This window comes from Cupriavidus sp. GW822-FHT03E04, from assembly GCF_058801495.1.
Window position 1 is genome coordinate 1 of sequence record NZ_JBXANI010000015.1, and the last position, 111,953, is coordinate 111,953.

100 protein-coding genes and 1 pseudogene (1 of these 101 running past the window's edge) are annotated in these 111,953 nt (G+C 66.7%); 48 read left to right on the forward strand and 53 right to left on the reverse strand.

Annotated elements, in window-relative coordinates:
* Positions 1–223: 223 nt before the first annotated feature.
* The gene (locus AC1RQC_RS22170; RefSeq protein ID WP_492370888.1) at positions 224–1,744 is read right to left on the reverse strand and encodes a CoA-acylating methylmalonate-semialdehyde dehydrogenase; all 1,521 of its coding nucleotides are present in this window, start codon (positions 1,742–1,744) and stop codon (positions 224–226) included.
* Positions 1,745–1,832: 88 nt separating this feature from the next.
* Positions 1,833–2,966 carry an acyl-CoA dehydrogenase family protein gene (locus AC1RQC_RS22175; RefSeq protein WP_477132365.1) on the reverse strand — a complete coding sequence of 378 codons (1,134 nt, stop codon included), beginning with the start codon at positions 2,964–2,966 and terminating at the stop codon, positions 1,833–1,835.
* Positions 2,967–3,179: 213 nt separating this feature from the next.
* Here AC1RQC_RS22175 and AC1RQC_RS22180 point away from each other — a divergent pair, with 213 nt between their 5' ends.
* A complete protein-coding gene (locus tag AC1RQC_RS22180; RefSeq protein WP_492884681.1) occupies positions 3,180–4,217 on the forward strand; it encodes an AraC family transcriptional regulator in 1,038 nt (345 codons plus the stop codon).
* A 4-nt stretch (positions 4,218–4,221) separates the two neighbouring features.
* On the opposite strand, the gene AC1RQC_RS22185 is transcribed toward AC1RQC_RS22180, so the two are convergent.
* Positions 4,222–5,418: a GGDEF domain-containing protein gene (locus AC1RQC_RS22185; protein ID WP_492884683.1), complete on the reverse strand. Its 1,197-nt coding sequence runs from the start codon at positions 5,416–5,418 to the stop codon at positions 4,222–4,224.
* A gap of 272 nt (positions 5,419–5,690) precedes the next feature.
* On the opposite strand from AC1RQC_RS22185, the gene AC1RQC_RS22190 reads away from it, so the two are divergent.
* From AC1RQC_RS22190 to shc, 4 genes are all read left to right on the forward strand, one after another.
* A complete protein-coding gene (locus tag AC1RQC_RS22190; protein ID WP_492370885.1) occupies positions 5,691–6,650 on the forward strand; it encodes a LysR family transcriptional regulator in 960 nt (319 codons plus the stop codon).
* A gap of 240 nt (positions 6,651–6,890) precedes the next feature.
* A complete protein-coding gene (locus AC1RQC_RS22195) occupies positions 6,891–7,661 on the forward strand; it encodes a substrate-binding domain-containing protein (protein WP_492370961.1) in 771 nt (256 codons plus the stop codon).
* A 222-nt stretch (positions 7,662–7,883) separates the two neighbouring features.
* Positions 7,884–8,423 carry a TetR/AcrR family transcriptional regulator gene (locus AC1RQC_RS22200; protein WP_492884685.1) on the forward strand — a complete coding sequence of 180 codons (540 nt, stop codon included), beginning with the start codon at positions 7,884–7,886 and terminating at the stop codon, positions 8,421–8,423.
* Complete coding sequence (gene shc, locus AC1RQC_RS22205) at positions 8,420–10,465, forward strand: squalene--hopene cyclase (protein WP_492370883.1); 2,046 nt, start codon at positions 8,420–8,422, stop codon at positions 10,463–10,465. Before AC1RQC_RS22200 ends, shc begins: the two co-directional genes overlap by 4 nt.
* A 49-nt stretch (positions 10,466–10,514) precedes the next feature.
* On the opposite strand, the gene AC1RQC_RS22210 is transcribed toward shc, so the two are convergent.
* The 7 genes from AC1RQC_RS22210 to AC1RQC_RS22240 all read right to left on the reverse strand — a co-directional run bounded on the left by AC1RQC_RS22210 (position 10,515) and on the right by AC1RQC_RS22240 (position 17,949).
* The gene (locus AC1RQC_RS22210; protein ID WP_492370882.1) at positions 10,515–10,976 is read right to left on the reverse strand and encodes a hypothetical protein; all 462 of its coding nucleotides are present in this window, start codon (positions 10,974–10,976) and stop codon (positions 10,515–10,517) included.
* Between the two features lie 262 nt (positions 10,977–11,238).
* Entirely contained in the window at positions 11,239–12,732 is a 1,494-nt protein-coding gene (locus AC1RQC_RS22215; protein ID WP_492370881.1) for an FAD/NAD(P)-binding protein, read from the reverse strand.
* Between the two features lie 7 nt (positions 12,733–12,739).
* Positions 12,740–14,041: an acyl-CoA dehydrogenase family protein gene (locus AC1RQC_RS22220; protein WP_492807264.1), complete on the reverse strand. Its 1,302-nt coding sequence runs from the start codon at positions 14,039–14,041 to the stop codon at positions 12,740–12,742.
* A gap of 56 nt (positions 14,042–14,097) precedes the next feature.
* A complete protein-coding gene (locus AC1RQC_RS22225) occupies positions 14,098–15,042 on the reverse strand; it encodes a substrate-binding periplasmic protein (protein WP_492807265.1) in 945 nt (314 codons plus the stop codon).
* A 3-nt stretch (positions 15,043–15,045) separates the two neighbouring features.
* Positions 15,046–15,876 carry an ABC transporter ATP-binding protein gene (locus tag AC1RQC_RS22230; protein ID WP_416052454.1) on the reverse strand — a complete coding sequence of 277 codons (831 nt, stop codon included), beginning with the start codon at positions 15,874–15,876 and terminating at the stop codon, positions 15,046–15,048.
* Positions 15,870–16,904, reverse strand: a complete 1,035-nt coding sequence (locus AC1RQC_RS22235) for an ABC transporter permease (RefSeq protein ID WP_416052455.1) — start codon at positions 16,902–16,904, stop codon at positions 15,870–15,872. Before AC1RQC_RS22235 ends, AC1RQC_RS22230 begins: the two co-directional genes overlap by 7 nt.
* Positions 16,885–17,949: an ABC transporter substrate-binding protein gene (locus AC1RQC_RS22240; RefSeq protein WP_492370878.1), complete on the reverse strand. Its 1,065-nt coding sequence runs from the start codon at positions 17,947–17,949 to the stop codon at positions 16,885–16,887. The genes AC1RQC_RS22235 and AC1RQC_RS22240 overlap by 20 nt, the downstream gene beginning before the upstream one ends.
* A gap of 209 nt (positions 17,950–18,158) precedes the next feature.
* Between AC1RQC_RS22240 and AC1RQC_RS22245 the strand changes: the two genes are divergently transcribed.
* The gene (locus AC1RQC_RS22245) at positions 18,159–19,157 is read left to right on the forward strand and encodes a GlxA family transcriptional regulator (protein ID WP_253930791.1); all 999 of its coding nucleotides are present in this window, start codon (positions 18,159–18,161) and stop codon (positions 19,155–19,157) included.
* Positions 19,158–19,164: 7 nt separating this feature from the next.
* Here the strand turns inward: AC1RQC_RS22245 and AC1RQC_RS22250 are convergent, their stop codons facing one another.
* From AC1RQC_RS22250 to AC1RQC_RS22265, 4 genes are all read right to left on the reverse strand, one after another.
* Complete coding sequence (locus AC1RQC_RS22250) at positions 19,165–19,539, reverse strand: hypothetical protein (protein ID WP_492370877.1); 375 nt, start codon at positions 19,537–19,539, stop codon at positions 19,165–19,167.
* 153 nt (positions 19,540–19,692) lie between these two features.
* Positions 19,693–20,061, reverse strand: coding sequence for a VOC family protein (locus AC1RQC_RS22255; RefSeq protein ID WP_459376025.1), 369 nt, complete (start codon positions 20,059–20,061; stop codon positions 19,693–19,695).
* Between the two features lie 241 nt (positions 20,062–20,302).
* Positions 20,303–21,154 carry an S-formylglutathione hydrolase gene (gene fghA / locus AC1RQC_RS22260; RefSeq protein ID WP_492370875.1) on the reverse strand — a complete coding sequence of 284 codons (852 nt, stop codon included), beginning with the start codon at positions 21,152–21,154 and terminating at the stop codon, positions 20,303–20,305.
* Between the two features lie 8 nt (positions 21,155–21,162).
* Entirely contained in the window at positions 21,163–22,269 is a 1,107-nt protein-coding gene (locus AC1RQC_RS22265; RefSeq protein ID WP_253930794.1) for an S-(hydroxymethyl)glutathione dehydrogenase/class III alcohol dehydrogenase, read from the reverse strand.
* 326 nt (positions 22,270–22,595) lie between these two features.
* Here AC1RQC_RS22265 and AC1RQC_RS22270 point away from each other — a divergent pair, with 326 nt between their 5' ends.
* Complete coding sequence (locus AC1RQC_RS22270) at positions 22,596–23,375, forward strand: IclR family transcriptional regulator (RefSeq protein WP_492807271.1); 780 nt, start codon at positions 22,596–22,598, stop codon at positions 23,373–23,375.
* Between the two features lie 83 nt (positions 23,376–23,458).
* Here AC1RQC_RS22270 and AC1RQC_RS22275 read toward each other — a convergent pair whose 3' ends face one another.
* Together AC1RQC_RS22275 and AC1RQC_RS22280 are read right to left on the reverse strand one after the other, a co-directional pair.
* Complete coding sequence (locus tag AC1RQC_RS22275) at positions 23,459–23,974, reverse strand: hypothetical protein (RefSeq protein WP_492370873.1); 516 nt, start codon at positions 23,972–23,974, stop codon at positions 23,459–23,461.
* 21 nt (positions 23,975–23,995) lie between these two features.
* Positions 23,996–24,685, reverse strand: coding sequence for a flagellar brake protein (locus AC1RQC_RS22280; RefSeq protein ID WP_492370872.1), 690 nt, complete (start codon positions 24,683–24,685; stop codon positions 23,996–23,998).
* A 314-nt stretch (positions 24,686–24,999) separates the two neighbouring features.
* Here AC1RQC_RS22280 and AC1RQC_RS22285 point away from each other — a divergent pair, with 314 nt between their 5' ends.
* Positions 25,000–25,746, forward strand: coding sequence for a flagellar brake protein (locus tag AC1RQC_RS22285; RefSeq protein WP_492370871.1), 747 nt, complete (start codon positions 25,000–25,002; stop codon positions 25,744–25,746).
* 51 nt (positions 25,747–25,797) lie between these two features.
* On the opposite strand, the gene AC1RQC_RS22290 is transcribed toward AC1RQC_RS22285, so the two are convergent.
* The 8 genes from AC1RQC_RS22290 to AC1RQC_RS22325 form a co-directional block, all read right to left on the reverse strand.
* Positions 25,798–26,772: a bifunctional helix-turn-helix transcriptional regulator/GNAT family N-acetyltransferase gene (locus AC1RQC_RS22290; RefSeq protein ID WP_492807274.1), complete on the reverse strand. Its 975-nt coding sequence runs from the start codon at positions 26,770–26,772 to the stop codon at positions 25,798–25,800.
* A gap of 81 nt (positions 26,773–26,853) precedes the next feature.
* Positions 26,854–27,201, reverse strand: a complete 348-nt coding sequence (locus AC1RQC_RS22295) for an AtuA-related protein (protein ID WP_492370870.1) — start codon at positions 27,199–27,201, stop codon at positions 26,854–26,856.
* Positions 27,202–27,235: 34 nt separating this feature from the next.
* Positions 27,236–28,588 carry an acyclic terpene utilization AtuA family protein gene (locus tag AC1RQC_RS22300; protein WP_492370869.1) on the reverse strand — a complete coding sequence of 451 codons (1,353 nt, stop codon included), beginning with the start codon at positions 28,586–28,588 and terminating at the stop codon, positions 27,236–27,238.
* A gap of 41 nt (positions 28,589–28,629) precedes the next feature.
* Positions 28,630–29,616 carry a Bug family tripartite tricarboxylate transporter substrate binding protein gene (locus AC1RQC_RS22305; protein ID WP_492370868.1) on the reverse strand — a complete coding sequence of 329 codons (987 nt, stop codon included), beginning with the start codon at positions 29,614–29,616 and terminating at the stop codon, positions 28,630–28,632.
* Between the two features lie 434 nt (positions 29,617–30,050).
* Positions 30,051–30,422: a mechanosensitive ion channel protein MscS gene (locus tag AC1RQC_RS22310; RefSeq protein WP_492370867.1), complete on the reverse strand. Its 372-nt coding sequence runs from the start codon at positions 30,420–30,422 to the stop codon at positions 30,051–30,053.
* A 124-nt stretch (positions 30,423–30,546) separates the two neighbouring features.
* Positions 30,547–30,825 (reverse strand): hypothetical protein, encoded by a 279-nt coding sequence (locus tag AC1RQC_RS22315; protein ID WP_492370866.1) that lies wholly within the window; start codon positions 30,823–30,825, stop codon positions 30,547–30,549.
* Positions 30,826–30,951: 126 nt separating this feature from the next.
* Positions 30,952–32,319 carry an NTP/NDP exchange transporter gene (locus AC1RQC_RS22320; protein ID WP_492370865.1) on the reverse strand — a complete coding sequence of 456 codons (1,368 nt, stop codon included), beginning with the start codon at positions 32,317–32,319 and terminating at the stop codon, positions 30,952–30,954.
* Between the two features lie 7 nt (positions 32,320–32,326).
* On the reverse strand, positions 32,327–33,262 hold the full coding sequence (locus AC1RQC_RS22325; protein ID WP_492807277.1) for an aldo/keto reductase: 936 nt from the start codon (positions 33,260–33,262) through the stop codon (positions 32,327–32,329).
* 140 nt (positions 33,263–33,402) lie between these two features.
* On the opposite strand from AC1RQC_RS22325, the gene AC1RQC_RS22330 reads away from it, so the two are divergent.
* The 8 genes and pseudogenes from AC1RQC_RS22330 (at position 33,403) to AC1RQC_RS22365 (ending at position 39,361) form a co-directional block, all read left to right on the forward strand.
* On the forward strand, positions 33,403–33,867 hold the full coding sequence (locus AC1RQC_RS22330; protein WP_492370863.1) for a DUF3995 domain-containing protein: 465 nt from the start codon (positions 33,403–33,405) through the stop codon (positions 33,865–33,867).
* Positions 33,868–34,032: 165 nt separating this feature from the next.
* Positions 34,033–35,223 (forward strand): 4-hydroxybenzoate 3-monooxygenase, encoded by a 1,191-nt coding sequence (gene pobA, locus AC1RQC_RS22335; RefSeq protein WP_492370862.1) that lies wholly within the window; start codon positions 34,033–34,035, stop codon positions 35,221–35,223.
* Between the two features lie 79 nt (positions 35,224–35,302).
* The gene (locus AC1RQC_RS22340) at positions 35,303–36,169 is read left to right on the forward strand and encodes a branched-chain amino acid ABC transporter permease (RefSeq protein ID WP_492370861.1); all 867 of its coding nucleotides are present in this window, start codon (positions 35,303–35,305) and stop codon (positions 36,167–36,169) included.
* Complete coding sequence (locus AC1RQC_RS22345; RefSeq protein WP_492370860.1) at positions 36,166–37,182, forward strand: branched-chain amino acid ABC transporter permease; 1,017 nt, start codon at positions 36,166–36,168, stop codon at positions 37,180–37,182. The genes AC1RQC_RS22340 and AC1RQC_RS22345 overlap by 4 nt, the downstream gene beginning before the upstream one ends.
* Positions 37,179–37,691 (forward strand): annotated as a pseudogene (locus tag AC1RQC_RS22350) (ABC transporter ATP-binding protein); the annotation flags it as partial. The gene AC1RQC_RS22345 and the pseudogene AC1RQC_RS22350, both read left to right, overlap by 4 nt.
* Before the next feature lie 156 nt (positions 37,692–37,847).
* On the forward strand, positions 37,848–37,931 hold the full coding sequence (locus AC1RQC_RS22355; RefSeq protein ID WP_416053253.1) for an ABC transporter ATP-binding protein C-terminal domain-containing protein: 84 nt from the start codon (positions 37,848–37,850) through the stop codon (positions 37,929–37,931).
* On the forward strand, positions 37,924–38,625 hold the full coding sequence (locus AC1RQC_RS22360) for an ABC transporter ATP-binding protein (RefSeq protein ID WP_492807279.1): 702 nt from the start codon (positions 37,924–37,926) through the stop codon (positions 38,623–38,625). Before AC1RQC_RS22355 ends, AC1RQC_RS22360 begins: the two co-directional genes overlap by 8 nt.
* Before the next feature lie 136 nt (positions 38,626–38,761).
* Positions 38,762–39,361, forward strand: a complete 600-nt coding sequence (locus tag AC1RQC_RS22365) for a DUF6869 domain-containing protein (RefSeq protein ID WP_492370858.1) — start codon at positions 38,762–38,764, stop codon at positions 39,359–39,361.
* Here the strand turns inward: AC1RQC_RS22365 and AC1RQC_RS22370 are convergent.
* Positions 39,342–40,517: an ABC transporter substrate-binding protein gene (locus tag AC1RQC_RS22370; protein WP_492370857.1), complete on the reverse strand. Its 1,176-nt coding sequence runs from the start codon at positions 40,515–40,517 to the stop codon at positions 39,342–39,344. The genes AC1RQC_RS22365 and AC1RQC_RS22370 overlap by 20 nt on opposite strands.
* A 197-nt stretch (positions 40,518–40,714) precedes the next feature.
* On the opposite strand from AC1RQC_RS22370, the gene AC1RQC_RS22375 reads away from it, so the two are divergent.
* Entirely contained in the window at positions 40,715–41,275 is a 561-nt protein-coding gene (locus AC1RQC_RS22375) for an NADPH-dependent FMN reductase (protein WP_492370856.1), read from the forward strand.
* 51 nt (positions 41,276–41,326) lie between these two features.
* On the opposite strand, the gene AC1RQC_RS22380 is transcribed toward AC1RQC_RS22375, so the two are convergent.
* The 4 genes from AC1RQC_RS22380 to AC1RQC_RS22395 all read right to left on the reverse strand — a co-directional run bounded on the left by AC1RQC_RS22380 (position 41,327) and on the right by AC1RQC_RS22395 (position 45,121).
* Positions 41,327–42,871: a methyl-accepting chemotaxis protein gene (locus AC1RQC_RS22380; RefSeq protein ID WP_253930815.1), complete on the reverse strand. Its 1,545-nt coding sequence runs from the start codon at positions 42,869–42,871 to the stop codon at positions 41,327–41,329.
* A 201-nt stretch (positions 42,872–43,072) separates the two neighbouring features.
* Complete coding sequence (locus AC1RQC_RS22385; RefSeq protein WP_492884689.1) at positions 43,073–43,552, reverse strand: SRPBCC family protein; 480 nt, start codon at positions 43,550–43,552, stop codon at positions 43,073–43,075.
* 94 nt (positions 43,553–43,646) lie between these two features.
* Positions 43,647–44,078, reverse strand: a complete 432-nt coding sequence (locus tag AC1RQC_RS22390) for an HU family DNA-binding protein (protein WP_043354992.1) — start codon at positions 44,076–44,078, stop codon at positions 43,647–43,649.
* A gap of 284 nt (positions 44,079–44,362) precedes the next feature.
* The gene (locus AC1RQC_RS22395; RefSeq protein WP_150985517.1) at positions 44,363–45,121 is read right to left on the reverse strand and encodes a Coq4 family protein; all 759 of its coding nucleotides are present in this window, start codon (positions 45,119–45,121) and stop codon (positions 44,363–44,365) included.
* A 200-nt stretch (positions 45,122–45,321) separates the two neighbouring features.
* On the opposite strand from AC1RQC_RS22395, the gene AC1RQC_RS22400 reads away from it, so the two are divergent.
* Positions 45,322–46,026: a Crp/Fnr family transcriptional regulator gene (locus AC1RQC_RS22400; RefSeq protein ID WP_492370854.1), complete on the forward strand. Its 705-nt coding sequence runs from the start codon at positions 45,322–45,324 to the stop codon at positions 46,024–46,026.
* Between the two features lie 28 nt (positions 46,027–46,054).
* Here AC1RQC_RS22400 and AC1RQC_RS22405 read toward each other — a convergent pair whose 3' ends face one another.
* Genes AC1RQC_RS22405 through AC1RQC_RS22415 form a run of 3 tightly spaced genes read right to left on the reverse strand, consistent with a single transcriptional unit; the run spans position 46,055 to position 51,288 of the window.
* Positions 46,055–48,856, reverse strand: coding sequence for an Hsp70 family protein (locus AC1RQC_RS22405; RefSeq protein ID WP_492884691.1), 2,802 nt, complete (start codon positions 48,854–48,856; stop codon positions 46,055–46,057).
* Between the two features lie 9 nt (positions 48,857–48,865).
* A complete protein-coding gene (locus AC1RQC_RS22410; RefSeq protein ID WP_492807284.1) occupies positions 48,866–50,713 on the reverse strand; it encodes an Hsp70 family protein in 1,848 nt (615 codons plus the stop codon).
* Positions 50,710–51,288, reverse strand: coding sequence for a DUF2760 domain-containing protein (locus tag AC1RQC_RS22415; protein ID WP_492370851.1), 579 nt, complete (start codon positions 51,286–51,288; stop codon positions 50,710–50,712). Before AC1RQC_RS22415 ends, AC1RQC_RS22410 begins: the two co-directional genes overlap by 4 nt.
* 335 nt (positions 51,289–51,623) lie before the next feature.
* Between AC1RQC_RS22415 and AC1RQC_RS22420 the strand changes: the two genes are divergently transcribed.
* Both AC1RQC_RS22420 and AC1RQC_RS22425 read left to right on the forward strand, forming a co-directional pair.
* Positions 51,624–51,842, forward strand: a complete 219-nt coding sequence (locus tag AC1RQC_RS22420; RefSeq protein ID WP_492370850.1) for a hypothetical protein — start codon at positions 51,624–51,626, stop codon at positions 51,840–51,842.
* 286 nt (positions 51,843–52,128) lie between these two features.
* Positions 52,129–54,366 (forward strand): NADP-dependent isocitrate dehydrogenase, encoded by a 2,238-nt coding sequence (locus tag AC1RQC_RS22425; RefSeq protein ID WP_492807287.1) that lies wholly within the window; start codon positions 52,129–52,131, stop codon positions 54,364–54,366.
* Between the two features lie 118 nt (positions 54,367–54,484).
* Here the strand turns inward: AC1RQC_RS22425 and AC1RQC_RS22430 are convergent, their stop codons facing one another.
* A complete protein-coding gene (locus AC1RQC_RS22430) occupies positions 54,485–55,486 on the reverse strand; it encodes a Bug family tripartite tricarboxylate transporter substrate binding protein (protein ID WP_492884693.1) in 1,002 nt (333 codons plus the stop codon).
* 262 nt (positions 55,487–55,748) lie between these two features.
* Here AC1RQC_RS22430 and AC1RQC_RS22435 point away from each other — a divergent pair, with 262 nt between their 5' ends.
* From AC1RQC_RS22435 to AC1RQC_RS22450, 4 genes are all read left to right on the forward strand, one after another.
* On the forward strand, positions 55,749–56,267 hold the full coding sequence (locus AC1RQC_RS22435; RefSeq protein WP_492370848.1) for a sigma-70 family RNA polymerase sigma factor: 519 nt from the start codon (positions 55,749–55,751) through the stop codon (positions 56,265–56,267).
* Positions 56,267–57,313: a FecR domain-containing protein gene (locus AC1RQC_RS22440; RefSeq protein WP_492884695.1), complete on the forward strand. Its 1,047-nt coding sequence runs from the start codon at positions 56,267–56,269 to the stop codon at positions 57,311–57,313. The genes AC1RQC_RS22435 and AC1RQC_RS22440 overlap by 1 nt, the downstream gene beginning before the upstream one ends.
* Positions 57,314–57,428: 115 nt before the next feature.
* A complete protein-coding gene (locus AC1RQC_RS22445) occupies positions 57,429–59,645 on the forward strand; it encodes a TonB-dependent receptor (RefSeq protein ID WP_492884697.1) in 2,217 nt (738 codons plus the stop codon).
* Between the two features lie 3 nt (positions 59,646–59,648).
* Positions 59,649–62,081 carry a TonB-dependent siderophore receptor gene (locus AC1RQC_RS22450; RefSeq protein WP_492884699.1) on the forward strand — a complete coding sequence of 811 codons (2,433 nt, stop codon included), beginning with the start codon at positions 59,649–59,651 and terminating at the stop codon, positions 62,079–62,081.
* Positions 62,082–62,088: 7 nt separating this feature from the next.
* Here the strand turns inward: AC1RQC_RS22450 and AC1RQC_RS22455 are convergent, their stop codons facing one another.
* The 5 genes from AC1RQC_RS22455 to AC1RQC_RS22475 form a co-directional block, all read right to left on the reverse strand.
* Positions 62,089–62,421, reverse strand: a complete 333-nt coding sequence (locus tag AC1RQC_RS22455; protein ID WP_416052496.1) for a hypothetical protein — start codon at positions 62,419–62,421, stop codon at positions 62,089–62,091.
* 268 nt (positions 62,422–62,689) lie between these two features.
* Complete coding sequence (locus AC1RQC_RS22460) at positions 62,690–64,051, reverse strand: GntP family permease (RefSeq protein ID WP_174423583.1); 1,362 nt, start codon at positions 64,049–64,051, stop codon at positions 62,690–62,692.
* A 116-nt stretch (positions 64,052–64,167) separates the two neighbouring features.
* Positions 64,168–64,560: a RidA family protein gene (locus AC1RQC_RS22465; RefSeq protein ID WP_006163400.1), complete on the reverse strand. Its 393-nt coding sequence runs from the start codon at positions 64,558–64,560 to the stop codon at positions 64,168–64,170.
* Positions 64,561–64,600: 40 nt separating this feature from the next.
* Positions 64,601–66,094 carry an N-acyl-D-amino-acid deacylase family protein gene (locus AC1RQC_RS22470; protein ID WP_492370844.1) on the reverse strand — a complete coding sequence of 498 codons (1,494 nt, stop codon included), beginning with the start codon at positions 66,092–66,094 and terminating at the stop codon, positions 64,601–64,603.
* Between the two features lie 2 nt (positions 66,095–66,096).
* Complete coding sequence (locus AC1RQC_RS22475) at positions 66,097–66,990, reverse strand: MurR/RpiR family transcriptional regulator (RefSeq protein WP_150985497.1); 894 nt, start codon at positions 66,988–66,990, stop codon at positions 66,097–66,099.
* 149 nt (positions 66,991–67,139) lie between these two features.
* Between AC1RQC_RS22475 and AC1RQC_RS22480 the strand changes: the two genes are divergently transcribed.
* The 4 genes from AC1RQC_RS22480 to AC1RQC_RS22495 all read left to right on the forward strand — a co-directional run bounded on the left by AC1RQC_RS22480 (position 67,140) and on the right by AC1RQC_RS22495 (position 71,897).
* Complete coding sequence (locus AC1RQC_RS22480; RefSeq protein ID WP_492370843.1) at positions 67,140–68,408, forward strand: amino acid deaminase; 1,269 nt, start codon at positions 67,140–67,142, stop codon at positions 68,406–68,408.
* A gap of 94 nt (positions 68,409–68,502) precedes the next feature.
* Positions 68,503–69,438 carry a sugar kinase gene (locus AC1RQC_RS22485; RefSeq protein ID WP_492807298.1) on the forward strand — a complete coding sequence of 312 codons (936 nt, stop codon included), beginning with the start codon at positions 68,503–68,505 and terminating at the stop codon, positions 69,436–69,438.
* 65 nt (positions 69,439–69,503) lie between these two features.
* The gene (eda, locus tag AC1RQC_RS22490) at positions 69,504–70,148 is read left to right on the forward strand and encodes a bifunctional 4-hydroxy-2-oxoglutarate aldolase/2-dehydro-3-deoxy-phosphogluconate aldolase (RefSeq protein WP_492370841.1); all 645 of its coding nucleotides are present in this window, start codon (positions 69,504–69,506) and stop codon (positions 70,146–70,148) included.
* A gap of 84 nt (positions 70,149–70,232) precedes the next feature.
* The gene (locus AC1RQC_RS22495; protein WP_492807300.1) at positions 70,233–71,897 is read left to right on the forward strand and encodes a phospholipase D family protein; all 1,665 of its coding nucleotides are present in this window, start codon (positions 70,233–70,235) and stop codon (positions 71,895–71,897) included.
* Between the two features lie 45 nt (positions 71,898–71,942).
* Here the strand turns inward: AC1RQC_RS22495 and AC1RQC_RS22500 are convergent, their stop codons facing one another.
* The 3 genes from AC1RQC_RS22500 to AC1RQC_RS22510 form a co-directional block, all read right to left on the reverse strand.
* Positions 71,943–72,074, reverse strand: a complete 132-nt coding sequence (locus AC1RQC_RS22500; protein WP_006163387.1) for an entericidin A/B family lipoprotein — start codon at positions 72,072–72,074, stop codon at positions 71,943–71,945.
* 131 nt (positions 72,075–72,205) lie between these two features.
* The gene (locus AC1RQC_RS22505) at positions 72,206–73,552 is read right to left on the reverse strand and encodes a GGDEF domain-containing protein (RefSeq protein WP_492370839.1); all 1,347 of its coding nucleotides are present in this window, start codon (positions 73,550–73,552) and stop codon (positions 72,206–72,208) included.
* 257 nt (positions 73,553–73,809) lie between these two features.
* Complete coding sequence (locus AC1RQC_RS22510) at positions 73,810–75,123, reverse strand: hemolysin family protein (RefSeq protein WP_492370838.1); 1,314 nt, start codon at positions 75,121–75,123, stop codon at positions 73,810–73,812.
* 390 nt (positions 75,124–75,513) lie between these two features.
* On the opposite strand from AC1RQC_RS22510, the gene AC1RQC_RS22515 reads away from it, so the two are divergent.
* The 9 genes from AC1RQC_RS22515 to mdoH all read left to right on the forward strand — a co-directional run bounded on the left by AC1RQC_RS22515 (position 75,514) and on the right by mdoH (position 89,922).
* Entirely contained in the window at positions 75,514–77,658 is a 2,145-nt protein-coding gene (locus tag AC1RQC_RS22515; RefSeq protein ID WP_492807303.1) for a hydantoinase/oxoprolinase family protein, read from the forward strand.
* A gap of 11 nt (positions 77,659–77,669) precedes the next feature.
* Complete coding sequence (locus AC1RQC_RS22520; RefSeq protein WP_492807305.1) at positions 77,670–79,994, forward strand: hydantoinase B/oxoprolinase family protein; 2,325 nt, start codon at positions 77,670–77,672, stop codon at positions 79,992–79,994.
* Positions 79,995–80,051: 57 nt separating this feature from the next.
* Positions 80,052–80,558 carry an acetone carboxylase subunit gamma gene (locus AC1RQC_RS22525; RefSeq protein ID WP_174427127.1) on the forward strand — a complete coding sequence of 169 codons (507 nt, stop codon included), beginning with the start codon at positions 80,052–80,054 and terminating at the stop codon, positions 80,556–80,558.
* A gap of 353 nt (positions 80,559–80,911) precedes the next feature.
* Positions 80,912–82,933, forward strand: coding sequence for a sigma-54-dependent Fis family transcriptional regulator (locus tag AC1RQC_RS22530; RefSeq protein WP_492370834.1), 2,022 nt, complete (start codon positions 80,912–80,914; stop codon positions 82,931–82,933).
* 127 nt (positions 82,934–83,060) lie between these two features.
* Complete coding sequence (locus AC1RQC_RS22535) at positions 83,061–83,915, forward strand: helix-turn-helix domain-containing protein (protein ID WP_492807308.1); 855 nt, start codon at positions 83,061–83,063, stop codon at positions 83,913–83,915.
* Positions 83,916–84,032: 117 nt separating this feature from the next.
* Entirely contained in the window at positions 84,033–84,584 is a 552-nt protein-coding gene (locus AC1RQC_RS22540; protein WP_416052506.1) for a surface-adhesin E family protein, read from the forward strand.
* Between the two features lie 173 nt (positions 84,585–84,757).
* On the forward strand, positions 84,758–84,955 hold the full coding sequence (locus AC1RQC_RS22545; RefSeq protein ID WP_150985486.1) for a hypothetical protein: 198 nt from the start codon (positions 84,758–84,760) through the stop codon (positions 84,953–84,955).
* An 858-nt stretch (positions 84,956–85,813) separates the two neighbouring features.
* Positions 85,814–87,397 (forward strand): glucan biosynthesis protein G, encoded by a 1,584-nt coding sequence (locus AC1RQC_RS22550; protein ID WP_492370832.1) that lies wholly within the window; start codon positions 85,814–85,816, stop codon positions 87,395–87,397.
* A complete protein-coding gene (gene mdoH, locus AC1RQC_RS22555; protein ID WP_492370831.1) occupies positions 87,370–89,922 on the forward strand; it encodes a glucans biosynthesis glucosyltransferase MdoH in 2,553 nt (850 codons plus the stop codon). The genes AC1RQC_RS22550 and mdoH overlap by 28 nt, the downstream gene beginning before the upstream one ends.
* Before the next feature lie 82 nt (positions 89,923–90,004).
* Here mdoH and AC1RQC_RS22560 read toward each other — a convergent pair whose 3' ends face one another.
* Positions 90,005–90,586, reverse strand: a complete 582-nt coding sequence (locus AC1RQC_RS22560) for a hypothetical protein (protein ID WP_492884701.1) — start codon at positions 90,584–90,586, stop codon at positions 90,005–90,007.
* A gap of 387 nt (positions 90,587–90,973) precedes the next feature.
* Between AC1RQC_RS22560 and AC1RQC_RS22565 the strand changes: the two genes are divergently transcribed.
* Entirely contained in the window at positions 90,974–92,194 is a 1,221-nt protein-coding gene (locus tag AC1RQC_RS22565) for a Bcr/CflA family multidrug efflux MFS transporter (RefSeq protein WP_492370830.1), read from the forward strand.
* Positions 92,195–92,267: 73 nt separating this feature from the next.
* On the opposite strand, the gene AC1RQC_RS22570 is transcribed toward AC1RQC_RS22565, so the two are convergent.
* Positions 92,268–93,098, reverse strand: a complete 831-nt coding sequence (locus tag AC1RQC_RS22570; RefSeq protein ID WP_492807313.1) for a mechanosensitive ion channel family protein — start codon at positions 93,096–93,098, stop codon at positions 92,268–92,270.
* A gap of 228 nt (positions 93,099–93,326) precedes the next feature.
* Complete coding sequence (locus AC1RQC_RS22575; protein WP_492370828.1) at positions 93,327–94,529, reverse strand: ammonium transporter; 1,203 nt, start codon at positions 94,527–94,529, stop codon at positions 93,327–93,329.
* A 610-nt stretch (positions 94,530–95,139) separates the two neighbouring features.
* Between AC1RQC_RS22575 and AC1RQC_RS22580 the strand changes: the two genes are divergently transcribed.
* The 4 genes from AC1RQC_RS22580 (at position 95,140) to AC1RQC_RS22595 (ending at position 97,448) form a co-directional block, all read left to right on the forward strand.
* Positions 95,140–95,421, forward strand: coding sequence for an HU family DNA-binding protein (locus tag AC1RQC_RS22580; RefSeq protein ID WP_017226623.1), 282 nt, complete (start codon positions 95,140–95,142; stop codon positions 95,419–95,421).
* Between the two features lie 191 nt (positions 95,422–95,612).
* Complete coding sequence (locus tag AC1RQC_RS22585) at positions 95,613–96,098, forward strand: acyl-CoA thioesterase (protein ID WP_043355051.1); 486 nt, start codon at positions 95,613–95,615, stop codon at positions 96,096–96,098.
* A 16-nt stretch (positions 96,099–96,114) separates the two neighbouring features.
* Positions 96,115–96,621, forward strand: coding sequence for a CreA family protein (locus AC1RQC_RS22590; RefSeq protein ID WP_492370959.1), 507 nt, complete (start codon positions 96,115–96,117; stop codon positions 96,619–96,621).
* Between the two features lie 68 nt (positions 96,622–96,689).
* Positions 96,690–97,448: an SDR family oxidoreductase gene (locus AC1RQC_RS22595; RefSeq protein WP_492370827.1), complete on the forward strand. Its 759-nt coding sequence runs from the start codon at positions 96,690–96,692 to the stop codon at positions 97,446–97,448.
* A gap of 48 nt (positions 97,449–97,496) precedes the next feature.
* On the opposite strand, the gene AC1RQC_RS22600 is transcribed toward AC1RQC_RS22595, so the two are convergent.
* From AC1RQC_RS22600 to AC1RQC_RS22610, 3 genes are all read right to left on the reverse strand, one after another.
* A complete protein-coding gene (locus AC1RQC_RS22600; protein ID WP_492370826.1) occupies positions 97,497–98,354 on the reverse strand; it encodes an acid phosphatase in 858 nt (285 codons plus the stop codon).
* A gap of 137 nt (positions 98,355–98,491) precedes the next feature.
* The gene (locus tag AC1RQC_RS22605; protein WP_492884703.1) at positions 98,492–100,234 is read right to left on the reverse strand and encodes a class I adenylate-forming enzyme family protein; all 1,743 of its coding nucleotides are present in this window, start codon (positions 100,232–100,234) and stop codon (positions 98,492–98,494) included.
* 200 nt (positions 100,235–100,434) lie between these two features.
* Positions 100,435–101,199, reverse strand: coding sequence for an SDR family oxidoreductase (locus AC1RQC_RS22610; RefSeq protein WP_492370824.1), 765 nt, complete (start codon positions 101,197–101,199; stop codon positions 100,435–100,437).
* Between the two features lie 341 nt (positions 101,200–101,540).
* Here AC1RQC_RS22610 and AC1RQC_RS22615 point away from each other — a divergent pair, with 341 nt between their 5' ends.
* Positions 101,541–102,314: a TraB/GumN family protein gene (locus AC1RQC_RS22615; protein WP_492370823.1), complete on the forward strand. Its 774-nt coding sequence runs from the start codon at positions 101,541–101,543 to the stop codon at positions 102,312–102,314.
* Positions 102,315–102,323: 9 nt separating this feature from the next.
* On the opposite strand, the gene AC1RQC_RS22620 is transcribed toward AC1RQC_RS22615, so the two are convergent.
* The gene (locus tag AC1RQC_RS22620) at positions 102,324–103,181 is read right to left on the reverse strand and encodes an arylamine N-acetyltransferase family protein (RefSeq protein WP_492370822.1); all 858 of its coding nucleotides are present in this window, start codon (positions 103,179–103,181) and stop codon (positions 102,324–102,326) included.
* A 62-nt stretch (positions 103,182–103,243) separates the two neighbouring features.
* The gene (locus AC1RQC_RS22625; RefSeq protein WP_492370821.1) at positions 103,244–103,954 is read right to left on the reverse strand and encodes a Crp/Fnr family transcriptional regulator; all 711 of its coding nucleotides are present in this window, start codon (positions 103,952–103,954) and stop codon (positions 103,244–103,246) included.
* 160 nt (positions 103,955–104,114) lie between these two features.
* Between AC1RQC_RS22625 and AC1RQC_RS22630 the strand changes: the two genes are divergently transcribed.
* Positions 104,115–104,612, forward strand: coding sequence for an Mpo1 family 2-hydroxy fatty acid dioxygenase (locus AC1RQC_RS22630; RefSeq protein WP_309409184.1), 498 nt, complete (start codon positions 104,115–104,117; stop codon positions 104,610–104,612).
* A 19-nt stretch (positions 104,613–104,631) separates the two neighbouring features.
* Here AC1RQC_RS22630 and AC1RQC_RS22635 read toward each other — a convergent pair whose 3' ends face one another.
* The gene (locus AC1RQC_RS22635) at positions 104,632–105,543 is read right to left on the reverse strand and encodes a LysR substrate-binding domain-containing protein (RefSeq protein ID WP_492370820.1); all 912 of its coding nucleotides are present in this window, start codon (positions 105,541–105,543) and stop codon (positions 104,632–104,634) included.
* Between the two features lie 134 nt (positions 105,544–105,677).
* On the opposite strand from AC1RQC_RS22635, the gene AC1RQC_RS22640 reads away from it, so the two are divergent.
* Complete coding sequence (locus AC1RQC_RS22640; protein WP_492370819.1) at positions 105,678–106,697, forward strand: DUF1338 domain-containing protein; 1,020 nt, start codon at positions 105,678–105,680, stop codon at positions 106,695–106,697.
* A 59-nt stretch (positions 106,698–106,756) separates the two neighbouring features.
* Here the strand turns inward: AC1RQC_RS22640 and AC1RQC_RS22645 are convergent, their stop codons facing one another.
* From AC1RQC_RS22645 to AC1RQC_RS22655, 3 genes are read right to left on the reverse strand one after another with little or no spacing between them, the layout of a single operon-like run.
* Entirely contained in the window at positions 106,757–108,085 is a 1,329-nt protein-coding gene (locus AC1RQC_RS22645) for a sensor histidine kinase (RefSeq protein ID WP_492370818.1), read from the reverse strand.
* 3 nt (positions 108,086–108,088) lie between these two features.
* The gene (locus AC1RQC_RS22650) at positions 108,089–108,790 is read right to left on the reverse strand and encodes a response regulator (protein WP_492370817.1); all 702 of its coding nucleotides are present in this window, start codon (positions 108,788–108,790) and stop codon (positions 108,089–108,091) included.
* Between the two features lie 6 nt (positions 108,791–108,796).
* On the reverse strand, positions 108,797–109,189 hold the full coding sequence (locus AC1RQC_RS22655; protein WP_492370816.1) for a PepSY domain-containing protein: 393 nt from the start codon (positions 109,187–109,189) through the stop codon (positions 108,797–108,799).
* A 141-nt stretch (positions 109,190–109,330) separates the two neighbouring features.
* Between AC1RQC_RS22655 and AC1RQC_RS22660 the strand changes: the two genes are divergently transcribed.
* The 3 genes from AC1RQC_RS22660 to AC1RQC_RS22670 all read left to right on the forward strand — a co-directional run.
* On the forward strand, positions 109,331–109,573 hold the full coding sequence (locus AC1RQC_RS22660; RefSeq protein WP_416052523.1) for a hypothetical protein: 243 nt from the start codon (positions 109,331–109,333) through the stop codon (positions 109,571–109,573).
* A 188-nt stretch (positions 109,574–109,761) separates the two neighbouring features.
* On the forward strand, positions 109,762–110,724 hold the full coding sequence (locus AC1RQC_RS22665; protein WP_492370815.1) for a cyclase family protein: 963 nt from the start codon (positions 109,762–109,764) through the stop codon (positions 110,722–110,724).
* A 132-nt stretch (positions 110,725–110,856) separates the two neighbouring features.
* A protein-coding gene (locus AC1RQC_RS22670; protein WP_416052525.1) for a class I adenylate-forming enzyme family protein crosses the window boundary here: on the forward strand, positions 110,857–111,953 show its 5' portion. The gene runs 586 nt beyond the window's last position; only the first 1,097 of its 1,683 coding nucleotides appear in the window; its start codon is at positions 110,857–110,859; its stop codon lies beyond the right edge, outside the window.

The following is a 111,953-nucleotide window of genomic DNA, read 5'->3' on the forward strand; positions in this document are numbered from 1 at the left end:
CGCCTTAAGGCGATACTCAGACATGGGTCCCTCTTTTCCGCTCTTTTCGCCGAATCCCGAGGCGCCCCATACGGCCTAGGTAAACCTTGACGGCTCGCTTCGCATCGCGCATGGCTACACCAAATCGGTGCTCTGACTCTCCTGCTGGTTGGCTCCCCTCTCCCACTTGTGGGAGAGGGGCCGGGGGAGAGGGCGGGCGCTGGCCGAAGCCGATGCTTGCCAATCAGCGCAGGCTGATCGTCGTATTCACCCCGTCATTTACCGTTGCGTCGTCAAACCACCTTGCCGTGACGGTCTTCGTCTGCGTGTAGAACTGCACCACTTGCTTGCCATAGGGGCCGAGGTCGCCGAGCTTGGAGCCGCGTGAGCCGGTGAAGCTGAAGTAGGGCACGGGTACCGGGATGGGGATGTTGATGCCGACCTGGCCGACGTCGATCTCGCTCTGGAACTTGCGGGCGGCCGCGCCGCTTTGCGTGAATACGCCGGTGCCGTTGCCGAAGGGGTTGCGGTTGACCAGGGCGATGGCTTCGTCCAGCGTGTCGACGCCGATCACTACCAGCACCGGGCCGAAGATCTCCTGCGTGTAGATGGACATCTCGGTGGTGACATCGGCAAACACGGTCGGGCCGATGAAATTGCCTTCGGGGTAGCCGGCTACCTGCACGTTGCGGCCATCGAGCGCCAGCGTGGCGCCTTCGCGTTCGCCGGCTTCGATCAGGCCGAGCACGCGCTGCTTGGCGGCGATGGATACTACCGGGCATACGTCGGTGCCAGGCTCGTTGCCGGCGCCGACCTTGAGCGTGGCGGCCTTTTCCACCAGTTCGGGCAGCCATTCGCGCGCGGCGCCCACCAGCACGGCTACCGACGTCGCCATGCAGCGCTGGCCGGCCGCGCCGAAGGCTGCGCCGGCCAGCGCGTTGAGCGTGTGCTCGCGGTGCGCGTCGGGCAGCACCACGGCGTGGTTCTTGGCGCCCATCATCGATTGCACGCGCTTGCCGTGCGCGCCGGCGAGGTTGTAGACGTGGGTGCCCACGGCGGTGGAGCCGACGAAGGAAACCGCCTTGATGTCCGGGTGCGTGCACAGCGCGTCCACCACCTCGCGCGCGCCATGGACCACGTTGAGCACGCCGGCGGGCACGCCGGCCTCGATGGCCAGCTTGACCAGTTCCATGGTGGATAGCGGGTCTTGCTCCGATGGCTTGAGCACGAAGGTGTTGCCGCACACGATCGCCATGGGGAACATCCACAGCGGGATCATGGCCGGGAAGTTGAACGGCGTGATGCCGGCGCACACGCCAATCGGCTGCTGCAGGGTGTATGTGTCGACAGTGGCGGCCACGTTCTCGGCAAAGCCGCCTTGCTGCAGGGTGCCGATCGAGCACGCGTGTTCCACGACCTCAAGCCCCCGGAAGATGTCGCCTTCGGCGTCGGCCAGGGTCTTGCCTTGCTCGGCGGTGAGGATGGCGGCGATGCGCTTGCTGTGCTCGCGGATCAGCGCCTGGTACTTGAGCATGATGCGCAGGCGCGCGCCCAGCGGCGTGTGGCGCCACGTGGCAAAGGCGCGGTGCGCGGCGCCCACGGCGGCATTGACCTCGGCCGCGGTGGCCAGCGGCACCTGCGCCAGCACCTGCTGGGTGGCCGGATTGACCACGGGGCGGAATTCGGTGGCAGCGGACTCCACCCACTCGCCGTTGATCAACAGCTTGACGGTGGGCACGGCGGCGTTGGGGTTCTGGGCACTCATGGGGTGGTCTCCGTCGGTTCTAAGTGTGGGTGGTGCAAGACAGGAAGGTGTTCGGGCAAGTGGTCAGGCAAGTCGTCGGGCAAGCAGCTCAAAGGGTGCGGGCGATCAGCATGCGCTGGATCTCGCTGGTGCCTTCGTAGATCTGCGTAATGCGGGCGTCGCGGTAATGGCGCTCGACCGGGTAGTCTTCCAGGTAGCCGTAGCCGCCATGGATCTGCAGCGCCTTGGAGCACACGCGCTCGGCCAGCTCGGAGGCATAGAGCTTGGCCTGCGAGGCTTCCGACAGGCAGGGCTGGCCGGCCGTGCGCATGTGCGCGGCGCGGTGCACCAGCAGGCGTGCCGCGTTGAGCTCGGTGGCCATGTCGGCCAGCATGTTAGCAATGGGCGCATGCTCGCGCAGCGGGCGGCCAAACTGCACGCGCTCGGCAGCGTAGCGGCAGGCGGCCTCAAAGGCCGAGCGGGCGATGCCGAGTGCCTGCGCGGCAATGCCGATGCGCCCGCCCTCCAGGTTTGACAGGGCAATGCGCAGTCCCTCGCCGGGTTCGCCGAGCAGCGCGTCGTGCGGCACGTGGCAGTCGTCCAGCGTGATGGCGCAGGTGTCGGAGGCGCGGATGCCCATCTTGCGCTCGGGCGTGTGCACCGAGAAGCCGGGCGTATCGGTGGGCACCACGAAGGCCGACAGGCCGCGCTTGCCTTGTGCCGGCTCGGTGGCGGCAAACACGATGGCCACGCCTGCGCGCTGGCCGTTGGTGACGAATTGCTTGCTGCCGGACAGCACCCAGCCATTGTCCGTGGCGCCCGCCCGGGTGCGCAGGTTGTGCGCTTCCGAGCCGGCCTGCGGCTCGGTCAGGCAGAACGCGCCGATGATTTCGCCGCTGGCCAGGCGCGGCAGGTAGCGCTCTTTTTGCGCCTGCGTGCCGTAGTGCAGGATCGGGCCGCAGCCCACCGAGTTGTGCACACTCATCAGGGTGGCGCAGGCGGCGCAGCCTGCGGCGATTTCCTCGATGGCCAGCGCGTAGGCGATGTAGTCGGTATACGTGCCGCCCCATTCCTCCGGCACGATCATGCCGAGCAGCCCGAGCGCGCCCATCTCCGCCACCACCTCCGGCGGCAACTGGCCGGCACGGTCCCACTCGGCGGCGCAGGGCGCCAGGCGCTCGCTGGCGAAGGCGCGAGCGGTGTCGCGGATCATGGCTTGCTGTTCGCTGAATTCGTGGTGCATGGCGGCTCGGGTTGGGCCGGGATTGGCGTGGGGGCACGCGATCCGGGTGAGGCTGGCGGTCTGGTGGCCCGCACTGGGCGGGAGTGTTGGCAGCAAGTGTAGGAAGACAGGCGAGGCGCTCCTATGCCAGAATCCGCCAACCTTGCTGAACTCGTTTGCCACTGCTGGCAAGCCTGGGCCAGCAAGCCATCCGTTCCAGATCCTTGCCTTTACATGGAAAAACACAGCGTCGCCATCTGCTTCGTGCATCACGCTACCGCGGGCTTGCGCGCGCGCGGCATCGCGCCGGAGCCGGTGCTGCAGGCGGCGGGCATCGTGCCCGCGCTGCTGGCGGTGCCGCAGGCGCGCGTGTCAGCGGCAAGCTATAGCGCGCTGTGGATGGAGGTGGCCGCCGCGCTGGACGATGAATTCTTTGGCCAGGACTCGCGCCGCATGAAGTGCGGCAGCTTTGCCATGCTGTGCCACGCCATCGTGGGCAGCAAGACGCTGGCGCAGGGGCTGGAGAGGGTGGTGCGTTACTTCGGCTTGCTGCTGGACGATATCGGCGTGCGGCTGGAGCGCGAAGGCGTGGGCGGTGAGCCGGGCGCCGGCAAGCGCGCACGGGCTGCGCTGGTGCTCACGGCCACCTCAAGCCAGCCGCCGAGCGTGTTCGCGCAGGAGACCATGCTGATCATGCTGCACGGGCTGATGAGCTGGCTGCTGCGCCGGCGGGTGCCCGTGCTGCTGGCGGCGTTCAGCTATCCGGAGCCGGCCTATAGCGCCGAATACCGCCTGATGTACTCGCGCCACCTGGCGTTCGGCCAGCCGGCCACGGCGCTGGTGTTCGACGCGGCCTGGCTGGACCAGCCGGTGCACCAGGACGAGCGCAGCCTCAAGGCCTTCCTGCGCGACGCACCGCACAACGTGGTGGTGAAATACACCGACCGCACCAGCATCATGGCGCGCGTGCGGCGCCAGTTGCGCTCGCAGCCGCCGGAGCAGTGGCCCACCTTCGACCGCCTGGCGCACGACGTGCACATGTCGTCATCGTCGCTACGGCGCCGGCTGATGGAGGAGGGCGGGACCTACCAGCAACTGAAGGATGAGATGCGGCGCGACCTGGCCATCGAAGCGCTGAGCCATTCCAGCCGTCCGCTGGCGGAAATCGCGGCCGAGCTTGGCTTTGCCGAGCCGGGTGCGTTCCATCGCGCGTTCCGGCGCTGGACGGGGCTGCGGCCCGGGGCGTACCGGGGCACGCCGTTGCAGGCTTAGAGCGTCAGTGCCTAGTGACCAGTTCGGAGGGCGCGCTGGCTGCTGCCGGGGCAGGCACATGCGCCAGCATGCGGTTGCGTCCCGATAGCTTGGCCATGTAGAGCGCCGTATCGGCGCGCGCGGTGAGCTGCGCCAGGCTCTCGCCGGGGTGCCACCGGGCATAGCCGCCGCTGACCGTGTAGTGCACGGTGCCGAACGGGCCACTGACTCGGCTACCTTCGGCCAGCAGGCGGATGCGCTCGGCGGCAGGGCGGGCCGCTTCCAGCGAACTGGCGGGCAGCAGCACGACGAATTCCTCGCCGCCCATGCGGCCGATGCTGTCAGGCGCGCGCAGGCTGGCGGCGGCCAGGCGCGCGAACTCCACCAGCACGGCGTCGCCCGCGGCATGGCCGAAGGTGTCGTTGACCGCCTTGAAGTGGTCGATGTCGATGATCAGCAGCACGGGCGGAGGGCCGCCGCGCCCGGCGCGCGCCAGCTCGCGCGCGGCCTCGTTCTCGAACGCCTTGCGCGACATCACGCCGGTCAGGAAATCCGTGTTGGCCACGGCCTCGAGCTGGCGCACCATGGCGTCGTGGATCATCAGCACGGCGCCCATGGTGAGGCCCGGCATGGCCAGCGCGCCGAGCACCAGGAAGGCGGCATTCAATCCGGGCGTGCTCGTCGTGGCAGGGTGGTCCATGACCGAGAGCGCGGACAGCACGCCCCGCAATGCATGCGCCGCGGACAGGAAGAAGGCGAACCCGGCGGTGGTCAGGTAATGGCTGGCCGGGCGAGCGCGCGGGCGGTAGCGCACCAGCACGTACCCTGCGCAGGCGCAGAATGTGGCGTGGAATGCCGAGACGATGACCACGCGGGTATTGAAATCATTGAATACATAGCGCCACGTCGCGACGCCGGCCACCACGGCGAGGGTGCCGGCGATCATCGCGCGCCAGGGTGGCTGCCGCCCGCAGAAGCGGGCGATGCCCGCATGAAACAATGCCAGCCCCCAAGCCAGCGCGCCGTTGGCCACCACGATCGATAGCGCATCCGGGATCCTGTCACGCAGTGTAATCAGCAGCAGCGCGACCATGGCCGTCAGGTTGGCTTGCCACCACAGCGTCACGCCCGGCTGGCCGCAGCGCCGCAGCGACCAGACGATCGCCAGCATCATGACGCTAAGGAGCGTCGTAACGGCTAGCAGGGCGAACGGGTCGGACATCTGCAAATTTCCTCCGGTGCAGTGGGTGGGCGTGATGAGGCTTGGTGAGGCGGGTAGTCTCGCCGGGCCTGGCGGCGAAGCTCGCGAGAATACCTCAATGGCGTTGTCCCCATTCACCTACGCACGTGGGGTGTCGGACAACCGCCTGCGGGAGGCCGGTGCGAGAGGACGCGCCGGGGCCGGACGGCTAGAATGCGGGGCGGAACGCTTTGATCGGCGGGGCGCATCAATGCCTGCCTGATCCCTTCATCACTGCCCTAGCCTGGAACACAATGCAACCGATCAGATTTGACCTCGGCGACCTGCAGGCGATGGTGGCCGTGGTGGAGCAAGGCGGCTTCCGCGCTGCCGCCGAGGCTCTCAGCCTGTCGCAGCCGGCCCTGTCGCGTCGTATCGACAAACTGGAGCAGGCGCTCAATGTCAGGCTGTTCGAGCGCACCACGCGCCGCGTCACCCTGACCGTGGTGGGCCGGGAGTTTGTCGGCAAGGCGCGCGCGCTGCTGGCGGAAGTGGAATCTTCCCTGATGGGCATCGGCGACGCGGCCGCGACGCGCTCAGGCGAGGTGACGGTTGCCTGCGTGCCGTCGGCGGCGCATTACTTCCTGCCGGCGGTGATCGCGCGTTTTCATGCGCAATTCCCCAACGTCCGCGTCAAGATGGTGGACGAAGGCGCCAACGTCGTCTTGCACAGCGTGGCCAGCGGCGAGGCGGACTTTGGCCTGAACTTCATCGGCACGCAGGAGGCCGACCTGCTGTTCGAGCCCTTGCTGCGCGATCCTTTCGTGCTGGCTTGCCGACACGACCATCCGCTGGCCCGGCGCCGCTCGGTGAAATGGGCTGAACTTGGCGCCCACACGCTGGTAGCGTTAGCCAAGTCGAGCGGCAACCGGCTGATGCTGGATCTTGCCCTGGCCGAGCTGCCGCTGCGGCCGGCCGCCTTCTACGAAGTGCGCCATGTCAGCAGCGTGCTCGCGCTGGTGGAGGCCGGGCTGGGGGTAGCGGCCGTGCCGCGCCTGGCGCTGCCCGGTGGCGAGCGCGCCACGCTGGTCGCGGTCCCCCTGCGCGATCCTGCCGTGTCCCGCACGCTGGGCATCCTGCGCCGCCGTGGGCGTACGTTGCCGGCGCATGCGCAAGCGCTGTACGACATGGTCGGGCAGGCGGTGGCACGGCGTGGCCGGAGCGCGGCCACATCGGCGCAAGGCGGGGGCGGCAGCGCCGGTATTGATGCGTAAAACCGATCAAATCCAAGAAACATTGCATTATCGCCGTGCGCGGTGCTTGCATAGAATGGTCGGCCTGCGCCGCGGAGACTGAAGCGGGCAGGCCGATTTCCATTTCAATGCCCACAGAGAGCGCATATGACCACGCCGACCATGCTGACCATTGCCGTGCCGTCCCCCGTCAAGGCAGCCCGCAAGCCTGTTTCCCCTTCCCATCTCCCTCGGCAACACAAGCAGCCATGGCTGGCGCTCATGCTGGCCGGCGTGGCCAGCATGGCGCTGGCCGCCGGCAATGCGCTGGCCGACGAGGTCAAGGTCATGAATTCGGGCGGCTTTACCGCGGCCTACAAGGCGCTCGGCCCGGGCTTCGAGAAGGCCACCGGCAATACGCTGTCCACCGCATGGGGCCCCTCGATGGGCAAGTCGCCCGAGGCCATTCCCAACCGGCTCGCGCGCGGCGAGCATGCCGACGTGGTGATCATGGTGGCCTATGCGCTGGATGACCTGATCAAGCAAGGCAAGGTGCTGCCGGACAGCCGGGTCGACCTGGCCGATTCGCGCATCGGCCTGTCGGTGCGCGAGGGCGCGCCCAAGCCGGATATCAGCACCGTCGACGCATTCCGCAAGACCCTGCTGGATGCCAGGTCCATCGCCTACTCGGACAGCGCCAGCGGCGTGTATGTCGAGACGGAGATGTTCAGGAAGCTAGGCATCGAGGCGCAGGTCAAGGGCCGAGCCCACAAGATCGAGAAGACGCCGGTTGGCAGCGTGGTGGCGCAGGGCGAATACCAGATCGGGCTGCAGCAGGTCAGCGAGCTGCTGCCGGTCAAGGGTGCCAGCTTTGTTGGCAAGATTCCCGAGCCTTTGCAGAAAATCACGACATTTGCCGCCGGCGTACCGGTGGGGGCGGAGCATCCTGAGGCCGGGCGCGCGTTGATTCGCTATCTGGCTTCGCCCGCGGCGCGGGGCGAGATCGAGCGCAGCGGCATGGATCCGGTCGTTGGGGATACGCGGAGGCAGTGAGTGTGAGAGGCAGGGCGGGCGTTGGTTGCGCGTTCGCCCTGGCGCTTGCCCTGGCAATCCGGAACGGCGGCGAAGCGGCGCCGGCGGGGCTGCTCCGGCGCGAGGAGACTTCATCCTGAAACGGGTTCTTGGCGCGCCGTGCAACCGGATTCAAAACAATCCGTCTGGATGGTATGATCCGGGCCCATGACACAAGCACACCGCCGAAAGAAGCAGCCCGACGTGCTGCGCCCGCAGCTATTGCACGCTGCGGCGCAGCTCGCCCTCGAATCCGGCCTGCGCGCCGTGACGCTGGATGCGGTGGCGGCGCGTGCCGGCGTCAGCAAGGGTGGGTTGCAGCATCATTTCCGCAATAAGCAAGCGCTGCTGGACGCGCTCTTCGACGATGCGGTTGAGACCTTCAACACCGATGTGGCCGCTGCGATCGCCAGCGACACGCAGGCCGAGGGCCGCGCGGCGCGGGCCTATATGCGGGCGACGTTGCAGGAAGAGCGGAAAGAGGACGCCGCCAGCTATCTGCATCTGCTGCTGGCGCTGATGCTGACCGATGCCGATACACGCGATCGCTGGGCACCACGCATTGCCGAAATCGCGCGCCCCGATCCGCTGCCCGCGGCGGAGGCGGCGAGGCTGATGATTTGCCGCCTGGCTGCTGACGGGCTGTGGCTCGCCGACCTGCTGGGCAGCCAGTCGATGGAACCCGGGCTGAGGGTCGAGGTCCTGCGCCAGCTGGACCAGATGACGCGGTGCCAGCCGCAATGAACGCACGATCGAACGCTCAATTGAGTACCTCACTGAATACCCAACTGAATACCCAGCCAAGCGCTCAATTTGGCCCCTGGCAGGACGCCGGCGCGCCCACGCCGGCCACGCCGGGCGCCGACGCGAATTTGCACCGGGCCATCGACGCGGCCCGAGACGCCCTGCTGAGCCACCAGCATCGCGACGGCCACTGGTGCTTCGAGCTCGAGTCAGATGCCACCATTACTGCGGAGTACATCCTGATGATGCACTTCGTGGACGAAATCGACGCCGATTTGCAGGCGGCGATGGCGGTCTACCTGCGAAGCATCCAGAGGCAAGACCGTCATGGTGGCTGGGACCAGTACCACGGCGGCGCGCTCGACGTGTCATGCAGCGTCAAGGCCTATTTCGCGCTGAAGGCGGCCGGCGACGACCCGGATGCCCCGCACATGGCCCAGGCTCGCCGCGCCATCCTGGCGCAGGGCGGGGCCGCCAAGGCCAATGTTTTCACCCGCATCCTCCTGGCCACATTCGGTCAGGTGCCTTGGCGCGCCACGCCCTTCGTACCGGTCGAGCTCATCCTGTTCCCGCGCTGGGCGCCGGTGCATCTGGACAAGATGGCCTACTGGGCGCGCTCCACGCTGGTGCCGCTGACGGTGCTGTGTTCGTTGCGGGCCAAGGCCATCAATCCGCACCGTGTCGGGGTCAGCGAGCTGTTCGTCACGCCGCCCGAGCACGAGCGGCACTATTTCTCCCGCGAGGGCCTGATGCGCAAGGCCTTTCTGGTGGCCGACAAGTTGGCACGCACGATCGAGCCGTGGATTCCCGCCGCGGTGCGCCGGCGGGCCATCGCCCGGGCGCAAGCCTGGTGCGTGGAGCGCATGAACGGCGAGGATGGCCTGGGCGGGATCTTTCCGCCGATGGTGTACTGGTACGAGATGATGACGCTGCTTGGCGTGCCAAAGACCGATCCGGCACGCGTTACCTGCCTGGCCGCGATCCGCAAGCTCGTGGTGCGCCGCGCCGACGGCTCGGCCTATTGCCAGCCCTGTCTGTCACCGGTGTGGGATACCGCCTGGAGCATCATGGCCTTGCAGCACGCCGGCACCGACGCGTGCACGCAGCAGGCGGTGCAGCGCGCCTACGACTGGCTGGAAGCGCGGCAGGTGCGAGACCTGCGCGGCGATTGGGGCAAGCACGTGCCGGCCTCCGTGCAGCCCGGCGGCTGGGCGTTCCAGTACGCCAATGCCCATTACCCGGACATCGACGACAGCGCCGTGGTAGCCGCCATGCTGGCCGTGCACGCGCGCCGGATCGGCCAGCCCGAGCGCTACCAGGACGCGGTCGCGAGCGCCGTGAAATGGATGGTAGGCCTGCAATCGCGCAATGGCGGCTTTGGCGCCTTCGATGCCAATTGCGATCGCGATTACCTGAACCGCATCCCCTTCGCCGACCACGGCGCCCTGCTGGATCCGCCCACCGAGGACGTTTCCGGGCGTGTGCTACTATGCATCGGCCTGAGCGGAAACCGCGAAGCGCACGCCGACGCCGTCGAGCGCTGCGTGGCCTATCTGCGCCGCACGCAACGCGCCGACGGCGCCTGGTGGGGACGCTGGGGCAGCAACTATATCTATGGCACCTGGAGCGTGCTGGCGGGCCTGGCGCTGGTGGGCGAGGACGTGCGCCAGCCCTATATCCGCAAGGCAGTCGACTGGCTGCTACGCTGCCAGCACGCCGACGGTGGATGGGGCGAGACCAACGATAGCTACTTCGATGGCTCGCTGGCCGGCACCAATGGGGGCGAGAGCACGCCCAACAGCACCGCCTGGGCGTTGCTGGCCCTCTTCGCCGTGGGCGAGGTGGATACGCCCGCAGTGCGCAGGGGCATTGCTTACCTGCTGGACTGCCAGGCTGGCAGCGGCCTTTGGCAGCATCCGTCGCACAATGCGCCGGGCTTCCCCCGCATCTACTACCTGAAGTACCACGGCTACACCGCCTACTTCCCGCTATGGGCGCTGACGCGCTACCGTCAGCTGGCAAGGCGCCCGGCGGCGAAGTAGGCGCCGAGGTGCCCGGAGGTGCCCCGAGGCGCCCCATACGGCCCCGCGGTCAGTCGCGCATCGCCGGCATGGCGTTGCCAGTCAGCAGTACCGCCGCTTGCTCGCCATACGCCACCACGTAACCGCCGTTGGAGGCTTGCCATGCCTGGGCGCCTTGCCGGTCGGCGAACCAGAGTTGCTGGTAGTCGCCGAACTGTCCAAGGTCGAGGCGGTAGCGGTCCAGTACCCTGGCGGGCCGGCCGTCGATGTCGCGTTTGCATGCGGACCAGCTGGCGTAGCCCAGTTCGGCCGCCAGCAGTTGCAGGCAATGCTTGAGCTGCAGGGTGTGGCGCAGCCGGTAGAGTTCCGCGACGCTTTGCGTGCGTACCTGCGCGCGGTGGATGCGCCGGATTACCGGTAGCGCCTGCATGGCTTGTTCGGCGTGGAGCTGGCGCAGCAGCCTGCGTGCATGGCGGCGCAGGAAGTCGCTATTGGGGGCGCGAGCTGGTGTGTTGAGCGTTGTGAGCCACATGTCATGTCCTTTGCAATGCCGTTTCCCGCGGCGGCAAAAAAGGTCAACGGTGTGGTTCTTGCAACGAACTGGCGGTGCCGGGCTGGATCGCTCGGCGCCGTACGGTACGGGCAGGCAGGTGCGCTGGCTTTTGCGGGAGCGGGCGCCCTGCCAGCGCCCGGGCGAGATTATATGCCAACGGCGGGTGCGCTTGGCAAGCGTTGCCGCTTTCAGGGTGCGCCTGCCCTTTGGCCGGATGCCAGCCCACCAGCCCACCAGCCTGCTAGGCTGCCTGCGCCTCGATCTCGGCCGTTAGTCCGAGTTCCTCCACCAGCCGCGCCGCCAGCGCTGCCGCCTGGTTGCGCACGTCGATGATGGTGCCGGATTCCCACAGCGCCCCGCGCAGCGGCGCGCCCAGTGCGCTGAGGCCCGGCACGAGGCGGCCGCCGCGATCGAATACGCGGCCGTGCGCGTCGCCGTCCAGGCCGGAGCCGGCTGCCGCTTGCCGGACCAGGCCGCGCGCCAGCAGGCTGCGCACCAGCGGCCGGGTGTTGCCGGCGTGCCAGCCGTATTCCGCGCCGGTGCAGTTGATGGCGGCGTCCACCGTGGCCGGGGCTTGCAGTTCGCGGGAGAGGTGCAGAGCCACCCGGACGTGTTTCTCCGCCTTGCCTGCGGGGCCGCGTTGCCAGCCGTTGGCGTTATTCACTTCATTCTTGCCGGCCACGGCTTCGAGCGCGGTGACGCGGGCGGCGTGCACATGCAGGCGGCCCTGCGCACGCACTGCCTCGAAGACCGCGTGCGTGGGCGGTGCCGCGCGATGCAGCAGGTTGTCCCAGAAGGGGCGCACGTGGCGCAGGAAGCGTTGGCGCTCCGGCACGCTGGCGGCTGCCCACAGCGGGGCGATGTAGGTGCGCAGCGCGGGCGGCACGCTTTGCCAGTCGAGGCCCTGGGTGGCCAGCTTGTCGCGCTGGTGGCGCACCCAGCGGACCACGCTGCGGGCGGTGGGCGCGGCCAGCGCTTCGGGCCCGGCAGCGGCGAGGAAGTCGTCGCAGGGGCCGGCGTTGTGGCGCAGCCAGGGCACCAGCGCGCGCCGCGAGAACGCGTGGTAGGTGCCGGTGAAACCGAGCCGCTCCAGCGTGGCAACCACGTCGAGCATGGTCAGGCTGGTGCCGATCAAGGCGATATCGCGCGCGCTTGCGAGCCGGGCCAGTGCATCGGGTTGCCAGGGATCCGGGATGTAGCGGCCGTCGGTTTCCAGTGTGTCGTCTTGCGCCAGCGCTGGCCGTGCCTGCTGCACGCCGGTGGCCAGAACGATGTGGTCGGCGTCCCATGCGCGGCCGTCGGCGCCGCGCACGCGGTGCGGCACGCCGATGGTCACGTCGGTGATTTCCGTGCGTACATGCTCCAGCGTGACGCGTCCGGCGGCCCCGGCCAGGGCGCGCGCCAGGGTGTCTCGCAGGTAGTCGCCATAGACGCTGCGCGGGGCGAAGGCATTGTCGGCCTCGGCTGCGCTGGCATGCCCGTGGCGCACCAGCCATTGCGAGAAGTCCTCCAGCGCTTCGGGATAAAGACTGAAGTTCAGCGCGGGCCCGTTCAGGTAGTGGGCCGGGTCCTGCGTGCTGTAGGCCAGGCCGCGCCCCGGCTCGGCGCGCGGCTCGAACAGGTGGATGGCAAGCGGGGCGCTGCTGTCGCGCAGCAGGCGGATGGCGCTCAGGGTGCCGGCCATGCCGCCGCCGACGATGGCGATGCGGCGCGGCTGGGAATCGGGTCGGGTCATGATGGCCTCAGGCTTGGGTGCCGGGCGGTGTGGCTGCCGCGGCGTGGGTTGCGATGTCGGCCGCCGCGTGCAGGGCCTGCGCGCCGGCGCCGGCCAGGATCGCGTCGTTCTGCGGCGTGTGGATGCGGCTGCAGAGCACGTTACGGTAGTGGCGCTCAAGCGGGTTGCCGCGCGACAGGGCGGGGTTGCCGGCGTGCCTGAGCGCGAGCTCGACGGCGGCGATGGCGTTGTCGGTCACGTTGAGCTTGAGCAGGTTGCTGTCGCTGGCGCTGGCCGGTGCGCCGGCATCGGCATCCGCGCTGAAGCGCTCCAGCAGGATGCGGTTGGCCAGCAGCCAGGCGTCGATGCGGCCCACCGCTTCCTGGAAGCGCGGCAAGGTGGCCAGCGGCGCGCCCAGGCTGCCAGGGGCGCGCAGGTTGAGCCATGCCACGAACCAGTCGCGGGCGCTGCGCGCCACGGCGTCATAAAGCGTGCCGAGCAGGGTCGACGTCCACACGGCCCAGGCCGGGTCGTAGCGCTCGCCCCAGGCGGCGGGCAGGCGCAGGTCGACCGCGTAGGCGGCGGGCAGCGGCGTGTTGTCGAAGACCACGTCGTGGCTGCCGGTGGCGCGCATGCCGAGGTGGTCCCAGGTGGGCACCACGGTGATGCCGGGCGCATCGCGCGGCACCAGGAACACGCCGGTGCGCGGGACCGGCTCATCGGTGCGTCCCCATACGGCCAGCCAGCTCAGGGCCGGGATGCCGGTGGAGTAGATCTTGTGGCCGGACAAGCGCCAGCCATCGCCGTGCCGGCACGCCACCGTGGCCGGCAGGCCGCCGCGCGCGGGAGACCCCAGCTCGGGCTCCACGCGCAGCGAGTTGATCAGCGCGCCTTGCTCCACCGCGCTGCGCTGCACCTGCTCCCGCACGGGCGCCGGCCATTGCGTGTCCTGCGCCAGGTTGCGGTGGCCAAGGATCTGCATCACCAGCACCAGCGCGGTAGACGGATCTCCGGCGGCAACGTGATGGACGATGCGGCGGACGTCGGCGAGTCCCGCCCCGGCACCGCCAAGCGCGCGCGGCACGGTCAGCGCGAGCAGGCCGAGCTGGTGGAGCTCGGCGATGTTCTCGAAGGCGAAGCTGCCATCGCGGTCATGGGCGGCGGCACGCGCGGCAAAGCGTTCGGACAAGGCACGCAGTGCTTCGTCGGAGGCAAGCGTGCGGGCCGCGTCGGGCAGTGGCGTGGCCGGCTCGGCTGAGGCAAAGCCGTTCTCGCGATGCCACTGGGAAATCCGCTGCCGGCTGGTGGTGCCGGTGGACTGCAAGCTCATGGTTGCTCCTGTCGTGTGCTTGTGCTGTTTTGTCTTTGGTGTTGCTTGGCGGGGGCTTAGTGGCAAATCAGCCCGCTCTCCACCAGCATCATGTTGAAAGCGGCGTCGCCGGCGGCCGCGTCGCGCAGCCGTGCAAGGCGCCCGTCGCGCTGCCAGCGCGCCAGCCATTGCGCCAGGTAGCGGGCGGATTGCGCGTCCGGCTGGCGCAGCGCCAACGCCGCGCCCTCGCCGTCGAGCACCAGCGGCGCCGCGGTAAAGAAACGCCACTCGGGCAAGCGCATCACCCGGGCGACCAGCGTGGCGTCTTCCGCCACCGCCGCGCACTCGCCGCGGCGGAACGCCAGCAGTGCCTGCAGCGCGGAGGGATAGCTGCGCAGCACGGCGCCGGCGCGCGCCAGCGCGGGTTGGAAGGGGCTGCCCGCGCTCACGCAGGCCGTCTTGCCATTGAGGGCGTCGAGCCGGCTGACCGGCGTGTAGCGCAGCGTCAGCAAGGTGCCGCGCGGCGTGGCCGGTGCCGGCACGGCAGCCGCGCGCGGACGTGCGGCGTCCTGCGGCGCGCCGAAGGCGAGGTCGATATCCGTATTGGCACCGTTGCCGAAGCTCGCAACGGGCAGATGGCGCAGCCGCACCGGTACGCCCAGCGCGCGGCCGAGCTCGGCGGCCAGTGCGGCCTCGCCCGGGTCGGGCTCCGCGATCAGGGGCCGGCCCGGTGGCGTGGGGCGCGGATAAGCGTGCACGCCCACCACCAGCTCGCCGCGCGTCCGGGCCTGCAGGAGCAGTGGGCCGGGCTCGGCCGGTTGTGCTTGCCAGGGTGCACCCGTGAACAGCCAAAGTGGCATGGCCATGGCACCGGCGGCCAGTGCTATGGTGCCTGCCGCGCGGCGCGCAGCACGCAGCGCTGCCGGCGGGATGCGGGGCAGGGCGCGCGCTGGGTTGCGCCCTTGCACCGCATGCGGGCCCAGCCACCCGGTGCCGTTCAGATGCCAGAGTTCATCGGGCATGGCTTACCATCCCTGGCCCAGCCCCAGCAGGCCCAGGATCTCGCGGCGCAGCCGGATCAGCTCGGGATCGTCGCGGTGGCGCGGGTAGTCGCGATCGATCTTGATTTCCGCCGTGATGCGGGCGGGGCGTTCGCTGAACACGATCACGCGGGTTGCCAGCAGCAGTGCTTCTTCCACGTCGTGGGTGACCAGCAGCGCGGTAAAGCGCGAGCGCTGCCATAGCGAAACCAGTTCGCCCTGCATGCTCAGGCGCGTGAGGGAATCGAGCTTGCCCAGCGGTTCGTCGAGGATCAGCAAGCGTGGCTCGTTGACCAGCGCGCGCGCCAGCGCGGCGCGTTGCGCCATGCCGCCGGACAGCTGGCGCGGATAGGCCCGCGCGAACTCGGTCAGGCCGACGCGCGCCAGCGCATCGTCCACGCGCTCGCGCTGGCTGCCGAGCAAGCCGCGCGCCTCCAGGCCCAGTGCGGCGTTGTCCCAGACGGTGCGCCACGGGTACAGCGTCGGGTCCTGGAACACCACCACCCGGCTCGGGTCCGGCCCGCCGATCGGCACGCCATCCACTGCCAGCGTGCCGCGCCGCGGCGGCTCCAGCCCGGCAACGAGCCGCAGCAGGGTGGACTTGCCGCAGCCGCTGGGGCCGAGCAGGGCCACGAATTCGCCCGGCTCGGCCGTCAGGCTGACGCGGCTGAGCACCGGCAATACCTGGTCGCGCAGCGTGAAATGGTGGCTCACCTGGTCGATCGTCAGGCGCACGCCGTTGCTGGCGCTGTCCCTGCCGGTGGCGGCTTGCGCAGGTTGGGCCTGGGCGGGTTTGTCGAGCACGGCGCTTACCATTTGACCACTCCTTTTTGCCATGCCAGCAGGCGATCCCGTGAGCGGAACAGCAGCGTGATAAGCCCCGAGAAGATGATCGCCATGACCAGCAGCGCGCCGTACATGCTGGCGTAGGCGGCCCAGCCCTGGGCCCATTGCAGATACCAGCCCAGCCCGGACTTGACGCCCAGCATCTCGGCCACCACCAGCACGGAGAACGACGCGCCAAGGCCCATGAACAAGCCAACGAACACGCTGGGCAGCGCCGCGGGCACCGCCACCTTGAGCACCAGGAAGCGCTCCTTGGCGCCGAGCGTGCGCGCCACGTCGTAGTACGCCGGGTCGACCGCCGCCACGCCTGACCAGGTCAGCACCGTGACCGGGAACCAAGTGGCCAGCGCCACCAGGAAGGTCGCGGCGCTGGCGCTGCTGGGAAAGGCGAAGAACACGATCGGCAGCCAGGCCGTGGCCGGCAGCGGGCCCAGCAGGCGCAGCACCGGATGGACCCAGTAGCCCGCGCGGGTCGACCAGCCGATGGACACGCCAGTCAGGAAGCCCGCCAGCGCACCCAGCAGGTAGCCGGTGGCCAGCAGGCGCAACGAATGCGCCACCGCCTCCGCCAGCCGTGCATAGTCTTCGACAAAGACTTCGACAAGCGCCTGCGGCGGCGCGAAGAAGGGGCGCGGCAGCAGCCCGAGCTTGGCGGTCACCACTTCCCAGATGAAGGTCAGCACCGCCAGCACCAGCAGCCATGGCCCTGCGCGGCGCAACGAGGCGCCAATGCCGCCCAGCCGGTGCTGCACGAAGGCCAGCACCAGCAGCACCACGGCAATGCCCGCGAACAGCGAGGCGGTCTCATGGGTCAGCGGCCAATCCTCCGGCTCTGGCCAGAACTTGACGATGGCCGCCACGCTCAGCCAGGCCGCCGCGGCCAGCGCGCCACCCAGCCAGACGCGCGGCACGGCGGGCGCGGGCACGGCCAGGAAATCATCGTGCGCATCCTGCAAGCCATGCGCACCGTGTTGCCCTTCAGCCGAGAACGTTGGCATAGATGCGCTCCGCGAATTTGTTGGAGTCGGTGCCCGGCCGGATGACCGACACCAGCTTGAGCTCGTCCGTGTATTGCGCCAGTTCCTTCTTCAGGTCCGCGCCGACCGGATGGTGGCCGTGGGTGTGGCTCTTGAGCATGGCCACCACATCGGCCTGCGGCACCTTGGCGAACTCGGCAAAATGCCGGGCGGTTTCTTCCGGGTGGGCTACCGTCCAGTCCTGCGCCTGCAGCACGGCGTGCGTGAGCGCGGCGGCGGCCGGCTTGTCCTCGCGCAGCAGGCTGCCGCGAATCCCCAGCACGCAGCAGGAGCGGTTGGCGTATTCATCCGACAGGTTGGTGGCCACCTCGACCAGGCTGCGTTCCTTGCGCAGCAGGTAGGTGCGCGGATCGCCATCGGCGGCGGCCTGGGCCTCGCCCTTTTCCAGCGCGATGCCGAGCAGGTCCGCCGGGTATTGGCGCCACTGCACGTCGCGCACCGGGTCGATGCCGCGCTTGGCCAGCAGGATGGAGAAGAAATTCTTGGCCGGGCTGGCCATGTCGCTGACCGCCACCGTCTTGCCCTTGAGGCTCTTCAGGTCGGTCACGCCGGAATTGCGCAGGGTGAGCAGCCGCATGCAGCCGCCGTGGGTGGCGGCGGTCAGCTTCACGTCAAAACCCTGTTCCAGCGGCTTGAGCCAGCGCAGCGCCATGCCCACGCCCGCATCCGCCTTCTTGGTCGCAATGGCTTCCAGCAACTGGTCGGTGGAGCCGCCGAAGTTGATCAGCTCCACCTCCAGCCCATGGTTGCGGAAGATGCCTTCCTTCACCGCCGCGGCGACCGGCGCCAGGCACACGCCGCTGGCGTTCCAGGCCAGTTTGATCGGCTTGAGCTGCCCCGCGGCGCTGGCCCGGGACGTCCAGACAAAGGGTGCGATGCCGCTGGCCACGGCCAGCGTGCCGGCTGCCTGTAGCCAGCCGCGGCGGTTCAGGGTGGCGGTGCTGCGCGGGTTGTCCGCGGACGCGGGACGGTGGTCGGCCAACGGTTGCTCTGGCTCTTGATGCATGACACTCCTCGTTAGGCGGCGGTATGCCCGATGTGGTGGGATGTGGACGATATGCACCATGCTAAGAACAGGTTCACTGCAATAGAACGAATTTGTTGGCACAAGCTTGCACGCCCAGCGACTAATGCGGCCGCTGCATATGCTTGTACCGAGGCGGTGGCCGATGGCCCGCTGGGTTAAGATCGCCGCTTTCCACTCCGGTCAGATCGATGCAAGCGCAGGCAGTCGCCGCCCCAAGGCGGGTGGATATCGTGGTGTACCCCGGTTTCAAGGCCATGGAGGCGATCGGCCCGATGACGGTGTTCGACTACGCCAATGTGCGGCTGGCCCAGCTCGGGCAGCCACCGGCCTATGCCACGCGGGTGGTGGCGCTGGAGGCCGGCCCGGTGCGCTCGGACACGCTGATGACGCTGGAGGCCACGGCGCGGCTCGATCCCGTGCTGCTGCCGGATATCGCGGTGATCGTCGGCGCGCGCGACATTGAGCGGGCCATGGGAGACGCCGAGGGCATCGTGCCGTGGGCGCGCGCCGTGGCGCCACGCATCGGACGATTGATTGCGCTGTGTTCGGGCACCTTCTTCCTGGCGGCGGCGGGCGTGCTGGACGGGCGCCGCGCCACCACGCACTGGAGCGTGGCCACGCTGCTGCGCCAGCGCTTTCCGGCCGTGGAGGTGGATGCGGATGCCATCTTCATCCGCCAGGGCAACCTGTGGACGTCCGCCGGGGTGACCGCCGGCATCGACCTGGCGCTGGCCGTGGTGGAAGAGGATCTTGGCCGGGACCTGGCCCTATACCTGGCACGCGAGCTGGTGGTCTACCTCAAGCGCCCGGGCGGGCAATCGCAGTACAGCCTGCACCTGGCCAGCCAGGCGACCAGCCATGCCGGCATTCGCGGGGTGCAGGACTGGATCCTGTCCGACCTGGCGCACGATTTCACGCTGGAGGAAATGGCGGGGCGGGTGGCGATGAGCGAGCGCAATTTCCGGCGCGTGTTTGCGCGGGAGGCGGGTGCCAGCCCGATGGCGTTCATCGAGTCGGCGCGCATCGAAGGGGCGCGGCGGCTGCTGGAGCAGGGTGAGCTGCCGCTCAAGGCCATTGCGGCGCGCACGGGCTTCGGGTCGGATGAAGGGCTGCGGCGCGCGTTCCTGCGCCAGCTAGGTATCACGCCGCGCGAGTATCGCGAGCGGTTTGGGGCCGTGCAGCCATAGCGCAGGGTTACTGATTGCCTGTGGCAGGCGATGCGGCCGCGGCGGGCGCATTGGCGTGAAGGCCCGGATCCTGGCTCGCCGGCGTATCGGCGGCGCCCGTGCCGCCGATGCCGTTCTGCGTGCTGTCTTGCGAGCGCTGGCGACCCCGGCCGCGGCCGCCGCCACGCCCGCTGGTCCCGACCGGCGCGGCGTGGTTCTGCCGCAACTCCTGGTTGATGCTGTCCACCGTGCGCGGCGAAGGCGTCATGCGCGCGAAGTTGCTCTGGATCGCGTTCATGGCTTCGTCGCCGCCGGCGGGCGAGCCTTGCGCAAAGGCGGCGCAGGAGAGCAGCAACGTGGCAGCCACGGGAATCAGGCGGAAAGTGCGGGCGCTGCGGAGCATCGTGATGTCCTTCGGGGTTGTCGCGTTCCCGGGGGATGCTAGCAGCATGGCGTGCCGGCGGGCAACGCGGCGCCCGACGGATTCCGTTTCAGCGGCCACCAGCTTGTTTCAACGTATTACCAAGCGGCGCCGCCTGCCCAAAGCGAAGCGGTTCTACTCCAGGTTCTGCCCGATACGCCACAGCACCCCGGATGGGTCCAGCAGCACGAAATCCCGCATCTTCCACGGCTGGTCCTGCGGCGGCACCAGCCTTACGCCGTAGCGCCCGGCGAGGTCCTGCGCGTTGACCTTGTCCCACCAGGCCCCGACGTCCTCCACCAGCAGGTGCATCATCAGGTTCTCGGCCAGGTCCCGGACGTAGAAATTCTGCAGCATGAAGCTGCACGATCCGTGATGCAGGTAGGCCAGGCTGTCGTCGCTCCACGGCATGACGAAACCCAGGTCCTGGTAGAACTGCTTGGAGAGCGCGAAATCGCGGGCGGGCACGAAGGCCTTGAGTTCGATGGCGGACAGGTTGCTCATGGTATGGGTACCGCCAGGCCAGGCCAGGCCAGGCCAGGCCAGGCCCGGACGAGCGGCTGTGGTTGGCTTTTTGTTTTGAGTAGGAACGCAGGTCAATGCCCCAGCGCTGCTGCACACGCGTCACGATCCAGGCATTGTCGTGTTGGGTCAGTACGTTGCCATCGGCGCCGCGGATCGATGTCGACATGGCTCGTGCGTGCAGGGGAGCGGCAGCTTGCCGCGCCCCTGCCGGCGGCGCACTTCAGAGCTGCGCCGCGTGGTGCCGGATATGGTTCTCCATCAAGGTGGAGATGAAGTAGTAGCCGTGGTCGTAGCCCTCGTGCCGGCGCAGCAGCAGCGGCTGCCCGATGGCGGCGCACGCGGCTTCGAAGACCTCCGGATACAACTGCTCGGCGAGGAATTTGTCGGCCAGGCCCTGGTCGACCAGGATGCCGCGGGGGAAGGGTGCCTTTGCCTGGCGCGCCATCAGCGCCGAGGCATCGTACTGTTCCCAGCTGGCGCGATCCTCGCCCAGGTAGCGGCTGAACGCTTTCTCGCCCCAGGGGCAACGCGTGGGCGCGGCGATTGGCGCGAACGCCGACACGGAGCGGAAGCGCCCGGGGTGACGCTGCGCCAGCACCAGCGCGCCGTGCCCGCCCATCGAATGGCCGAAGATGCCAACGCGCTGCGCATCGGCGGGCAGCACCGTGGTGACCAGGTCGAACAGCTCCTGCGTCACGTAGCTTTCCATGCGCCAGTACTGGCTCCACGGCGCCTGCGTGGCGTCCAGGTAGAAGCCCGCCCCCACACCGAAATCCCACGACTCGGCCTCGCCAGCAATGCCGGTGTCGCGCGGGCTGGTATCCGGCGCCACCAGGATCAGGCCGTGCTCGGCCGCATAGCGCTGGGCCCCGGCCTTGACCATGAAGGTTTCCTCGGTACAGGTCAGGCCGGCCAGGTAGAAGAGCGCGGGCAGGCGCTGTTCGGGCTGGACCAGCGCCTGCGCGGGCAGGAACACCGAGAACCGCATCGGCAGGCCGATGGTGGCCGATGCATGGCGATAGAAGCGCTGCACGCCGCCGAAGCAGCCGTGCTCGGAGAGAAGCTCGAGCATGGCCGGCCTCAGTACAGCACGACCGAGCGGATCGACTCGCCGCGCTTCATCAGGTCGAAGCCCTCGTTGATGCGCTCCAGCGGCAGGGTGTGGGTGATCAGGTCGTCGATGTTGAGCTTGCCCTCCATGTACCAGTCGACGATCTTGGGCACATCGGTGCGCCCGCGCGCGCCGCCGAAGGCCGATCCCTTCCATTCGCGCCCGGTCACCAGCTGGAACGGCCGGGTGGAGATTTCCGCGCCGGCCTCGGCCACGCCGATGATGATGGACTTGCCCCAGCCCTTGTGACAGCACTCCAGCGCCTGGCGCATGACCTTGGTGTTGCCGATGCACTCGAAGGAGTAGTCGGCGCCGCCATCGGTCAGTTGCACGATATGGTCCACCACGTTCTCGACTTCGTTCGGGTTGATGAAATGCGTCATGCCGAACTTGCGTGCCATGGCTTCGCGGCCCGGGTTCAGGTCCACGCCGATGATCTTGTCCGCGCCCACCATCTTGGCCGCCTGGATCACGTTCAGGCCGATGCCGCCGAGGCCGAATACCACCACGTTGGCACCGGCTTCCACCTTGGCGGTAAACAGCACCGCGCCCACACCGGTGGTCACGCCGCAGCCGATGTAGCAAACCTTGTCGAATGGCGCGTCCGGGCGGATCTTGGCCAGCGCGATTTCCGGCACCACGATGTGGTTGGCAAAGGTGGAGGTGCCCATGTAATGGAAGATCGGCTTGCCATCGATGGAAAAGCGCGAGGTACCGTCGGGCATCAGGCCCTTGCCCTGGGTCGAGCGAATGGCCTGGCAAAGGTTGGTCTTGCGCGACAGGCAGAATTTGCACTGGCGGCATTCCGGCGTGTAGAGGGGGATCACGTGGTCGCCCGGCTTGAGCGAGGTCACGCCCGGGCCCACGTCGGTGACGATGCCGGCGCCTTCGTGGCCCAGGATGGCCGGGAAGATGCCCTCCGGGTCGGCGCCCGACAGTGTGTAGTAGTCGGTATGGCAAATACCCGTGGCCTTGATCTCCACCAGCACTTCGCCAGCGCGCGGGCCGTCCAGGTCCACTTCTTCCACGGTCAGCGGGGCGCCGGCTTTCCAGGCGATGGCGGCTTTGGTCTTCATGATGGTTTTCCTTGGTAGTGGCTGGCAGCCAGGGCGCCGGCCCGATGTCTGGGGACGCAAGTCCGCGCCGCGCGGTACAAGCCCGGGCGCGGCGTCTTTCGTCAGCAGAGACTATACGTCGATCCGGCTGGCCATGGACGCCCGAAGCGGCGGATTTGGCCCTGGGCGCCCCCTGTTTGGCCAAAAACGGGGGTTGGCCGGCCGGGTTGGTTGACCGGGGCGGCGGCTACGGCTTAAATGCCGGTTCCACCCACGCGCCGCCGCCCACGCTCAATGTCCTTGCCGTATTGCCTGTCCGCCTCGCCCACCACCCGCAAGGAGCGGACATGAGTCACGACGCCGAGCGCACCTCCCGCGCCTCGCCAGTGCAACGCGCCCTCTGGATCCTGCGTGCCCTGTCCGACCCGCAAGTGCGTCGCCTGTCCGACGTGGCGCGCGCCACCGGGCTGGACCCGGCCACCGCGTCGCGCCTGCTGGAGTTGCTGGTGGCCGAAGGCTTTGTCACTCGCGATGCCAGCCGGCGCTTTGGCATTGGCCCGGAGATATTCCAGCTGGCTGACGTGGCCCAGCGCCGGGTCGACCTGCGCGCGCTGGCGCGGCCGAGCCTGGAGCGGCTGGTGGAGGAGTTCGAGGATACCGCCGTGCTGACGCTGGCCAGCCGGGGCGAATCGGTGGTGGCGGATATCGAGCTGGGCACATTCCCGATCCGCGCCAACTATGTCGAGATCGGCACACGCCGCCCGCTCGGGGTGGGCGCAGGCAGCCTGGCGGTGCTCGCCTGGATGCCGGAAGCCGAGCGCACCGCGCGGACCCGGCTTGGCAAGGCGCAGCGCGCGCGTTACCCGCGCCTCACTGCCGAGGTGATCGGCGAGCAGATCGAGGCCGCCCGTGCGCGCGGCTATGCCTTGTTCCTGGATTGGGTGGTCGACAAGATGGGCGGCATCGCCGTGCCGCTGCTTGACTACGAGGGCCGCCCGCTGGGCGCGTTGAGCGTGGCGGCACTGAGCGAGCGGATCTTGTCTCGCGAGGCGAAGATGGCGCGCCGGCTAAAGGAGGAGGCGCGGCGTATCACGGGCGCATGGGCGCGCCGGGCGCTGGGAGACTAGTGCAATAGTGCAATAGTGCAATAGTGCAATAGTGCAATAGTGCAATAGTGCGTCTGCGCGGCGCGTCTCTGCGCCGGCGTGCCTCAAGGCATGTCGAACTGTTCCGCCGGCTTGCCCTGGTCCAGTTCCGGCAAGCCTGCGGAATACATCACCGCCCAGTTATCGGGACCCAGCCCGCCATCGCGACAAGGCAGGCTGGCGATGCGCTTCTGGTCTTTCTCCACGACCAGCCCTTCCTTCTCCCAGCCCTTGCCGCTGCCAGCATAGACTACATAGTCGTAGCCGCCGTTGGAGAACCTGAAGTAATCGGTGCCGCCGCCTGAGTAAGCCGTGACACCCCAGCGGAAGTGCTTGCGCGGATCATCCGTGAGTTTCGGGTACGCCAGTTCGACGGCGCCCTTCTTGCCAAAGCGGTACTGCACATACCCCTTGGTTTTGGACAGGTCCGGCGAGGCGCAGAGTGATACAAGCTTGTTGCCCTTGACGGTGCAGGAGAACGCAACTTGTTCGTCCTTCGTGCACAGGGAGTCGCGCGCCGTTGCCGTCAGCGAGAACATCGAAAGCAGCAGGGCGCCGAAGACGCGATGTGAGTGGTACATGGATGGCTCCGGGAGGGGGGCTCAGGCGAGCAAGGCAGCCTGATCGAACGCGACGAATTCGCAGCCGTAGTGGTGTACCACATCATCGGCTGTATTCACCAGTTGGTAACGCACCACGCGCACGCTGACTTCGAGCCTGGCCAGCGAGCCAAAGCTGAGGATGCCTCTGGGGAGCACCGCCCCGACGGCCAGTGCAGTTGTCCCTGGCGTGCGCGAGCGCAATCCCACGCCGGAAGCCGATAAGTCGGCAATGTCCAGGACGAGTGCGGTGCCGTCAGGCAACGGGGCCTCGAACGTGTAGTTGTAGTCCAGCGTCTCTGCCCGGTAGTCGCGCCGCCGCTGCACCTGGGACAGCATCTCCGGGAGCGGCACGGCGAATGCGGTAGCACCGGCGAACACGCAGCGCTTCGCGGCGCCCAGGGCAAGCGTGACCGAGACATCGTCGAGCACGGTCGAAAGCTCGCTCTGTGCGCTGGCCAATACCGCCTGGTTGTCAGATTCGTTCTCGCATCCCTCAAGCGTAAACTGGCGCGCTGCGACATCCACGAACAATACCCGCGAGCGCAAGGTGCGCCCATCCGGCAAGCGCAAGTCGAGGTAGCGCTCCTGCGTAGCCAGGACATCCAGCATGTCGTGGATCTCATCCGCAAGCGCGTGCTGGTATCCATCCGGTGACGGCGGGTCTATCGAAGCGGGATCAAGTCTATTCATGGGCTGGTGTGGCTGACAGGCAAAGGCGGCCGCAAGCATGGCTGCTAAACGTTGCCTAACGGCAGGAATCTGCCAATCTTTAGTCCGGGCGAGAGCGCGACGGATGCCTAAAGAACGTGCTCGCAATGCCGTTAGAGCCGTCGGCATGCAAACGAGTAAACGAATAAAAGAATGTTACAAAGCGGGAAAGTGCAGCCTCGAAGCTGGATGCGCGCAGCGTTGTCCGATCCAATATCCAATGTCTTGAATGAGTTAGTTGCGATGAATCGTAGCGCGCGCGCGGCAATGCTCCTGGGCCACCCGGCACCATCACCATGGCTTCGGCAGCCATAGGCACGTCCTTGCCGTTTCCATCGGCGGCAAACGGCGATGTCGAGCGGATCAGCGATCCGGACCAGGTACTTGAGATCCTGCAGGATCTGGTTCGCAAGCGCATCCGGCTCCATCTCCATCCTGCGCAGCAGTGCCGGGTGGCTTCGAGCTTTCTGTTTATCGATCCATCCAAAGACACCTGCGTGCTCGCGTGGTGCCGCAATGGCGTGGAGCTGGAGGCAATCCTGAACGCCAGCGATATGGCGGCTTCGGCGTCGATGGGCGACATCACGTTCCAGTTTCGCATCGCTTCTGCCGCCGTCACCCGTTTCGACGGCGGACCGGCGTTTCTCGTCCCTTACCCAACCGGGATCTATCAAGTCCCGCGCCGCAGGCATTTCCGCGTCCGCCCGCACGAGGAAAAACAGTGCCGCTGCCAGGTCCTGTTAAGCGACGGCCAGCTCGTGGAGATGGAAGTCGCCGACGTGTCGGTGTCCGGCGTGGGCTTGCGCTCCCGCAGTGTCGGCCCGCAGCGCTTGCCGGTCGGGACCTGGATCGCTGAATGCCATCTGGACCTTGGCGAGCTGGGCGGGCTGAACCTGGCATTACAGGTGGTGCGGCATCGAAAGGCCTGGCGCGGCGATGAGGCGCACCATCATTTTGGCTGCCACTTTGGCCACATGGATGTTCAGGCCGCAAAGTGGCTGCAGCGCATTGTGTTTGCGCTGGAGCTGGCCGGGCGCGAGTAAGCTGGTAAGCCGGCCGCTCAGCATCGCTGCGGCAATGGTCGGACATCAAGCTCATCGCTTGGCGGCATTGCGCACAAAGCGCTGCTCCGTCACGGCAGCCCCCCATTGCTCGCCTGGCGCCTCCTGCGCAAGTTGAAACCCGTGGGACTCATAGAGATGGCGCGCCGCGTCGAGGCCCTTGAACGTCCACAGGTAGGTTTGCCTGTAGCGTGCATCCGCGAAATCCAGCGCGCGTTCCAGCAACTGGCGTCCGACGCCGGTGCCGCGCAAGGCGTTGTCGACGATAAACCAGCGCAGGTGGGCAATCCCGTCCGGTTCGCCATCGATGGCGATGCTGGCCAGCGACCGGCCGCCTTCCAGGCACAGCCACAGTTGCCTGTCCGGCGATGGCAGGCTGGTCGCGAAACCAGCCAGCTCGGTGGCCACCTTGTTTTCGAAGAAGCTGCCGAAGCCCACCAGTTGCGAATAGAAGCGGGCATGCAGGCTGGCGATGTCGCCGATGCAGCCCGGCCGGTAGCCTTCCTGGATCCCGCTGCCCGCGCCGGCATCGTCCCCGGTGGTCTTTTGCGCGTTGTCCGCGGCAAGCGCATCCGCATAGATCGACAGGGACCGGACCAGCGCTTGCTGGTCGGCCGGGGTCAGCCGCCGCAATGCGCTGGAGACCTGTTCCGTGGCAAAGCCATCGATCTGGTGGTGCAAGTGCCTGCCGGCGTCGGTCAGGTTCAGATGGGACGAGCGAGCATCATCGGTCGCGGCCGTGCGGACGACGAGACCCAACGATTCGAGCTTGGCGAGCTGCCGGCTTGTATTGGACTTGTCCAGCCGCAGGATACTGGCCAGATCCCGCGCCTGCAGCCCCGGCGCCAGCCCGATCTCGATGATGGCGTGCACCGCGGAGGGCGCAAGCTGGCTATCGGCCAGCGTGGTCCGCATGAAGCCGAGCTCGCGGACCAGCTTTCTGGAGAACACCCTGAGCGCGGCGATCGTGGCATCACGCGACTCGGGCAGGGGCTCGACGATATCCATGGTGGTTCCATTGGTTGCGTATCGCAACCATAATAGTTGCGGATCGCAAGTTTTTCAAGGAACCCAGCCGGAGAGGCCGGCCTACGCCGGTCCGCGCAACAACGGGGCCAAGGCCTGCGGCACCTCCACCTCGAATCGCAGCACCGCGCTGCCTAGCGCCTTGCCGTAGTTGTCCAGCGCCAGGCTGCGCGACACGCCGCCTCCCAGTGCGCCATGCGCGACGAAGTTGAGCACTTGCAAGCCATCGGCTTCGAAGCGCTCGACCTTGCCGGCGACCACGCCGCCATACAGGCTCTTGAAGGCTTGGGCGGTGAGTTGCGCCTTGAGATACGGGTAGAACGCGGCGTCGTAGGCGATCACCGAGGTGTTCGAGATATCGCCCTTGTCGCCGGACCGCGTATGTGCCACGCGCCTTAGCAGAACTTTCATGGGATGTGCCTCGCAGCGGATCAAAGGAAATGGATCAAAGGAAATGGATCTCGGAACTGACCTGCGCGCGCGGCACCAAGGCCGACCACACGCCGATGATCTCGCGCGTGCGCTCCTGGTGCGGCACGCGCTTGCCGGTGGAGGCCAGGCCGCACACGGCCATGCTGTCGATCTCGCGGCCGACCTTGGCGGCTTGCGCGCGGGTGAGGGTGCGCGCGGCCACGCGCACGGCGATCTCGTTGGGCTCACAGGCCGGCGCCGGGGAGGCCTCGCCGTGGATGGCGTTGACGCCGAGGAAGTCGATGCGCAGCGCTTGCGCGTCCAGCCCGGCCAGCTGGAACCGGTGCGCCAGGATGGTCTTGGCCAGCTGCGCTTTTTCCAGGCAGCCGGGGCCGGCGTAGAAGAACATGTCCTCGCCGATAAAGCCCTCCGTGCAACCAAGCGAGACCTTGAGCGTGGGCGTGCGCGGCGATCCGCTGATGCCGCTCACGCGCACCTGGTCGGGCGCAACCTGCTCCAGCTGCGCCGTGGTGAAGTCCACCACCACGTCCGGCGTGATGTAGCGGCGCGGGTCGTGCACCTCGTAGAACATCTGCTCCTTGACGGTCTGCAGGTCGATGCGGCCGCCGGTGCCTGCCACCTTGGAAATCACGGCCGTGCCGCTCGCGTCCACCTCGGCAATCGGGAAGGCGAGGTTCCACGGCTCGGGCACGTCCTTGTAGCCCGGGTCGCCAAAATAGCCGCCGGTCACCTGTGCGCCGCATTCCAGCAAATGGCCGATGGCGCTGCCGCGCGCGAGCAGCTCGGTATCTTCAGGCTGCCATCCGAACGCATGCATCATCGGCGCGAGAAACAGGGAGGGATCGGCCACGCGGCCCGTCACCACGATTTGCGCGCCGGCTTGCAGCGCGCGCACGATCGGCTCCGCACCCTCATATGGCTCGGCCGAGATCAGCGAGCCGCGCAGGGTGGCGATGGGCGCGCCGGTCTCCAGGATCTCCAGTTGCTGGTCGCAGATGGTGCCGGTCAGGTCGGTGGTGGTGATCGCCGCGATCTTCACGCCGGGCAGGCCGAGCTCTGCGCACAGCTGCGCGATGCGCCGCGCCGCGCCCAGCGGATTGATCCAGCCCTGGTTGCTCACGATGCGCGTGCCGTTGGCGATGCAGTGCGGCAGCACGGCGCGCATGCGCTCGTCGAGGTAGGTGTCGTAGCCTTCGAAGGCGGGGTCGCGGCGTTTTCGCACCTGCGCGGCGCAGACGGTGGCCTCGGCCATGGTTTCGAAGCAGAGGAAATCGAGCTTGCCGTGCTGCGCGCTCAGGGCCGCGGGTTCGACGCGGTCGCCCCACCAGCCGGAGCCTGAGCCAATGCGCAGGGTCTTGGTTGCCATGACGGGATCCTTGGTTTGTCGTTTTGCGTGGAATCTTGGGCTTACTGGGCCTGGATGCCTGCGCTCTTGATCACGCGCGCCCATTTCTCGGTATCGGCGCGGATCACCGCGGCAAAGGCGGCAGGCGAGTCGCCGCCGGGCACCGCGCCAAGCTGCTCGATGCGCTGCTTGACCTCGGGCGTGGCCAGCACCTTGGCCACCGCTTGCTGCAGGCGCGCCACCAGCGCGGGTGGCGTGCCGGCCGGGGCCAGCAGGCCGAACCACGAGTTCACCACGTAGCCGGGCAGGCCGGATTCCGCCACGGTGGGCACATCCGGCAGGATGGGAGAACGCTGAGGGCTGGTCACCGCCAGCGCGCGCACCTTGCCGGCCTGGATTTGCGCCAGCGCCGAGGGCAGGTTGTCGAACATGAGGTTGACCTGGCCCGCCAGCAGGTCGGTCATGGCGGGCGCCGCGCCCTTGTACGGCACGTGTTGCATCTTCACGCCGGCCATGCTGTCGAGCAATTCGCCGGACAGGTGCGGCGAGCCGCCGGTACTGGTGGAGGCGTAGTTGAGGCCGCCGGGCCGCTGCCTGGCCAGCGCGATGAGTTCGGCCACGGATTTGACCGGCAGCGTGGCATTGGTCAGCAGCACATTGGGCGAGTTGGCGACCAGCGTCACCGGCGCGAAGTCCTTGGCCGAGTCGTAAGGCATGCGCGCATAGATGAACTGGTTGGTGACCTGGGTGCCGAGCGTGCCCATCAGCAGCGTGTAGCCGTCCGGGGCGGCCTTGGCCACGGCCTCGGCGCCGATGTTGCCGCCGGCGCCGGGCCGGTTGTCCACCACCACGGTTTGTCCCAGCGCCTCGCCCAGTTTCTGCGCCACCAGGCGCGCGAGGATGTCGGTGGTGCCACCGGGGGTGAAAGGCACCACCAGCCGCAGCGGCTTGGCGGGGTAGTTGTCCGCTGCGCGCGCCGGCAGCGCAAGCTGGGCGCACAGGGCGGCACAGGCCATGGCCGCCAGGCGCAGGGTGGCACGTCGGTGCATCGTTGTCTCCTCGCAGGCGCTGCCGTGACGGCAGTGCCCGGTGGTTTTGCCGTGTGCGCGGGTGCGCCACAGCATTTCGTTTAATGAAATTTCTTTTTGGTGATCTTATGCATTAGCCGGTTTGCAGGTCAAACAAAGGCTATAGATTTTCATTGAATGAAAATTCGATGCTTTGCCAAGGGGCCCTGTGGCCCTGGTCCCGGTGGTACTGTGCGAGCTGCCGATGAAGCGGGCCGTGCTGGGCGCGCTGACGGCGGGCGCCTCGCGCGTAGATCGCGCCATGCCGCCAGGGCAAGCTGCCGGTGGACCGTATGCTGACCGGCACGCTCGGGCTCGAAGGCATCAATGATGGCTTCGGCCGGCTACGCACCGGGCAGGCGATCCGGGAGATGGTGACGATGGGGGATTGGTGCGGTGCTTGGGGGTAACCGCGCTCAGTACCCTTGATACCCCTGGTACCCCTGGTATTGCGGCTGCGGCGCCTGCTGATAGTAATAGGGCGCCGGCTGCGGCGCGCATGGCACGTACGCGCGATCGTAATCCCGATAGCAGTATCCCGGCGGGGGGCCATATGCCGGCTGGGGCGGCGCGGCTACCACGACCGGCTGGCTGGCCACGGCGGTACCGACGACTGCCAGCCCGACCAAGGCGCCGATGGCCAGTGCTACTGCGCCGGCGGAACCGCCACCGCCGTGGTAGCCGCCATCGTGGTAGCGGTCGCGTGCAGAGGCAGGTCCTGCGGCCAGCAGCGCGGCGGCGATGAGGCCCGCGCCGATGGCGCGGGTGGCACGATGGGTGTTGCGCATGACTGACTCCTTGAGACGGCCAGCGGGGGCGGCTGACCATGACGTCATCTTAAGGGGCAGGCGTCTGCGGAATAGATTGGCGCGGTTAGCAGATGTAACGCCAATACCACCGTGATCACGCCGATCAGGGGGCGGGACGCGGCGGCGGCGGGGGCGATTGCGGGGCCGGAGGCGGCGGCGCGGCGTCTGCGCCCGGGGCGGCCGGCGGCGGCGCCTTCTTGTGATGGTGCTTGTGCTTATGCTTCTTGTGGCGCGCAGGCTGGGCCGGCATGGGCGTTGCCGTGGCCCGCTCGCCCTGTGGCTGCTGCGGCTGGGGCGGTGCAAGCTGGGCGTGGGCGATGCCGCCCAGGGCAAGGGCGGCTGCCAGCGCGACTGCCTTGAGGCTTGGAATTCCGGGTTTCATCAGTACTCCTCAAAAAATAATCCGTCACAACAGTCACAATTATCCGCACTGTGACGGTGGATGCGGTGTAGGACAAAGCCTGATTCGCGTATCGTGTTTGTAGCTCCCTGCATCAACTAGCGCTACTTAAGCGCCGCTGCCATCACGCGGCACCGGCGTCATCCCGACGCGGGCCGCCGCCGGCGCGTTCCCGGCCTGGCCTTCATGCTGCCGGCCAAGCCACCATCCCAGCCACGCCCATCCCAGCGCCAGCGCGGCGCCGGTGAACGCCACCACGGCCGGGTGGCCGGAAAGCGCATCGATGGCGGTCTTGAACCAGGCACTCACGGCATCGCCGGCGCGATAGACGGCGGTGTCGATCACATTCTTCGCCTTGTACTTGGTCTCGGCATCCACCACGGTAAACAGCATCTCCCGCCCCGGGCGCAGCAAGGCGTATTCCCCCACGCGGCGCAGGATCATCACCCCGGCCAGCACGCCGAAGGTGGGCCACAGCGCCAGCACCAGGAAGCCAGCCGCCACCGCCAGCGGCACCGCCGTGAGCAGGGAGGTCACGCCATAGCGCCTGGCGATGCGCCCCGACAGGAGCACCTGCACCAGGATGGTCAGCGCCTGCACGATGGCATCGATGGCGCTGAACACCTGCGTCTGCTGCGTGCGGCTGGGAAAGGTCTGCGCCATCAGCCTGGCCTGCTCGAAGTAGAGGAAAGTACTGGCCGTGGCCAGCAGGATCACGAACAGACTGATGCCAAGCAGGTAACGGGACCGCGCCACCAGCGTCAGCCCTGCCCAGAGCCCGCCTCCGATGGGTCGGGCCGGGTCTTGCGCCGGCACCGGATCGTCCGTCACCGGCACGCCCGCGCCGGCGCGCTTGCGCCAGCCGAACAGGTAGCCCACGCCGGGCAGCGTGGCCGCGAGCAGCGCGGCCGACAGCACCATCAGCCCGGTCAGGCCGATGCGCGTCACCAGCCAGCCGCCCAGCAGCGGGCCAGCCAGGCCGCCCGCGCTGGCGCCGGCGGCCAGCAGGCCGAACAGCCGGCGCGCCTGGCCGGGGCGGAACACGTCCGCCATCAGGCTCCACGCCACCGACACCACGAACAGGTTGAACACCGATAGCCAGACGTAAAACACGCGCGCCAGCCAGATGTTGTCCGGCGCGCCACGCGTGGCCACGGCAAAACCCAGCAGGTTGGCAATAAAGAACGCATAGACCCAGGGCACGAAACGCCGGCGGGGCAGCCGCGCGCTGCACAAGCCATAGAAGGGAATGGCCACCAGCATGACCACGAAGGTGGCGGTGAACAGCCATTGCAGGTTTTGCACGCCGCCGGCAATGCCCATGGTCTCTCGCACCGGGCGCAGCATGAAGTAGCTGGCGAACAGGCAGAAGAAGAACAGAAAGCCAGCCGCGACGGCGTTGCCTTCACCGGGCTGGATGCCAAGCCCGTGCCGGGTGGCCTGCCTGGGGTCCGCGGAGTTTATGGGGTCTGCCATGATGGGTTCAGGCGGCCAGCAGCGCGGCAATGCGCTCGCGCTGGCGCGCATCGGGCATGCGGCCAAGGCCCGCGCCAAGGTTGTCCTGCATGTTGCGGGGCTTGGAGGTGGCTGGGATCGCTGCCGTCACCGCGGGGTGGCTGACAATGAATTTCAGGAAGATCTGGCCCCAGGACGCGCAGTCGATCTCGCCGGCCCAGGGCGGCAGCGGCCGGTCCTTGACTGCGCGGAACAGGCGCCCGTCCTGGAACGGGCGATTGACCAGCACGGCCACGCCGCGCTCCTGGCACAGCGGCAGCAGCGCGCGTTCGGCATTGCGCTCGGCCAGGGAATAGTTCAGCTGCACAAAATCCAGGCGTTCGCTGCGCACGATCTGCGCCAGCGCCTCATGCGCGTCCTCGCGGTAGTGGGTGATGCCGACATAGCGCGTCTTGCCCTGATCCTTCAGTTGGCGCGCAAAGCGCAGGTTGTCGCGCCAGTCGATCAGGTTGTGGACCTGTAGCAGATCCACGGTATCGCTATGCAGGTCGCGCAGCGACTGTGTCCATTGCGCCTGCGCCGCGCCGCCGGCCGGGCTGGATATCTTGGTGGCCAGGAAGACTTTGCTGCGGGCATTGGCGTCGCGCAGCAGCTCGCCGGTGACGCCTTGCGCGCTGCCATAGCTGGGCGCGGTGTCGATCACCGGGCCGGACGTTTGCAGCAGCAAGGCCAGGACCTCGGCCAGCGGGGCGCGTTCGGCGCGTTCGGTTCCCACGTTGAAGGTATTGGCCGTGCCCATGCCGATCACCGGCAGGGTTTCGTGGCCGCCGGGCAGTGCCCGGCGCAATGGCCCGGCAGCGGGCGGCGCCGCGAGCGTGCTGGCGGGCCAGGCGCCGCAGGACAGGCTAAGTGCGGCGGCAAGGCGCGCGCCGTGGCCAAGAAAACTGCGTCTATCGGATGACATGACGATCTCCTTGCTGGTGGGCCCGGAACCTGGCGGCCGGGGCTGCGGCATTTAGTCACTGCGCGCCGCGCAGCGGCCCGGCTAGCTTAAGCTGTTGCCTCGATCCGGATCATATTCTCACAGATAGGAAACCTGCCGCCATGGTCGCTCTGCTGGTCGCCTGCACCTACTTCTTGCTTGCCGGTGTGCATGTCTACTGGGCGCTGGGCGGGCGCCTGGCAAAGGATGCCGCTGTTCCCCGTGTGCCGCGCAAGGTAGCCGCCGGCGACATTGCGCCACCGGCAACGGCGAGCGCGATGGTGCCCGCCTTCACGCCCTCGCGCACGGGCACGCTGCTGGTTGCCGTCGGCCTGGCGGTGGTGGCCCTGATGGTGGGCGCGCGCGCCGGGCTGGCCACGGCGCCTTGCACCGGGCCGGTCCTGCAATGGGCCATCGGCCTGGTCGCGCTGGCCATGCTGGCCAGGGCAGTGGGCGATTTTCGGCTGGTTGGCTTCTTCAAGCGCATCACCGGCTCTTCGTTTGCCTGGCTGGATACGCGGGTCTATTCTCCCCTGTGCCTGACGCTGTCCGCTGGCCTGGCGTACGTGGCGATCCTCCCGCCCTGAGCGTCGCCGCATTCCTGGCAGCCGCCTGCGCCGTATCGCAAGAACCCCCGATTGCAAAATGAAGTGGCGCGTCTGACAATGCCCAGCACCAGAGGCCGGGCGCTGCCGCCACGGCCCATCCGGCGGGCCACGCAGGCAACGAAAAACGGGGGACGGGAGACCACGATGCGCACCCAGGTCGCGATCATCGGCGCCGGGCCGGCAGGCCTGCTGCTGGGCCATCTGCTGCGCCGCGCCGGTGTCGATGCCGTGGTCATCGAGGACCGCAGCCGCCAGCATGTGGAAGGACGCATCCGGGCGGGCGTGCTGGAGCAGGGGACCGTCGACCTGCTGGTGGCATCCGGCGTGGGCGAGCGCCTGCAGCGCCAGGGCCTGCGCCACCATGGCATCGACCTGTTGTTCGACGGGGTCCGGCACCACATCGACCTGTCCGGGCCAACCGGCGGCCGCGCCATTACCGTGTATGGCCAGCACGAAGTGGTCAAGGACCTGATCGCCGCGCGCTTGGCGGATGGCGCGCCCATCTTGTTCGAGGCCAGCGGCGTGGCCCTGCATGGCGTTGACAGCAGCAAGCCCAGCGTCACGTTCACCCACGGCGGCAAGCGCCACACGCTGCATTGCGATTTCATCGCCGGCTGCGATGGCTTTCATGGGGTCTCGCGCGAGGCAATTCCGCCGGCTGCGCTGCAGGTGTTCGAGCGGCGCTATCCGTTTGCGTGGCTGGGCATCCTGGCCGAGGCCGCGCCCGCCGCGCAGGAACTGATCTACGCCAGCCATGCGCGCGGCTTCGCGCTGTTTTCGATGCGCTCGCCGCAGATCACGCGGCTCTACCTGCAATGCCGGCCCGACGAGGATCTCGCCCAGTGGCCCGACGCGCGGATCTGGCAGGAACTGCACGCCCGCCTGGAGACCGGCGACGGCTGGCGGCTCAACGAGGGCCCCGTGCTGCAGAAGGGCGTAACGCCCATGCGCAGCCACGTGGTGGAGCCCATGCAATACGGCCGGCTGTTCCTGGCCGGCGATGCCGCTCATATCGTGCCGCCCACCGGCGCCAAGGGCATGAACCTGGCCGTGGCCGACGTGCGCACGCTGGCGCGCGCGTTGGCCGCGCACTATGGCGAGCGCCGCGACGACCTGCTGGCGGCATACTCCGCCACGTGCCTGCGGCGGGTCTGGCGTGCCGAGCATTTTTCCTGGTGGATGACCGCGTTGCTGCATCGCTTTGCCGACCAGACCCCCTTCATGGCGCGGCTGCAGCAAGCCGAGCTGGAATACGTTGCCGCTTCGCCCGCCGCCGCCGCGGCTCTCGCGGAAAACTATGTCGGGCTGCCATTCACCACCTTCGAGGGCGATTGAGTGCCCGTCCCGATCGCCATACAGGAGATGTCATGACAAAGCTTGGTTGCGCGCCACCGTGGCCGGGGGAGGGCCGACGATGATCGCCAGTTTTCTCGGCGTGCTGTTCGACGGGCTGGCCTATGGCTGCCTGCTGTTCCTGATCAGCGTAGGGCTGTCGGTGACCATGGGCCTGATGAATTTCGTCAACCTGGCCCACGGCGCGTTCGCCATGTTCGGCGGCTACGTGGCGGTGGTCCTGATGACCCGGGCCGGCGTGCCCTTCCTGGCGACGCTGCCGCTAGCCTTCGTGGGGGCCGCGGTGGTGGGCTGGGTGCTGGAGCGCACCCTGTACCGGCGGCTGTACCGCGCCAGCCATCTCGACCAGGTGCTGTTCTCGATCGGGCTGACCTTCATGGCGATCGCGGGGGCCACCTACGTGTTCGGGCCGGGCCAGCAGCCGGTGGCGCTGCCCGACTTCCTGCTCGGCCAGGTGCACGTGGCGGGCCTGGACCTTGGCGCCTATCGCTTGTTCCTGATCGGCGTGGTGGTGGTCATCACCGCGGCGCTGGGCTGGCTGGTGGCGCGCACGCGCTTTGGCGCGCAGGTGCGCGCGGCGGTGGACAACCAGCAAGCGGCGCGCGGCCTGGGCATCAACGTGGAGCGGGTATTCAGCCTGACCTTCGCGCTTGGGTCCGGGCTGGCCGGGCTGGGCGGCGGGCTGGGCATCGACGTGCTGGGGCTCGATCCGTCGTTCCCGCTCAAGTACATGGTGTATTTCCTGCTGGTGGTGGCGGTGGGCGGCGCGGGCACCATCCGCGGCCCGCTGGTGGCGGCGCTGCTGCTTGGCGTGGCCGATGTGGCCGGCAAGTATTACGTGCCGGCGGTAGGCGCCTTTGTCATCTACGCGCTGATGGTGCTGCTGCTGGTGCTGTTCCCAGCCGGCCTTTACGGGAGGCGGGCATGAGCGCTGTTGACGAGCTGCCGAATCGCGCGATCGAGCGGCGTACCCATCTGCCCGACGGGCGCTGGCGCGTTGGCGAGATCGTGTTCTGGCTGGTGCCGGTGGCAGTGTTCTTCCTCTTGCCCGGCTACCTGATCCTTGGCAGCCAGGTGCTGATCACCGGGCTCTTCGCGCTGTCGTTGGATTTGCTGCTGGGCTACGCCGGGATCGTCTCGCTGGGACATGCGGCCTTCTTCGGCCTGGGCGCCTACACCGCCGGGCTGCTGGCCGCGCATGGCTGGGGCGAGCCGGTCTCGGGCCTGCTCGCGGCCGGCGCGGTGGCTGGCCTGGCGGGTTGGCTGGCGAGTTTCCTGGTGGTGCGCGGCGGCGACCTGACCCGGCTCATGGTCACGCTGGGCATCGGGCTGATGCTGTTCGAGGCGGCCAACAAGGCGGCCTTCCTGACCGGCGGCGTGGATGGCCTGTCGGGCGTCACCATGGCGCCGTTGCTCGGGCTGTTCGAGTTCGACCTGTTTGGCAAGACCGCCTACCTTTACAGCCTGGTGGTGACGTTCCTGTTGTTCGTGCTGGTGCGCAGGCTGGTGGCTTCGCCCTTCGGGCTGTCGCTGCGCGGCATGCGCGAAGGCGTGCGCCGCATGCCGGCGCTGGGTGTCGACGTGCCGCGCCGCCTGGGCGCGGTGTTCGCCGTGGCGGCGGCGCTGGCCGGCGTGGCCGGTGGGCTGCTGGCGCAGACGACGCAGTTCGTCGGCATGGACGTGCTTGGCTTCCCGCGTTCGGCGGAACTGCTGGTGATGCTGGTGCTGGGTGGCGCGGGCCGCCTGTACGGCGCACTGCTCGGGGCGGCCGTGTTCATGGTCGCGCAAGATGTGCTGGCGGGCATCAACCCGGTGTACTGGCAGTTCTGGATTGGCCTGCTGCTGGTGGTGATCGTGCTGTTTGCGCGTGGCGGGCTGATGGGCGCGCTGGATGCCTTGCGCCGTGCCATGCGCCGCAAGCCGGGAGGAGGGCGGCCATGACCAGGTTGCTGCGTACCGAGGGATTGTCCAGGTCCTGGGGCGGGTTTGCCGCCAACAGCGATATCTCCCTGCAGTTTCCGCCGGGCGCCCGCCATGCGCTGATCGGGCCTAACGGCGCGGGCAAGACCACCTTCATCAACCTGCTTACCGGGGCCTTGCCGGCCAGCAGCGGGAGGATCTGGCTGGGCGACGAAGATATCACGCAATTGCCCCAGCACGCACGGGTGCGGCGCGGCATGACCCGGACCTTCCAGATCAACACCTTGTTCCCCGGCCTGACGGTGCTCGAATCCGTGGTGCTGGCGGTGGCCGAGCGCAGCGGTGCCACCCGGATCTGGCATCGCACCGTGGCTTCGCAGCGGGCACTGGCCGACGAGGCCATGGCGGTGCTGGCCAGCCTGCGCCTGCACGCCGAGGCCGATACCGAGACGCGCAGCCTGCCATACGGCAAGCAGCGTCTGGTGGAAATCGCGCTGGCGCTGGCCACCCGGCCCGCCATCCTGCTGCTGGACGAACCCGCGGCGGGCATCCCGGCCGGGGAGAGCGCAGAGCTGTTCGGCGTGATCGCCGGCTTGCCGCGCGACATCACCATCCTGTTTATCGAGCACGACATGGACCTGGTATTTCGCTTTGCCGAGCGCATTACGGTGCTGGTGGGTGGCCGCGTGCTGACCGAGGGCACGCCGGCCGAGATCGGCGCCGATCCCCGCGTCAGGGAGGTATACCTCGGGGAGGCCGCCCATGACTGAACTGCTGCGGGTGCAGGGGCTGAGTGCGGGCTATGGCGACGCCGTCGTGCTCGACGGCATCGACCTGGCGATGGATGCCGGCGAGAGCCTGGCCTTGCTGGGCCGCAACGGGGTGGGCAAGAGCACGCTGCTGATGACGTTGATGGGCCTGACCCGGCAGCGGCGCGGCAGCCTGTCTTGGCGCGGGCGCGACCTGGCGCGGCTGGCGGCGCATCAGCGCGCCGCCGCCGGCCTGGGATGGGTGCCGCAGGAGCGCTGCATGTTCCCGTCCCTGACCGTGGAGGAACACCTGACGGCGGTGGCACGTCCGGGCCACTGGAATGTCGCTCGGGTCTACGAAGTCTTTCCCCGGCTGCAGGAACGGCGCGCAAACCTGGGCAACCAGTTGTCGGGGGGAGAGCAGCAGATGCTGGCAATTGGCCGGGCGCTCATGGTAAACCCGGCCCTGCTATTACTCGACGAGCCGATGGAGGGATTGGCGCCTATCATTGTTCAGGAATTGCAGCATGTGATCCGCCGCTTGATCGAGGAAGGCGGCATGGCTGTGATCGTGGTGGAGCAGCACGCTCGCCTGGCGCTTGGCATGACGCGGCGCGCGATGGTGCTCGATCGCGGCAAGGTAGTGTTTGAGTCGACCAGCGCGGAGCTGCTGGCGGACAAGGGCAATCTGGACAGGTTGCTGACGGTTGCCTGAGCCCAACCCCGGTATGGTCAACCGGCGGCAAGCGATAGGCGGCGAGCGTTGGTGGCCGTCAGCGGCCGTTGACGGCAACACCGCCTTCGGCCAGCGGCAGTGCCCATTTTTCGCAGGCGGGTAGTCACGGGGAACTATGGAAACCCATGAGCAGAATCGGCTCGTCAACGCCTATATCCAGCGTTACAGCCGCTACGACCCGGCCATTGGCCGGCACGAGGTGCGCTCGTTCTGGGTCTGGCAGGCTTGCGACTGGCTCGGCGTCAACGACCCCGAAGGGTTATGGCGGCTGGTGCAGGAAGTCCTGGCCCGCACCGATAGTCCCCGTGTCCTTGCCGCGCTCGCTGCAGGCGAGCTCGAAGACCTGATCGAATACCACGGCCCGGCCTTCATCGGCCGCATCGAGCAGGAGGCCGCGCGCGCCCCGCGCTTTCGCCGCCTGCTGTGCGGCGTCTGGCGCAGTTCCACGCCCGAGGTCTGGGCGCGGGTGCTGGCCGCCAGCGACAGCAATTTCAACGAAGTGCCGCAGCGTGCGATGTGGATATGCTACGAGCAGCGTGGCTGGGATGTGCAGGGCGCAGCGGCGCAGCCCGATGGCGAGGCAGGCGTGTCCCGCGAGACCCACAGACAGCCCGCCCGTGTCGTGCCATCGCCATCGCAGTTCCGGCAGCGTGAAGGCGCGATGCACGCAGACTCGCCGCATCACGCCGCCTGGCCTACTTCCCCGGATCCTTGACGTTGTCGAACTTGTCGAACTCCACGTTGTAGAGCTCGCCGCCAACCTTCTCCACACGCCGGATATAGACGGTCTGGACTACATCGCGGGTGTCCGGGTCGATCATGATCGGGCCGCGCGGGCTGACGATCTTCATGCCCTTGAGCGCCGCGACGAACTTGTCGCCGTCGGTCGCGCCGCCGGTCTTCTTCAGCGCGTCGTAGATTGCGCGCATGCCGTCATAGGCGGCCACGGCCATGAAGTTAGGCCGGCCGGCGCCGGGATTGGCTTCGGCAAAGGCTTTCAAGAAGGCCTTGTTCTCGGGCGAATCGTGCGCCATCGAGTAATGGAACGACGTGATCACGCCCAGCGTGGCGTCGCCCATGGCCGGCAGCACATGGTCGTCGGTCAGGTCGCCGGTGGCGATCACGCGGATGCCGGCCTCGGCCAGGCCGCGCTCGCGAAAGCCCTTCATGAACGCCACGCCTTGCTCGCCGGCGGGCAGGAACAGAAACACCGCCTCCGGCTTGGCATCCTTGATGCGCTGGATGAACGGCGCGAACTCCGGGTTGCGCAGCGGCACCCGGATCGATTCGACCACCTGTCCGCCGCCGCCGATGAAATTGGTCTTGAACGCGGTCTCCGCGTCGATCCCCGGCGCGTAGTCCGCCACCAGCGTCACTACCTTGCGCACTTTGTTCTTGATGGCCCAGGTGGCCATCGGCGCCGAGATCTGCGGCAAGGTCATCGACACCCGCGCGATATACGCGGATTTGGTGGTGATCGAGGACGACGCCGCGTTGAAGATCACCATCGGCTTTCTGGCTTGCTCTGCAATCGGCGCCACTGCCAGGGCCTCGGGCGTGAGGCCGAAGCCGGCCAGCACGTCGACCTTGTCGCGCACCACCAGCTCCTGTGCCAGCCGCTTGGCCACATCCGGGGCCGGGCCCGTGGTGTCCTTGCTGATGATCTGCACCTTGCGCCCCGCCACGGTATCGCCATTGAGCTTCTGGAACGCCTTGATGCCGCCTTCCATCTGCTTGCCATAGTCGGCAAAGCTGCCCGAGAAGGGCGCGATCAGCCCGATCCTGACGGGATCGGCGGCGTGGGCAAGCGTTGGCGCCATGGCAAGCACGCTGCAAGCCGCGAGGGCACGCAGCAAGGGGGCAAAGGTCATCGATGGTCTCCTGGTCGAGTGCGCTCTGGTCCCGCAAAGGGGCCGGGCGGGTGCTGGCGCGGGGCACTGGCACAGGAGTTTAGGGGGCGGGGCGGTTTGGTGCAATCGGGGCTTGCGCAAAGGGCTGCGGGCAGCCAGGCGCATTCGGCATAGAATGCGCGCTGGCTCAGACACCACCCATGCGGTGCAAATCGGGAATGATGAAAGTACTTGCGCTATCCGGCAGCCTGCGGGCTGTGTCCATCAATTCCGCGCTGCTGCGCGCGGCCGCGCGGCTGGCGCCAGCGAATGTGTCGGTTGCAGTGTTCAGCGGTCTTGGGGCGTTGCCGCTGTTCAACCCGGACGACGAGGCTTGTCCGCATGCCAGCGTGACACGCTTGTTTGCCGAGGTGGCGCAGGCGGACGCGCTGCTGATCGCTAGCCCCGAGTACGCGCACGGCGTGACCGGCACGATCAAGAATGCACTGGACTGGCTGGTGGGTTACGAGCCGTTCGCCTTCAAGCCGGTCGCCGTGCTCAATGCATCGCCGCGCGCGCACCATGCCGATGCGGCACTGCGCGAGACCTTGAAGACGATGGCCGCCGTCATTATCGAGCCGGCGTCGATCACCGTGCCATTGCTGGGCGCCAGGCTGGATGAGGATGGCATGGTATCGACGCCGGCCATTGCCGCTGCCATTCAAGAAGCGCTGGTGGCGCTGTACGATGCCGTCGTCCTTCACAAGACGACGGCAGTTGCCACCTTTCCGCTGGCGTGACCGGCAAGCGGCTCGCGGCGCGCCATAGGAGGACCAGGAGGGGCGGGCGGTTCAGGCAGCCACGAGGCGGAACGTGGATACCGCTTCCTTCAGGCGCTGGGCCTGCTCTTCCAGCGATCCCGCTGCGGCCGCGGCTTGCTCCACCAGCGCGGCGTTCTGCTGCGTCACCGTGTCCATCTGGGTGACGGCCTGGTTGACCTGCTCGATGCCGGCGCTCTGCTCGGCCGAGGCGGCGCTGATCTCGCCCATGATGTCGGTCACGCGTTTTACCGCGCCCACGATCTCATCCATGGTCTGGCCGGCCTTGGTGACCAGCTGCGAGCCCTTTTCCACGCGCTCGACCGAGTCGCCGATCAGCGACTTGATCTCCTTGGCGGCGGTCGCGCTGCGCTGCGCCAGGCTGCGCACCTCGCCGGCCACCACGGCAAAGCCCCGGCCTTGCTCGCCCGCGCGGGCGGCTTCCACCGCGGCGTTGAGGGCGAGGATGTTGGTCTGGAAGGCGATGCCCTCGATCACGGCAATGATGTCGACCACCTTGCGCGAAGCACCGTTGATCTCCTGCATGGTGTCGACCACCTGGCCAACCACCGCACCGCCCTTGATCGCGATCTCGGAGGCGTTGACGGCGAGCGAGCTCGCCTGCTTGGCGTTGTCCGCGTTCTGGCGGACGATGCTGGTCAGCTCCTCCATGCTGGAGGCCGTTTCCTGCAGTGACGACGCTTGTTCTTCCGTGCGCTGGGACAGGTCCGTGTTGCCTGCGGCGATCTGGCTCGTGCCGGACGCAATGGATTCGGTGCCGGTGCGCACCTGGGTCACGATGCGCAGGATGTTGCCATTCATGTCGCCCAGGGCGCGCAGCAGCTGGCCAGTCTCGTCCTTGCTATCCGAGCGGATGTGGCTGGTCAGGTCGCCAGACGCCACCTTGCGCGCGAAGCCCACGGCGCGATGCAGCGGCGCGGTGATGCCGGCGGTCAGCCATACCGAGAACGCCACGCCAATGGCCAGCACCAGCACGCCAAGCGCGATCAGGCGATTGCGTGCGGAGAGGTAGATCTCGTTGATGTCCAATGCGGTCTGGTCAATGCTGGCGCGCTGGATATCCAGCAGCTTCTGGATCTCGGCAAGGTAGGCATTGCCGGCGGGCACGAACTCGCTCTCGAGCACCTGGTTGGCTTCGTCGGTCTGGCCGGCTTCCTTGAGCTTGGTGATCTTGTCGCGCGAGTCGTTGTACGGCTTGCGCACGGTCTGGATCGTCTTGAACGCCGCCTTCTCCGCGTCGGAGGACAGCATCGGCTCGATCTTGTCGCGCAACGCCGCGATGGCGTCGACCGACCCCTTCGTCTCGGCGGCGAAGAATGCGCCCAGGCTCGGGTCGGCACTGCGCGCCACCGCGGTGGTGCGACGCACGCTCGTATGCATCAGGCGATACCAGTCGCTGACGACGCGCTCCTTGGCCAGCGGCTGCTGCATCATGTCGTGCGTGTGGCTGGCCACGTCCTGCAGCCCCAGGATGCTGAACACGGTCATGAGCGTTGACAGCAGCAGCACCACGCCAAAGCCAATGCCAAGGCGTACCCCAATTCCAAGATTCTTCATTTTCTTCTACCTGAATGGAAATAATAAGGCGGCGAAATGCTGGCCCATAGGACCTGGATTCGCTCTATTGTCAGCCGCGCCGTTTATCGCGAACGCATCTGCGGACTATGGTGAATATCGGCTATCGAGGTGGGAACTTGAGTGGCGGGGCTTGTCGCCCGGCCGGCAGGCCGCGAGAGCGGCCTGGCGAGGATGGCGTGCTCAGGCGGATTCGCGCAGGCTCTGCAGTGCCAGCCGCTGCCAGTTTCGCGCGGCATAAGCATGCGCCTGGCGCAGCGCCGCCCAGAGACCGACGAGCCTGATGTCCTTCAGGAATCCCTTGGCTTCGAATTCGGTCGTGCGCCGTACCCGTGTCCTGCCATCGCCCAGCGGCTCAAGGCTGAAGGTGTCGATCAGCTTGCCGACCCAGGCACGGCACCAGACTGTGCTTTCCTGCATCTGGTACTGCAGCAGCCGGTCCGGCTCCAGTTGCAGGATGCGCTGGTCGATGGTGCCCCGGTCCGTGGTGCATTGCCGCGTGTTCCCGACCGCCGCGACGCCCTCCAGGACGCGGCAGCTCATTGGCTTTGGAATGCCCAGCCAGAACAGCAGCGAGCGCGACGCATCCATGCGGGCATGAAGGAAGTGCGGCCAGACATGCCGTGGCTCGCACTCAAAAATCCACTCGGACCTGATCTTCATCGCGTGTGCTCGATATCGGGTATTGACCTGCAATGCAAAAGGGAGCCACGCGGGCTCCCTTTTGTTCCAGCTGCGTTCTGTTTGCCCGCTCAGCTTACAGCGCGGCGTCCTTCAGCTTCTTCATCGGGCGAACCTTGACCTTGACGGTCGCCGGCTTGGCAGCGAACCACTGGTCTTCGCCGGTGAACGGGTTCTTGCCGAAGCGCTTCTTGGTGGCGGCAACCTGGGTTGCCACGACCTTGAACAGGCCCGGCAGGGTGAATTCGCCGGCGCCCTTCTTGTGCACCGCGCTCAGGATGGTGTTTTCCAGATGGACCAGCACGGTCTTGACCGTCTTGGCATCCAGTTCAGTCTGGGCCACCAGGTGGGCCACCAGGCTGGACTTGTTGAACGTGTCCTTCAGGGGTTTCACCGCCGGCGCGGCCGCTGCGACCTTCTTTGCCGGAGCCGCCTTCTTTGCCGGCGCCGCCTTCTTGGCGGCAGGCTTGGCGGTGGTCTTTACGACAGCATTTGCTTTGGTAGCCATGGATTATGGAGTCTTGTGTTCGTTGAATGACGCTTGCTGCCGACGGCGGCAAGCGTATGGGGAGCATAACATTCCCACTGGCGCCTGCCAAACGTCTGCAATCACAATCGACAATAGACAAGGGACAGTGCTTTGGGTCCCGGCTGCGGAAATTACGGATGGATGCGGGATGCCATTTTGATGGATGCGCCCGATGCGATTGATAAAATACGAAATTCGCCAGAAACGCAGCAGGAGTGCCCACAGGCCCACAGGCCCATAGGCCCATAGGCAGCGCCCGGAGCTTAGTCGGAAGACAGCGATTGCGAAGCCGCGCCCTGTGGCTGGCATTGCGCGGCCTTGCTGGCTGCCTGGTACAGCACGGGTTCGAGAATGCCCAGCCGCGCGCGCGCTGCCTCGAGCGGCTCATGCAGCAGCGTCTCGTAGTCCTCGGCCATCAGCCACTTCGCCTTGCGTCCATGGCGATACCCCTCGACGACGGCGCGCAAGTACGCGGTGTTGCCGGTCTTGCGCAGGCTCTGCAAGGCGGTAGCAACGGCGATGAATGCCCAGCCGAGGGCGCCGGTCTGTGCGTAGCTGAACGCCACCAGCGCCGCTTCGCCCATGTTCTCGTTGGCCTTGTAGCCGGTCAGCACATGCCAGATGTCGTGGATGTCACGGGTTCGCCTGCCGAACCAGGCGTAGGGATCCTCGACCAGCGGCTCGCTGTTGAGGTTTGAAATCGCGGCAAGTCCGGCGGCGCTGTAGCCCGTTTGCTCCAGGAACGCGCGGTAGGCGGCGCCGAGCGTGCCGGGTGCGAAGCTGGCGATGAACGCCGGGTCGGAGAAGCGCTCCGTCAGTTCGACGCGAAGATAAGCCAGCCGCCGCCCGCTCGTGGTCCTCAGGAGCCGCGCGTAGTTCTTTGGCGCGGACGGGCCGTTGAGGGCGCGCATGATGAGAAACACTTGCGTGGTGTCGTCTCCGTTTGCCAGCAGCTTGCGGATCGCACGGAATGCGGCTGGAAAGTCACGCTTATACAGAGCGGGGGAGGTCGCTACGTCCATTGCCTCGTTCCTCTTATCGGGTTTGTTGCCGGCGGTTGTTGCCGGGATGGCGAAGTCGCCGGTGCTTCGGGTCTTCAGGGCTTGCGGGGTTTTCAGGGTGTCCAGGGTTTTCATCCAGGTCCCTGATCGCAATGAGCGATCTTTGCAGGGAATGGCCGACTACAATGTCGTCTTCCTGACATAAGACTACGATTGGCGCTGTGTCAAAGTCATCCACCCCCGAAGACCACCTCGCTGCCCTGCGATCCAGCGTATGGTTCGCCGGTCTTGCCGCTGATTTTCAACGGTGGATCGTCGCGCACGCCAAGGTCAGGTCGCTAGCTGCGGGCCAACGCTTGTTCGCGCACGGGGACCCGGCGGATGGCCTGTACTTTGTGGTGGCTGGCGCCATCCGCATGACCAGTTCCTCCGCCGATGGCAAGGAGGCACTGCTGGCTTTTGCGGAAACGCCGCAATGGTTCGGCGAGGTTGCCTTGTTTGACGCCTTGCCGCGCGCCCATGATGCCTGGATCGAGTCCGACGTGGTGCTGCTACATATCGACCAGCAGGATGCGGTGCGGTTTCTCGACGAAAATCCGGTGCACTGGAAAGCGGTGGGCCTGCTGATGGCCCCAAAGCTCAGGCTGGCGTTTGAAGCGATTGAGTCGTCGGTGCTGATGCCTGTACCGGTCAGGCTGGCGCGCCGCTTGCTGGCCATCGCAGGCGGCTATGGCGAGCGCCATGGCCTGAGCAAGCGGGTGATCAACGTGCAGCAAGAGCAACTCGGCTTGATGCTGTCGGTTTCGCGGCAAACGGTGAACCAGATTCTCCGGGATTTCGAGGCGCAGGGCCTGGTGCAGCGCACGCGGGGGTCCATCGAGATCCTGGATCTCGCGTCGCTGCGAAGATTCGCGGAGGTCGGCTAGGTCATTTGCCGGCCCGCCGCGATCGCACTCAGGCTACGATCAGCGTCAACCCCGCTGGCAGCGACTCGCCAAAGACCCGTCCTTCATCGGCCTCATCGAGTTCCACCGTTGTGCGCACCATGTCGATCCAGCTACGTGGCGCGTTGACGGCCTCGAGCCGGCTGACCACGCGCATGCGGATATCCAGCGGCAGGTCCCGCGACCGGTCCCCCGTCATGCGGGCGATCTGCACGGCGGCGAAGGCGCCCGGCTCGACCTTCTTCCAGTCGAGCGCAAGAATCGCCTCCAGCCATTGCGAGCCAACCTCTGGCGGCACGACGCTGTGCGCGCTGCCGTAGAACGGCCGGCGCGCGCCGATGCGGCCCACGGCCCACCAGCTTTGAAGGTTCTCCGAGGGTTTCTTGAGCCGGGCGAGCAGCCACTCGGCGACTTCGATCTTGCGCTCGACAGGCACGCGTTCCAGCGATCCCGCGAGCCGCACCATGTCGGCGTAGCCGGCCTTGGCGGCGCCGGCGGGGCGCTTGTAGCGCGCCGTGCCGGGGGGCTGCAGGTAGAAGGCGATGTCGTCCAGCAATCGCAACTGCGCGCTTTCGTCCAGGCCGCCGGCGGTGCGGCGCCACAGCGTCCACCATTCCGACCAGATCTGGCTCTCGTTGACGTACTGGATGCCCTGCTCGAACAATGACCAGAGCTGCCCGGCGCGCCACTCGTCCAGCGGGTAGCCGAACCCAGGCCGCATGCAATAGCCGGCAAGGTTGAGCCAGAGGCGTTCATGGTCTGCCGTGCGGCGGCGGCGGCGCGCGCGTTCCCACAACGTGCCGAACAGGGCGCGCAGCAGCGCGCTGTCCCATTGGTCGCGCGCGCCCAGCAGTTGCTCCAGTTGCGCGCGCAGCCGCTTGACTTCCTTGGGGCCAACGTCTTGCGAGCGGGCGCCAAAGGTACGGTCGATGCATTCGACGGCCTGGGCCAGGGAGGGATGCGGCGCGTGGGTCGCCGTGTCTGCCGCCGGGGCATCGCCGCGCAACTGGAACTCGAGCAGCCAGCGCTGCGAAGGATTGGCGATCTCGCTGCAGTGCACCTCCAGCGTGCCGACTTCGGTAAGCGATGTGGTGAGTTGCACCAGCGTGTCTCGCGCGTCGCTGGCGCCGCGCGGTTGCACCACGGTGGCGATCGGCGGCAGGCGGACGAAATCGCCGCTGGCGAGGTCGGCCAGTTCGCCCGGCTGATAGGGCGTGTCGGCGACGGAGGAGACCAGGTGGAAGCGTACCGGATGCCCGAGGCGCAGGGAGAAGGTGCGATCCTTGAGATGGATCTCCTGGCCGTCTTCGGTGCCGCGCGGCAACAGGCAAATGCCGCGCTGTGCCTGCGCGGCATCACCGTTGTCCAGCACGAGGAAATAGCTGCGCGGCGAGCCCCCGCCGATGCGCGGCGCATGCCCGGCGCGGGCAAGCGCGAACGCCACCGCGCCACGGGCGACCGCCACGTCGGGGTTGTCGTTGTGCAGCACATGCAAGGGCGCTCGGCGCCAGGCGCCAAGCGTGCTCGACAAACGCCCCGTCAGCGCCTCGGCGCGGAACACGCCGCCGTTGAGCAGCAAGGTGTCGGGCATCGGTGGCGCGTCGTCTGGCGCTTCTCTTGCATCCTGTGCGTTCGCGATGCGCGACTGGGCCGCGTGCTGGCCCAGGAAGGCCGCAACGTGCCGGGTGATCGCCGGGTCGGCCGCATAGGGCAGGCCAAATTCGACGATGCCGCCCCGTGAGCGCCCCGGTCTTTCGCCGGCCGAGACGGCTGGGAAAAACCCCTCGACAATGATCTGCTCGATCTCCTGCCGGGTGACTTCGACGGAGCGCGCGCCGCCGATCAGCCGGGAGCCCGAACCGAGCAGCGTGATCGTGACCGCCTCCGGCGCCTGCGCGCTGAGCAGTTGCTCCTTGGCGGCACGGCATCGCTCGACCAACTGCGACAGGCTGCCCGCCGACAAGCGCGAGTGCGCCGTGGCGATGCGCGACTCGACCAGATGCGCGAGGGCGAGGTCCATGTTGTCGCCGCCGAGCATCAGGTGATTGCCAACCCCGATCCGGGTCAATTGCGGCTGGCCGTCCTGCACCTCCACCTTGATCAGGGTCAGGTCGGTGGTGCCGCCGCCGACATCGCAGATCAACACCAGCCGCGTTTGCGCCAGGTCGGCCGCTAGCGTTTCGCGATGATGGAACACCCAGTCGTAGAAGGCCGCCTGGGGCTCCTCCAGCATGCGCAGCGCGGGCAGTCCGGCCATGCGCGCGGCTTCCAGCGTGAGGGCGCGCGCGCCTTCATCGAACGAGGCGGGCACGGTGAGCACCACGTCCTGATCCTCGAGCCGCGCATCGGGGAAACGGTGGTTCCATGCCGCGCGCACATGCGCCAGGTAGCTGGCGCTGGCCGCCACCGGCGACACCTTGCCGACTTCGTCGGCGGCGCCCCACGGCAGGATCGGCGCCACGCGGTCGACCGACGCATGCGACAGCCAGCTTTTGGCGCTGGCGACCAGCCTGCCGGGCACTTGCGCGCCCAGCGTGCGCGCAAGGCGGCCCACCACGACATGGCCCGATGCGGCTCCATCGGCACCATCCGTCCCATTGGCAACTTGCCACGGCAACTGCAGATCGCTGGCATTCAGCTCCCCCGGCGCCGCGTGGTACCGCACGGACGGCAGGAGTGGCCGCGTGGCCACCTCTCCCAGGCTCACCAGTTGATCGATGTCGAAGACGCGGATGTCCTCCGACCCTGCCTCGCCATAGGCGACGACCGTGTTGCTCGTGCCCAGGTCAATGCCGACGCTATACCGCTTCATGCATGGCACTCAGGCATTCGCGTTGCCGCGCACGTCGAACTCGACCTTCCAGCGCTCGCCTGTGCCACGGGGCACGGCTTCCAGCTCCAGCGTGCCGGCCTCCGTGATGCGGGCATGCAGCTTCACCGGCACGACTTCGCCAGGCGTGCGGCCTTCGGACGGCAGCGTGGCCTGGATTTCATCGAGCTCTTGCAGGTCTTCGGGCCCCCAGAAGTCGAGCAGGGTGCCTACCTGGTCCTGGCGGCGCACCGACGAGCCGAAGAAGCGGAAGTGCACGGGTTCGCCGACCACGAGCCCGAATTCCTGCTCCGGCAACGGCGCCTCGGTGCCTTCCTCCATGCCGAAGGGCGCCACGCACAGCGCCTGGATGGGCGGCTCGAAGCCCGGGATGGCGGGCATCGCCGATTCCACCGCAATGTAGTAGGCCCGCGCGGTGCCGCCGCGAATGCGCACGCCCTTGCCGCGGCGCACGTAGCCGTAGTAGGCGGCGCCACGCGCGACAGCCAGGTCCAGGTCGGCGCCCCCCAGCAGGCGCGCGGGGGCCGCGCCTTCCGCGGCGAGCCAGCCGTTGAGCGTCTGCAGGATGCGCTCGACCAGCAGGGCGGACTTGAACACGCCGCCGTTGAACAGCACCGCCGTGGGATGCAGGAAGGTCGCGCCCGGCGCCGCCTTGCCTGCCAGGCCTTCCATCTCGGCCAGCGCTGCCACCTGGCGGCCCAGGAACGCCGCCAGATGTCGTGTGATGGCCGGGTCCTGCGCGTACGGCAGGCCCAGTTGCGTCAGCCCGGCGCGTGCCCGGCTGACCGGGCGGGCAGAGCCATCCACCTGCGGGAAAAAGCCTTCCAGGATGATCTGGGTGAGCTCGGCGCGGGTCAGCTCCGTGCGGATCGAGCCGCCGATGAGCTTGGAGCCGCGGCTCGGCACGACCAGCGGCACCGCGTCCGTGGTTGGGTCGCTGAGCAGGGTTTCCTTGGCGCTGCGGCAGGCATAGGTGAGCGCGCGCAGTTGCCACGGGTCGGCCTGCGTGCCTTGGGCCGCGAGCTTGCGCGCCACCACGTGGGCCAGCGCCAGGTCCATGTTGTCGCCGCCCAGCAGGATGTGCTCGCCGACGGCGACGCGGTGCAGCTCCAGGTTGCCCTCGCGCTCGATCACGGCGATCAGCGAAAGATCGGTGGTGCCACCACCCACGTCGACGACCAGGATGATGTCGCCCACCTTGACCTCTTTGCGCCACTGGCCGCCGCTGTTCTGAATCCAGCTATAGAGCGCGGCCTGAGGCTCCTCCAGCAGGGTCATGCGGGCATAGCCCGCGGATTCGGCGGCTTCTGCCGTCAGTTCCCGCGCGGCCGGATCGAACGACGCGGGAATGGTGACGGTGATGTCCTGCTCACCGAACGGGGCGTCGGGATGCGCGTGGTCCCACGCTTCGCGCAGGTGCGAGAGATAGCGCACGGAAGTCTCGAGCGGCGACACGCGCGGCACTTCCGCCGGCGCGTCGTTCGGCAGGATCGCCGCGCGGCGGTCTACCCCGGGGTGGCAAAGCCAGCTCTTCGCGCTCGATACCAGCCGGATCGGCGTGGCCGCGCCACGGCTGCGCGCCAGCTCGCCCACGGCGAAGTCCCGCGCGGCGTTCCACGGCAAGGCCAGGTCGCCCGGAGCCAGCTCGCTCGGATGCGGCAGGTACAAGAACGACGGCAGCAGGTCGCAATCTTCGATCGCGCCTGGTGCGGTGAGCTGTGTGATGGGCAGGACGCCCTGGGTGGTCTTCTCGCCGTCACTGGCGGTGAGGTCGACGTAGGAGAGGGCGCAATGCGTCGTGCCCAGGTCGATGCCGATCGAGTAGCGGGGGTCGCTCATAGCTCGACCTCGGCCGGGGCGATCACGGTGGCGTCATGGCGCTCGGCCAGCCGGGGCAGGCGGACTTCCGCCACGCGCCAGCCACGGTGGCTGATGCTGCCGTTGAACGGCGCGCTGCCGACCACGTTGCCGGTCAGCCGGATGGCGGTGGCATCGAACCCGTCGGGCACCGTTACGCGGCTGCCCTCGGCTTCCTCGCGCACCGGCCGGATGGTGAAATGCTCGCGCAGCACGGCGCGGCAACCGTCATGCACCAGCCGGGCGGCGGCACCGATTTCCGTGTCGGAATAGCCGGCGATGTCTTCCTCGACAAAATCGATGAAGCGCGCGTCGCGCTGGAGCAGGCCCAGCAGCTGGAGCGCGGCCTCGGGGCTCGCTTCTTTCAGCGCGCTCGGGGCCGGTGCCGCGGCCATGGGGGCAGGAACGGGTGCAGCGGGCGCTGGACTTGCGCCAGGCCCCGTGCCGTCACGCAGGCGCCGCACGCCCGCGGCAAGCTCGCGGTCGCCCAGGATGTTGAAAAACGTGCCCACGGCAAGGGAAATCCTCCCTAGGAAAGACATGTTCGAGTCGGTCATCAATGGCTCCAGATGTGCTCTGTTGAAGGACGAGCTGTCCCCTGGCGATGCTGTACTGGGCCCGCCCTGCCGCAGCGCAGGCGCTTGCCGGCAGGCAACGGCGTGGTGCGCGCAGTGGCGGGCTCGCCCGTCAGCATCTTGTTCTTCGGGCCCGGCCGGGCCGCTCAAGGCGGTATTTTGCCCTAAGGCGCCCATGATCCGGCCAATGCGGCCCACAAAGCGCCAAGACTCTCACCATGCTGCCCGCCATGACTCGCCCTTACGCAGGGTGCCGGAGTAGCCTTTAATAGAGCAAAATAGAACAAATGCCCGTCACGATCTGCATTGGAGCTGGGATGAAAGCGCTTTCCACCAAAGAACGGACGCGCAGGCGCCCGTCCGACAGGGTACTGAACGTTCTCGCGGCGCTCGTGGGCCTGGTTACGCTCGCGGCCGGCATCGCCTGGCTTATCTACAAGTGGCGCGTAGATCTCGAAGTTCCGTACTTTGCCATTCCGCTGGTGCTGACGGTCCCCGTGATCGCTGCCGCCGCATTCCGCAGTTTTTGGGACTAGCGCAGCGGTTTTGTGCATGTTAGCTGGCTTTAAGCGCAGTTAAGCCCGTTGGCCCGCCAGATGTGCGCGGCGTGGGGGCAAATGCCGGCGCGCTGTCCGCCCCTGCACGCGCCACGCAGCGCTAGCCTTGCCCCCACGCAGAACTTGCGTTTTGCGATTGCGAAGCAAAAACCCCGTGCGGTTCAGACCCCCCTGGAGAAAATTCAGGCAAAATTCGGGCATTCCTGCCGGGCTGTGACCCAGCCGGTGGCGTTCTCCAACCTATTTCTTGATCCTGAGATAAGCAATGAGTACCCAGCAACCCACCATCATCTACACGCTGACCGACGAAGCTCCGCTGCTGGCGACCAGTGCCTTTTTGCCCATCATCCGCACCTTCACCGCCCCGGCCGGCATCAACGTGACGACCAGCGACATCTCGGTGGCGGGCCGTATCCTGGGCGAATTCCCCGAATTCCTGACCGAGGCACAACGCGTGCCCGACAACCTGGCCGAACTGGGCCGACTGACCCTGCAGCCGGACACCAACATCATCAAGCTGCCCAACATCAGCGCCTCCGTGCACCAGCTGGTCAGCGCGATCAAGGAACTGCAGGCCAAGGGCTACAAGGTTCCCGATTTCCCGGAAGACCCGAAGACCGATGCCGAGAAGGCCATCCGCCAACGCTATTCGAAGTGCCTGGGCAGCGCCGTGAACCCGGTCCTGCGCGAAGGCAACTCGGACCGCCGCGCGCCGGCTGCCGTCAAGAACTACGCACGCAAGAACCCGCACAGCATGGGTGAGTGGAGCATGGCTTCGCGCACGCACGTGGCGCACATGAAGCACGGCGACTTCTATCATGGCGAAAAGTCCATGACCCTGGACCGCGCCCGCGATGTCAAGATGGAGCTGGTCACCAAGAGCGGCAAGACCATCGTGCTCAAGCCGAAGGTGTCGCTGCTGGACGGCGAGATCATCGACAGCATGTTCATGAGCAAGAAGGCGCTGTGCGACTTCTACGAAGAACAGATGGAAGACGCGCGCAAGACCGGCGTGATGCTGTCGCTGCACGTGAAGGCCACCATGATGAAGGTCTCGCACCCCATCGTGTTCGGCCACGCCGTGAAGATTTTCTACAAGGAAGCCTTCGAGAAGCACAGCAAGCTGTTCGACGAACTGGGCGTGAACGTCAACAACGGCCTGGTCAACCTGTACGACAAGCTGGAAAGCCTGCCGAGCTCCAAGCGCGAAGAAATCATCCGCGACATGCACGCTTGCCACGAGCACCGTCCCGAGCTGGCGATGGTGGATTCGGCCAAGGGCATCTCCAACCTGCACGCGCCCAACGACGTGATCGTGGACGCCTCGATGCCGGCCATGATCCGCATCGGCGGCAAGATGTGGGGCGCCGATGGCCGTCCGAAGGACACCAAGGCCGTGATCCCGGAGAGCACGTTTGCCCGCATCTATCAGGAAATCATCAACTTCTGCAAGACCAACGGCAACTTCGACCCGGTCACCATGGGCACCGTGCCCAACGTCGGCCTCATGGCGCAGCAAGCCGAGGAGTACGGCTCGCACGACAAGACCTTTGAAGTGCCCGAGGCCGGCGAAGCCCGCATCGTTGACATCGCCACCGGCGAAGTGCTGCTGGTGCAGAACGTGGAAGAGGGCGACATCTGGCGCATGTGCCAGGTCAAGGACGCACCGATCCGCGACTGGGTCAAGCTGGCCGTCACGCGCGCGCGCAACTCCGGCATGCCGGCCATTTTCTGGCTGGACCCGTACCGCCCGCACGAAGCCGAGATGATCAAGAAGGTCGAGACCTACCTGAAGGATCACGACACCACCGGCCTGGACATCCAGATCATGTCGCAAGTGCGCGCCATGCGTTACACGCTGGAACGCGTCATCCGCGGCCTGGACACCATCTCGGTGACCGGCAACATCCTGCGCGACTACCTGACCGACCTGTTCCCGATCATGGAACTGGGCACCAGCGCCAAGATGCTCTCCATCGTCCCGCTGATGGCCGGCGGCGGCATGTATGAAACCGGCGCGGGCGGCTCGGCGCCTAAGCACGTCAAGCAACTGGTGGAAGAAAACCACCTGCGCTGGGATTCGCTGGGTGAATTCCTGGCGCTGGCGGTGTCGCTGGAAGAACTCGGCATCAAGACCAGCAACGAAAAGGCCAAGATCCTGGCCAAGACGCTGGACGCCGCCACTGGCAAGCTGCTGGACAACAACAAGAACCCGTCGCCCAAGACCGGCCAGCTGGACAACCGCGGCAGCCAGTTCTACCTGGCCATGTACTGGGCCCAGGAACTGGCGGCACAGACCGACGATGCTGCCCTGGCAGCGCAGTTCGCGCCGCTGGCCAAGCAACTGGCCGACAACGAGCAGGTCATCGTTGGCGAGCTGTCGGCCGTGCAAGGCAAGGAAGCCGATATCGGCGGCTACTACAAGCCCGACTTTGCCAAGCTGGACATCGTGATGCGCCCCAGCAAGACGCTGAACGCCGCGCTGGCAGCCGTCAAGGCGTAATCGATGCAAGCCTGGCCGCCCTGTCACGCAGGGCGGCCGTCGGCGGCAGGCACGCCTTGGGAAAGGCGAGCTGCCATGGAAGCCCCGGGTACCTGGTAACAGGTACCCGGGGCTTCTGCTATTCGAGCTTCACTCTGCCGTCCTTTGCGAGCCGACGATATTGCGTTATCTCGCCCTGCACGCGCCGGCGGAAATCCTCCGCGTTGCCGCGCATGACCCAGATCGACTGCCGCTGGAAGACTGCCTCCACGGAAGGGTCCAGAAGCACCCCCTGCAATTCCTTTTCCAGCCGCTCCACCACCGCTTGCGGCGTGGCGCGCGGCGCGGCAATGCCGAACCAGAATGCATTGCCGGGCATGGCGATGCCGAGTTCGGCAAAGGTTGGCACGCCCGGATACCGCGGGGAGCGCGCCCCGGCACTGATCGCCAGCGGGCGCAACTTGCCAGACTCGAGGTAAGGCTGGGCAACGGCGATGGGGTCGAGGCTCAGGTCGATCTGCCCGCCAATGACGTCGGCGAGGATCTGCGTGCTGCCGCGATATGACACGGGCGTGATGTCCGCATGCAGGTCGGCCTCGATCATGGCGCCCACAATGTACTGCGCGGTGCCCGGGCCGGTGGTGCCGTAGGTGACGGTGCCCGGTTGGGCGCTTGCTCGCGCCAGCATGTCCGCGAACGACTTGATGCCGGAGTCCGATCGGGTGGTGAGCATGACCGGCGCCTGCGCGATGATGCCGATCGGCGCCCAGGCGCCTTCCGCCGGGATGGGCAGGCTGGTGCGCAGCGCGGGGAGCATGCTGAACGTGGTGGAACTGGCGAGTAGCAGCGTGTATCCGTCGGCGGGCGCCTTGGCGACCAGCTCCGCCGCGATCATCGTGGAGGCACCCGGCCGGTTGTCGACTACCACGGGCTGGCCCAGTCGGGTGCGCAGCTTATCGGCAATGACACGGGCAATGATGTCGGTGGTGCCGCCTGCCGTGAAAGGAACCACGAGGTGCACGGTCCGCTGTGGGAATGCTTCGGGGGCGGTCTGTGTCTGCGGGCTGGGCACCGAGGCGGCCACCAGTAGCGAAGTGGTGACCAGCCGGCGCAACGGGTCTAAGGGAAAAAGCAGGTCCATGGGCAGGTCAACTGGCGTCGGGTAGTAGCACCTGCAGGCTGGCGTGAGCAGATAAAAACACGTTAAGCATCAAAGAATGGCGGGTATGTCGGGACTAGATGGCTTTGCCGGGCTATCGCGTCGATTCTACGTCAGATGCTGCGTTGCAATATGTGCGTCTGGCTGTGCCGTTGGTTGCACTAATCATTTTCCGTGTCATATAATGCGAACCATTCTCATTTAAGTTTGGCCGTGCCAGACACTTCACTACGCAAGGGAAGCGATGGCCGCCGCAGAATCCGCGTTACAGCAGTCACAGCAGCATGTCCATGCCCTCTACAGCGATCACCATCGCTGGCTGCAGGGCTGGCTGCGGCGTCAGCTTGGCAACGCGTTTGACGCCGCCGACCTGGCACAGGATGTGTTTCTCCGCTTGCTTCATCGCGAGCCGTGCGATATCAGGGAACCGCGCACCTACCTGAGCACGATCGCGCGCGGCCTTGTCATCGAGCACTGGCGCCGCCGGGAGCTGGAGCTGGCCTGGCTGGAGACGCTGGCGCAACTGCCCGCGCCGCAGGCGCCGTCGCCCGAGAGCCGGCTGCTTTTCCTGGAAACCCTCATCGCCATCGACCGCATCCTGGATGCGCTGAAGCCGCAGGTGCGCAAAGCATTCCTGTGGGCCCAGCTCGAAGGGCTGACCTGCCGGCAGATCGCGGAGCGCCTCGGCGTGTCGCTGGCTACCGCCGAGCGCTATGTCGCGGCGGCGCTGCGCCATTGCTACAGCTTGCGTTTCGGTGGCTGATGCCCGTGCGTGATCCAGCCAGGCCAGGCGAGCCGACGGCTACGGCCGGGCCGCAACCCCCGATCCCCGCGCGCATCGTCGACCAGGCCATCCATTGGATGGTCAAGCTCGACTTCGGCGAGGCCAGCGCCAGCACGCGCAAGGCATTCGCCCAATGGCACGACGCCAACCCGCTGCACGCGGTTGCCTGGCAACGCGTGCAGGCACTGCGCACCGATTTCTCCGGCATGCCGCCGGCACTGGCGCTGCGTACCCTGCAAGCTGCCGACGCCCGGCGTGGCGTGGGCGGGCTAAAGCGCAGGCAGGTGCTCAAGGTGCTGGCATTGGCCGGCATCTCGGTGGCCACGGCGGCAAGCGTGCGCGAACTGGCGCCATGGCAGCGCCTGGTCGCCGACGCGAGCACGGCCACCGGCGAGCAGCGCACCCTGCGCCTGGCCGATGGCAGCACCATCGTGCTCAACACCGATACCGCCATCAGTACCGCGCTGGGCACTGAGCGCCGTTTGGTCACGCTGCGGCGCGGGGAGATCCTGGTGACCACGGGACATGATGCTGGCTTCGCGGCCAGCAGCGCAGCGGTGCGGCCGTTCTGGGTACAGACGCCGTTTGGCAGCCTGCGTGCGTTGGGCACGCGCTTTGTGGTGCGCATCGAGGACGAACGCGCCCGCGTTACCGTGCAGGAGGGCGCCGTGGAACTGCACCCGGCTGCGGGCGGGGCGACCGACGTAGCGCGTGCGGGGACGACCTGGCGGCTCGCCAAGGCCGGCAGCATGCCGGCGCCGCCGCAGCCGTTCGAGGCGGACGGCTGGGCCGATGGCGTCATCGCGGGCAAGGACATGCGGCTGGCGGACGTGCTGGCCGAGCTGTCGCGCTACCGCACCGGCCACATCGCCTGCGATCCGCGCGTGGCCGATTTGCGTATCTCGGGCGCGTATCACGTGCGCGACACCGATCGGGTGCTGCGCTTCCTGATGCAGGCGCAGCCGATCACCGTGGTCTATCGCACGCGCTTCTGGGTTTCGGTTGGCCCGGCGGGAGGGCATTGACTCCATGCCAGGCGTGTCCGAAAAAATATGTCAGGAAGATTGAGGGGATTTCGATTCTCGACCGGCCTACAGCGTAGGAACTCAAATTAAACAAACGCTGCCGGAGAAAGGAATCATGTCTGCAACTCGTTATGCCACTGTCATCGCCGCTGCGCGCCCACCCCGACCCAAGCCGTTTGCGCTCGCCGTGCACCACGCTATGGTCTGCCTTGCCATGGGCGCAACAGTGGCGCCGTTTGCCGTGAGGGCACAATCGCAGGCAGGCCCCGCGGACGCCGCGCCGACCCTGCCGGCGGTAACCGTCACCGCCGGCGCCGAGACGCCGGGTGAGCTTGCGCAACCCTACGCGGGCGGCCAGGTGGCGCGCGGTGGCCGCCTGGGGCTGCTGGGCAACAAGAGCGTCATGGACACGCCGTTCGCCGTCACCAACTACACCGCGCAGCGCCTGGAGGACCAACAGGCCACCACGCTGGCCGAAGTACTGAACAGCGATCCGTCCACGCGCTTCACGGGCCAGGTTGGCGGCGTGACCGACTCTTTCTATATTCGCGGCTTCCCGATCAATGAGGGCAACCTGTCCGAGATCGCGTTCGACGGCGTGTACGGCGTGTCGCCGAACTACCATCTGTTTACCGAGTACCTGGAGCGGGTCGAAGTGCTGAAGGGGCCGGCCGCCTTGCTGTACGGCATGTCGCCGAACAGCGGTGTCGGCGGCGTGGTCAATGTCGTGCCCAAGCGCGCGCTGGCGACGGACCTGACGCGTTTCACGCTCGACTATGCGTCCGACGCGCAGGTGGGCGGCGCGGTGGACCTGAGCCGCCGTTTCGGCGAAGACCGAGAGTGGGGCATTCGCTTCAACGGCCTGCACCGGCAGGGACCGACGGCGCTCGACAACCAGAAGTCGCGCGCCGAGGTGGCGGCACTGTCGCTCGACTACCGCGGCGAGCGCCTGCGGGCCTCGCTCGACCTGATCGAGCAATACCAGTGGGTCGATGCTCCCACGCGTCCCTTCCTGATCACAGCCGGCGTGCAGGTACCGTCGGCGCCGGACGGCAGGCGCAATGTCAGCCAGCCCTGGGGCTGGTGGAAGTCCAACGATGTGTCGACGCTGCTGCACGCGGAATACGACCTCACCGACAACGTGACGGTGTTTGCCGATGCCGGCGGTACCCGCTCGGACGTGGCGCGCTTGTCCGACCAGACGCCAACCATCCTGAATTCGGCCGGCGCGACTTCGTCGGCCGTGCAGAATTGGAAGTTCCAGGTCAACCGCTCGAGCTTCGATACCGGTGTCAGGAGCAAGTTCGAGACCGGGCCGGTCAAGCACGCGCTGGCGCTGCAGGCCAACCTGTATATGGACCGTTTCGCCAGCGCCAACGTGTCCGGCACGCCTGTCACATCCAATATTTACGCCCCGGCCGACCGCCCGGCGCAGAACATTGCCGCCCCGCAAAGCGTGCCGAAGGTGTCCGACTCTACGCTGTCGGGCCTGTCGCTGGCCGATACCTTGAGCGTGCTGGACGACCGCCTGCAGTTCACCCTTGGCCTGCGCTACCAGCAGGTCAAGTCGAGCAACTATGCTGCCACCGGCGCGAAGACAGCTTCGTACGACGAAAGCGCCGTCACGCCGCTGGCCGGCATCGTCTTCAAGCCCTGGCGCAGCATCTCGCTCTATGCCAACTACGTGGAAGGGCTGAGCAAGGGAGACATCGCGCCGGCGACCGCGTCGAATGCGGGGCAGGTCTTTGCGCCGTACAAGACCAAGCAGCAGGAGGTGGGCATCAAGCTCGACTCGGGCAAGGTGATGGCGACGCTCGCCGCGTTCCGCATGACCAAGCCCAGCGGCCAGTTGTACGGGACGGTCTATGCCATCGACAGCGAGCAACGCAACCAGGGGCTGGAGCTGACCGTATCGGGGCAGCCCTACAAGGGCGTGCGCCTGCTCGGCGGGCTGACCTTGCTTGACGGCGAGCTGACCAAGACCAACAGCGCAGCCACACTTGGCAACCGCCCCGTGGGCGTGCCTACCGTCATGGCCAACCTCGGCGGCGAGTGGGACCTGCCGTGGGTTCCGGGCCTGACGCTGACCAGCGCGGTCAACTACACGGGCAGCGAGTACGTCAACCAGGCGAACACGCAGCAGGTGCCGTCGTGGACAACCGTCGATCTCGGCGCGCGCTACAAGACATCGATGTACGGCAAGTCCACGACGTTCCGGGCCGGTTTGTTCAATGCGTTCAACCGGAAGTACTGGTCCGGGGTGGCATCCTACGGCACGATCTCGCTCGGCGCGCCGCGGACCTTCATGGCTTCCATGAGCGTGGATTTCTAAGCATTGGCCGCACGACGCCTCGCGCTTTGCAGCGCCTTCGCTTGTCTGGCCCTGGGTTTGGGCATTGCGCCGGATGCGGTGCTCGCGCAGGCGAGCCCGGTGGTAAGCCTGATGGCGAGCACGGGCCAGGCGCGGATGTTCGCCATCGCGCCCGGCCCGCTTTACGCGGTCCTCAATCGCTTTGCCAGTGTCGGCGGCATCGATCTTTCCTATGATGCCGCACTGCTCGGCAGCGCCCAAAGCCCGGGACTGAATGGCCTCTATACCGTGCCGGACGGGTTGAGGGCGCTGTTGGCGGGCAGCGGCCTGGAAGCGGTGGAAGTGCCGGGAGGCGGGTACGCATTGCGCAAGGCACAGGCGGTCTCCGGCGCCCAGGCCGCGCCGTTGCTGCCCACGGTCACGATCTTCGGGGCGGCAGCGGCTGCGAGCGAGCTGCCCCCGGCTCTCGCCGGCGAGCAGGTCGCGCGCGGCGCGAGGCTTGGGCTGCTGGGCAACATCGACATCATGGACGCGCCGTTCAGCATCACCAGCTACACCGCCAAGGCGATCGAGGACCAGCAGGCGCGCACGGTGGGCGATATGGTGGCCGTTGATTCGTCCGTGCGCTATGTCAGCCAGCCTGGCGGCATCCTGGACGCCTTCACGATCCGCGGGTTTCCCGTTGGCAATGGCAACTTCGGCGAGATCGCCTTCGACGGCATGTACGGCGTGGCCTCCAACTATCGGGTATCGACCGGCTACATCGAACGGGTCGAACTGATCAAGGGCCCGACCGCCATGCTGATCGGCATGGCGCCCAGCGGCAGTGTCGGCGGTGGCATCAATATCGTGCCCAAGCGGGCGACCGGTCCCGACCTGACCCAGGTCACGGCCGACTATGCCGCGTCATCGCAGCTGGGCGGCAACCTTGACGTAAGCCGGCGGTTTGGCGCGCAGCGGCAGTTCGGCATTCGCTTCAATGGCAACTATCGGGCGGGCGACACCAACCTGGACAACCAGTCGCGCCGCGCCGGTGCCGGCGCGCTGGCACTGGACTACCAGGGCGAGCGCCTGCGCGCGACGCTGGATTTCATTGGCCAGCAGGAGAGGATCGCAGCGCCATCGCGCCTCTTGCATATCGCGTCCGGCATCAACGTACCCGATGCGCCCAACGGGCGGCGCAATGTCTCGCAACCCTGGGAACACTCCAGCATCCGCGACCAGTCCCTGCTGGTGCGGGCGGAGTATGACATCGGCGACAAGCTCACCTGGTTCATTGCCGGCGGCGGCGGCCGTACCCGGGTGGCCAGGCTCTTTGCCATCACGCCCACCATCATCAACGAGGCGGGCGATATTGCCGTGCTGGACTCGAACTACCGGTTCAACGTAGCCCGCACCACCGTGGACACGGGCCTGCGCGCCCGCTTCGACACCGGGGCGGTGAGCCATCACCTGAGCATGCTCGTGAGCGACTATCGGGACCAGCTGGAGCGCAGCTTCAACAACGCCACGACCACCTCGCTGACCAACCTCTACCAGCCCGTGTCGCTGCCGGTGCAGTACATCGCGGCGCCCGCCGGCGTGCCGAAGGTCTCCCAGACGCGGCTGTCCGGCGCGGCCCTGGCCGATACGCTGTCGGTGCTGGACAAGCGCGTGCAGCTGACGCTGGGGCTGCGCCATCAGCAGGTCACGACCGACAATTTCAGCGCCGGCGGCGCCATCGCTTCGCACTACGACCAGGGCGCCTGGACGCCAATGCTCGGTCTGGTGGTGAAGCCCTGGCAACACGTCACGCTGTATGCCAACCGCGCGGAAGGGTTGAGCAAGGGCGACACTGCCCCCGGCAGCGCCAGCAATGCTGGCGAGGTATTCGCGCCTTACAAGTCAAGGCAGCTTGAGTTCGGCGTGAAGGTCGAGCAGGGCGGGGTGATGGCGACCGTCAGCGCATTCCAGATATCGAAGGCAAGCGGTCAGATGTCCGGGACGCTGTTCGCGGCGGACGGCGAGCAGCGCAATCGCGGGCTGGAGTTCGGGCTAGTTGGTGAGGTGGTTGCCGGAGTGCGGCTGCTGGCCAGCGCTACCGTGCTCGATGCCAGGATTGTTCGCGGCAGTAGCCCCGAGTCGGCCGGCAACGCGGCTGTAGGCGCGCCGACGCTGCAAGCCAACCTGGGCGCCGAATGGGATGCCGGCTTCGCGCCAGGCCTGACGCTGGCCGGTGCGCTGGCCTACACGGGACGGCAATATGTCGACCAGGCCAATACGCAAAGTATCCCGCACTGGACCCGCGTCGACATCGGTGCGCGCTACCAGACTACCGTGGCGCGCAAGCAAACCACCTTCCGCCTCAATGTCCGCAATGTCTTTGACAAGCATGACTGGGCGGCGGTTGACGCCTACGGCGGGCTGGCGCAAGCCGAGCCGCGCACGCTGCTGCTTTCGGCAACGATGCGCTTCTGAGGCAGTTCTACTTGGTGGTGGTGGATTCCGCGGCGCGCTTGTCGGCATCGCGCAGGCGCTTGACGGCTTTGCCCAGCAGCCCGCCTTCGCTATCCGATACGGCTTCTTCCAGCGTGGCAAGAGCGGCCCTGATCTGCGTGCCGTGGGCGTTCGAGTACGCCTGGTCTTCGATCAGCGCGTCGGCTTCCTTGCGCACGCGCTTGCCCAGCTTGCGGGCGAACTCGGGATCGAGCTGGCCTTGCGCCGTGGCATTGGCGATGTGGTCGAGCAGGGCGATCAGGCCCGGCGCGGTCGTGGTGGCCGGGACAGCGTCCTCGGTTTTCCTGAGTTTCTTGGGCATGGCTCTTTTCCTCCGGTTGGGGCTCGATTCTAGCGCTAGGGGGAAACCCGGACCTGCTTCCCAGTATGAAAGATTTGTGACACCTTGTCAGCGCGACGGGTGATGCCCGGTCTATGGCAGCGGCAGGAAAAACGCAGGGCGCCGATGATTTGCTGCGGTGCACACAATAGCACATTGCCGGCAGCATAAAAAAGGGAGGGACACCGCATGTGCCTCCTCCCTTTCGGCGGGCGCCGTGCGGGCACCCGGTCCGAGCCTGCCCGGATGGTCAGACTACCGTGGCAAGCGCCAGGGTCAGAAGCAGGGCGATCACCGAGATGAGCGTTTCGCACACCGACCAGGTCTTGAAGGTCTGGGCCACGGTCATGTTGAAGTACTCCTTGACCAGCCAGAAGCCGCCGTCGTTCACGTGCGAGAGGATCAGCGAGCCGGCGCCGGTGGTCAGCACCAGCAGCTCGGGCCGGGTGCCGGGCACGCTGGCGGCGATCGGCGCGACGATGCCGGCAGCCGTGGTCATGGCCACGGTGGCGGAGCCGGTGGCGATCCGGATCAGCACGGCGACCAGCCAGCCCAGCAGCAGCACCGACACATGGGCGCCGGTGGCTACGTCGACGATGGCGTTGGAGATGCCCGAGTCGCGCAGCACGCGGCCAAAGCCGCCGCCCGCGCCGACCACCAGCGTGATGATGGCGGTCGGCGCCACGCACTCGTTGGTGAACTTCAGGATGTTTTCCCGGGTGAAGCCGCGGCGCTTGCCGAAGGTGTAGAAGCTCACCAGCGCGGCGATCAGCAGCGCGATCACCGAGTTGCCGATCAGCTTGAGGAAGTCGTTGGCAAAGCTCTTGGGCGTGGTGATGAGGTCGGCCCAGCTGCCGATCAGCATCAGGATCACGGGCAGCAGGATGGTGAACAGCGTGATGCCGAAGCCCGGCAGCTCATGCGAGGCCTGCACGCGTTCGTCTTCCTCGGTGAACTGCGCGGCCAGCGGATTCACATCCGGCAGCGTCACGTAGCGCGTCATCAGCTTGGCGAACAGCGGTCCAGCGATCGCCGCCGTGGGAATGCCCACGATCAGCGCGTACAGGATGGTCTTGCCGATATCCGCCTTGTAGGCGGTGACCGCCAGCAGCGCGGCGGGGTGCGGGGGGATCAGGCCGTGCACCACCGAAAGGCCGGCCACCATCGGGATGCCCACCAGCACCATGGAGGTGCCGGTACGCTTGGCCACGTTGAAGGCGATCGGCACCAGCAGCACGAAGCCCACTTCGAAGAACACGGGCAGGCCGACGATAAAGGCGATGGTCACCATGGCCCAGTGCACGTTCTTCTCGCCGAAGGCGTCGATCAGCGTGCGCGCGATGCGCTCGGCGCCGCCGGACTCCGCCATCATCTTGCCGAGCATGGTGCCCAGGCCCACCACCAGCGCGATGTGGCCGAGCGTGCCACCTACGCCGGCCTCGAACGATTTGACGATGTCGCCCATCGGCATGCCCACGGCAAAGCCGAGCAGTACCGAGACGACTACCAGGGTGATAAAGGGATTGAGCTTGAATTTCGCGATCAGCACGACCAGTGCGATCACCGCGATCAACGCGTAAAGCAAAAGGGTGGTTCCGGTTACGGCGCCCATGTTGTCTCCTTTGTGCGAGGTCCGCCGGGACTCCGGCGGGGCTCCCTCGCGTCCGCTATGAAAAGGGCCGCGCTGTCGGCGGCCGGTTCAGGTCTTCGTGGCTGGCTGGCCCGGGATCAGGCAGCCGGCTTCTTGTAGGCGATGCAGTCCACTTCGACCTTGCAGTCCACCACCATGCTCGATTGCACGCAGGCGCGCGCGGGCGGGTTGGCGCCGAAGTATTCCTTGAAGATCTTGTTGAACGACGCGAAGTCGCGGGCATCGTCCAGCCACACGCCGCAGCGCACGATGTGCTCGGTGCCGTAGCCGGCTTCGGCCAGGATGGCCAGTACGTTCTTGATGGCCTGGTGGGTCTGCGCAACGATGCCACCGTCGATCACCTCGCCGGCCACCATCGGCACCTGGCCGGACACGTAGAGCCAGCCGTCGGCTTGCACGGCACGGGAAAACGGCATGTGCTGGCCGCCGGTGCCGGCGCCGCCCTCGACGCCAAATCGTTTGATATCCATGGGGACTCCTGAAGCAGATTGCAAATTGGGAAATAGGTGGTTACTGTGCCGGCGCCGCGCTGGCCCCGGCAGGCTTTGTGCGCGCGAGGAAGCGGCCGGCCCGCGCGCCGGTGGGCTTGCGCTGCTGCCACGACAGCTCGCCGTTGACCCACACGCAAGCGATGCCCTCGGCGGGCTGCATGGGATCGGTGAAGCTGGCCGCGTCGCGGATGGTGGCGGCGTCGAACAGGACCAGGTCGGCCCAGTAGCCTTCGCGCACCAGGCCGCGCCCGGCCAGGCCGAAGCGCTCGGCCGACAGGCCCGTCATCTTGTTGATCGCGACCGTCAGCGGGAACAGTTCGCGGTCACGGGCGTAGTGGCCCAGCACGCGAGGAAAGGCGCCCCACAGGCGCGGATGCGGCAGCGGATCGTTGGGCAGGCCATCGGATCCCACCACCGTGGCGGGATGGCTCAGGATGCGGTCCACGTCCGCGTCTTCCATGCAGTGATAGACCGCGCCGGCGGGTTGCAGGCGGCGCGCGGCGTCTTCGAGCCCTAGCTCCCACTCGGCGGCGATATCGGCCAGCAGGCGCCCGCCCATCTCGGGGTGCGGCTCGGACCAGGTCACCATGATGTCGAAATCGCTGGTGACCTGCTTCAGGTCGAGCGTGGAGGAGCTGGCGGTGTAGGGATAGCAATCGCAGCCCACCGGCTGCCAGCGTTGCGCGCGCTCCAGCGCATCCAGCACTTCCCCGCTGCGTCCCCAGTTGTCCAGGCCAGCACACTTCATATGTGAGATCACCACCGGCACGCGCGCATGGCGCCCGATGCGGAAGGCTTCATCCATCGCCTCAAGGATGTCGGCGAACTCGCTGCGCAGGTGGGTGGCATAGAGCGCGCCCGCGTGCGCCAGCGGCTCGGCCAGCGCCAGCACTTCGTCCGTGGTGGCGGCAAAGGCGTTGGCATAAGCCAGGCCGGTGGACAGGCCAATGGCGCCATGGTCGAGCGCTTCTTGCAGTTGTGCGCGCATCGCCGCGATCTCGGCCGGGGTGGCGGTGCGGTCCAGCCGGTCCATATGGTTGCTGCGCAGCGCCGTATGGCCGACCAGCGCGGCTACGTTCACCGCGGGCCGGGCAGCCTGCACGGCCGCGGCATAGGCGGCGAAGTCCGGATAGCAGAAGGCGTCGGCGGTGCCCAGCAGGTTCATCGGGTCAGGCGGCTCGCCGCGCAGCGTGACGGGCGCCGCGCTGATGCCGCAGTTGCCCACGATCACAGTGGTGACGCCTTGCGATAGCTTGGGGGTCATCTCGGGCTGGCGAACCACGTTGGTGTCGTCGTGCGTATGCACGTCGATAAAGCCTGGCGCGAGCACCAGGCCGGCGCCTTGCACCACATGCGCGGCGCTGCCGGGGTCGATGGCATCGCCGCCGTCTTCCAGCATGGCAATGCGCGCGATGCGCCCTGCGCGCAGCGCCACGTCGGCTGCGCGCGCCTCGGCGCCGGAGCCGTCGAGCAGGGTGACGCCGCGGATGAGGGTATCGAACAGTTCAGGCATGGTCAGTCTCCGAGCGGCTGGCGGCTATCGGTGGCGCCAGTGCCGCGGTGCGCGTCGAGCACGTACTTGAGCCGGCGCAGGTTGTCCTGGCTCTGGTCTTGCTGCAGCAGGGCGAGCTGGGTCGCTAGCACGTCCATGACCAGCAGCATCGCGTAGCGCGAGGCCGAGGGCTTGAAAATAAAATCCGTTTCCAGCGTGCGCACCGGCAGCAGCACGTCCGCGCGCGCCGCCAGCGGTGAGCCCAGCGCGGTCACGGCCACCAGTTTCGCGCCGTATTCGCGGGCGATATCGCAACTGGCCAGCATCTCGGGCACGTTGCCCGTGGCAGAGAACGCAAGCACGACATCGTCCTTGTGCAAGGTGGCTGCCACCATCTTCTGCAGCAGCGCGTCCTGGTAGCTGGCAACCGGACGGCCCAGGCGGGCCAGCCGGTAACGCGCTTCGTCGGCCATGAAGGACGAGCCGCCACCCATGCCAAAAGCGTAGACCATGCGCGCCTCCAGCAACAGGCGCGCCGCACGCTCCATATGGTCGGGATCGATCAGCTTGCGATTGACCTCAAGAGAGTCCAGGATATCCGCATGAATGCTGTCGGCCAGCGTGGCAGGGGACGGCTCCGCCGCGCGGGCGACCTCCGCCTGCAGGAAACGCTGGCCCACGGCCGTGGCTTGCGCCAGGCGCAACTTGAGGTCGCGCACGTCGCGGCAGCCGATGGCCTTGGCAAAACGGGTCACGCTGGCTTCGCTCACCCCGGCCTGCCGCGCCAGCTCGTTGATGCTGGTGGCGGCGGCGCCCGCCAGGTCCTGCAGGATCACCTGGGCGACCTTCTGCTCGGCCAGGCGCAACGTGGGGCCACGCTCGGCGATGCGGGTCAGGATGTCGAAGGGCGCGGACATGGTTGGCGGGTCAATGGTGGGGGCGAGCCGTCCCGGGTGCGCAATGTCGCCTCGGAGCCAGCTTTGAATGTTACTTTATAACAAGGGTGAAATATCGTAATTTCAAGGCTATCATTACGTCAATCGGAATTTTGCAGGATGATGACAGCATGCGTGAAATAAAGTACCAAGCCGGCACGATCGATCCGCTCAACAAGGCGCTGGGCAAGCTCGATGCCCCGCTGGCGCCCGATGCAGCCGGCCAGGTGGGCTGGCAATTGCTGGCGGAAGACCTCAGCCTGCCAGCCGCTGTGCTGTATGAAGAGCGCCTTGCGCATAACCTGGAATGGATGCGCCGCTTCATGGGTGAGTATGGTGTGCAGTTGGCGCCGCATGGCAAGACCACCATGGCGCCCAAGCTGTTCGCGCGCCAGCTGGCCGCCGGCGCCTGGGGCATCACGCTGGCCACCGCGCACCAGACTGCCGCCGCGTACGCGCACGGCGTGCGGCGCGTCTTGATGGCCAACCAGCTGGTGGGCCGGCGCAACATGGAAATCGTGGCCGACCTGCTGCGCGATCCGGATTTCGAGTTCTTTACGCTGGTGGATTCGGCGGCGCTGGTGGACCAGCTGGGCACGTACTTCAGCGCACGCGGCCAGAAGCTGCAGGTACTGCTGGAACTGGGCGTGCCAGGCGGGCGCACTGGCGTGCGCGGTGCGCAGCAGCAAGAAGCGGTGCTGGCGGCGCTGGCGCGCTGGCCCGGCGTTCTGTCGCTGGCCGGTGTGGAAATCTACGAGGGCGTGCTCCAGGAAGAGGCCGATATCCGCGACTTCCTGCGGCGCACCGTGGCGGTGACGCGCGAGCTGTTCGCGGCCGGCCGCTTCGGCCGCAGCCCGGTGGTGATGTCCGGCGCGGGCTCGGCCTGGTACGACGTGGTGGCGGAGGAGTTCGCCCGCACCGATATCGGCGCGCCGATCGACATCGTGCTGCGCCCGGGCTGCTACCTCACGCACGACGTGGGCATCTACCGCGCCGCGCAAAAACGGATTCTGGCCAGCAACCCGGTCGCGCAGAAGATGCGCGAGGGCCTGTTGCCGGCCTTGCAGTTGTGGGCCTATGTGCAGTCGATTCCCGAGCCGGAGCGCGCCATCATCGGCATGGGCAAGCGCGACGCCGCCTTCGATGCGGGCATGCCGATCCCGGCGCAGGTCTACCGGCCCGGTGCAAGCGCGCCGGTGGCGGTGCCCGCGCATTGGGAGGTGACGGGCATGATGGACCAGCACGCCTATCTGGCGATCCGCCCCGGCGACGATGTCCAGGTTGGAGACATGGTGGCCTTTGATATTTCCCATCCCTGTCTTACCTTCGACAAGTGGCGCCACATTCCGGTGCTCGACGGCGACCTGCGCGTGATCGATCTTGTGCAGACGTTCTTCTGAACGGCCGCACGCAGCAGCAAAGACAGCCATAACGGTAACGATAGCAACAACAGCAACAACAGCAACGACAGCGACAACAGGGGACGCTTGCACCATGAGCATCGACATTCTCGCCTTCGGCGAAGCGCTGGTTGAGTTCAACCAGCAGCCCGACGATCCCGCGCGCTACCTGCAGGGCTTTGGCGGCGACACTTCCAATTTCTGCATCGCCGCGGCGCGCCAGGGCGCCCGCGCCGGCTATATCAGCGCGGTGGGCGAGGACACCTTCGGCGAGCGGCTGCTGGCGCTGTGGACGCAGGAGCGGGTGGATACCCGCCACGTGCGCATCGACGCGGGCTCGCCCACGGGCGTGTACTTCGTCACCCACGACGCGCACGGGCACCGTTTCGACTACTTGCGCAGCGGCTCGGCGGCCAGCCACTACAGCCACGAGAACCTGCCGCACCACGCCATTGCCGAAGCGCGCTACCTGCATGTGTCAGGCATCAGCCTGGCCATCAGCACCAGTGCCTGCGATGCCGGACTGGCGGCAATGGAGCATGCGCGCAAGGCCGGTTGCCAGGTCACGCTCGACACCAACCTGCGCCTGCGCCTGTGGACCCTGGCGCGCGCGCGCGGCATCATGCGCGAGGCCTTCGCGCTGACCGATGTGTGCCTGCCGAGCTGGGACGACATCACCGTGCTGACGGGCCTCGATGACCGCGACGCCATCGTCGACTACCTGCTGGGCTGCGGCATCGGGCTGGTCGCGCTCAAGCTGGGCGAGGAGGGCGCGTACGTGGCCACGCCCGAGGCGCGCACGCTGGTGCCGCCGTACGCGGTGCGCCCGGTGGATGCTACCGGGGCCGGCGATTGCTTCGGCGGCAGCTTTGTCGCGCGCCTAGCCGCCGGCGACGATCCGTTCGACGCCGCGCGCTACGCCAATGTGGCGGCCGCGCTGTCCACCACCGGCTATGGCGCCGTGGCGCCTATCCCATCCACCGAAACCGTGCTGGCGCGAATGGCGCAGTCGGTTTCCGTGATCGCCTGATTCTCAAGCCCTCAAGCCCTCAAGCTCCAAGCTCAATCGTCCGACCTGACCGAAGATCCACTGCCATGCAAACTCAATCTCCCTCGCTGATCGAACGCCTCGTTAACGTGCCGGTGATCCCGGTGCTCGAATTCTCCTCCGTGGACGAAGCCCTGCATGTGTCCGAAGCCTTGATCGGCGGCGGCCTGCCGGTGCTGGAGATCACGCTGCGCACGCCGGTGGCGCTGGACGCCATCAAGGCGGTGGCGGCAGCTTTCCCGCAAGCCTGTGTAGGCGCGGGCACGGTGTTGACGGCGGCCGACCTGAAGGCCGTGAGCGACGCCGGCGCGCAGTTCGCGGTTTCACCCGGGCTTACGCCGGCGCTGGCCGTGGCCGCGCAGGGTGCGGGCGTGGCGCTGTTGCCTGGCGTAGCCACCGCCAGCGAGGCGATGGCCGCGATGGAAGCCGGTTTCAAGTTCCTGAAGTTCTTTCCGGCGGAAGCGTCGGGCGGCGTGCCGATGCTCAAGTCGCTTTACGGGCCGTTCGCGCAACTGCGCTTCTGCCCGACGGGCGGCATTGACCTTGCTCGCGCGCCAACGTATCTCGCGCTGCCCAATGTGGTTTGCGTGGGCGGATCCTGGGTGGTGCCCAAGGATGCGGTGGCCAAGGGCGACTGGGCGCGGGTGCGCACACTGGCGCAGGAGGCTGCCGCGCTGCGCAAGTCCGCCTGAAGCCCCCAAGGCGTCGGACAAAGGCGGATAGCGGGCCGCCGCGCCAGGTTATAAGCTTGGCATATCCCGACTGCTGGAGGCAGCATGGCTGTGCAACTGGCGGGTCCGGCCCCGGGTGGCATGGCAGCTTCCCGGCGCCGCGGTGCGATGCTGGCCCAGCGGCTTGGCCGCGTGTTGATTTGCGCTTGCGTCTTGTTTGCCGAGGGTTGCGCCAGCCTGCCCAAGGAAGCACCGCGCGAGCAGAGCGCAGCGCTGGCAGATCCGGCGACCACCGCCCTCGGGCGGCTGGCTGCGCAGAGTTCGCCCGATCAGGCGCTGTCCGGCTTTCATGTGATCGCCTCTGGCGAAGAAGCCTACGGTACGCTGATTTCGCTGGCCGACCATGCCACCCGCACCCTGGATCTCCAGTACTACCTCATCGAGGCCGACGAATCGTCCCGCGAGATCCTTCGGCACGTGCGGGCAGCGGCCGAGCGGGGCGTGCGCGTGCGCGTGCTGGTGGACGACCTGCATAGCGACGGCAAGGATCGCGCCTTCCTGCGCTTCGCGGGCCATCGCAATATCGAAGTACGCATGTTCAACCCGTTTCCTGCGGGGCGATTCTCCAAGCTGACGCGGATGCTCTCGTCCGCCACCGATGTCCGCCGGCTCAACCGCCGCATGCACAACAAGGCCTTTATCGCCGACAACGCGCTGGCCATGACAGGGGGCCGCAATCTCGGCAACGCCTATTTCCTGCGCGCTCCCGACACAAACTTCGTCGACCTTGACGTGATCGCTGCCGGCCCCGCGGTACGGCGGTTGTCTGCCGCATTCGACAGATACTGGAACAATCCGCTGGCCGTGCCGGTGGAAGTCCTGGCAACCCCTGCGGAGGCGGCGGACGCGGCCTCCGCCTCCGGCACTAGGGCGGCGCGGCCCGAGCAGGCCCTCGTGGGCACGCAGACGGATAGCAAGCGCATCGAAGCACTGGGCATGACGCCTCCCGGCAAGATCGATGCGCGGGAGAGCTTCCTGGGGCGCCAGTTCACGGCTGGCGGCAAGCTGGCTCTCGAATGGGCTTCGGCAAGCGTGATGGTCGACGCGCCCAGCAAAGCCGCGCCGGACCAGGCGCCAGCCGCCGGCGAGACCATGAGCGAGGAACTGGGCCGCATGCTGAGCGGGGCGAGCCAGGAGATCATCCTGATTTCCCCCTATTTCATCCCGGGCGACCGCGGCGTCGCGTGGATGGCGGACCTGGTCAAGCGCGGCGTCAAGGTGCGGGTACTGACCAACTCACTGGCCGCCACCGATGCGCCCCTCGTCCATGTGGGATACCGGCGCTATCGGCCCGACCTGCTGCGCGCGGGAGTGGAACTGCATGAGCTCAAGTCGCGCCCCGGCCAGCCGCAGAAACTGATCGGGGATTACATGTCTTCGCAGGCTAGCCTGCATGTGAAGGCGGCCGTCGCCGACCGGACCAACCTGTTCGTGGGATCGATGAACTTCGATCCACGCTCGGCCAGCCAGAATACGGAAACAGGCCTGATCATCCATAGCGCCAAGCTCGCGCAGCAAGTCGCGCAGTTGTTCGCGGGGGCGATCGACGATAACAGCTACCTGCTGCGCTTGTCCGATCAGGGCGCGGTGCAGTGGGTGGATGGCAAGGGGGACAAGGCGGTGGTGTTCGATACCGAGCCGGATACAAGTTGGCAGAAGCGCTTGTGGATCGACGTACTCGCGCCGTTCACGCCTGAGCAGTTGTTGTGATGCCGCGGAGCGCCATGCCTGGCGCTCCGGTGCCGTCAGCGCATCTTACTTGCTGCGATCGGCTGCGCCTTCAAGCTTTTGGCCACCCTTCTGTATATCCTGGCCCAGGCCGGCCATGGTGTTGCAGCCAGCCAGCAGGGTGGCAAACAGAACGCAGAAGATCCATCCTTTTTTCACGCCAGACTCCTTTCGGTCATTGAATTCGCCGCAATTTTACCGTTGTCGCGGTGCTCTATTGAAGCACGATGCGTGCCATTTTGTAACCGATCGTGCCAAGATTGTGACGCGGCGCGGGCAAGCACTGCGCCCTAGGTCAGCAATTCACGCGCGCGTGCGCAGATTGCAGCATGTGTCTGCGCCAGCCAGTGAGCCGGGAAGGGCTGCGCCAGCAAGTATCCCTGTATGGCGCAGCAGCCCCAACGTCGTACTTCGGCCAGTTGGTGCCGTGTTTCGACGCCCTTGGCACAGACTGGCAGGCCAAGGCGCCATGCCTGCTCGCAGGCGGCGTGCAGCCGGGCGGCGGCGCCGGCCTGGCCCGGCTGCCCTGGCTGCTCGCTGCTGCCGATGCAGCGCGCGTTGAACGTCAGTAAATCGGGTTGCAGGCGCTCCAGCGTTGACGCGCCGCCGGGCGCGTCGGCAAAGTCGCTCAGGGCAAACCGCAGGCCCGCGCCGCGCAACGTGGCGAGCTTGGCCGCGGCAACGTGGTCGCCGGCCAGCAACGCGTCGCCGGGAATCTCGAGGCAGATCCTCGCCGGGTCGAGCTTGCGTGCCGCCAGGGTGCGCAACAAGGTGTCGATCAGCGGGGTGCCATGCAACTGGGCGCTGGAAACCAGCAACGACAGTTCCACCGGGTCGGCAACGCCCGGGCAATCCAGCAGGGGCAAGGCGTTTTCCATCAGCCAGCGTGCCACCTCGCCCATCATGCCAAGAGATTCCAGCGCGGGCAGGAAGTCTTGCGGCGCGACACGCCCCAACTCAGGGCTCTGCCAGCGCAGACGGGCCGTGTAGCCAGTCACGCAACCCGTGGCCAGCGATGCCCTTGCCTGCAGGTTCAGCGCGATCTGCCCGCGCGCCATGGCAAAAGGCAGGGCGGCCAGGAGCGGTGTGGAAAGTGATGCAGGGGTGGTAATGCCGCCGCCGGCAACGCCGTCGCCTCCGCGTTTGCGTACGCGCAGCATCGCGTCATAGGCCTCATGGAGGCTGCGCTCCGCTGGCTTGTCGGGTTCATCCAGCGCCACGCCAATGCTGCTGGACAGGAACAGCTCGAACCCGTTCTGCACGAACGGCCGCGCCAGGCCAGCGGCCACGGCACGTGCCAGGCGCGTCGCTGCTTCCAGCGGGTCTGCCGCCAGCTGTAGCAGCGGGGCCAGCGGCACAACCGCACCGATGTCCGCCTGGCCTAGCCAGTTCACTTCGGCCGTCTGGGCCAGCGCGGCTATGCGCGCCGCCACCTGCGCGCGCAGCCGCGCCGATAGCTCCGCGCCAAGCGTTTCGCTAGCGTAGGTAAAGCGATCGAGGTGGATCACCAGCACCGCGAAGCGCTGCTGCGTGGCCGGCGGCATCTGCCGCCGCGCCATCAAGGCAGCCACGAAGTCGCATTTTTCATGAGGGTCCACCTCCGGCGAGCGGACGGCATCGTCTGCGTCTGGATGCATTGGGGGTCCCTGTGGGCAGCATGATTTCGCCGCACGGTGGCATGAGCGCGGCCTCACAAAGCCTTGGCCGCGGCAACCGGCGCGCCATCGGCGCGCCGGCTCGGGGATCTGGCCCTCAAGCCGGCGTCAGGGATGGCACGGCACAGTGACGATCATACGGTAGAGCAGGCGCGGCCCGAAGCGTGGCGGACACAGGGATAGTGCGGATTCGCCGGGGCTTGACGGAGATCAAGTTTCGGCGCCAGGCGGGTATGGGGTCAGCCGGTGGTCTCGGCGTCGGCGCCGTCGTCGGGCAGCACGCGCGACGCCAGTACCTTGTCGATGCGCTTGCCGTCCATGTCCACGATCTCGAACTTCCAGTCGCCCCAGCGCACGGTGTCGGTGGTCTGCGGAAGGCGGCCCAACAACAGCAGCAACATGCCGGACAGCGTGTGGTAACGCTCCTTGTCCTCTTCCGGCACCTGGCGCAGGCCAATGCGGTCTTTCAGCTCGGGGATGGGAATGAGGCCATCGAGCAGCCAGGAACCGTCCTCGCGCTGCACGGCCCATTCCTCGCCGACGCCATCCTGCTTGAATTCGCCGGTGATGGCCTCGATCAGGTCCTGCAGCGTCACCAGGCCTAGCACCTCGCCGTATTCGTCGATGACAAAGGCGATCTGGCCGCCGGAAACGCGGAAATTCTCCAGCAGTTCCATGCCGGTCACGCTTTCTGGCACGAACACCGGAGCCTGGGCCACGGCGGCGAGGTCGGTAGGCTCGCCGCGCAGGCGGCGCGCCAGCAACTGGCGGGCGCTCACCACGCCCAGCATGTCGTGCATGCCGCCGCGCACCACCGGGAAGCGCGAGTGATCGGACTCCTCGATGCGGCGCAGGTTTTCTTCCAGCGGGACTTCCACGTCCAGGCAGACCACATCGCCGCGCGGCACCATCAGCGAGGTGAGCTGGCGGTCATCCAGGCGGAACACATTACGCACCATGGTGTGCTCGTGCTGCTCGATGACGCCGGCTTCCGAGCCTTCCACCAGGAGGGCATGGATCTCCTCTTCGGTCACCGCCGGGCCGCGGCCGCTTTTCACGCCGAGCATGCGCAGCACCAGCCGGGTTGAGCTGGATAGCAGCTTGACGAACGGGGTGGAGGCCAGCGCCAGGAAGGAAATCGGGCGCGAGACCAGGCGCGCGATGGTTTCGGGGGCCATCTGGCCAAGGCGCTTGGGTACCAGTTCACCCAGCACAATGGAGAAATAGGTCAGGCCGGCCACCACAATGGTGGTGGCCACCCAGCCGGCGGTCGAGGCCTGCATGCCAAAGCCCTGGAGCCAGGCGCCGAGCGGCTGCGCCAGGGTGGATTCGCCAACGACGCCGTTCAGCACGCCAATGGAGGTAATGCCGATCTGGACGGTAGACAGAAATCGGGTGGGATCCTCGCCCAGCTTGATCGCTTCGATCGCGCCGCGGTCGCCTTCTTCGATGCGCCGCTGCAGGCGGGCCTTGCGGGCTGTCATCAAGGCGATTTCGGACATCGCGAACAGGCCGTTGATCAGGATCAGCGCCAGTAATATGGCAATTTCCATCAGGGTGCGCGCCCTGTGCGCGCAGGAGTTATCGAGGCCCAAAGCATAACATTGCTGTGTGTCAGGGCCGCTGCGGGCTTGCCTGGATTGCCGTGCCCATTCCCCCTTGCGGCACTTTGCGCTGACCGAGCCGTCACCCGGGCGCAGCGTGAAAACCGAACGGTGCCCCCGTTCGAAAACACGACGTTCGAGACGCTACAAGTCGCTTCCCGCTCCAGCCTTTTGCTCGAGGTTATTCGCTATCTCATTGATATAAAACAAAAAATACTTGTCTCCAGCAGTTGGCACAGCCGTTGCGTTACTGCCACCGAACCACCGTGCCATGCGGTGAGTTTGGCAACGGCGCTGCCTGGCAGCCGCCGTGAACGCTGACAAAGCAAGGAGACAAGTATGGAAGTGCAATCACAAGTCCAGGTGATGGGCATCGATGCCGGCGGCACGATGACCGACACCTTCTTTGTGCGCGGCGACGGGCGGTTCGTCGTCGGCAAGGCGCAAAGCAACCCGGAAGACGAATCCCTGGCCATCTTCAACTCCTCGGAGGACGCGCTTGCGCACTGGCAGCGCGGGGTCGACGACGTGTACCCCGAACTGCTGACCTGCGTGTACTCGGGCACCGCGATGCTCAACCGCGTTGTGCAGCGCAAGGGGCTGGACGTGGGCCTGATGGTCAACAAAGGCTTCGAGCACGTCCATTCGATGGGGCGGGCCATCCAGAGCTACCTGGGCTACGCGCTGGAGGAGCGCATCCATCTCAACACGCACCGCTACGACGAACCGCTGGTGCCCCTGTCGCGTACCCGCGGCGTGACCGAACGCACCGACGTGCAGGGAGAAATCGTGATCCCGCTGCGCGAAAATGAAGTGCGTCAGGCGACGCGCGAGTTGGTGGCGGCCGGGTCCAAGGCCGTCGTGATCTGCTTCCTGCAATCGCACAAGAACGGCACCAGCGAGCAGCAGGCGCGAGATATCACGCGTGACGAGCTCAAAAAGCTCGGTGCCGATATCCCGGTGTTCGCCTCGGTGGACTATTACCCGCAGCGCAAGGAAAGCCACCGGATGAACACCACGGTGCTGGAGGCATACGCGGCCGAGCCCTCGCGGCAGACGCTGAAAAAGGTCAGCGACCGTTTCAGGAAGCACGGCGCCAAGTTCGACCTGCGGGTGATGGCCACCCACGGCGGCACCATCAGTTGGAAGGCCAAGGAACTGGCGCGCACCATCGTCTCCGGGCCGATCGGCGGCGTGATCGGCTCCAAGCTGCTGGGCGAGACCCTGGGCTACGACAATATCGCCTGTTCCGACATCGGCGGCACCTCGTTCGACATGGCGCTCATCACCAAGGGCAACTTCGCCATCGCCGCCGATCCCGACATGGCGCGGCTGGTGCTGTCCTTGCCGCTGGTGACGATGGACTCGGTGGGCGCCGGCGCCGGCAGCTTCGTGCGGCTAGACCCCTATAGCGGCGCCATCAAGCTCGGCCCGGACAGCGCGGGCTACCGGGTCGGTACCTGCTGGCCGGAAAGCGGGCTGGACACGGTGTCGGTCTCGGATTGCCATGTGGTGCTGGGCTACCTCAATCCTGACAACTTCCTTGGCGGCGCGATACGGCTGGATGTGGAGCGGGCGCGCCAGCATATCAAGGCACAGATCGCGGATCCGCTGGGTCTGTCGGTAGAGGACGCCGCGGCCGGCGTGATCGAACTGCTTGACCTGCAATTGCGCGAGTACCTGCGTTCTAACGTGAGCGCCAAGGGCTATAACCCGACCGAGTTCGTCTGCTTCTCCTACGGCGGTGCCGGGCCTGTCCATACCTATGGCTACACCGAAGGGCTTGGCTTCAAGGATGTGATCGTGCCGGCTTGGGCGGCGGGCTTCTCGGCGTTTGGCTGTGCTTGCGCGGACTTCGAGTACCGCTATGACAAGAGCGTCGACCTGGCGCTGCCGCAGGACGCTGCGCAGGAGGACAAGGCCCGGGCGGCCCAGACCATCCAGAAGGCGTGGTCGGACCTGGCCGCCAAAGTGATCGAGGAGTTCAAGATCAACGGCTTCAAGGCCGAAGACGTGATCCTGCGGCCGGGCTACCGCATGCAATACATGGGCCAGCTTAACGACCTGGAAATCAGCTCCCCGATCGTCAATGCCGCCACGGCGGGCGATTGGGACCAGATCGTCGATGCCTTCGAGGAAACCTACGGCCGCGTGTACGCCAGTTCGGCGCGCTCGCCCGAGCTGGGTTTCTCCGTTACTGGCGCCATCATGCGCGGCATGGTGGTTACCCAGAAGCCGGTGCTGCCGGAAGACCCGGAAGGCGGGCCGAAGCCGCCCGCGCAAGCACGGCTGGGAACGCGTCCGCTGTATCGCCAGAAGCAGTGGCACGACGCGGTGCTGTGGAAGATGGAAGCGCTGCAGCCCGGCAACACCATCACCGGGCCCGCCATCATCGAGTCGGACGCCACCACCTTCGTCGTGCCCGAGGGCTTTGCCACCACTCTCGACAAGCATCACCTCTTCCACCTTAAAGAAGTGAAGTAAGGAGACACGCCATGAACATGATGTCCAGCAAGGAAGTCGGGCTCGCCGACCTGCTCAAGACCGGCGAGACGCTCAAGCAGTTCCGCGACGCCATCCTCGAACGCACCGCCGAGACCGGCCATTACAACGGGCTCACGCGCCTCGCATTTCGCGAGCGGGACCCGATCCGCTACGAAAAGCTCTTCTCCAAGCTGCGCGGCGGCCTGGTGCACGCGCGTGAAACCGCCAAGAAGATCGCCGCCAGCCCGATCGTCGAGCAGGAGGGCGAACTGTGCTTCACGCTCTACAACGCCGCAGGCGATTGCGTATTGACCTCAACCGGGATCATCATCCACGTCGGCACGATGGGGGCCGCGATCAAGTACATGATCGAGAACGACTGGGAGACCAATCCCGGCATCCACCCCGGGGACATGTTTACCAACAATGATTGCGCGATCGGCAATGTCCATCCCTGCGATATCGCCACCATCGTGCCGATTTTTGCGCATGGCAAGCTGGTGGGCTGGGTGGGCGGCGTGACCCACGTGATCGACACCGGCGCGGTGACGCCCGGATCGATGTCCACCGGGCAGGTGCAGCGCTTTGGCGACGGCTACATGATCACCTGCCGCAAGACCGGGGTGAACGACACCCCGCTGCGCGACTGGCTGCATGAAAGCCAGCGCTCGGTACGTACGCCCAAGTACTGGATTCTCGACGAGCGAACCCGCATCGCCGGCTGCCACATGATCCGCGACCTGATCGAGGAAGTGATCGAGGACGAAGGGCTGGAAGCCTACGAAGAGTTCTCCTACGAGGTGATCGAGGAAGGGCGCCGCGGCCTGCAGACGCGCATCAAGGCGATGACGCTGCCGGGCAAGTACCGCAAGGTGGCGTTTGTGGACGTGCCGTACAACCACCCGGACGTGCAGACCTCTTCGGCCTTCGCCAAGCTCGATTCGATCATGCATTCGCCGGTGGAAATGGAAATCCGCAAGGATGGTTCGTGGCGCCTGGATTTCGAAGGTGCGAGCCGCTGGGGCTGGCATTCCTACAATGCGCACCACGTGGCCTTTACCAGCGGTATCTGGGTGATGATGACGCAAACGCTGGTGCCCACGCAGCGCATTAACGATGGTGCCTACTTCGGCACGGAATTCCATCTGCCCAAGGGCACCTGGATGAATCCGGACGATCGCCGCACCGGCCATGCCTACGCCTGGCACTTCCTGGTCTCGGGCTGGAGTGCGATGTGGCGCGGCTTGTCGCAGGCCTACTTCAGCCGCGGCTACCTGGAAGAGGTCAATGCCGGCAACGCCAACACCTCCAACTGGCTGCAGGGCGGCGGCATCAACCAGGAGGGCGAGATCCACGCGGTCAACAGCTTCGAGGCTTCGTCGTGCGGCACCGGCGCCAGCGCCATCAAGGACGGTCTCAACCATGCCGCGGCGATCTGGAACCCGGAAGGCGATATGGGCGATATCGAGATATGGGAAATGGCCGAGCCCCTGCTTTACCTGGGGCGCAACGCCAAGGCCAATTCCGGCGGCTATGGCAAATACCGGGGCGGCTGCGGCTTCGAGACGCTGCGCATGGTGTGGAAAGCGCAGGACTGGACCATGTTTTTCATGGGCAACGGCTACATGAACAGCGACTGGGGCCTGATGGGCGGCTATCCCGCCGCCACCGGCTACCGCTTCGAAGCCCACAAGACCGGCCTGAAGGAGCGCATCGCCGGCGGCGACAGCCTGCCGCTGGGTGGCGATGCCAATCCGGACTTGCCGGACTACGAGAACCACCTCAACGCCGGCGCGGTCGTCAAGCGCGACCAGCAGTGCATGACGACCGAGGACTGCTACGACAACTACGACCTGTACCTGAACTACCTGCGTGGCGGCCCGGGCTTTGGCGACCCGCTCGACCGTGAGGTCGAGGCCATCGAGCGGGACCTGAACAACGCCTTGCTGCTGCCGGAATATGCGCAGAAGGTATATGGCGCGGTCGCGACCAAGGACGGCAATGGGATATGGACGGCGGATGCCAAGGCGACCGCGTTGCTGCGTATCGAGATCCGCAACCAGCGCTTGGCGCGCTCGCAGCCTGTCCAGGAGTGGATGAAGGGCGAGCGCGAGCGGATTCTGGTCAAGCATGCCTCGATCCAGGTGCGGCACATGTTTGCCACCAGCTTCGGCCTGTCGAACAAGTTCGAGCAGCAGTTTCGCACGTTCTGGGGCCTGCCGGACTCGTGGACCTTGACCGAGGACGAGCTGGACGTGCCGACCTATGGCTCGAAGTACCGCATGGACCTGTCCAAGATGCCCGACGTCAACACGGTGGTGCTGGTCGAAGAGTGAGGCCCGGCCGGCACCAACCAATGCACACATTAGTCAATACGCCAGAGAGGATTCAAGATGTCCACTTACACCAGTGAACAGGTCAAGAACCTGGTCGACGGCAAGCTCGACTGGGACACCACCTTGCGCATGCTATCGATGCCCAAGGATGCCGCGCGCTTTCAGCTATACGTGCAAGCGCTGCAGAAAAAGCTCGATTGGGATGATCGCATCGTGCTGCCGCTGAGCCCGCACATGTTTATCGTGCAGCAGGCCAAGACCAAAAAGTGGGTCACGCAATGCGATTGCGGCCATGTCTTCTGCGACTACCGGGAGAACTGGAAGCTCCATGCCAACGTCTACGTGCGCGACACGGATGAAGCCATGGCCGAGGTCTATCCGCACCTGATGGCGCCGGACACGCAATGGCAGGTGTACCGCGAATACTACTGCCCCAAGTGCGGGACCATGCACGACGTGGAAGCCCCCACGCCGTGGTATCCGGTGATCCACGACTTCGAGCCGGATATCGAAGCGTTCTATACGGACTGGGTGAAGCTGCCTCTGCCGGAACGCGCGGACTGATACCGATTTCGACATCGAGGTAATTGCTTCTGCACTTCCGGGCCAAGGGATGGATCGTGCATCCCTCCTGGCGGTGGCCTTTCGGCCGTTCGATTTTCGAACGGCCGTTTCGTTTCCGGCCGGTCGGTGACGGGCGCTCGGGCACCCGTGCGGCCGGGCGGGCCGCGCGGCGGGCGCATGGCGCGTGGCCTGGAACTTGCGGGTAGGCAAGCCCCGGCTGGCTTTGGCGGTGCCGTCGGGAGTAGGATGCAAAGAGCGGGCGCCAGTCCCGCGAAGCACGCAAGACAGGAGATCGAGCCGGATAACCGGCCATCCGAGCCCGCATCGGGCGGGCCCCCGCAAGGAGACACGGAATGCAAGAAGCCGGTACACCGATGGACTGGTTTTCCCATCCCGACCATGACGCCAGCATCATGTCCGCCTGGGAGCACCTGATCGATGGCGGTGAGGCGAGCGCTGGCGAACTGCGCTGCGTGGTCGATGATTCCTGGCGGCGGTGCCTGGTGGGCCAGGTTGATCCTGGCGCCGGGGCCGCGCCGCCGCCGCTGGACGAAGCCGGCCTGAGAGTCCGGCGGGAGAAGAATGATCGCCTGGTCAGCGCCAGCCTGCCACTGATACAGCAGACCCGCGAGTTTCTCTCGCAGACGGGCACCATCATGCTGCTGGCCGATCCTGACGGGATGATCCTCCAGCAGGAGGGGGATATGCATATCGTCGAGCCCGCCGGTGAAGTCGGCCTGATTCCGGGCTGCGACTGGACGGAGCTCAACTGCGGGACCAATGCCATCGGGACCGCGCTGGCCTTGCAACAACCCGTGCAAATCCATGGTGCCGAGCATTTTTGCGCCGGTATCAAGCGCTGGACCTGCTCGGCCACTGTCATCCGTGATCCGCTGGACGGCGGCGTGCTGGGTGTGATCGACGTGTCAGGCCTGGCGCAGACCTATAGCAGGCATAGCTTGGCGCTGACCGTATCGCTGGCCGGCCGGATCGAGAGCCGGCTGGCCAAGCTGGCCATGGAGCGCCGCCTGCGGCTGCTGGACCGCTGCATGAGCCATTTTGCATCGGTGCGCAGCGATGGGGTGCTCGTCCTTGACGAAGGCGGACGCCTGGTCAAGGCCAATCCGCAGGCGCCTTCCGCGCTGGCGCGGCTGGGCGTGAGCACCATTTTGAACAGCGCGTTTTCCATTCCCGGCCTGGACGCCCGCGGGGCGCGCGCCGGATCCGGGCCGCTGCCCGAATGGCTTCGCCTGACCCGCTTCGAAGCGATCCGCGATCGCGGCGACATGCTGGGTTTCGTGGTGGTGATCCCAGCCGCGCCGCATCGTCCTGCATCGGGTGCTGCCGATGCACCTGCCGCGCGGCTGGGCGCGGCGCCGGCGTTTTCCAGTATCGTTGGCAACGGCGCGGCCTTGCGCTCGGCTGTGGAGAAGGCGCAGCACCTGGCGCCGTCCAGGGTGCCGGTGCTGCTGCTGGGCGAAACCGGCGTTGGCAAGGAATTGTTCGCGCAGGGAATTCACCAGGCCAGCGCCTGCGCGGACGGCCCGTTCGTGGCGCTCAATTGCGGGGGGCTGTCACGGGACCTGCTCGCGAGCGAGCTCTTTGGCTATGCCGAGGGAGCGTTTACCGGCGCGCGCCGATCGGGCGCGGCCGGCAAGATCGAGGCCGCCAACCGGGGGACGCTGTTTCTCGACGAGATTGGCGAAATGCCGCTCGACATACAGCCGCACCTGCTGCGTGTGCTGGAAGAGGGAGAGATCTACCGGCTGGGCGAGAACACGCCGCGCAAGGTCAGTTTTCGCCTGGTTGCCGCCACCCACCGGAACCTGCGTGACGACGTGGCCGCGGGGAAATTCCGCATGGACCTGTTCTACCGCATCGCCGTGACCAATATCGCCATACCCCCCTTGCGCGAGCGCAAGGACGACATCCCGGCCCTGGTCACGCACTGGCTGGGCCGGCTATGCGAGCGCTATGGGCTGCCGGTGGCCTCGTTCGACGATGATGCTTACCGATGCCTGCTTGCCTACGACTGGCCGGGCAATGTCCGCGAGTTGCGCAACGCGCTCGAGGGCGCCTTGCTGATGGCCGAGGGCGGCGTGATCACCCTGGACAAGCTGCCGCTCGAAATCAGCGAGGTGGGCATGCCGGGCGGGGCAGGCCGGCCAAAGGACATTGCCGGCAGTGTGCCCGAGACGGTTTGCTCATTGGAGATGGCCGAATCGGAATCCATCCGCAAAGCCCTGGCGTACAGCGGCGGTAACCTGACCAGGACCGCTTCGCGGCTCGGCATCGCGAAGAGCACCTTGTACCAGAAGATCCGGAAATACGGGTTGGGTGCTGCGCTGAGCGAAACACGCGGACGGGTGACATAGGGCGGCGTGCCCGACGTCGACAACCGCATTTCGGCCTGGGCTGGTGTCGCGTTGCAGCATGGGTGCGGGCCCGGCGATTATCCCGAAGGTAATCGCCAGACGGCCTTCGCCATGCTGTAATGCCGCCATGGATACCCTGACCCCCAGCTCCGAAACCGCTCTCGATTTCCCCGGCCTGCTGCGTTACTGGCGCGGCAGGCGCGGCTATAGCCAGCTTGCGCTGTCGCTGGCCGCCGGGGTATCGCAGCGGCATATCAGTTTCCTTGAATCCGGCCGCGCCCGGCCCAGCCGGGAGATGGTGCTGTCGCTGGCGGACCGCCTTGGCGTGCCGCTGCGCCAGCGCAACCGCCTGCTCCTTGCTGGTGGCTTCGCACCGGCCTACACCGAGCACGGCCTGGCCGCACCCGCGCTGCAGATGGTGCAGCAGGCCGTGGCGCTGATCCTGTCCAAGCAAGAGCCTTATCCCGCGGTGGTGCTGGACCGATTCTGGAACATGCTCGATGCCAATCAGGCATACCGCAACATGATTGGCGTGCTGCTGGGTGGGCGCGCACCGTCCAAGCTGGAGGAGGGCGGCGGGCGCATCAACCTGATGCTGACCGTCTTCGATCCGGACGGATTGTGGCCGGTCATCGACAACGCGCGCCAGGTCGGGCGCTACCTGCTGCGGCGTGTGTGGCAGGAGTTGCAGACGCAGGCGCAGGACCAGACCGCGCGGGAGATCTTCAACCGCATCGCGGACTGGCATCCCGATATGGTAGGGCCGGCCGGCGTTCCGCTGTTCGACGACGACGCTGCCGAGCGCACGCCGCCTCCAATGCTACCTGTGGCGCTGGCTGCCGATGGTTTTCGCGCCTCACTGTTCTCGACGCTGACCACGCTGGGCATTCCGCAGGACGTCACGCTGCAGGAGATGCGCATCGAGTGTTTTTTCCCGGCCGATGAGGCTTCACGCCATGCACTCGAGGCGCTGTCCCGGTAGCCGGTGGCCTTGACCGGTGCGCGCGACAGGACGGGCGCCAGCGTACACGTTGAGCAGATTGCGCAGCATGGTGTGCGACAATGCGCGTTGTCTTTTGGTCTACACGAGGGTCCGTCCATGTCCTTGCGCGCCTTTTTCCACGCTGTCGCCGTGCTGGTTGGCAGCAGTGTCTGTCTTGCCGCGTATGCCGAGCCTGCTGCCACGGTTCGCCCCGCCGCCACGGCGGGTTTGATTGAATGCCAGGCTCCCAGCGGGGGGGCTGCCTTCCGTTCCACGCCGCGCGAAGGTTGCGCCGTGCTGGCCGCGCCCGATTCTTCGGCGCCAGACCCGCAGCGCTGGCTGCCCCTGGCGGGCGCCAACGGGGTGATCTCTTACTTCGACAAGACTTCGGTGCGCCGCCGTGGTCCCGAGGTGGGTGTCGCCGTCATGCGCAACGCGCCGGCCGGGGTGATCCGCACCACCAGCGGCGAGCCGATCCGTTCCTCGCTCAAGCGCATGGTGTTCAATTGCGCCACGTCCATGTATGCGGTGGTGGAGCAGACGCTCTACGCCAAGCGCTATGCGCGCGGCGAGTCGCTTTACACCATCAGCGCCCCTCACACCGGAATGCCGCAGCCTGCCAGTGCAGGCACTGTTCCCGGCGAACTGCTCAGCCGCTTGTGTCCTTGATGCCTGTGCCGGCACGTGTGGCCAGGCTGGATGCTGCGTTGCAGTGTCGATAGGCGAACTGACACGTCAACCCATTCGTTCCCTGCTTCGTTTTGGTAGTCACGAAGCGCAGGTGCCTAGCGCCACCAAGGGCCGCAGGCAGGCTTCTCTTTACGGCTGACCAGGAGGCTGAAATGAAGAAGTGGATCGTGATGTTGACGCTGGCCATGTTTGGTGCGGGTGCTTATGCCCAGGCGTCGGCGCCTGCCGCGCCCGCGGCCGGCGACAAGCCAGCGGCGTCAAGCTCCGGCAAGACGACGAAGAAGCCGGCGAAGAAGAAGAAGAACCACGCGCCTCCTGATGCCGACAAGATGATGAATAAAGGCGCCTGAGCGCCGCTAGTGAAAGGCGACGGGCAGCCGCGCGCCGGTGCGCTCGCTTGCTGCCGAGCTAGTTCGCCACGCCGCCTGTGAGCCCTGCGTCGCGCGTGAAGCGCGCGGTGCCGCGCTTCCGGGTACCGATGTCCAGCGGCGCCATGCGCCATCCGGGGGGACTGGCATCGAGGCGGAACCCGATCGAGAGGCTACGGCCTCTCTTTTTTTTGGGCGCGGCGGACCCCATCCGCATGATTCCAGTGCAGTGCACGATTTTGCAGGTGCGCTATGCGCCGTTCCAGTGCTGCGCACGTGCTCGCCACGCACGTTGACGGCGTGCGATCCGTATTCTAGCGTTGCAGATTCGGGGGCTGCCGCTATGTAGAGGACATGGCGCAGCGGTCTGAGGGCAGGGGGCCGATGTTCGCGTTCCGCCTTGCTCATGCGTGGTGGCGCCGTAGGGGTAATCGCTGAAGAAATGGCTGTGCCCCGAACGTGCCCTGCGAAGCACCAAGCGATGATTCGACGGTATGCCCAATGTGATGCCTGGGCTCGAGCGGCGCGCGCAAAGCGGCGTCCGGATGGCTGGGGTTTCAAATTGTTGCAAACGTTGCGTGATCGAAACGTGACTTCTTAGTCTCGAGTTGTTAAGGTCTTATTGCGCATTGCAGCAAGTCGGATACGTCCCGATACATGCAGGCACAGGTTCAGCACCCAGTCAAAAGCGATGCGCAGCGAGATCCCCTACATTTTCCCCCGGTTCGCGCTGGCCGGCATCCCGCCGTTGCTTCAGTCATTCCGCTCGCATGGTGGCCCGCCTTTTGCTGCGGTGTTTGATTGATCGTAACCGTCCAACTACGCCCGTCACTGGCATTCATGTCCGAAACCGTTACCTTGCCGACCGTCGAATCTATCCAGCGCCGTGCATTGGCGCCTGCGAACACAGGCGCACTGCGCCTGGGCAGGTGGTTGTGCGGCGGCATGCTGGCACTGTGTGCCGTGGTGGCGCACGCGTTCGACTTCGACACCGTGGCGGCGCGCGCGCGCCAGCTGGCCGCAAGTCCTTACAAGGCACCCGCGCAGAATCTGCCGCGTGAATTGCGCGAGCTGCCGTACGAGCGCTACCGCGAGATCGAATACAAGCCTGAGCGTTATCAGTGGCGCAATGCCAAGCTGCCGTTCGAGCTCTCCTTCTTTCATGAAGGCATGGTGTTCGACCAGCCGGTGCGCATCAATGAAGTGGTGAGCGGGAGTGCCCGCGAGATCCGCTTCGATCCGTCCGCGTTCAACTACGGGCCGCACAAGGTCGATACCAGCAAGCTCAAGACGCTTGGCTTCGCCGGCTTCCGCGTGCTCTATCCGCTCAACAGCACCAAGGGCAAGGACGAAGTCGTTTCTTTCCTGGGCGCCAGCTATTTCCGCGCGTTGGGCAAGGACCAGTGGTATGGCTTGTCGGCGCGGGGCCTGGCCGTGGATACCGGGCTCAATTCCGGCGAAGAGTTCCCGCGTTTCGTGGAGTACTGGATCGAGCGGCCATCGCCAGCGGACAAGCAACTGACCATCTATGCGCTGATGGACTCGCGCCGCGTGAGCGGGGCGTACCGGATCGTGATCCGGCCAGGCACGGAGACGGTCATGGAGGTGAAGTCGCGCTTGTTCATGCGGGAAAACGTCACCAAGCTTGGCCTGGCACCGCTGACCAGCATGTACCTCTTTGGCGAGAACCAACCTTCTTCGGTGCCGGACTATCGGCCCGAGGTGCATGACTCCGACGGCCTCTCGGTGCAGCTCGGCACGGGTGAGTGGCTGTGGCGGCCGCTGAGCAATCCCAAGCGCCTGCTGGTGACCTCGTTTGCCGCGACCAATCCGCAAGGATTTGGCCTGATGCAGCGGGATCGTAATTTCAGCAGCTACCAGGAGATTGGCGCGTGGTATGAGCGTCGGCCGAGCGCCTGGGTGGAGCCCAAGGGGAATTGGGGCTCGGGCCGGGTCGAGCTGGTGCAGATCCCGACCCCGGACGAGACCAACGACAACATCGTGGCGTACTGGGTGCCTGACACCCCGCCCAAGCCCAAGCAACCTTTCGATTTCGAGTATCGGCTGCTGTGGCAGAAGGACGGCGACAAACAGCCGCCGCTGTCGTGGGTGACACAAACGCGGCGTGGCCAGGGCCTCAGCCGCAAGCAGGACGACACCAGCTTTTCGCTGGTGGTGGATTTTGAAGGCCCGGCCTTCAAGAAACTGGCCGCCGATACCCGGATCGATCCGGTGATCTCGGCCGACAGCAACGGGGAGCTGCTGAACACTTCGACGCAACGCAATGCGGCCACCGGCGGCTGGCGCATGACCATGGTCGTGCGCCGCAAGGACGAGAACAAACCGGTCGAATTGCGCGGCTATCTTCGCAACGGCAATACAACCCTATCCGAGACGTGGAGCTACATCTTACCCCCAGGCTGAAGCGGCGCGCCGCTCCGGCGGCGGCATGCGAGCGCTATCTCGATCGCGTTCCTGTCTCGCCCGACCAGCGTCGCGAGCTGCTTGACAACGTCGCTGGCAGCGACGCCGCCGACACTGAGTCGGCCATCCATCTTCTGCAGCGCACACTCGCGGCCAAAGACGGCGAGCCATCCCCGGCGGGCCCATCCTACGGCTCGGTGGGGCGCCGCCTCAATCTTGCCTATGGCGCACCGCTGGCGTCGGGCGAGCCGCTGGTGCAGCGTCGTGCGGACGGCACCGTGCATATCGACACCGGCCCCGAACCCAAACGCGCTTCCATGGTGCCGCGGGCGTGGCCTCCGCACATCGTCACCGGCTTCCTGCGCAACCTGGGCAGGCGCATGCTGGGCCGCCCGCCAGTCCCGGAAACCTGGGACACGCTACATGACGGTCCCGATGCCGAGGGCAAATGGCACCCGGCGGGCAAGCACCGCCGATGGGTACTGCTTGGCCTGGTAGCCGGGCAGACCGCGCTAGCTACATACTTCATGACCAAGGTGCTGCCTTATCACGGCACCGATCCGCTCGAGATCGCCGTGCTGGCGCTCTTCGCCATCCTGTTTTCGTGGGTGTCGGCTGGGTTCTGGACTGCCATGATGGGTTTCCTGGTGCTGGCCAAAGGCGGCGACCGCCATCTGATCTCACGCTCGGCCGCGGTGGATGGGCCCATTGCCGAGGAGGCGCGCACTGCGGTCATCATGCCGATCTGCAACGAGGACGTGACCCGGGTATTTGCCGGGCTGCGCGCGACCTATGAGTCGATGGAGCGCACCGGCGAGCTGGCCCGCTTCGATTTCTTCGTGCTGTCCGACAGCGGCAACCCGGACTTGCGCACTGCCGAGACCGATGCGTGGATGGAAACCTGCCGCGCGGTCAACGGCTTTGGCCGAATCTTCTACCGCTGGCGCCGCCATCGCGTCAAGCGCAAGACCGGCAATGTGGCGGACTTCTGCCGCCGCTGGGGCAGCGCCTATCGCTACATGGTGGTGCTGGACGCAGATAGCGTGATGAGCGGCGAGTGCCTGACCACGCTGGTCAAGCTGATGGAAGGCAATCCGGGGGCCGGCATCATCCAGACCGCGCCGCTGGCCGTGGGCCGCGAGACCATGTATGCGCGCGTGCAGCAGTTTTCCACGCGCGTGTACGGGCCGCTGTTTACCGCTGGCCTGCATTATTGGCAGCTCGGCGAATCGCACTACTGGGGCCACAACGCCATCATCCGCATCCAGCCGTTCATGGAACATTGCGCGCTGGCGCCATTGCCCGGCAAGGGCCCGCTGGCAGGAGAAATCCTCTCGCACGATTTCGTCGAGGCCGCCTTGATGCGCAGGGCCGGGTGGGGCGTGTGGATTGCCTATGACCTGGAGGGCTCCTATGAGGAACTCCCGCCGAACCTGCTCGATGAGGTCAAGCGCGATCGCCGCTGGTGCCAGGGCAACCTGATGAACTTCCGCCTGTGGATGAAGCAGGGCTTTCACGCTGTGCACCGCGCGGTGTTCCTCACCGGTGTGATGGCTTATCTGTCGGCGCCGCTGTGGTTCCTGTTCCTGGTGTTGTCCACCATCATGCTGGCCAAGCACGCGCTGGTGCCGCCGGAGTACTTCACGCAGCCCTACCAGCTGTTCCCGACCTGGCCGGAATGGCATCCCGAGAAGGCGCTGGCGCTGTTCTCGGCGACCGCCACACTGTTGTTCCTGCCCAAGATCGCCAGCGTGGTGCTGCTGATGAAGGACGCGCGCAGCTATGGTGGGCCGTTGCGCCTGGTGCTGTCGATGCTGATCGAAGTCGTGATGTCGGCCTTGCTGGCCCCGGTCCGCATGCTGTTTCACACCAAGTTCGTGGTGGCGGCTTATAGCGGCTGGGGCATTACCTGGAAGTCGCCGCCGCGTGAAGATGCGCAGACCACCTGGGGCGAGGCGTTCCGCCGCCATGGCATGCACACCTTGCTGGGCCTGGCCTGGGGCGGGCTGGTGCTGTGGCTGGACCCGAATTTTGTCTGGTGGCTGCTGCCGATCGTGGGCTCGCTGGTATGCTCGATTCCGCTTTCGGTCTGGCTGTCGCGGGTCTCGCTGGGCCGCGCGCTGCGCGGAGCCAGGTTGTTCGTGACGCCGGAGGAGGCCACACCCCCGCGCGAGATGGTGGCCATGCAAAAGCACGTGGAGGCAGCGGGAGAGCCGCCGGCATTTATCGATGCCGTTGTCGACCCGGTGACCAATGCGCTGATGTGCGCGACCGCCTCGTCGCGCGTGGTGCAGCCACAGGCTACGCAAGCGGAGCACGCCGCGCTGGTGCAGCAGGCCCTCACCGCCGGCCCGGACGCGCTGTCGGCTACCCAGAAACACTTGTTGCTGGGCGATCCCTTTGCGCTCGCCCAACTGCATGGACTGGTATGGGGCTCACCGCTGGCGCACGCGCGATGGAAAGAAACCCGTGTGTTGCCCCGGCGTGCGGCCAACGTGGTGCCGTTGCGTCCACGGCTTGCCTGAGCTATGCCCGGGAGCCGGCGCGCCTGCTCCCGGAGGCAAGGCCCGGCATCCCGGCAGGAATGCCAAATGGGGTTGGCAGGGTCTAGCGCAGTGCCGAGGAGCAGATGGGCGCGTTGATGTAGACGTCGCCAACGCGACGCTCGCCGCGCTCGTTGCGCGTCATGTAGCGGAACATCATGCTGATGCCCAGCTTGGTCAGGATTTCAACGTCCCGGTTCGCGCAGATATTGCGCTGCAGCGGCGCGGCGTAGCTGAGCTCGAAGCTGGCGAGGTCCAGCATGGGGCCTCGGTACTTGGTCAGCTCCAACTGGAACAGGATATGTTTGCCAGGGACCGACTGGCAGCGGCGCAAGCGCGTCTCGCCATCGATCTCGATGGGCAGGGCGTCGTTGAGCTGGCGGCAAGCGCGCGACAATATGTTGTCGGGGCGGGCGGTATTGCGCAGCAATTCAGGCACGCCTGCCGCGCCGGTATTCTGGCCCGTGGCAGCGCCCTTGAGCATTTGCGCCAGGGCATCGGCCTCGTTCACCACCACGGGGGCAGGCGCAGAGGCGGCGGCCCTGGCTGGAGCCGGTGCCGCATGCGCGCGCTGCGCCCACGGCAAACTAGCCGCGCCGGCGGCCAGGGCAAAACAGACAGAAAGCAGTTTGTATCTTGTTCTCATGCAGGAAAACGTTGCCGGGAACCGCACCATCGGGTGGGTTCCCGCGGTGCGTCGGGCTGCGTGATCGTCCGCCCCAGGCGGCCGACAGGCTGGCATTGTACCCTTGGCGTCGCTGCCGTTGATAGCCACGCACTCCTCCACTCCGCGGCGAAGCGAGGCCCGAAATTACCGCAATGCCGCGGTATCGCCAGGCCCGTCATCACAGTTGCACGCGTCCGGTCGGACGTGCGCTTGCATCATCGCCGCGCGGCGTGCCGAGTGCGCGGCTTGTTACGCTATGCAACAATTACGTCTTTAGCCGCTCCCGTGCCGCTACGCCGCTAGCCGGTTGACGCATTGGGCGCCGGTGGCCGTGCCGGCTGCCTAGTTGTTCCTCAGGAAGTTTCGATGACCCGCTCCACCCGCGCCCCACAATCCGGGCGCTTTCCGCTTTGGCTCCTGGTATGCGCTTCGCTTACCGCGCTGGCGCCGCTTTCCATTGACATGTACCTGCCGAGTTTCCCGGCGCTGGCCGGGGATCTCGGGGTCGATATCGGCCGCGTGCAGCTCACGTTGGGGACGTTCCTGGTCGGGTTGGCGGTGGGGCAGGCATTCTATGGCCCGATCAGCGACCGCTTTGGCCGCAAGCCGCCGCTGTATGTCGGCCTGCTGGCCTACGCGCTGGCCGCGGCCGGGTGCGCGCTCGCGAGTGACGTCGATGCGCTGATGCTGTGGCGTTTCCTGCAGGCCCTGGGTGGCTGCGCGGGCATGGTGATGGCGCGCGCCGTCATTCGCGACCGGCTGGAGGCCCATGAATCCGCGCGCGCCTTCTCCTCGCTGATGCTGGTGATGGGCCTGGCGCCGATCCTGGCGCCCATCATCGGGGGCGCCGTGCTGGCGGCATTCGGCTGGCGCGCCATCTTCTGGTTGTTGTGCGGTGCGAGCCTGCTGATCCTGTGGGTGGTCCACCGCTACATGGAGGAATCGCTCGACCACGCCAGCGCCATGCCGTTGCGCCTGGGCCGCGTGCTCTCGAACTACGGCGAGCTGCTGCGAGACCGGGGTTTTGTCGGCTATTCGCTGTCGGCCGGCTGCGCGCAGGCGGGCATGTTTGCATACATTGCGGGGTCGCCGTTCGTGCTGATCGAGTTGCATGGCATCGATCCCTCCCATTACGGCTTCGTGTTCGGCGCCAACGCATTGGGCCTGATCGGCATGTCGCAGCTCAACGCGCGCCTGGTGCGCAACCGCACGCTGGACCACGTCCTGCGCGGCGCGCTGCTTGCGCCGTGCCTGGCCGGCCTTGTCCTGGCCGCGGCCGTGCTCGCCGGCCTGGCGCCGCTGCCGGTGCTGCTGACGGGCTTCTTTGTGTTCATCGCCAGCCTCGGCTGCATCCTGCCGAACGCCTCGGCACTGGCCATGGACCAGCAGGGCCATCGTGCCGGCACCGCTTCCGCATTGATGGGAACGCTGCAATTCTCCCTGGGTACCCTGGCCGGCGCTGCCGTCAGCTTCTGGCGGGACGGCAGCGCGTTGCCGCTGGCGGTGGTCATGGGCGTTTGCGGTACCGGCGCCGTGCTGATGCGGGCCTTCGGCCGTTCAGGCGCGACAGTGCACGGCGCCGAATGATCCGGGCTCCGATGCCGCTGCGATAGCGGGGCGGCCTGGCTCAGCGTGGCCGCGCCATCCCATCGATACACGGTTAAGCGGCCGCGCCGTTTTGCAGCACCACCAGTTGGGCTGGCATTGGCGCGGCGAAGCCGGCCTCGCCAAAGCTCTCGCGGATCACGCGGTTGCTGTCGAAATACACCTGCCAGTAATGGTCGGTATGGCAGTACGGACGTACCGCAAGCACCGGGCCTACCAGGGTGAACTCGATAATCTCGACGTCGGGCGGCGGCTCGGCCAGAACGTTGGGCAGCGCGGCCAGCCGCTCCCTTAGCAGGGTGGCGGCCGCCGCCACGTCCGTGCTGCCGGCTAGCTGGGCCTTGAGCTCGACCCGGCGGTACGGGTTGGCGCTGAAGTTCTGGATTGTGTCCGCAAAGATCTTATTGTTGCCGACCACGGTGAGGACATTGTCGGGCGTGTCCAGCGTGGTGGCAAACAGGCCGATCTCCCTGACGGTGCCGGTGATCCCGCCTACCGTGACGAAATCCCCAACCTTGAAGGGCCGCAGCACCACCAGGAAGGCGCCTGCCGCGAAGTTGGACATCAACCCCGACCACGCCATGCCGATGGCGATGCCGGCCGCCGCGATCAGTGCGGCAAAGCTGGTGGTCTGGATGCCGAAGTAACCCAGGATCCCGATGATCAGCACGATATTCAGGGTCACCGTGACGATGGAACCGACATAGCGCAGCAAGGTCGGGTCGACCTTTTGCTTGGTCAGGGACCCCTGCACCATGCGCACCACGACATGGATCAGCCACCGGCCAATCACCCAGAAGACGAGGGCGGCGAGAACCTTGAACCCGACTTCCGTCGCATAGGCGACGACGACATCCTGATACTTCTGCAGCGTTGTAGCATCCATCGCGTTTCTCCCTTGCTGGCTCGGCAGGTATACAGGCAACGAATATCAAGCAGCGGATGCCCGGGGCGCATCGGCGGCGGGGCGCGAAGGTGGGCAACGCATTATTGCTACGCGGCGAGCGGAAGTTCAAGCACAAAATGGCCGCAAAGGGCGCAGGGCGCCACTCGCGGGCATGGGTCGCAGGTGAGGGGGCGTGGCGCAAGGGCGCAATTCCCTTTGCACCGTGCCTTACCAGTTGGTTTCGCGCTCCGGCGTGGCGGAGATGCGATGCAGTGACAGGTCCGCGCCGTTGTATTCCGATTCAGCGTCCAGCCGGATGCCCACGACCTTCTTGAGCGTGCCGTAAACCACGGTGCCACCCACCAGGGCGATCGCGATGCCAAGGAGGGTGCCGAGGCACTGCGCGCCGAGCGAAACACCGCCAATGCCACCGAGCGCCTGGCTGCCAAAGATGCCGGCGGCAATGCCGCCCCATGCGCCGCACAGCCCGTGCAGCGGCCAGACGCCCAGCACATCATCGATATGCCACTTGTTCTGGGCCAGCGTGAACAGGTAGACGAACAGCGCGCCGGCGATGGCACCCGTGACCAGCGCGCCCAGCGGGTGCATCAGGTCGGATCCGGCGCAGACCGCCACCAGCCCGGCCAGCGGGCCGTTGTAGGCAAAGCCGGGGTCGTTGCGGCCGGCCGCCCAGGCGGCCAGCGTGCCGCCGGCCATGGCCATCAGGGAGTTGATGGCCACCAGCCCGCTGATCTTGTCGACGGTTTGCGCGCTCATGACATTGAAACCGAACCAGCCTACCGCCAGTACCCATGCGCCCAGCGCCAGGAACGGGATGTTCGAGGGCGGGTGCGCGCTGATGCGGCCGTCTTTCTGGTAGCGGCCGCGGCGCGCGCCCAGCAACAAGATGGCGGGAAGCGCGATCCAGCCGCCCATGGCGTGGACCACGACGGAGCCGGCGAAGTCGTGGAACGGCGCTCCCGCGACCGAGGCGATCCAGTCCTGCACGCCAAAGCGGTTATTCCAGACGATGCCCTCGAAGAAGGGGTAGACCAGGCCCACCAGCACGAAGGTGGCCACCAGTTGCGGATTGAAGCGCGAGCGCTCGGCAATGCCGCCAGAAATGATCGCCGGTATGGCGGCGGCAAACGTTGCCAGGAAAAAGAATTTCACCAGCTCATAGCCGCTTCTTTCCGCCAGTGCATGGGCGCTGGTGAAGAACTCGACCCCATAGGCCACGGTGTAGCCAATAAAGAAATAGGCGATCGTGGAAACCGCAAAATCCACCAATATCTTGACCAGTGCGTTGACCTGGTTCTTCTTGCGCACCGTGCCCAGCTCCAGGAACGCAAAGCCCGCGTGCATGGCGAGCACCATGATCGCCCCTAGCAAGATGAACAGGGCATCGGTGCCGCTCTTCCATTTGTCCATACAATCCTCTATGCGCAAAATGGGAGCACACGTACGCAAAAAGCGTACCAGTCTGGGGCATCGCAGGCCGGGATCTGCACCGTGTTGGTGGGATTTGCACCGATTTGTCGCGCTCGAAGGGGGCGGCGCACGGATTGAGAAGTCATAACCTGCAGCCGAATAGCATGCGCCGGGTAGGCCAGGCACATGGAGGCTGCGCCAAAATGAGGCAATGCCCCCATTTGGGGCTCACGCTCACGGATTTCATGCACCATGATGGACCGTGGAGGCGCATCCATCCAAATCCATTGGCATACCGCCGACCAAGCCATCTGGGCGGTTTTTGACGGCAGCAAGGCGCACACAGCGCAGGTCTGACCTCGTCAAGCGACGCCTGTCATCGTGTACCGGCGTTCGAATGACCATTACTCTCACCGGCCGCATTTGAAAGCACGGAAAAGGAGGGTAAATTCCCCGCAAAGGCGCTTGACTCAAGGATTTGCGGCTTTTTTCGTTGCATTGGTGCCACTGGGGATTGCCCAATGCGTAAAGCGCGGATTAGACTGCGCCGATCGGTAATTTGCCGCGTGGCAGACACTCCGATCAAGACGACCAACAAGGGAAATCAGCCATGAATAAAGGTGAACTGGTATCTGCCATCGCCGCTGACGCGGAACTGAGCAATGCTGCAGCAGAGCGCGCGCTGAATGCCGCTCTGGACAACATTAAGAAGGCGGTTGCCAAGGGTGATTCGGTAACGCTGGTGGGCTTCGGCAGCTTCAGCTCCGGCAAGCGCGCCGCACGTACCGGACGCAATCCGCGTACTGGCGAGACCATCAAGATTCCGGCCGCCAAGACGGTCAAGTTCTCTGCCGGCCAAGGGTTCAAGGACGCTGTGAACAAGAAGAAATAAGTAGTCCGCGCCCAGGCGCAAACAGGAAGGCGGCCCGTTGGGCCGCTTTTTTATTGGTGCCGGGGTGCTTTTTGACGTTCTCGGGGGCAGGGCAGGGCGATCGTTCCGGGTTAAACTGCCGATCGTCGGCGCCAGCCTTTCGACCTGCACCGCGGGTCGGCCCGGCCGCTTCCAGATTCCGGATTTTCATCATGAATGACCTGTCCCACCAGCTTTCCATGACCGTGCTGATGACGCCGGACATGGCCAATTTCTCCGGCAATGTGCACGGCGGCACCATCCTCAAGTACCTCGACATGGTGGCCTACGCCTGTGCCAGCCGCTATGCCGGGCGCTACGTGGTCACGCTGTCGGTCGACCAGGTCGTGTTTCGCCAGCCCATCCACGTGGGTGAGCTGGTGACGTTCCTGGCGGCAGTCAATTTCACCGGCCGCAGCTCCATGGAAATCGGCATCAAGGTGATCACGGAGAATATCCGCAGCAAGCTGGTTCGCCATACCAACAGCTGCTACTTCACCATGGTCGCTGTGGACGACAACGGTGCGCCCGCCGAAGTGCCGCCGCTGGTGCCCCGCGACGAAGTCGAGCGCCAGCGCTTTGCCGCAGCCCAGCTGCGCCGCCAGTTGCGCCAGGAAATGGAAAAACGGCACGATGAAATCACCGGCACGGTGTCCTGAGGTGGGGGGCACGGCCATGCCATCCGGGCGTTTCCATCGCGTTTCCCGTGGGCCGCGGTGGCCCCTGACCGGCCTTCTGGCGGCGCTTGCGCTGCTGGCGCCGGCTGCGCATGCCGAGGAGATCGGCAGCGTGAGCACCAATTTCCGCATGACCGGCTCCGACAAAGTCGTGATCGAAGCCTATGACGATCCGCAGGTCGAAGGCGTGACCTGCTACGTGTCGCGTGCCCGCACCGGAGGCATCAAGGGCTCGCTGGGCATGGCCGAAGACCCGCCGGAAAGCTCCATCGCCTGCCGCCAGGTAGGGCCGATCACGTTCAAGGGGCCGCTGCGCCAGCAGGACAATGTGTTCTCCGAGCGCATGTCGATCCTGTTCAAGACTCTGCACGTGGTGCGCACGGTCGACCGCAAGCGCAACACCCTGGTCTATCTGACCTACTCGGACCGCATCGTGTCCGGCAGCCCGCAGAATAGTGTGACCGCCGTGCCGGTGGCGGCGGCCACGCCGATTCCGGTCAAGTAGGCATCCGTTTCCTGATCCACGATCCACGATCCACGATCCATTCAACAATCCAGTCCGGAGAAGACAGCATGAATGAGCAAGGCAAGGTTGCGCTGGTAACGGGCGCGGCCCGCGGCATCGGCAAGGCGGTGGCACAGGCGCTGCTAGTGGCAGGCTATCGGGTGGTGTTTGCCGGGCGTACCGCCGAGCCGCTCGAGGCGCTGGCCGCGCAAGCCAAGGCCGAGGGCCATACGGCGCTGGCGGTGCAATGCGACGTCAGCGATCCGGATTCGGTGGAGCGGCTCTTCGCCCAGGTTCGCGAGCATTTCGGCCGGCTCGACGTGCTGTTCAACAACGCCGGCATCAATGCGCCGGCGGTGTCCATCGATGAACTCTCCGTGGCGCAATGGAAGGCCGTGCTGGACACCAACCTGACCGGCGCGTTCCTGTGCTCGCGCGCGGCCTTCGCGCTGATGAAGTCGCAGAGCCCGCGCGGCGGCCGCATCATCAACAACGGCTCGATCTCGGCGCACGCGCCGCGGCCCAACACGGTGCCATACACGGCCACCAAGCACGCCATTACCGGGCTGACCAAGAGCCTCTCGCTGGATGGCCGCGCCTTTGACATCGCCTGCGGGCAGATCGATATCGGCAACGCCGCCACCGATATGGCTTCGCGCATGGCGCGCGGCGTGCCGCAGGCCAACGGCGAGATCGCGCCGGAGCCGCTGATGGACGTGGCGCATGTGGCCAGCTCGGTGGTGCACATGGCCAACCTGCCGCTGGGTGCCAATGTGCAGTTCATGACCGTGATGGCCACCAAGATGCCCTTCGTCGGGCGTGGCTGAACCTGGCGCAAGCGTCTGGCCGGCATCGCGCCGGCCAGGCGTCTCCCGCTATTTGATCGCCAGTGCCTCGCTTTCAGCGCGGCAGTCGCCGGCCGGCCGCAGCCCGTTGGCACGGGCTTGCGCAACCTCCGCTTTGGCTGCCGCAAGATCTGCGAGGAAGGTAGGGTCTGCATGCAGCCGCGCCACGGTAGCTGCGCCCATGATGCGGCCCTGCGTCGCATCGCTTTGCCAATGCACATTGCAGACCAGCCGGCTTTGCCCATAGGCCAGCCCGCGCGCCAGGATCACATTGGACTGTTGCGGCGCGATTTCCGCCAGGATCAACGCCCACGCCCAGCCAATGGCGTTATGCCCCGAAGGGTAGGAGCCGTCCTTGGAAAGCATGGCTTCCTCGGCGGGCGTGCAACTCGGCTGCTGGTTGACCACGAACGGCCGGGCGCGCGTATATTTGTCCTTCACGCCGTACGTCGATAGTCCCGCATCGGCCAGGGTCCGGCGCAGCAGCAGGTAGAGCCGGGGGGTTTGCTCCTGCGATATCGGCGCATCCAGCGCACACGAGAAAATCCCCTCGGCCTGCGGGAATTTCAGGTTGGCATCGACTGCTGCCTGGCGGTAGCGTGCCGTGCCTCGCAGGGCCTGGTTGCCGCGCGCGATCTCGTCGTCCAGGGCTTGCGCCGCGGAGCCGGGTGCGGGCGGCGGTGGCACCAGGGCGAGGCTATCGGGCCGTGCGTCCGCCGGCAGGTAGCCGGCGAGAATGCCAGGCCGTATCTCCGGCACCGGCGCAGCGGCGCTGCCCTGGCCCTGGCCGGCACAGCCCGCGAGGAGCAAGGCAGTGCCCAGCATGGACAAGCCCGCGAGCCGGTTGCCGGAGGGCAGGAAAGGTCTGGTGAATGAATTTGCTTGCATCTGCATCCGCATCTGTTATCTGTTATCTGTTGGTTGTTCCCGTAATCGCCGTCGGACCGGCGTGGTAACGGCAAGCAAGCGGCCGTGCTCGCGTTCACTGCCGCCTGGGTGATCCTGATCTTGTCCAGCGCCCGGGTTCAGGCTTCGAACATCTTGCGCAGTGTCGACTTCAGGATCTTGCCGTTGGCATTGCGCGGCAGCATGTCGGGGCAGAACACGATCCGCACCGGCACCTTGAAGGCCGCCAGCCGCTCGCCCACGAACGCCTGCAACTCCGCCTCGGTGGCTTGCGCGCCGGGCTTCAGGCTGACCACGGCCGCGGGCTCTTCGCCCAGCGTGCGGTGGGGAATGCCGACCAGTGCCGCATCCATGATGGCCGGGTGATCGTACAGCACGCTTTCCACCTCGATGCTGTAGATGTTCTCGCCGCCGCGGATCAGCATGTCCTTCATGCGGTCGACAATATAGACAAAGCCCTCCTCGTCCAGCCGCGCGATGTCGCCGGTCTTGAGCCAGCCGTCGATGAATGTTTGCGCGGTGGCTTCCGGCTTGTTCCAGTAGCCGCGCACCACATTGGCGCCGCGCACCATGAGCTCGCCGGTCTCGCCGGTGGGCAAGCTGTGTCCGCGCCCGTCCACCACCTTCATCTCGCCGATGGGCAAGGCCGGGCCGCCGCTTTCGGGACGCTCCACATACTCCTCTGCACTGTGGCTGGTGAAGGTGGCCGAGGTCTCGGTCATGCCCCAGCCAATGCCGGGGGCCGAATGCGGGAACACTTCCTTGATGCGGCGCACCAGCTCGGCCGAAGCGGGGGCGCCACCGTAGTTGACGTTTTCCAGCGACGACAGGTCGAAGCGCTCGCGCTCCGGGTGCTCGATGATCTGCCAGGCGATGGTGGGCACGCCGCCGGCAGCCGTGCAACGCTCGCGCTCGATCAGGCCCATGGCACGCACGGCGTCCCAGCGCCGCATCAACACGATCTTGGTGCCGCTGGCCAGCGCGCCGTTGAGCACCGCCATGCAACCGGTAACGTGGAAGAACGGCACCGACAGCAGCATGCCTTTTTGCGGCGCGGCCGGATCGGGCGCGGGGATCGCCTCGCCGCGGCGCAGGCAATTGCGCATTGGGCTGAACGCGGCGGCCACGGCCACATTGGTGGCGTTGCGGTGGGTGCCGAGCGCGCCCTTGGGCTTGCCGGTGGTGCCTGATGTATAGAAAATGGTGGCGTCGTCGTCGGCGTCGATGGCGACATCGGGTACCGGCAGTTCCGGCAGCGATGCCCATTGGTCCGGCGTGCCGATCAGGCTCTCCAGCTGGCTGATGCGCGCGTCGCTGGCTGGCGCATCGGCGCGGCTGACGTAGATTTTTTCCAGCGCGGGGCAGCCTGGCAGGTGCTCAATGATGCGGCCCAGCCGTTCATCGTCAACGATGGCGATCTTGCTGCCGGAGTCGGCCAGGCCGTACTCCAGTTCCGCCCCGGTCCACCAGGCGTTGAGCGGCGTGACAATGGCGCCTGTCAGCAAGGCGCCGTAGAAGACGGCCGGCCATTCCGGCAGGTTGCGCATGGCCAGCGCCACGCGGTCGCCCTTGGTCACGCCATCTCGGATCAGCGCATGCGCGATGGTGAGCGCGGCGCGGGCGAACGCATCGTACGAGACACGTTCGTCCTCATAGACGACAAAGGTTTTGTCGCCCAATGTGCGGGCTTGCAGGAACAGGTCGCGCAGCGTGGGTGGCGCGTTTTTCCAGACGATGGTGGTAATGCCCCGGATCACGCGCGTTTCGGTTTCGAAAGGGGCGCCGGGCGCGGTAAGGCGGGCGTGGGCCTCGGCCAGGCTGATTGCCGGCCAGGTCGTAGCGGATTGCGGGTTGTTCGACATCGGTGCCTCCCTGACTGCATGGCAGGATGGGCAACGCTCTGGCATGCCGGCGCGCAAGCTTGCCCGCGTGCCGCGCCTGCCCGGAAATGCGGGCGGCAATGCACGCGGGCACGAAGTGCCCCGGCTCAGGCCTCAGGCATCGGGCTTTGCGCCCTGGCCCTGGAGCGAGCCCGGAACGGGAACAGCAGGTGCGCGGCGGCTCAGATCGTGACGCCGCCGTCCACCACCATGGCCTGGCCGGTCATGAAGGTGCTGGCCGAGGAGGCCAGGAACACCGCGGCGCCGGCAATCTCCACCGGCTCGCCGATGCGGCGCAGGGGCGCGCCTTGCGTCGACAGCTTGTAGCGCTCCGGATCCTCCCAGAGCGCCTTGGCGAAATCGGTGCGGATCAGGCCAGGGGCGATGCAGTTCACGCGCACGTTGCTCGGGCCGAACTCCACCGCAAGGTTGCGCGCCAGCTGGAAGTCGGCTGCCTTCGACACGTTGTACACGCCGATGGTGGGCGAGCCGCGCAGGCCGCCGATGGACGACACGATGATGATCGAACCGTCCTTGCGCTCAAGCATCTGCGGGGCCACCATCTGGATCAGCCAGTGGTTGGAGATGACGTTGTTGTCCAGCACCTTGCGGAACTGTTCGTCGGTCACGCCGCTCATCGGGCCGTAATAGGGGTTGGACGCCGCGTTGCAAACCAGTACGTCGATCTTGCCGAACGTGCCGTTGGTCTGGTCGACCAGGCGCTGCAGGTCTTCCTTGGAGGAGATATTTGCGGGCACGGCAATCGCGGTGCCGGCGCCATGCTTGGCATTGATGGCATCGACGACTTCCTGGCAGGCCTCGGCCTTGCGCGAGGAAATCACCACTTTGGCTCCTTGCACCGCCATCTGCTCAGCGATGGCGCGGCCGATGCCGCGTGATGAGCCGGTGACGACGGCAACCTTGCCGGTCAGGTCGAACAATGACATGCGTGTCTCCTGGTGTCCTGGTCCTCGCGGGGCGGGACCAGATGATCTTTAAAAGGCGCTGGTGAATCTGCATCTTGGCAGCACGGCCCGGCGTGTTCTGCACAGCGGTTCATGCAGGGGCTTGTCAGTACCATAGTGCTACCGGCCGGTACATTATGGTTGGGAGGCATGGCTCAGTCCACAAGCAAATCGGCAGCCGGCCCGGCTTATCAGAGAATTTTCTGTGGGCAATGCATTCGGTGCATGACGTCGGCAAGACGGCGGCATGATGTCCGCACCCACAAACGGCGAACAGGTCATAACAGGCTGCAACAGGCCACAAAGGACGAGGAAAGCGTTTCATGCTTTGGCAAATCAAGGATACCGAGGTCTACCTGCTGGGGGCGATCCACGTGCTGGATGCGCCGTTGCCTGCACTGGTGCCGGCCGCGGAGCGCGCCTACCGCGCTTCGGCGCGGGTGGTCTTCGAGGTGGCGCTGGACCAGGCGCCTGACTTCGCGCCGGCGTATTTCCCGCAAGGCGATAGTCTGAGCCGCCATCTGCAGCCGGCCACGCTTGCGCAGGTGCGGGCGCTTTGGCTGGATTTCGGGTTGCCCGGCCCGGAACTGGAGCGGCTGCGCCCCGTGTTCGCCGCGATGCATCTGCAGTTCGCGGTGGCCGCCAGGCACGGCATCCTGGCACAGCATGGTGTCGATCGGTTCTTGTGGGCGCGCGCCGCTGTCGATGGACGGGCAACGGATGCGCTGGAGGATGGCACCGAGGCGCTGCGGATGTTGCAGTGCGTGCCGCTGGCCGAGCAGGTATCGATGCTGGCATTCTTTGCCGAGCAGCCGGAACTGGCCGCTGCGGAGCCGGCGGATATGGTGCGCTGGTGGCGGCAAGGCCAGGCCGGGCCGTTTGGCGCGCTGCTAGCGCGGCGCCGCGCACAATGGCCGGACACGCTGGCGGTCCTGGTCGACGCACGCAACCAGCAGTGGATGCCGAAAATCCAGGCGCTGGTCGCGGATCGCGTGCCAACCCTGATCGTGGCCGGTGCCCTGCACATGGTGGGCGACGCGGGGCTGCCGGCGCTGCTTGGGGCCGCCGGGCTCGAACTGCTGCCCGAACCCTGGTAAAGCGCACGCCTATCTGTTGCTGCGCGCCTTGATCAGCACGGGCAATAGCTGGGCCAATTGCGCCTCGCTGGCAAGGTCCAGCGCCAGCCCGAAGCGATCCCTCAGCGCTTGGACAATGGCAGCCGGCGCGTCCAGTTGCTGGCGCTGCACGCTGCCATCGGGCGCGCGCACGGCAAAGTCGCCGTTGATCAGCGTCAGCCGGGTGTCGCCTTGCGAGCGCGCCAGGGTCAGGGCGTTGCGGAACAGGCTGTCGGGGTGGGTGGAGGTGTACCAGTTGCGTGGCTCGAAATCGATGGCCTGCTGCGGCGAAAGATCGAACTGGTAGAGCTTGAACCATGCGCTTGCGGTCCTGACCTCCAGATCGTACACGTGAAAGGCCGCACCTGTCGTCTCCACGCAGGACAGGCGGTATGGGAACGACGGATCGGCTTGCTCCGCCTGCGGCAGCGCCATGGCGCGATACGGGGTAGGGCCGCCAAAGCCCACGTCCACGATATAGCTGTGATGCGCGGCCTCCACGCGCAGCAGCATGTGCGATTGCATGGCGGGCACGTCTTCCGGCACGTTCCAGCGCACCCGCGCAGCCAGCGGCGTGACCACGTAGCCAAGCGCACGCAGCGCGGCGGCAAGCAAGGTGTTTTGCTCGAAGCAGTAGCCGCCGCGCGCGTTGGTGACCAGCTTGTCGAACACCGCGTCCAGGCCGATCTTGATCGGGCGCTGCAGCAACACGTCGACGTTTTCAAAGGGAATCCGCGCCAGTTGTGCCGCGATCAGGCTGTCGAGCGTGGCGAGGTCCCGCTGGCTCGGCAGCGCGTGGCCGATGCGGCTGAGATAGGCTTGCAGGCGGGTGTCGTCTAGATAGGTCATGGCGATGGATGTTCGGTTTGCGCTGCCAGCGTAGGCTGAAGGGATCGGGCAGGGCGGCACTGTCAGGTCAGCGCCAGCAAGGCCGGCAGGTCGATCAACTCGATGTCGGCATAGTGCAGCCGCAACAGCCCGCGCGCTTCGAGCTCGCGCAGGGCCTGGTTGACGGTCTGGCGCGACAGCCCGAGCATCTGCCCGAGTTGTTCCTGCGGGATATGCACGGAGCGGCGCTCCAGCCCGGGCATGTCGCCATAGGCCTGGGCAATGGCGACCAGCCGGCGGCCGGTGCGCGCCAGCGGCGGCAGCAACTGCGCCTCTTCCACATAATGAAGGGCCTCGCGCGTCTTGGCGGCGAGCAGCTTGCCGAACTCGCGCCACCATTCGGGATGCGCCGACAGCATCGCGTAGAGCTTGTCGCGCTGCAGGTGCATCACGGTGGCCGCGCTGGTGGCATGGGCGTCGTGCGTGCGCGCCAGCCCGTCGAACAGGCAAATCTCGCCAAACCAGCTGCCCGGCCCCAGCAGGCCGATCAAGGCGGCCTTGCCGGACTCGCTGTGGCTGTCGATCTGCACCGTGCCGGCAGTCACGCCGTAGATGCCGTCAAAGGCGTTGCCGCGGGTAAACAGCATCTGGCCGGCCGCCAGCTTGCGCGTGGCCGCGTCCCGCAGCAGGGTGTCTTGCATGGTCGACGGCAAGGCGCCAAACCAGCTCCCGCCGCGCAAGGCGCGCAGCGGATCCAGGGCCGGCTCGTGCTGGCCACGGGTTGCCAGGCGCATGATGGTCTCCTTGATCGATGCTCTTGCCGACTGTCAAAAACCGGACAGACGGGCTTTTTGATGCCTATTAATATACGGCCACAACGCGTAGCCACAGTACGCGGCTGCAAATACGCGGACACAAATACGCGGATACAACGACGCCCCGGCAGGAGACCCTGTGAAGACACTGATCGACCACCTGGCTAACTACGCAGCCTATCATCGCGACGCGCGCAATGTGTTCAGTCATTTCATCGGCATTCCCATGATTGTGCTGGCCGTGACCACACTGCTGGCCCGCCCGGCCATGCCGCTTGACGCCGGTCCGGCGTACCTGACGCCGGCGATGGTCGTTTATGGTCTGTCCTGCCTGTTCTACCTGCGCCTGTCGGCGGGGTTCGGGCTGGCGATGACGGTGATCCTGGCTGGCTTCGTCTACGCCGGCGGCGCCATCGCTGCGCTGTCCACCGGCGCCTGGCTGGCTTGGGGCATCGGCCTTTTCGTGGCGGGCTGGCTCATCCAGTTCATCGGGCACTACTACGAAGGCCGCAAGCCTGCATTTGTGGATGACCTGGCCGGGCTTCTGGTCGGGCCGCTCTTCCTGGTGGCCGAAGTGGCTTTCGCAATGGGCCTGGCGCGGGACACCCGCGAGGCCGTGAGCGCTCACGCGCATTGACCTTCGGCGCGCCCGGCAGCTAAGCGCCGTGTTCCGCGCCGTGTTCCAGCAGCCAGTCGCGCAGTTGCAAGACCTTGTCGTCGGGAGGCAGGCCGCGCCGGTGGACGAAGTAATAGGCCTTGCGATTGTCGGTCTCCGCCGGCAGCGTGGCTAGCGGCACCACCAGCCGCCCCTGCGCCAGTTCCTCGGTGATCAGAATGCGTGGGATCAGCGCCACGCCGATGCCGGCGGCGGCCGCCTGCGCCAGCATGGTGTAGAGGTCGTAGCGCGGGCCACGCAAAGCCTGCGCCGGCAGTGCCGCGCCCGCGGCGGCGAGCCAGTCGCTCCATGCGCGCAAGCGGGTGTTCAGGTGCAGCAGCGGCAATTCCAGCAACTGATCCAGGTCCAGGCGCTTGCGGCGCCCCAGCAAGGCGGGGCTGCACACCGGCACCGACGGGCCTTCCTGCAGGATCCGCTCGCCCTGCGTGCCCGGCCACAGCCCTTCGCCGTAATAGATGGCCGCGTCGAACGCGGTATCACTGAGCTCGAATGCCTCGGTGCGCGCCGAGAGATGCAACGTGAGATCGGGCAGGGCGCGTGCCAGCAGCGGCAGGCGCGGGATCAGCCACTGGCTGGCAAAGGTGGGTCCGATGGCCAACTCGATGGCGCGCCCGCGCGGGCGCTGGGCCATCACATCCAGCGTCACCTGCTCGATCTGGTCGAGCCGTTCCCGCACTTCTTCGGCATAGGTCCCGCCAGCAGGCGTCAGCACGATGCGCTTGCGGATGCGGTGGAACAGCGGCACGCCAAGCCGTGCTTCCAGCCCTGCGATCTGCCTGCAAACCGCGCTCTCCGTGACCGCCAGCTCGTCGGCGGCGCGGGTAAAGCTGCCCAGCCGCGCCGCGGCCTCGAACATCTGGAGTGCCGTGAGGCTGGGTATGCCCTTGCGCATAGTGCGTTTTTGGAAGGAAGTTGGTGCGAAGTTATCAATTGTACGAACTCTGCCGCAGTCGCACAATAAGCCCCATCCGGAGGCCGTCGGCCCCCGCCATCCCCCGAAAACAAACACATTTCAGCGCATTGATCATGACGAAGCCGAATCTGCAACGCCTCCTCGAGACTGTTTGTGGCGAAACCCAGGCAGCCGAGTTGCTGCAATTGATGAATGTTTCCCCGCAACTGCTGTCTTCTACCAGCGAACAGGCCAGCCGTGCCGAAGTGGCGCAGGCGCTCAATATGGTGCTGTTCGCCGGCATTCTCGAGCGCGTGCCGACCGGCATGGCCTATACCCGCGACGTGATCCAGGCTGGCGGGCAAGTGGTGTTCGACCACGGCGCGCTGCGCACGGTGAAGTGGGATTGCGGCAGCCTGCCCTCGGGCGAGATCGCTTTCACCCGTATCCTGGGCCCGCTGGGCTACCGCCTCAACGGCACCTATCCGCTCGAGCGCATCGGCATGACCGGCCGCTCCTATGCGCATGCCGACCTGCCTGACGACATCGCCCAGTACTTCCTGAGCGAGTTGCATCCCGAGCGTTTCAGTGCCGATTTCCAGTCCGCCGTGTCGCGCGTGGTGTCCAAGTCCGTCGATCCGCTCGGCGACGAAGCCGTCGCGCAACTGGCCCTGCTCGAGCGCGATGCGAGCCTGCCGATGGCCGACGCCGCACGCCTGGTGCCGCAACTGGCAGCCTGCTTCGCCCGCCAACATGCCGAGCCGGCGCTGGCCGACTATGAATTGCTGCTGAAGGAATCGGCCGAGATGGCCTGGATTTCCACCGAGGGCAATGCCTTCAACCACGCCACCGACCGCGTGGCGGATGTGCGTGCCGTGGCGGACGCACAACGCAGCCTGGGCCGCCCGATCAAGGATTCGGTGGAAGTGTCGCGTTCCGGGCGGGTCCTGCAGACGGCATTCAAGGCCGATCCGGTGGAGCGCGGGTTTGTCGGCGCCGACGGCGTCGTGGTCAAGCGCAGCGTGCCGGGCTCGTTCTACGAGTTCATCACGCGCGATTTCGTGCCCGCGACGCAGGCAGCTGGCGGCACGTTGGATCTGTCGTTCGATGCCGGCAACGCGCAGGGCATCTTCAAGATGACGGCGGCCTGCTAACGCGGGCAATGCGGTAGCAGGAGAAAGAGAAGGGGCCGGCTCGTCCGGCCTTTTTTGGTTTACGGCTGGCCAGCCGGCAGGTGCAGGCGAGCCAGCAATCCGCCCAGTTCGCTGTTGCCTAGCTCGAGCCCACCCTCATAAAGGGCCGCCATCTCGCTGACGATGGCCAGGCCCAGTCCGCTGCCCGCAGCGGACTCATCCAGCCGCCCATAGCGTGCTGTGGCCAGTTCGCGGGCCTCGGCCTGCATGCCCGGCCCGTCGTCTTCGACCGTGACCTCAAGCATGCCGCCGCGCTCCACGAGCTTGACGCGAACGCGCGAGCGCGCCCACTGGCAGGCGTTGTCGAGCAGGTTGCCGAGGATCTCGATCAGGTCCTGGCGGTCGCCGGCGAAGTGCCCGTCGCCATCCACCTGGATATCGATCTCGCGGCCGCTGTGCAGGCGGGTCAGCGCGCGCGCCAGCTCGCCTGCCGCTGGGCCGGCGTCGATGCGCGCCCCGCGCGTGCTCGCAGCCCCTGCCGCCCGTGCGCGCGCCAGGTGGCGGTCCACCTGCCGGCGCATGGCCTCGACCTGGCTGGCGGCGGCGCGGGCCGCCTCGCCGGGCAGGCGCTCGGCTTCGTTGGCGAGGATGGCCAGGGGCGTCTTGACGGCGTGCGCGAGATCGGCCGCCTGTCGCCGCGAGCGCTCCAGCGCATTGGCGTTGCGCGCCAGCAAGGTATTGATCTCGGTAACCAGCGGCACCACCTCGGACGGCCACGTGCCTCCCAGGCGGCTCTCGCGGCGTGCCTGCAGGGTGGCGAGCGCCTGGCGCAGCCGCGCCAGCGGCGCGAGGCCAAACTTTACCTGGGCCGCCACCGCCAGCAGCAGGCCCGCGCCCAGCGCCGTGAGCGACCAGCCCAGCAGCCGGTTGAAGGCCTGGCGCGCCGCGCGCAGCTCGGTGCGATCCAGCGCCACCGACAGCATCACCGGCGTATCGGCCGACGCCAGCACGATGGGGCGCGACACCACCAGCAGCGATTGCCCGTTGGGCCCGGGCCGGATCTCGGCATGGCTGCCCGCTACCTTGTTGCCCACCGTGGCGGGCATCTCGGCATCCCAGAGCGAGCGTGAACGCAGCGTGGCGCCCGGTGCCTGCGCCTGCCAGTAGGCGCCGGAGTAGGGTAGTTCAAAGCGCGGGTCGGCCGGGGCGCGGGTCAGGGCGAGCTTGCCGTCAGCGCTCCAGTCCAGGGCGGCGGCGAGGCTGGTGAGCTGATTGTCGAGCTGGCGCACGTAGGTGTCGTTGACGTGGCGCGCGAACAGCGTGGAGAGCAGCCAGCCGGTGCCGCCGAGCGCGGCGGCCAGCCAGATGGCCGCGACCGCGAGCAGGCGGATGGCTAATGACTGGCGCATGGGTCAGTTGGCGGCGTTTGTAGAGATTGCGGGGGCTTCGGCAGACGCCGGCGGGCGCAGGCGGTAGCCCTGTCCGCGCACGGTCTCGATGACGTCCACGCCGAGTTTGCGCCGCAGCCGGCCGATGAAGACTTCGATGGTGTTGCTGTCGCGGTCGAAATCCTGCGCATAGATGTGCTCGGTCAGCACGGCCTTGCTGATGATCGCGCCCGGGTGGTGCATCAGGTAATCCAGCACCTTGAACTCATGGGCGGTCAGCACCACCGCGGCGCCGTCGACGGTCGCCACGCCCGTGCGCGCGTTCAGGCGCACCGGGCCGCAGGCCAGCTCGGGCGCGGACATGCCATGGGCGCGGCGGATCAGCGCGCGGATGCGGGCCAGCAACTCCTCCATGCGAAAGGGCTTGGCGAGATAGTCGTCGGCCCCGGCATCGATGCCTTCCACCTTGTCGGTCCAGCTGTCGCGCGCGGTCAGGATCAGCACCGGCAGGTTCACCTGCGCCGCGCGCCAGCGGCGCAGCACGGAGAGTCCGTCGAGCCCGGGCAGGCCAAGGTCGAGCACCACGGCATCGTAGGGCTCTTCGGCGCCCAGGTGCCAGGCATCGATGCCGTGCGCGGCGGTATCGACCGCGTACCCCGCGCTGACCAGGCTGGCGCGGATCTGGGCGGCCAGCACGGCCTCGTCTTCTACCAGGAGGATGCGCATGGGGGATCAGGGTTTCTTGCGGGCTTGCTCAAGATCGCGCCCCTTGGCTTTGAGCAGGGTGGCGGTCTTGGCGTCGTATTCGAGCTTGGCCACCGAGCCGCTTGCCAGCAGCAGCTTGACTTCGTACTGCCAGACGCCATCGTCGCGGTCGAGCTTGACGCCGATCACGTCGCCCGTGTACTGCGCCGACACCGCCTCCAGGATGCGCGTGAGCGGCAGGATCTCGCCCGACTGGACGGCGGCGCGGGCGCGGTCGGCGTCCTTGTCGGCATGGGCGGGCGCCGGGGCCGCCAGCAGCAGCGGCAAGGCGGCTAGCAGCGGCAGCAGAGCGCGAGGCAGGGATGCGGTGCGGAACGAAGGCAATGGCGTGAGCGAGCGGGGCAATACGGTTGTGAGCAAGCCTTGATGGAGCGAAGCAGTCTGCCGTGCCTTGCCTGAACGCAAGCTGAATGGCGCGCTCAGCATGGGTTCAGGCAGGGATCACGACAATGGGCGCCATTGCATTGATCGTCATCGTCACAGTTTTCCAGGAGTCTGGCCATGCAAGGCGTGCGCATCTCGAATGATAGCCCTTCCGAAATCCACCGCCGCGCCACGCGCGACGGGATCGCGCTGGCCGCGGCGGTGATCGTCGTCCTGTTGGGCGTTGTGTCCCTGTTCTGGGCGCAGGTCGACGCGCGGGCCGTGCTGCATGAATGGAAGCACATGGACAGCGGCCTGTCCATGATCGTGCTCGGGGCACTGGTGCTCGGGCCACTGCTGGCCTTCGGGCTGGACGATTGAAGCTGGCCCCTGAAACCCTCGGCGGGTTTTCCATGCCTGGACATGCGCCTGCGGCTGGTCCTACACTCGATCCACAATAAAACGCACGACCGTTCTTATTTATGTTCCGTGCGCATGGCCAACCATGCGCCACGGACATGACCGGCACAGTGCGATCCCTCAGGGTCAATCCAAAAAGGAGACATGGCATGGAATCGAAGAACGTCCCGCTGGTAGCCGAGTTGTTGCGCGATGCACCGAAGAACTGGGGCAAATGGGGGCCGGATGACGAGGTCGGGTCGCTGAACTATCTCACCCGGGCGGAGGCGCTGCGCGGCGTGGCTTCCGTGCGCTCCGGCAAGACCTTCACCCTGCAGATCCAGATGGGAAACCCCGCCGGCGACCCGGTCTGGCCCGGGCGTTCGCAGGCGCGCCGCCTCAACGTGATGGACAAGGGCCATTATCTCTGCGGCAAGGGCCCGAAGTTCCCCGGCGAGGCCGAGTACGCCGACGACATGATGATCATGTACCTGCAGGGCTCGACCCAGTACGACGCGCTCGGCCATGTCTGGTACGGCGATCAGCTATGGAACGGCTACGATGCCAAATCCACCATCGGCGGCCTGGAAAAAGCCAGCATCCTGCCAATCGCGGAGCGCGGCGTGGTCGGGCGTGGCGTGCTGATCGACATGGCGCGCCACCGCGGCAAGGACGTGCTCGCCCCGGGCGAGACTTTCACCCATCTTGACTTGCTCGCCGCCGCCGAGATGCAGGGCGTGCGCATCGAGAAGCACGACATCCTGGTGATCCGCACCGGCTGGATCGGCTCCTTCTACAAGCGCGACCAGGCTGAGTTTTATCGTGAGTTCGTCGAGCCGGGCCTGACCTACAGCCCGGAACTGGTCGAGTGGTTCCATCGCATGGAGATCCCCAATCTCGTCACCGACACGATTGCCAACGAGGTGACGGTGGACCCGGTCTCGGGCGTTGCCTTGCCGCTGCACAATGCGCTGATGCGCAACCTGGGCGTCGCCCTGACCGAGATCGCCCAGCTGGACCCGCTCGCCGCGGACTGCGCGGACGACCAGCAGTGGACCTTCCTGTATACGGCAGCACCGCTCAAGGTAGTGAACGGCAGCGGCGCACCGGTCAACCCGGTGGTCATCAAGTAAGCCAGGCAAAAAGCCTGACCTCGGCGCCGTCCGGTGGAGAAGCCTCAATGGCCTCTTGCACTGTGCGGCGCCAGCTTCGTTTCGACCAAGCGCTATGCTTGACACTACCCGCCGTGCCTATCGAGGTGCCTCATGACGCCCTATGAAGAGAAGCCCTGGCTCTCCAGCTACAACGCCGGCCAGCCGCACACCATCACCCCGCAATTTACCGACGCATTGTCCATTTTCCGGGCCGCCGCGGACCGCGCGCCGGCCAGTCCGGCAATCCACTACTTTGACGCCACGCTCAGCTATGCCGAGGTGGATGCGCTCTCAGACGCGCTGGCGGTAGCGCTATCATCGCGCGGCTGCACGCGCGGCGAGCGGGTTGCGCTGTACCTGCAGAACGTGCCGCAGTTCGTCATCGGGCTGGTTGCCGCGTGGAAGCTCGGCGCCATCGCGGTGCCGGTCAACCCGATGAACCGCGCACGCGAACTGCGCCTGGTGCTGGCCGACTCCGGCGCGAAAGTCCTGATCTGCCACGAATCGCTCTACGCCGATGTGGTGAGCGGGCTGTTCGACGCCGAGCGGCGCGGCCAGGGCGACGCTGCCGCGCCCCTTGCGCTGCCTGCGGTGATCACCACGTCCGAGCTGGATTTCCAGACGCGCGCCGATCCGCGCCTGTTTGCCGCAACTCGGCGCCAGCCCGCCGAGGGCGTGCCCGATCTGCTGGCGCTGGTGCAAGAGTACCTGGGCCAGCGCCCAGCGCCGGTCAAGCTCGCGGCAGACGATATCGCGATGCTGGTGTACACCTCCGGCACCACCGGCGTGCCCAAGGGCGCGATGAACACCCATGGCAATGTTGCTTTCAATGCGCAGGTGTACCGCGACTGGATCGGCTTGGCGCAGGGCGGCCCGATCCTGGGCGTGGCGCCGCTGTTCCATATCACCGGACTGGTGGGTCACGTGGCTGCGGCGTTCATCTGCGCCGCGCCGCTGGTGCTGGCCTGCCGTTTCGAGCCGGGCGTGGTTCTGGAGGCCATCCGCGACCGGCGGGTCGAGTTCACCATTGGCTCGATCACGGTCTTCATCGCGCTGATGAACCATCCCGAGGCGACGCGCGCGCATTTCGCCACGCTGCGCAAGATCTACTCGGGCGGCGCACCGATCCCGCCGAGCGTGGTGGAGCAGTTCCGCGCCAAGTTTGGGCACTATATCCACAACGGCTACGGGCTGACCGAGACCAACTC

Excerpts from the sequence above, each read along its gene's own strand:
- AC1RQC_RS22170 (WP_492370888.1), bottom strand. The coding sequence starts at position 1,744 with ATGAGTGCCCAGAACCCCAACGCCGCCGTGCCCACCGTCAAGCTGTTG.
- AC1RQC_RS22175 (WP_477132365.1), bottom strand. The coding sequence starts at position 2,966 with ATGCACCACGAATTCAGCGAACAGCAAGCCATGATCCGCGACACCGCT.
- AC1RQC_RS22180 (WP_492884681.1), top strand. The coding sequence starts at position 3,180 with ATGGAAAAACACAGCGTCGCCATCTGCTTCGTGCATCACGCTACCGCG.
- AC1RQC_RS22185 (WP_492884683.1), bottom strand. The coding sequence starts at position 5,418 with ATGTCCGACCCGTTCGCCCTGCTAGCCGTTACGACGCTCCTTAGCGTC.
- AC1RQC_RS22190 (WP_492370885.1), top strand. The coding sequence starts at position 5,691 with ATGCAACCGATCAGATTTGACCTCGGCGACCTGCAGGCGATGGTGGCC.
- AC1RQC_RS22195 (WP_492370961.1), top strand. The coding sequence starts at position 6,891 with ATGCTGGCCGGCGTGGCCAGCATGGCGCTGGCCGCCGGCAATGCGCTG.
- shc (WP_492370883.1), top strand. The coding sequence starts at position 8,420 with ATGAACGCACGATCGAACGCTCAATTGAGTACCTCACTGAATACCCAA.
- AC1RQC_RS22210 (WP_492370882.1), bottom strand. The coding sequence starts at position 10,976 with ATGTGGCTCACAACGCTCAACACACCAGCTCGCGCCCCCAATAGCGAC.
- AC1RQC_RS22215 (WP_492370881.1), bottom strand. The coding sequence starts at position 12,732 with ATGACCCGACCCGATTCCCAGCCGCGCCGCATCGCCATCGTCGGCGGC.
- AC1RQC_RS22220 (WP_492807264.1), bottom strand. The coding sequence starts at position 14,041 with ATGAGCTTGCAGTCCACCGGCACCACCAGCCGGCAGCGGATTTCCCAG.
- AC1RQC_RS22225 (WP_492807265.1), bottom strand. The coding sequence starts at position 15,042 with ATGCCCGATGAACTCTGGCATCTGAACGGCACCGGGTGGCTGGGCCCG.
- AC1RQC_RS22230 (WP_416052454.1), bottom strand. The coding sequence starts at position 15,876 with ATGGTAAGCGCCGTGCTCGACAAACCCGCCCAGGCCCAACCTGCGCAA.
- AC1RQC_RS22235 (WP_416052455.1), bottom strand. The coding sequence starts at position 16,904 with ATGCCAACGTTCTCGGCTGAAGGGCAACACGGTGCGCATGGCTTGCAG.
- AC1RQC_RS22240 (WP_492370878.1), bottom strand. The coding sequence starts at position 17,949 with ATGCATCAAGAGCCAGAGCAACCGTTGGCCGACCACCGTCCCGCGTCC.
- AC1RQC_RS22245 (WP_253930791.1), top strand. The coding sequence starts at position 18,159 with ATGCAAGCGCAGGCAGTCGCCGCCCCAAGGCGGGTGGATATCGTGGTG.
- AC1RQC_RS22250 (WP_492370877.1), bottom strand. The coding sequence starts at position 19,539 with ATGCTCCGCAGCGCCCGCACTTTCCGCCTGATTCCCGTGGCTGCCACG.
- AC1RQC_RS22255 (WP_459376025.1), bottom strand. The coding sequence starts at position 20,061 with ATGAGCAACCTGTCCGCCATCGAACTCAAGGCCTTCGTGCCCGCCCGC.
- fghA (WP_492370875.1), bottom strand. The coding sequence starts at position 21,154 with ATGCTCGAGCTTCTCTCCGAGCACGGCTGCTTCGGCGGCGTGCAGCGC.
- AC1RQC_RS22265 (WP_253930794.1), bottom strand. The coding sequence starts at position 22,269 with ATGAAGACCAAAGCCGCCATCGCCTGGAAAGCCGGCGCCCCGCTGACC.
- AC1RQC_RS22270 (WP_492807271.1), top strand. The coding sequence starts at position 22,596 with ATGAGTCACGACGCCGAGCGCACCTCCCGCGCCTCGCCAGTGCAACGC.
- AC1RQC_RS22275 (WP_492370873.1), bottom strand. The coding sequence starts at position 23,974 with ATGTACCACTCACATCGCGTCTTCGGCGCCCTGCTGCTTTCGATGTTC.
- AC1RQC_RS22280 (WP_492370872.1), bottom strand. The coding sequence starts at position 24,685 with ATGAATAGACTTGATCCCGCTTCGATAGACCCGCCGTCACCGGATGGA.
- AC1RQC_RS22285 (WP_492370871.1), top strand. The coding sequence starts at position 25,000 with ATGGCTTCGGCAGCCATAGGCACGTCCTTGCCGTTTCCATCGGCGGCA.
- AC1RQC_RS22290 (WP_492807274.1), bottom strand. The coding sequence starts at position 26,772 with ATGGATATCGTCGAGCCCCTGCCCGAGTCGCGTGATGCCACGATCGCC.
- AC1RQC_RS22295 (WP_492370870.1), bottom strand. The coding sequence starts at position 27,201 with ATGAAAGTTCTGCTAAGGCGCGTGGCACATACGCGGTCCGGCGACAAG.
- AC1RQC_RS22300 (WP_492370869.1), bottom strand. The coding sequence starts at position 28,588 with ATGGCAACCAAGACCCTGCGCATTGGCTCAGGCTCCGGCTGGTGGGGC.
- AC1RQC_RS22305 (WP_492370868.1), bottom strand. The coding sequence starts at position 29,616 with ATGCACCGACGTGCCACCCTGCGCCTGGCGGCCATGGCCTGTGCCGCC.
- AC1RQC_RS22310 (WP_492370867.1), bottom strand. The coding sequence starts at position 30,422 with ATGCGCAACACCCATCGTGCCACCCGCGCCATCGGCGCGGGCCTCATC.
- AC1RQC_RS22315 (WP_492370866.1), bottom strand. The coding sequence starts at position 30,825 with ATGAAACCCGGAATTCCAAGCCTCAAGGCAGTCGCGCTGGCAGCCGCC.
- AC1RQC_RS22320 (WP_492370865.1), bottom strand. The coding sequence starts at position 32,319 with ATGGCAGACCCCATAAACTCCGCGGACCCCAGGCAGGCCACCCGGCAC.
- AC1RQC_RS22325 (WP_492807277.1), bottom strand. The coding sequence starts at position 33,262 with ATGTCATCCGATAGACGCAGTTTTCTTGGCCACGGCGCGCGCCTTGCC.
- AC1RQC_RS22330 (WP_492370863.1), top strand. The coding sequence starts at position 33,403 with ATGGTCGCTCTGCTGGTCGCCTGCACCTACTTCTTGCTTGCCGGTGTG.
- pobA (WP_492370862.1), top strand. The coding sequence starts at position 34,033 with ATGCGCACCCAGGTCGCGATCATCGGCGCCGGGCCGGCAGGCCTGCTG.
- AC1RQC_RS22340 (WP_492370861.1), top strand. The coding sequence starts at position 35,303 with ATGATCGCCAGTTTTCTCGGCGTGCTGTTCGACGGGCTGGCCTATGGC.
- AC1RQC_RS22345 (WP_492370860.1), top strand. The coding sequence starts at position 36,166 with ATGAGCGCTGTTGACGAGCTGCCGAATCGCGCGATCGAGCGGCGTACC.
- AC1RQC_RS22360 (WP_492807279.1), top strand. The coding sequence starts at position 37,924 with ATGACTGAACTGCTGCGGGTGCAGGGGCTGAGTGCGGGCTATGGCGAC.
- AC1RQC_RS22365 (WP_492370858.1), top strand. The coding sequence starts at position 38,762 with ATGGAAACCCATGAGCAGAATCGGCTCGTCAACGCCTATATCCAGCGT.
- AC1RQC_RS22370 (WP_492370857.1), bottom strand. The coding sequence starts at position 40,517 with ATGACCTTTGCCCCCTTGCTGCGTGCCCTCGCGGCTTGCAGCGTGCTT.
- AC1RQC_RS22375 (WP_492370856.1), top strand. The coding sequence starts at position 40,715 with ATGATGAAAGTACTTGCGCTATCCGGCAGCCTGCGGGCTGTGTCCATC.
- AC1RQC_RS22380 (WP_253930815.1), bottom strand. The coding sequence starts at position 42,871 with ATGAAGAATCTTGGAATTGGGGTACGCCTTGGCATTGGCTTTGGCGTG.
- AC1RQC_RS22385 (WP_492884689.1), bottom strand. The coding sequence starts at position 43,552 with ATGAAGATCAGGTCCGAGTGGATTTTTGAGTGCGAGCCACGGCATGTC.
- AC1RQC_RS22390 (WP_043354992.1), bottom strand. The coding sequence starts at position 44,078 with ATGGCTACCAAAGCAAATGCTGTCGTAAAGACCACCGCCAAGCCTGCC.
- AC1RQC_RS22395 (WP_150985517.1), bottom strand. The coding sequence starts at position 45,121 with ATGGACGTAGCGACCTCCCCCGCTCTGTATAAGCGTGACTTTCCAGCC.
- AC1RQC_RS22405 (WP_492884691.1), bottom strand. The coding sequence starts at position 48,856 with ATGAAGCGGTATAGCGTCGGCATTGACCTGGGCACGAGCAACACGGTC.
- AC1RQC_RS22410 (WP_492807284.1), bottom strand. The coding sequence starts at position 50,713 with ATGAGCGACCCCCGCTACTCGATCGGCATCGACCTGGGCACGACGCAT.
- AC1RQC_RS22415 (WP_492370851.1), bottom strand. The coding sequence starts at position 51,288 with ATGACCGACTCGAACATGTCTTTCCTAGGGAGGATTTCCCTTGCCGTG.
- AC1RQC_RS22420 (WP_492370850.1), top strand. The coding sequence starts at position 51,624 with ATGAAAGCGCTTTCCACCAAAGAACGGACGCGCAGGCGCCCGTCCGAC.
- AC1RQC_RS22425 (WP_492807287.1), top strand. The coding sequence starts at position 52,129 with ATGAGTACCCAGCAACCCACCATCATCTACACGCTGACCGACGAAGCT.
- AC1RQC_RS22430 (WP_492884693.1), bottom strand. The coding sequence starts at position 55,486 with ATGGACCTGCTTTTTCCCTTAGACCCGTTGCGCCGGCTGGTCACCACT.
- AC1RQC_RS22435 (WP_492370848.1), top strand. The coding sequence starts at position 55,749 with ATGGCCGCCGCAGAATCCGCGTTACAGCAGTCACAGCAGCATGTCCAT.
- AC1RQC_RS22440 (WP_492884695.1), top strand. The coding sequence starts at position 56,267 with ATGCCCGTGCGTGATCCAGCCAGGCCAGGCGAGCCGACGGCTACGGCC.
- AC1RQC_RS22445 (WP_492884697.1), top strand. The coding sequence starts at position 57,429 with ATGTCTGCAACTCGTTATGCCACTGTCATCGCCGCTGCGCGCCCACCC.
- AC1RQC_RS22455 (WP_416052496.1), bottom strand. The coding sequence starts at position 62,421 with ATGCCCAAGAAACTCAGGAAAACCGAGGACGCTGTCCCGGCCACCACG.
- AC1RQC_RS22460 (WP_174423583.1), bottom strand. The coding sequence starts at position 64,051 with ATGGGCGCCGTAACCGGAACCACCCTTTTGCTTTACGCGTTGATCGCG.
- AC1RQC_RS22465 (WP_006163400.1), bottom strand. The coding sequence starts at position 64,560 with ATGGATATCAAACGATTTGGCGTCGAGGGCGGCGCCGGCACCGGCGGC.
- AC1RQC_RS22470 (WP_492370844.1), bottom strand. The coding sequence starts at position 66,094 with ATGCCTGAACTGTTCGATACCCTCATCCGCGGCGTCACCCTGCTCGAC.
- AC1RQC_RS22475 (WP_150985497.1), bottom strand. The coding sequence starts at position 66,990 with ATGTCCGCGCCCTTCGACATCCTGACCCGCATCGCCGAGCGTGGCCCC.
- AC1RQC_RS22480 (WP_492370843.1), top strand. The coding sequence starts at position 67,140 with ATGCGTGAAATAAAGTACCAAGCCGGCACGATCGATCCGCTCAACAAG.
- AC1RQC_RS22485 (WP_492807298.1), top strand. The coding sequence starts at position 68,503 with ATGAGCATCGACATTCTCGCCTTCGGCGAAGCGCTGGTTGAGTTCAAC.
- eda (WP_492370841.1), top strand. The coding sequence starts at position 69,504 with ATGCAAACTCAATCTCCCTCGCTGATCGAACGCCTCGTTAACGTGCCG.
- AC1RQC_RS22495 (WP_492807300.1), top strand. The coding sequence starts at position 70,233 with ATGGCTGTGCAACTGGCGGGTCCGGCCCCGGGTGGCATGGCAGCTTCC.
- AC1RQC_RS22505 (WP_492370839.1), bottom strand. The coding sequence starts at position 73,552 with ATGCATCCAGACGCAGACGATGCCGTCCGCTCGCCGGAGGTGGACCCT.
- AC1RQC_RS22510 (WP_492370838.1), bottom strand. The coding sequence starts at position 75,123 with ATGGAAATTGCCATATTACTGGCGCTGATCCTGATCAACGGCCTGTTC.
- AC1RQC_RS22515 (WP_492807303.1), top strand. The coding sequence starts at position 75,514 with ATGGAAGTGCAATCACAAGTCCAGGTGATGGGCATCGATGCCGGCGGC.
- AC1RQC_RS22520 (WP_492807305.1), top strand. The coding sequence starts at position 77,670 with ATGAACATGATGTCCAGCAAGGAAGTCGGGCTCGCCGACCTGCTCAAG.
- AC1RQC_RS22525 (WP_174427127.1), top strand. The coding sequence starts at position 80,052 with ATGTCCACTTACACCAGTGAACAGGTCAAGAACCTGGTCGACGGCAAG.
- AC1RQC_RS22530 (WP_492370834.1), top strand. The coding sequence starts at position 80,912 with ATGCAAGAAGCCGGTACACCGATGGACTGGTTTTCCCATCCCGACCAT.
- AC1RQC_RS22535 (WP_492807308.1), top strand. The coding sequence starts at position 83,061 with ATGGATACCCTGACCCCCAGCTCCGAAACCGCTCTCGATTTCCCCGGC.
- AC1RQC_RS22540 (WP_416052506.1), top strand. The coding sequence starts at position 84,033 with ATGTCCTTGCGCGCCTTTTTCCACGCTGTCGCCGTGCTGGTTGGCAGC.
- AC1RQC_RS22545 (WP_150985486.1), top strand. The coding sequence starts at position 84,758 with ATGAAGAAGTGGATCGTGATGTTGACGCTGGCCATGTTTGGTGCGGGT.
- AC1RQC_RS22550 (WP_492370832.1), top strand. The coding sequence starts at position 85,814 with ATGTCCGAAACCGTTACCTTGCCGACCGTCGAATCTATCCAGCGCCGT.
- AC1RQC_RS22560 (WP_492884701.1), bottom strand. The coding sequence starts at position 90,586 with ATGAGAACAAGATACAAACTGCTTTCTGTCTGTTTTGCCCTGGCCGCC.
- AC1RQC_RS22565 (WP_492370830.1), top strand. The coding sequence starts at position 90,974 with ATGACCCGCTCCACCCGCGCCCCACAATCCGGGCGCTTTCCGCTTTGG.
- AC1RQC_RS22570 (WP_492807313.1), bottom strand. The coding sequence starts at position 93,098 with ATGGATGCTACAACGCTGCAGAAGTATCAGGATGTCGTCGTCGCCTAT.
- AC1RQC_RS22575 (WP_492370828.1), bottom strand. The coding sequence starts at position 94,529 with ATGGACAAATGGAAGAGCGGCACCGATGCCCTGTTCATCTTGCTAGGG.
- AC1RQC_RS22580 (WP_017226623.1), top strand. The coding sequence starts at position 95,140 with ATGAATAAAGGTGAACTGGTATCTGCCATCGCCGCTGACGCGGAACTG.
- AC1RQC_RS22585 (WP_043355051.1), top strand. The coding sequence starts at position 95,613 with ATGAATGACCTGTCCCACCAGCTTTCCATGACCGTGCTGATGACGCCG.
- AC1RQC_RS22590 (WP_492370959.1), top strand. The coding sequence starts at position 96,115 with ATGCCATCCGGGCGTTTCCATCGCGTTTCCCGTGGGCCGCGGTGGCCC.
- AC1RQC_RS22595 (WP_492370827.1), top strand. The coding sequence starts at position 96,690 with ATGAATGAGCAAGGCAAGGTTGCGCTGGTAACGGGCGCGGCCCGCGGC.
- AC1RQC_RS22600 (WP_492370826.1), bottom strand. The coding sequence starts at position 98,354 with ATGCAAGCAAATTCATTCACCAGACCTTTCCTGCCCTCCGGCAACCGG.
- AC1RQC_RS22605 (WP_492884703.1), bottom strand. The coding sequence starts at position 100,234 with ATGTCGAACAACCCGCAATCCGCTACGACCTGGCCGGCAATCAGCCTG.
- AC1RQC_RS22610 (WP_492370824.1), bottom strand. The coding sequence starts at position 101,199 with ATGTCATTGTTCGACCTGACCGGCAAGGTTGCCGTCGTCACCGGCTCA.
- AC1RQC_RS22615 (WP_492370823.1), top strand. The coding sequence starts at position 101,541 with ATGCTTTGGCAAATCAAGGATACCGAGGTCTACCTGCTGGGGGCGATC.
- AC1RQC_RS22620 (WP_492370822.1), bottom strand. The coding sequence starts at position 103,181 with ATGACCTATCTAGACGACACCCGCCTGCAAGCCTATCTCAGCCGCATC.
- AC1RQC_RS22625 (WP_492370821.1), bottom strand. The coding sequence starts at position 103,954 with ATGCGCCTGGCAACCCGTGGCCAGCACGAGCCGGCCCTGGATCCGCTG.
- AC1RQC_RS22635 (WP_492370820.1), bottom strand. The coding sequence starts at position 105,543 with ATGCGCAAGGGCATACCCAGCCTCACGGCACTCCAGATGTTCGAGGCC.
- AC1RQC_RS22640 (WP_492370819.1), top strand. The coding sequence starts at position 105,678 with ATGACGAAGCCGAATCTGCAACGCCTCCTCGAGACTGTTTGTGGCGAA.
- AC1RQC_RS22645 (WP_492370818.1), bottom strand. The coding sequence starts at position 108,085 with ATGCGCCAGTCATTAGCCATCCGCCTGCTCGCGGTCGCGGCCATCTGG.
- AC1RQC_RS22650 (WP_492370817.1), bottom strand. The coding sequence starts at position 108,790 with ATGCGCATCCTCCTGGTAGAAGACGAGGCCGTGCTGGCCGCCCAGATC.
- AC1RQC_RS22660 (WP_416052523.1), top strand. The coding sequence starts at position 109,331 with ATGCAAGGCGTGCGCATCTCGAATGATAGCCCTTCCGAAATCCACCGC.
- AC1RQC_RS22665 (WP_492370815.1), top strand. The coding sequence starts at position 109,762 with ATGGAATCGAAGAACGTCCCGCTGGTAGCCGAGTTGTTGCGCGATGCA.